The following is a 115,343-nucleotide window of genomic DNA, read 5'->3' on the forward strand; positions in this document are numbered from 1 at the left end:
GCGCAGTTCCCCGCGCCCCTAAAGCGGCCACCGCCCGCCCGTCGACGACTGCGGGCGCGCCGTGGTTGCTCGCGCAGTTCCCCGCGCCCCTGAAGCCGGTGCCGGTTCGTCGGCCGCTGCGGGTGCGTCGTGGTTGCTCGCGCAGTTCCCCGCGCCCCTAAAGCGGCCACCGCCCGCCCGTCGACGACTGCGGGCGCGCCGTGGTTGCTCGCGCAGTTCCCCGCGCCCCTGAAGCGGGGGCTGCGCCCCGCTTACCCATGACGCGCGGAACGAAGGAGCCGGGAACCACGCGCCAGCCCGAACGAACCCACCGCAGCCAACGGCGAGCGGAACCGACGACGACCCAGGGGCGCGGGGAACTGCGCAACAAACCCCCACCGGCCCGCAGCAGCCAACGGCGAACGGGCGGTAGCCGCTTTTAGGGGCGCGGGGAACTGCGCAACGCACCGTCACCGGCCCGCGCAGGACCACGCAGGACTACCCCTCAACCAGCGCCCGACACCGCTTCACGTCATCCGCAATGGCCACCAACAGCGCCTCGACGGAGTCGAACTTCGCCTGTCCCCGCACGAAGGCGAGGAAGTCGACGGCGACGTGCAGCCCGTACAGGTCAAGGCCGACCCGGTCGATCGCGTACGCCTCGACCGTCCGCTCCGTCCCGTCGAACTGCGGATTCGTGCCCACGGAAATCGCCGCCGGCATCGCCTCACCATCCGCGTGCAGCCACCCCGCGTAGACGCCGTCCGCAGGAATCGCGGTGTGCGGCAACGTCTCCACGTTGGCCGTGGGGAACCCCAGCTCACGCCCCCGCTGCGCGCCCCGTACGACGACGCCCTCGACACGGTGCGGGCGCCCGAGGATCTCCGCCGCCCCCGTCATGTCGCCCTCGGCGATCAGCCGTCGCGTCAGGGTGGACGAGAAGGGCTCGCCGCCGCCGGCCTCGCCGCGGACGTACAGGTCGACGACGTCGACCTCGTAGTCGTACGTCCGCCCCTGCTCGGTCAGGAAGGCGACGTCGCCCGCGGCCTTGTGGCCGAAGCGGAAGTTGGGGCCCTCGACGACCACGCGCGCGTGCAGCTTGTCGACGAGGACCTTGACCACGAAGTCGGCGGGCGACAGCTTCGAGAACTCGGTGGTGAACGGCAGGATCAGCAGCGCGTCCACACCCAGCTCGGCCATCAGCTCGGCGCGCCGGTGGTGCGGGGCGAGCAGCGGCGGGTGGCTGCCGGGGCGGACGACCTCGCTGGGGTGCGGGTCGAAGGTGACGACGACCGCGGGCACGCCGAGCTCACGGGCGCGCTCCACCGCGCGCCCGATGATCAGCTGGTGACCGCGGTGCACGCCGTCGTAGGAACCGATGGTGACGACGCTGCGCCCCCAGTCCTGGGGGATGTCCTCCAAGCCACGCCAGCGCTGCACTTCTTTGCTCCTCGCCGAACCCGTATACGTCACGTACTTCTGTACGTTCCCCTTGCCGATTACGCAGGACTAAGACTGCCATGCCGACGGGTCACGGCTCGCACCGGAGCAAGTGGCGGGGGTCACTCCGGCCCGGTCCACCGGACGGGGCCTCGGCGGGGCCTGCGCCGGGACGCGGACGCCGCGCGCGAGCCGCTCGATCGTGCGGCCGGCGCTCGGGCCGACCAGCGCGGCCCAGGCATCCGGGGCGGCGCCGAGCCACGCGACGACCCGCGCGGCGAAGCGGGGATTGTCGCGCGCCGCCTCGACCAGGCTCCGGTCGAAGCGGGTGGCCCCCTCCGGGGTGCGGACCAGCAACTGCCCGATGCGGTGCACGCGCTCGCGGGTCCGGTCATCGTCGTACTCCCCCGCGGCGCGCGCCACCGCCCGCAGGGCGCTCTCCAGGACGTCCGGGTCCCGCTCCTGGCCGAGGAGTACGTCGAACAGTTCGCCCCGCAGGCCGCGCGAGGCGGGGGTGCCGGGCGCGGCGAGCACCGGCGCGAGCGCGGCCCGCACCCGCGCGGGACTGCTGTGCAGCAACCCCGTGACCAGCGGGAAGAGGGCAGAGCGCACGGCGGAACCATGGTCGAGCCGCCGGTCGACGTACGCGGCCGCCGGCCCGGCCGCCTCGGGACGCCTCTCCAGGAGGTCGTGGACGAGGGCGGCCACGCGGTGGGCGAGGGCGGGCGCGGTCACGTCGGCGAGGGCACACAGAATCTCGTCGGTCACCGGCCCCGGCACGTGCAGCAGCCGGGTACGGAAGGCGTCGAGGACGGGCTCGGGATGGGTGGGCAGCGCGGCGGCCGGGGCGGTGGCCGGCAGCAGGGGGTCGCCGGCGGCGAAGCGCGACAGGGCGTGGGGCAGGTGCCGGGAACGGGTCCGCGGATCGTGCACGAGGAGCGCGAGGGCGGCACCGTGCAGGACGTCGTCGCCCCGGGCGAGCAGCGCGAAGGCGGCGTGACGCAGGAGATCGCGGGCGGGCCCGTCGGCGACGTACGGGGCGACACGCGGCCCGTACAGGGCAGCCGCGAGACGCCTGCAGCCCCGCTCATCCCGGGCCCACCGAGCCACGGCACGACAGACGGCGGACGGCTCCTCCTCGACTAGCGCAGCAAGCAGCTCATCGGCACGGGCGGCGATGCGGGTGCGCGAGGGGGTGGAGGGGTCGGTCAGAGGGATGGCGGTACGGGGGGTTGCGCGTGCGGTAGGGGGGTCGGCGCGGTCGACCGGGGCGTGCGCGCGGGTGGAGGCGGGTGCGTCGGCCGGTTCGGCCGAGGGGTCGCCGGAGGCCCGTGTGTCGGCCCGTTCGACCGGGGGGCCGATGGAGGCGGATGTGTCGGCCCGTTCGGCCGAGGGGGCGCTGGAGTCCCACTCATCGGCCCGTTCGACCGAGGGGGCGACACGGGTGCCGTCTCGGCCGGTCACGGCATCGGTGCGGGCGGCGGCGGAGCGGGAGCCGGTACGGATGTCTACGCGGTCGGCCGGGGCGTCCGCGCAGGTGGAGGCGCGTGCGTCGACCGGTTCGGCCGAGGGGTCGAGTGAGGCGCGTGCGTCGACCGGTTCGGCCGAGGGGTCGCCGGAGTCCCACTCATCGGCCCGCCCGGCCGAGGGGGCCACGCGGATGCCGTCTCGGCCGGTCACGGCATCGGTGCAGGGGGCGGCGGATCCGGTACGGGTGCCTACGCGGTCGGCCGGGGCGTCCGCGCAGGTGGAGGCCCGTGGGTCGACCGGTTCCGCCGAGGGGTCGAGGGAGGCGGGTGCGTCGGCCCGTCCAGCCGAGGGGTCGACCCGGACGCCGCCTCGGGCGGTCACGGCATCGGATCCCGTGCGGATGCCTACGCGGTTGGCCGGGACGTCGGTGCGGGCGCCCGGGGCGTCGGCGTGGGGTTCTGCACCAGCGGCCGGGTTCCCCTCCCGCAGGCCGGCACGGTCGTCGCCCACCGTGTCGGCGCGGTCGGCCGAGGCATCGGCACAGGGGTCGGCGCAGCCGGGCACACGCTGGACGTGATCGGCCAGGGCCTCTGCGAGGGCCTCCGCCCGCGCCTCGGCCGAACCCTGGGGAGTGTCGACGCGGATGACCTCGACGTCACCCTCCGTACCGTCGGTCGAGACACCGGCACCAGCGCCCACGCGCCCCGCCAGGAAACCACCCCCCGCACCGTCGCCCAAGGCACCCGCACCCGTCTCAACTCCCCCCGCCAGCAACCCGCCACGGATGTCCGCCCCGTCGGCGAGCACCCCCGAAGGAAGCCCCGACACATCGGCACACGCCCCCACCCGGCCCCCCGGGACGTCGGCACACGTACCCGCCTGGCCCACCCGGCCTCCCGGGATGCCGACACCCTCCCCCACCCCCACCCCCTCCCCACACGCACCCCCGCAATCGACCAACGTCTCGATGAGGTTGTCGATGGCACGGTGCCGATGCGTGTGGAGCAGTGCCTGAGCCGCTGACGCCACCGTCGCGTGCGGCGCGGCCAGCAGCGGGTGCTCGTCGGCGAACCAGCGCACGAGGTGCAATTGGACGGCGGCGGGGTCCGCGGTCAGCAGTTCCGCCACCGCGTCCAGGCACCGGCCCGCCGCCCCCGGCGGCCCGTCCCGCACCACGAGCCGCCGCAGCAGCGCGAACCGGTCGGCCTCCCCCAGCGGCAGCCGCAACCAGAAGGTCACCCCGAACTCCCCCCGCTCGGCGAGGGGTTCGAGCACCGCGAGGTACGGCGACGCGTCGGGTACGCGCAGTAGCACCTCCCCCAACAACCGCGCGGCCCACCACGCGGCGTCCCCCGGCAGCTCCCCGGCCCCCGACTCGGGCTGGCCGGCCCCCGCACATTCCCCCAGCGCGTCCGCCAGCTCCAGCAGGCGCGACGCCAACTCCGCGGCGCCCCGCTGGCGTCCCAGGAGCAGCAAGGCCTGGATCACCGGGCCGATGCGGTGCCGCGGCACCGGAAGCGGGCGCGGCGCCGTCGGCGTGGGATCACCCCGGTCCGACACCGAGGCGGGCCGCGCCACCGCACCGGGCCGATGGCGGTGGCGGTGGACCAGGGACATCAGCGCCCCGTCCACATCCAGATGCATCCCCTGCAACCAGTCCGCCGGCTCCTCGTGCGCGAAGCGGTACCCCGTCCCGGCCGGCACGAGCAGGCCCTCCGTGAGCACCGCCGACGCCCACCCCGTACACCCGGAGAACTCCATCCCGCTCCGCTCGGCCAGCGGTGCGCCCCACGGGAAGACCTCCTCGAACGCGGCCGTGTCCAGACCCCCCTGCCCCGGCCCCAGGCACCGCCGCGCCGCCTCGTGGACCTGCCCCGACACCACCGCCGCGAGCCGCCGCACCGCGCTCCCGCGCAGCCCGTTCGCCGCCGCGAGCCGTACCGCGATCCGCAGGCAGAGCAGGTCCAGATGGGCCTCGAAGATCTCTACCCGGTCCGGTGTGCCCGGCGGCGGCGCGTCCGGCAGCGCGGCCCGCACCTCGCTGAGCAGCCGCAGCGCCAGCGGATGCCGGGCGTCGGCGTCGGACAACGCGTCCTCCGGGATGCCGTACCGCGTCCGGGCCCGGCTCGCCTGCGGCTCGGGCAGCCCTGCGAGCCGTACGCACCCCGGCAGCCCCGCCCCGCCCCCGCCCCCGGCCGCGTGCAGCGACCCCGCGTCGAAGTGCGCCCCGGCCTGCTCCCAGTACTCCGCCCGGCACGCCACCACCAGCCGCGCCCCCGTCTCCCGCAGCCAGCCCTCCGTACCCTCGCTCCACCGCGCGAGACGGTGCGCGAGCGCGGGCGGCATCTCCTCGGGGCCGTCGAGCAGCAGGAGCAGCGGCCGCCCCGCATCCCGCACGAGCCGCGCCACCCGGCCCGCGGAGACGTCCCCAAGGCCGTTCCCGAGGTCACCCGCAGGCGCCTCCCCCGCCGCTTCCAGGATTCGTCCGGCGCGCTCAAGTGCTCGCTCCACCGCGTCGGCCACGGACCCGTCGGTGCCGCACAGGTCGGCGCCGCGCAGCCACAGCGTGGGCGCGGGCTCGGGGCCGTCGGCCCGGCGTCCGGCGAGCGCGGCCAGCTCCGTGGTGCGCCCGGTTCCGGGGTCGCCGACCAGGCCGAGGACCCGCGCGGACCCCGTCGCGAACGCCGCGAACTCGCCCGTGACGTCGGGCCGTTCGACCGGTTCGTGGAGCGGCGCCGGCGGACCGTCACACCCCGACGACGTGGCCGTCAGATGCAGCGCGCCCGCGAGATTGAGGTCCCCGCCGTACGCGGGGACGGTCGCCGCGTTGCGCGCGAGGAGGGCGGCGAGCGGGCCCGCCGGGTCGGCGGCGGCCGCGTCCCGCAGCGCCACCGCGTAACCCGCGGGGCGGTGGGTGCACGGGTCCTGGACCTGGCCGGGTGGCGCGGGATCGGGACACTGGGGCAGCAGGGCCGTCCCGAGGACGGCCACCACCACACCGGACGCGGCGTCCACCACCGGCCCGCCCGCGGCCCCGCCCCCGAGCCGCAGCGCGTCCGCGCCGTCCGTGCCGATCGCCAACTCCAGGGCCGCGCCGACCAGATGGAAGCGGTCCGTCGCCGTGTACGTGACCGCCGCCGAGCCCAGGACTCGCGCCTCACGCCAGCCGCACGCGTCGATCCGCACGTACGAACCCCTCGGCACCGAGTCCCGCACGGTGACGGGGAGCGGTCGCAGCCCCAGCCCCTCGGTGCGGATCAGCGCGAGCCCGGCGTCGGGCAGTGCCACCACGTCGGCGGCGTGCACCACACAGGTGCGCTCGCCCGGCGCGTGCAGGACGACGCGGGCCAGTCCGTCGACCGCCTCGTGGCTGGTGATGATCGTGCCGTGCTCGTCGGCGGCGAACCCCGCGCCCCGCGGGCGTCCGGCGAGATCGTGTATGCGCACCACGGACCGGACGGGAGCCGGGACCGAGGGGCCGCTCGGGCCCCCTGCGTCCCCCGCGCCCCCGGACCGCGGGCCGCGTCCCGCCATGCTCGAACCTCCCCGCCCTGCCCCGTTTCCACGACCGTAGGTCGGGGGTGATCAGTGGGAAAGATCGAGGCGCGAACGCGCCCCCTTGCGACCCCGCGGTTCACTCCGAGCGCCTGCCTGAAGGGGTGAATGAGCGCCCGCCGGTGGATACATCTCTTAGTGGGGGGATCTCAGTGGGGGGGCTCAGTGGGGGAACATGGAGCGGCGGACCTGAGTCCGCCGCTCCACGACAACGACGCCTCACGCGAAGACGGCCAGGCTCTTGGCCTTGCCCCGCGACTCCTCCGCCAGGACCAGGAAGCGGCCCTCCGGATCGAAGACGGCGACGGCGCCGGCACCCGCGTACTCCTCGGGCATGTCGATCCGCACGCCGTTGAGCAGCAGCCGGCCGCGCTTGTCGTCCACGTCCCAGCGCGGGAAGGCCCGGCCCGCGGCCTCGGCCACCGGCATCACCGTCAGCTCCTCCTGGAGCTGGTCGAGGGTCTTCGCCGCGTCCAGCTTGTACGGGCCGACGCGGGTGCGCCGCAGCGCGGTCAGATGGCCGCCCACCCCGAGGTCGGCGCCGAGGTCGCGGGCGAGCGCCCGGATGTACGTGCCCGAGGAGCAGACGACCGAGACGACCAGGTCGAGGACGGGTGTGCCGTCCTCGGCTACGGCGTCGCGGACGTCGTACACCGTGAAGCCGGAGATCTTCACCGGCCGGGCCGGGATCTCGAACTCCTCGCCCTTGCGGGCGCGCGCGTACGACCGCTTGCCGTCGATCTTGATGGCGCTGACCTTCGACGGCACCTGCATGATGTCGCCGGAGAGCTTGGCGATGCCGGCGTCGACGTCCGCACGGGCGACCTTTGAGGCGTCGGTGGACGAGGTGATCTCGCCCTCGGCGTCGTCGGTGAGCGTGTTCTGCCCGAGCCGGATGGTCCCCAGGTACTCCTTCTCGGTCAGCGCGAGGTGGCCGAGGAGCTTGGTGGCGCGCTCGACACCGAGGACCAGGACGCCCGTCGCCATCGGGTCGAGGGTGCCCGCGTGGCCGACGCGGCGGGTCCTGGCGATCCCGCGCATCTTGGCCACGACGTCGTGCGAAGTGAAGCCGGACGGCTTGTCGACGATGACAAGGCCGTCCGGCGTTGTGGTGCTGCTCTTGCTCATGCTCGGGCGTCGCCGTCCGTCTCGTCGGCGTCGTCGTCCTCGGGCTTGCGGTACGGGTCCGCGCCGCCCGCGAACTCGGCGCCCGCGGAGACCTCCCGGACCTTCTCGTCGGACATCCGTGCCTTGTCGAGCAGGTCCTCGATGGCCCGCGCGTTGTCCGGCAGGGCGTCCGCGACGAAGGCCAGCGTCGGCGTGAACTTCACGCCCGCGGCCTGGCCGACCGCCGAGCGCAGGACGCCCTTGGCGCTCTCCAGGCCCGCGGCCGCGGCCGCGCGGTCCTCGTCGTCGCCGTAGACCGTGTAGAAGACCGTGGCCTCCCGCAGGTCACCGGTCACCCGGGTGTCCGTGATGGTCACGTGCGTGCCGAGCCGCGGGTCCTTGATCCCGCGCTGCAGCTTCTGCGCAACCACCTCTCGGATGAGGTCCGCCAGCCTTTTCGCCCGCGCGTTGTCGGCCACTGCTCCGTCTCCCTTATCCCCGGGCATTCCCTGGGCTTGTCTTGCTGTTCAATCATCGTCGCCGTGCAGCCGCCGTCGTACCGACAGCAGCTCCACTTCGGGCCGGGCGGCGACGAGGCGCTCGCACCGGTCCAGTACGTCCGTGAGATGGCCCCAGTCGCCCGACACCACCGCGAGGCCGACCTCGGCCCTGCGGTGCAGGTTCTGATCGCCCACCTCCGCCGCGCTCACCGCGAACTTGCGCTGGAGCTCGGCGACGATCGGGCGGACGACGGAGCGTTTCTCCTTCAGCGAATGTACGTCGCCGAGGAGCAGATCGAAGGACAGAGTCCCCACATACATGTGTGTCCGGATATCCCGCCGGTACGGGTTCGAGGCCCCGCCAACCACTTGGCGGGGACACCAGAACCGTACACGGAACGGCCGGGGCCGATCGACGGGATTTTCCCCGTCGACCGGCCCCGACACTGACCACGCGGATCAGGCTGTCCTCGGACAGTCGATCAGCCGCGCGGCTTCTCGCGCATCTCGTACGTCGCGATGACGTCGTCGATCTTGATGTCGTTGAAGTTGCCGAGGTTGATACCGCCCTCGAACCCTTCGCGGATCTCGGTGACGTCGTCCTTGAAGCGGCGCAGACCCTCGATGTTGAGGCTCTCCGCGATGACCTTGCCGTCGCGGAGCAGTCGGGCCTTGGTGTTGCGCTTGACCTCGCCGGAACGGATGAGGACACCCGCGATGTTGCCGAGCTTGGACGAGCGGAAGACCTCGCGGATCTCCGCAGTGCCGAGCTCGACCTCCTCGTACTCCGGCTTGAGCATGCCCTTGAGGGCCGCCTCGATCTCCTCGATGGCCTGGTAGATCACCGAGTAGTAGCGGACGTCGACGCCCTCGCGCTCCGCCATCTGCGCGGCACGGCCGGCCGCACGGACGTTGAAGCCGATGACGATGGCGTCGGAGCCCATCGCCAGGTCGATGTCGGACTCGGTGACCGCACCCACACCGCGGTGCAGGACGCGGATGTCGACCTCTTCGCCGACGTCGAGCTGGAGCAGCGAGGACTCGAGAGCCTCCACCGAACCGGACGCGTCGCCCTTGATGATGATGTTGAGGTCCTGGACCAGGCCCGCCTTGAGCACCTGGTCGAGGTCCTCGAGGGACACCCGGCGGGTGCGCTTGGCGAACGCGGCGTTGCGCTCACGGGCCGCACGCTTCTCGGCGATCTGACGCGCCGTACGGTCCTCGTCGACAACCAGGAAGTTGTCGCCGGCACCCGGCACGTTGGTGAGACCGAGCACGAGGACGGGGGTCGACGGGGTCGCCTCCTCCACGTTCTCGCCCTTGTCGTCGAGCATCGCGCGGACTCGGCCGTAGGCGTCACCGGCGACCATCGTGTCGCCGACGCGGAGAGTACCGCGCTGGACGAGGACGGTCGCGACGGCGCCGCGGCCCTTGTCGAGGTGGGCCTCGATCGCGATGCCCTGCGCGTCCTGCTCCGGGTTGGCCCGCAGGTCGAGCGAGGCGTCCGCGGTCAGGACCACGGCCTCGAGCAGCTGCTCGATGTTGACGCCCTGGCGCGCGGAGATGTCGACGAACATCGTGTCGCCGCCGTACTCCTCGGCCACCAGACCGAACTCGGTGAGCTGACCGCGCACCTTGGTCGGGTCGGCACCCTCGACGTCGATCTTGTTGACCGCGACCACGATCGGCACGTCGGCCGCCTTGGCGTGGTTCAGCGCCTCGATCGTCTGCGGCATCACACCGTCGTTCGCCGCGACCACGAGGATCGCGATGTCGGTGGACTTCGCACCACGGGCACGCATGGCGGTGAACGCCTCGTGACCGGGGGTGTCGATGAAGGTGATGGCGCGCTCTTCGCCGTTGACCTCGGTCGCGACCTGGTAGGCACCGATGTGCTGGGTGATGCCACCGGCCTCGCCCGCGACGACGTTCGTCTTGCGGATGGCGTCGAGGAGGCGGGTCTTGCCGTGGTCGACGTGACCCATGACGGTCACGACCGGCGGACGGGAGACGAGTGCTTCCTCGCCGCCCTCGTCCTCGCCGAACTCGATGGAGAACGACTCGAGGAGCTCGCGGTCCTCCTCCTCCGGGCTGACGATCTCGAGGACGAAGTTCATCTCGTCCGCGAGGAGCTTCAGCGTCTCGTCGGAGACGGACTGCGTGGCGGTGACCATCTCGCCGAGGTTCATCATCACGCCGACCAGCGAAGCCGGGTTGGCGTTGATCTTCTCGGCGAAGTCGGTCAGCGAGGCACCGCGCGACAGACGGACGGTCTGTCCGTTGCCGCGAGGCAGCATGACGCCGCCCACCGACGGGGCCTGCATGGCCTCGTACTCCTGGCGCCTCTGCCGCTTCGACTTGCGACCGCGACGGGCGGGCCCGCCGGGACGGCCGAACGCACCCTGCGTGCCACCACGGGCACCGGGACCGCCGGGACGGCCACCGAAGCCGGGACGGCCGCCAAAGCCGCCGCCGCCACCGGGACGACCGGCACCGCCGCCACCCGGACCGCCGGGACGGCCGGCGAAGCCGCCGCCACCCGGACCGCCGGGACGGCCGGCGAAGCCGCCGCCACCGCCTGGACGCCCGCCACCGCCGGGCCGGCCTCCAGCCGGGCCTCGGCCGCCACCGCCGGGGCCACCACCGGGACGCGGGCCCGCGGCGGGACGCTGCGGCATCATGCCGGGGTTCGGACGGTTACCGGCGGGACCGCCGCCGGGACGCGGAGCGCCGCCCTGCGGGCGGGGCATGCCGCCCGGGGTCGGACGGGCGCCGCCCTGACCCTGCGGACGGGGAGCGCCACCGGGGCCGCCCTGACCGCCCTGCGGGCGCGGGGCGCCGCCGGGGCCACCGGGGCCGCCGCCGGGACGCGGGGCACCGCCCGGACGGGGCGCCTGCGGGCGCGCCATGCCGGTGGAGCCACCAGAGGTGAAGGGGTTGTTGCCCGGACGCGGACCCGCGGGACGGGCACCGCCCGGACGCGGGGCGCCGCCCTGGCCGCCGGGGCGCGGGGCACCCTGACGGTCGCCGCGGTCACCACGGTCACCGCGGTCGCCGCGGTCACTGCGACCCTGGCCACCCTGACCCTGACCCTGGCCCTGGCCGGGGGCCGGACGGCCACCGGGCTTCGGGGCACCCGGCCGAGCGGCCGGACGGGGGGTCTGCGAGGCCGCGGAGGCCGCCGGAGCAGCCGGGGCGGCGGGCGGAGCGGTGAACTCCGGGGCAGCGGGAGCCGGCGAGGCCGGCGCGGGCTTGGGGGCCGGCGGCTTCGGGCCGGGCGTCGGGCGCGGGCCCGGCGTGGCCGGAGAGGCCGGCTTCTCGGCCGCGGCGGGCTTGGGCGCCGGCGGCTTGGGCGCGGCCGGACCCGGACGGGCGGCCTGCGCGGGAGAGGACGACGCCGAACCCGAGGGGGACGGCGGCTTGGGGGCGGCCTGCTTGCGCGGCGCGCCGGGCTTGGCGGCGGACTTGCCGTTGCCGCCGCCCTGCTGGAATGCGTCAGTCAGTTTGCGTACCACAGGCGCCTCGATCGTCGAGGACGCCGAACGTACGAATTCACCGAGATCTTGGAGCTTGGCCATGACGACCTTGCTCTCTACTCCGAACTCCTTGGCGAGTTCGTATACCCGGACCTTAGCCACTTCGCTCCTTTTAGGTCCGGGTTACGCCGGACCGTCGCTACTTCATGGGCGTACTCATCGCGTGCTCATCGAGTGCTCATCGCAATCTCGACCTACTTCCAACTCGCGGAATACCAGGGCCACACGGGGTTCCGTGCGACCACGTCTTACGTTGCTGCCTGCTGGATCGTCTCGACCGCTCGGCGTACCGCCTCGGTGTCGAGCGGTCCCTGGGCTCGAAGGGCCCGCGGGAACGCCCGACGGCGGATCGCCTGGTCCAGACAGACCAGGGCGGGGTGTACATAGGCACCCCGGCCGGGCAGCGTACCGCTTGGATCGGGGGCGCAGGCGCCCTCTTTCGCCACGATGCGCAGCAGTTCGCTCTTGGCCGCTCGCTCCCGGCACCCCACACAGGTGCGCTCAGGGCATGCGCGGGCATGCGTCCGGCCAGACACGCTTAAGTCTACCTCCCCGCACCGACCTCACCCCTTTGGGGCAAGAATCGAACGGCTACTCGCCACATACTGTCGTGATCGCAGCGGTGGCCGCCCGGAATTTATTCCCGCGCCCGCTCCGCCGCAGGTCCGCTACTGGTCGGCCGGCTGCTCGGTGTCGGGCCGGATGTCGATGCGCCAGCCCGTGAGCCGGGCGGCGAGGCGGGCGTTCTGCCCCTCCTTGCCGATGGCGAGCGACAGCTGGTAGTCCGGCACGGTCACCCGGGCCGAGCGCGCGGCGAGGTCGACGACCTCGACCTTGCTGACGCGGGCCGGGGAGAGCGCGTGGGCGACCATGTCGGCCGGGTCGTCCGACCAGTCGACGATGTCGATCTTCTCGCCGTTGAGCTCGGCCATCACGTTGCGCACGCGGCTGCCCATCGGGCCGATGCAGGCGCCCTTGGCGTTGAGCCCGGAGCGCGTCGAACGGACCGCGATCTTGGTCCGGTGGCCGGCCTCGCGGGCGATGGCCGAGATCTCGACGGAACCGTCGGCGATCTCGGGCACCTCGAGCGCGAAGAGCTTCTTGACCAGGTTCGGGTGCGTGCGCGACAGGGTCACGGACGGACCGCGGACGCCCTTGGCCACCCGGACCACGTACGAGCGCAGGCGCAGCCCGTGCGGGTAGTCCTCGCCCGGCACCTGCTCCTGGACGGGCAGGATGGCCTCGAGCTTGCCGATGTCGACCAGCACGTTCTTCGGGTCGCGGCCCTGCTGGACCACGCCGGTGACGATGTCGCCCTCGCGCCCGGCGTACTCGCCGAGCGTCACGTCGTCCTCGGCGTCGCGCAGGCGCTGCAGGATGACCTGCTTCGCCGTGGTCGCGGCGATGCGGCCGAAGTCGGACGGGGTGTCGTCGAACTCCTTGGCCTCCTGGCCCTCTTCGAGGTCCGCGGGGTCCTCCGTCGCCCACACCGTCACGTGGCCGCTGTCGCGGTCCAGCTTGACGCGGGCGCGCCGGAAGCTTCCCTCGGTGCGGTGGTAGGCGATGAGGAGGGCCGATTCGATCGCCTCGACGAGCAGGTCGAAGGAGATCTCCTTCTCCCGGACCAGACCCCGCAGGGCACTCATGTCGATGTCCACGGCTACGCCTCCTCTTCCTTCTTGTCCTTGCGGTTGAACTCGACCTGCACGCGCGCCTTGTCGATCTCGGTGAAGGCGAGGCGGCGGGACGTGGCCTTGCGGCCCTTCACGCCGGGCACCTCGAGGTCGAGCCCCTCGTCGTCCACGGTGAGGATGCGGGCGGTCAGCTCGCCGCCCTCGGTCAGCTGGAACTTCACCAGGCGGTCCACGGCGCGCAGGTAGTGACGGCGCTCGGTCAGGGCTCGCTCGGCGCCGGGGGATCCGACCTCCAGGTCGTACTCCCCCTCACCCATGGCGTCGCTCTCGTCGAGCTGCGCGGAGAGCAGACGGCTCACTTCCGCGATCTGGTCCAGGTCCACGCCGTCGTCGGAGTCGATGACGACTCTCAGCACTCGCTTGCGTCCGACCGAGGCCACTTCGATCTCTTCGAGATCCAGGTCCTGGGAGCTGACGAGCGGTTCCAGTAGTTGCCGCAGCCTCTCGCTCTGGGTGGTGCTCATCCGGGTGACTCCTCGGCCGCGTGTGCTGTTGTGGGTGCGTTGCAAGTCTGCGTGTCAGGTCAAAGGGTATCCGGTCCGAAGGGGTGTTGCCGCCCACCTGCGGGGGCGGACGCCGCTCCGGACCCGAGCCGCTCGCGGGCGCCGGGGCGGTCCGAAGGTACGGTGATCACCGGGTCCGTGCCCACCGATCTCCCTTTCCGTTCTTTTCCGTTCGTTTCCACCACTTTCTCGCTCGCGCCTTTTGGCCTTCCTTCCGAGGACGTCTGCCGTGCCGTCGTATCTCACCGCCCCGCGGTCCCGCCCGGGCCCGCGCCGAAGGAGTCTGCTCACCGGGGCCGCCGGCGTCGCGTCGGCCGCGCTGCTCGCGGGCTGCACGGACTCCGCCGAATCCGCCGACGAACGCCCGTCCGCCGTACGACGGGTGCGCGCGAGGGCGGCGAGCGAGAGCCGGGAACTGCTGCGGCACTACGACGCCGTCATCGCCGCGCACCCCTCGCTCGCCGGACGGCTCGGACCGCTGCGCGCCGAGGTGAAGCGGCACACGGAGGCCTTCGAGGACGGCCCCGCCGAGAGCGCCACGGCCGCCGCCTCCGGGTCGGCGTCCCCGTCCGCCTCCGCGCCCACGCCGAAACCGGCCGTGTCCGAGGACCCCGCCAAGGCGGTGCGCGCCCTCGCCGACGCCGAGCGCGAGCTGGCCGACCGCCGCGGCGACGTCCTCCTTGACGCCCCCGCCGAGCAGGGCAGGCTGCTCGCCTCGGTGGCCGCGGCGGGCGCGGCCCACGCGTATCTGCTGAGCGAGACGGAGGGTGACAAATGAGCGACGCCGACGCCTCGAAGGACGAGGAGCTCAAGGCCCTGCAGGCGGCGCTCGGCGCCGAGCACGCCGCCGTCTACGGCTACGGCGTCGTCGGCGGCCGCATCGGCGACAAGCGCCGGGCCGAGGCGCGCACGGCGTACGACGCCCACCGCGCCCGGCGCGACGAGCTGCAGCGCGCGGTGCGCGACCTCGGCGGTGAGCCGCAGTCCGCGGACGCGGCGTACTCGCTGCCGTTCCCGGTGCCGGACTCCGCGGCGGCCGTGCGGCTCGCCACCGAGCTGGAGGACCGGGTCGGGGGCGTCTACTCCGATCTCGTACGGGCCGCTTCGGGCGCCCGGCGGGGCAACGCGGCGCGGGCGCTGCGGGAGGCCGCGGTGCGGGCGGCGCGCTGGCGGGGCGGGAGCGTAGCCTTCCCTGGGCTCGCCGAGCGGTCGACACCGTCCGCGCCGGCCACGCCCAAGGCGTAACGCTCAAGGAAGGGATCGACTCGCGCATGGCTCTCGAACCGCCGCAGCGCCTCGTCACAGCACTCGGCGAGAGCGCGCGGGACGGCGACGACTGGCTGGAGAAGCTGCCCGAGGCAGCCGAACAGGCCGTCGCTCTACGCGAGTTGACCGTCGAGCGGGTGCACGTGCCCGGCGGCCGCAGCAGCCTCGTCCTGATGGTGCAGCAGGCCGACGGCACACCCGCCGTGCTGAAGCTGGTGCCGCCCCGGTCCCGGCCGGAGAGCGAACGGGCCGCGCTCGCCCACTGGAACGGGCTCGGCGCCGCGCGGCTGCTCGACCCCGAGTGCGCGGACGGGGCGCTGCTCCTGGAGCGGCTGCACCGGGACGTCTCGGTGCGTTCGCTGCCCGAGCCCAAGGCGCTGCTCGAGGCGGCCGGGACGCTGCGGCGGCTGTGGGTCGCCCCGCCCGCCGGGCACCGCTTCGAGACGGTGGCCGAGCGGACCGGGCGGCAGGCCGAGGCCATGCGGGCCTTCGCCGGCGCGGAGCCGGAGGTCGCCCCGCTGGTCGACGCCGCGCTCACGGCGCGGGACGGGCTGCTCGCCGCGGCCGCGGAGCCGAAGCTGCTGCACGGCACGTTCCGGCAGAGCAAGGTGCTGGCCGGGGACCGGCTGCCGTGGCTTGCGGTGGGGCCCGACCCGGTGGTCGGCGACACCGCCTTCGACCTGGCGCGACTGGTGCGTGACCGGGTCGAGGACCTGATCGCGTCGCCGTCGGGCGCCTCGATCACCCGGCGGCGCGTGAAGAAGCTCGCCGAGTCCCTGGAGGTCGACCAGGAGCGGCTGCGCGGCTGGACGCTGTTCCGGGCCGTGGAGTCGGGCGTCCGGGCGCTGCGGGTGGGGCGCGGCCAGGACGCGGAGCTGCTGCTTGAGTTCGCGGGCTGGCTGTAGCGGTACGCGAGAGGGCGCACCCCGCGATGCGGGGTGCGCCCTCGTCGTCTGTCCGGTCAGGCGGTGAGGCGTGCGACGGCCTCGTCGACCGTGAGCTCCTCGCGCTCGCCGGTGCGGCGGTCCTTCAGCTCCACGACGCCCTCGGCGGAGCGGCGGCCCGCGACCAGGATCTGCGGGACGCCGATCAGCTCGGCGTCGGTGAACTTCACGCCCGGGGAGACCCCGGCCCGGTCGTCGACCAGGACGCGTGCGCCCGCGGCGCCCAGCTTCTCGGCGACCTCCAGGGCCAGCTCGGTCTGCAGCGCCTTGCCGGCGGCGACCACGTGGACGTCGGCCGGGGCGATCTCCTTGGGCCAGCACAGGCCCTTGTCGTCGGCGGTCTGCTCGGCGAGCGCCGCCACCGCGCGGGAGACGCCGATGCCGTACGAGCCCATGGTCACGCGGACCGGCTTGCCCTCCTTGCCGAGGACGTCGAGCTGGAAGGTGTCGGCGTACTTGCGGCCGAGCTGGAAGATGTGGCCGATCTCGATGGCGCGGTCCAGCTTGAGGCCGGCGCCGCAGTTCGGGCACGGGTCGCCCTCTTCGACCACGACGACGTCGAGATAGTCGTCGACCTGGAAGTCGCGGCCGCACACCACGTTCTTGGCGTGCTTGTCCTGCTGGTTGGCGCCGGTGATCCAGGCGGTGCCGGGGGCGACGCGCGGGTCGGCGATGTAGCGGACCTTCGCCAGGCCCTGCGGGCCCACGTAACCCCGGACGAGGTCGTCGCGGCCCTCGAAGTCCTCGGCGGTGACGAGCTCGACCTCGGCGGGGGCCAGGTGCTCGCCGAGCTTGCCGAGGTCGACCTCGCGGTCGCCGGGCACGCCGACGGCCACGATCTCGCCGTCCACCTTGACCAGGAGGTTCTTCAGGGTGGCGGAGGCCGGGACGCCGAGGTGCTCGGCGAGGGTCTCGATGGTCGGGGTGTCGGGGGTGTCCAGCTCCTCGACGGGGCCGTGCGCCGAGCCGTCGACGGGCGCCAGCGCGAAGGTCACGGCCTCGGTGTTGGCGGCGTAGTCGCAGGACGGACAGTCCACGAAGGTGTCCTCGCCGGCCGGGGCGGGGGCCAGGAACTCCTCGGAGGCCGAGCCGCCCATGGCGCCGGAGATGGCGGAGACGATGCGGTAGTCGAGGCCGAGGCGCTCGAAGATCTTCTGGTACGCGCCGCGGTGCAGGGCGTACGCCTCGGCGAGGCCCTCGTCCGTGGTGTCGAAGGAGTACGAGTCCTTCATCTGGAACTCACGGCCACGCAGCACGCCGGCGCGGGGGCGGGCCTCGTCGCGGTACTTCGTCTGGATCTGGTAGAGGATCACCGGCAGGTCCTTGTAGGACGAGCACTGGTCCTTGACGACCTGGGTGAAGATCTCCTCGTGGGTGGGGCCGAGGAGGTAGTCGGCGCCCTTGCGGTCCTTGAGGCGGAAGAGCAGGTCGCCGTACTCCTCGTAGCGCCCGGACGCCTCGTAGGGCTCCTTGGGCAGCAGCGCCGGCAGCAGGACCTCCTGGCCGCCGATGGCGTCCATCTCCTCGCGTACGACGCGGGCGATGTTCTCGTAGACCTTCTTGCCGAGCGGCAGCCAGGTCCAGATGCCCGCGGCGGTACGGCGGACGTAGCCGGCCCGGACGAGCAGCTTGTGGTTGAGCGTCTCGGCGTCCGCCGGGTCGTCGCGCAGTGTCTTGACCATCAAACGGGACATGCGCTGGACCTGGGCCATGATTGTTTACTCCTGCTGCGTGAGGGTGATGCCCAGGAGGTTAGCCGGGGCCCCGGCGCGGGCGGAAATCGGTTGTTGCTCAGACCCGTCGCGGCAGCGGCAGCGGGGCGCCCATCACGGCGTACGGCTTGGCGGCGCTCGGGAAGAGCACGCGGCGTGCCAGGTCCGTATAGCCGAGGGAGCGGTACAGGCCCCGGGCGGGGCTCTCGACGTCGATCGCGGAGAGGATCGAGCGGGGCTCGGGGACGCCCTCGGTGATGGTGGTGATCAGCGTGCGGCCGACGCCGCGGTTCTGGTGGCCGGGGTGCACGTGCAGCTCGGTGATGACGAAGGAGTCGTCGAGCCAGTCGTCCAGGTTCTGGCTGCGCAGATACGGCTCGACGACCGTGGACCACCAGTGGTGGCGGTCGTTGGGCATGCCGTAGACGAAGCCGACGAGCCGGCCGTCGGGGGTGGTCGCGCCGAACGCGCGGGCCTGCGGATAGCTGACGTGGCGCAGGACGATCTGGCGCCGCACGGCCACTTCCTCGTCGCTCAGCCCGAAGGCGTGGGCCTGGACGCGCAGCGCGTCGTCCACGCGTGCGGCGAGGTCGAGGGGCCCGATCACGACGTCGTCTGTCATGGGATCGACCCTACTTCGCCGGGGTCCCGATCAGAACAGGACGCTCATGAACGCCCCGACCTCCTGGAAGCCCACCCTGCGGTAGGCCGCCCTGGCCGCGGTGTTGAAGTCGTTGACGTACAGGCTGGCGACCGGGGCGATGTCGGCGAGGGCGTAGCGCAGGACGGCGGCCATGCCGGGGGCGGCGAGGCCGCGGCCGCGGTACTCGGGGGCCACCCAGACGCCCTGGATCTGGCAGGCCTGCGCGGTGGCGGCGCCGATCTCCGCCTTGAAGACGACCTTGCCGTCCCGGTCGACGCGGGCGAAGGAGCGGCCCGAGCCGACGAGTTCGGCGACGCGGGCCTGGTAGAGCAGTCCGCCGTCCCCCGCGAGCGGGGAGATCCCGACCTCCTCGGTGAACATCGCCACGCACGCCGGCATGATCGTCTCCATCTCGTCCTTGCGGACGCGACGGACGTACGGGTCCGGGGTGATGTCGTCCGGGAGCCGGTCGGTGACCATCAGGGGCTGCTGGGCACGGACCTCGCGGGCGGGGCCCCAGGACGGTTCGAGGAGCCGCCAGAGCTGGGCGGTGGAGGCGGCGGGCCCGACGATGGACGAGCAGCGGCGCCCGGCCCTGCGGGCACGGTCGGCGAAGCCGCGGATGGCGCGCGGGGTCGCGCAGATGGGGACGAGGTTGGCGCCCGCGTAGCAGAGAGAGGCGAGCATGCCGTCCTCGTACCAGCCCCACATCTCGCCGCCGAGGCGCCACGGGTCGAGGCCCGCCACCTGGACACGGGCGGTCACAAAGGCGTTGGCGACCGGCTCGCGGTCGAGCACGGCGATCGCGGCGTCGAGGTCACTCGGTTCGAGGACCCGGGTGGTGGTCTGAGTCAACACGTGCGGGGGCCTCACCATACGGTCTGCTGATCTCCGCACTGTACCTGGCGGGGGCGCCTTGTGCGGGGGGCGCCTTTTGTCTGGCGCCTCTGCCTCGCCGGGGGCGGCTGGCCCTGGGCGGGGGCGGGGGCTTGTCGCCGCTGCGCGGCGGGGCGGGGGGCCTCCGGCTGCGTCACGGGGGGGGGAGGCTTTTTGCCGCTGCGCGGCGGGGGGGGCTTCCGACTGCGTCACGATGGGGTGGACGCTTTTCGCCGCTGCGCGGCGGGGGCTGGCCCTCGGGTGCCTTGCGGCGGGGGCGGGCGTGTTTCGCCGCTGCGCGGCTGGGGCCGGCCTCCCGGTGCCTCACGGTGGGGGCGGGCGATTCTCGCCGCTGCGCGGCTGGGGCTGGTCCCCCGGGCGCCTTTCGGCGGGGGTGAGCGCGTTTCGCCTCTACGCGGCTGGGGCTGGCCCCTCGGTGCCGTCCGGCGGGGTGGGCGGTTCTCGCCGCTGCGCGGCCGAAGTTGGTCCCCGGGTGCATTCCGGAGGGGGCGAGCGCTTCTCGCCGCTACGCGGCTGGGGATGGCCCCGGGTGCCCTCCGGCGGAGGCCAGCGCGTTTCACCGCCGCGCGGCGGGAGCCGGCTCTCGCTGTATCGCGGGGAGGACGGGCGCTTTTCGCCGCTGAGCGGGCGGGGCCAGCCCGCGGGTGCCTTCCGGCAGAGCGGGCGGCACGGCCGAGGCTCGGCCCGGGCTGCCTTCCGGCGGGGCGGGCGCTTTCATCGATGCTCGGCTGGGGCTCGCCCTCGGCTGCCTCTTGGTGGGGGCGGGCGTCCTTTCGCCGCTTCGCGGCGGGGTCGGCCCACCCGCCCACCCGTTTGCCCGGCGACGTCACGTTGCCGGATAGGGCGGGCGGGTGGGGAAACCGCCGCGGAGCGGCGGGCCGGGCCGGGGCGGTGCCGGGGATCGTGTGTACGGCGCGAAATCCGCACCCGCGACCAGGACCGACGTACGGGCGGGCGGGTGGGGGAACCGCCGCGGAGCGGCGGGCCGGGTCGGGGCGGTGCCGGGGGCCGTGTGTACGGCGTGGCACCGCATCCTGCGCATGGGCGGGCAGGGAACCGCCGCGGAGCGGTGGGCCAGGCTCGGGCGGTGCCGGGCACGGGGTGCACCGGGCCGGAGGCACACCCCCGCACCCCGTCGACCCCGCATCGACCACCCCGTACCCCTCCCAGCCCCCACCCCCCACCCCCCCCACGCAAGAAACCCCGCGCCGCCAGGACAGGCGGCACGGGGCGGGCAGGAAAGAGAGTGCGCGGGCGTCAGCCCGCGACGGAGATCGTCGGCTCGCCGGAGGCCACGCCGTCCTTCTCCATCTGCTCCGCGATCTTCATCGCCTCATCGATGAGCGTCTCCACGATCTTCGACTCGGGCACCGTCTTGATGACCTCGCCCTTGACGAAGATCTGGCCCTTGCCGTTGCCGGAGGCGACGCCGAGGTCGGCCTCGCGGGCCTCGCCAGGACCGTTCACGACGCAGCCCATGACGGCGACGCGCAGCGGGACCTCCATGCCGTCCAGGCCCGCGGTGACCTCTTCGGCGAGCTTGTAGACGTCGACCTGGGCGCGGCCGCAGGACGGGCAGGAGACGATCTCCAGGCGGCGCTGGCGGAGGTTGAGGGATTCGAGGATCTGGATGCCGACCTTGATCTCCTCCGCGGGCGGCGCGGAGAGGGAGACGCGGATCGTGTCGCCGATGCCCTCGGAGAGCAGCGCGCCGAACGCGACCGCCGACTTGATCGTGCCCTGGAAGGCGGGGCCCGCCTCGGTCACACCGAGGTGCAGCGGGTAGTCGCAGGCCGCGGCGAGCTGGCGGTAGGCGTTGACCATGACCACCGGGTCGTTGTGCTTGACCGAGATCTTGATGTCGCGGAAGTCGTGCTCCTCGAAGAGGGACGCCTCCCACAGGGCCGACTCGACGAGCGCCTCGGGGGTCGCCTTGCCGTACTTCTTCAGGAGCCGCGCGTCCAGCGAGCCCGCGTTGACGCCGATCCGGATCGGCGTGCCCGCGTCCTTGGCGGCGCGCGCGATCTCCTTGACCTTGTCGTCGAACTGCTTGATGTTGCCGGGGTTCACCCGGACCGCCGCGCAGCCCGCGTCGATCGCCGCGAAGACGTACTTCGGCTGGAAGTGGATGTCGGCGATCACCGGGATCTGCGACTTCTTGGCGATGATCGGCAGCGCGTCGGCGTCGTCCTGCGTGGGGCAGGCGACGCGGACGATCTGACAGCCGGAGGCCGTCAGCTCCGCGATCTGCTGCAGCGTCGCCCCGATGTCGGACGTACGCGTCGTCGTCATCGACTGCACCGAGACCGGTGCGTCCCCGCCGACGGCCACCGCGCCGACCTGGATCTTGCGGCTGACCCTTCGGTCGGCGAGCTTGGTCGGAACGGACGGGATTCCGAGCGATACGGCAGTCATCTGGCGAGCATCCCCAAGAGTGTGGATCACAGAGGCGTGAGTCGAGGTCCCGAGATCGGCGGGCTCCAGGCTTCGAGATTACGGCACCCGGTGGTGGCCGAACACATCCCGTCCCAAAGTCCACCCAATGGAGGGCGGCCCGTCACATAGTGTTTCGGGCCGCCGCAAACCTCTCGTAAGAGGACGCTTGCGGAGAAGCGTCCGGTTCCTTCACGCGTCCGGTTCCCTCAGGAGAGTCTCACCGGGTTCACCACGTCCGCGATGAGCACCAAAATCGTGAAGCAGATGAAGATGCCCGCGACCACGTACGCGACCGGCATCAGCTTGGCGACGTCGAACGGGCCCGGGTCGGGGCGGCGCAGGACCTTCGCCGCGTTGCGCCGCACGGACTCCCACAGGGCGCCCGCGATGTGGCCGCCGTCGAGCGGGAGCAGCGGCAGCATGTTGAACAGGAACAGGGAGAGGTTGAAGCCCGCGATGAGGAACAGCATCATCGCGATCTGGTTCTCCGGCGGGATGTCCAACGTGAACACGTCACCGCCGACGCGGGCCGCGCCGACCACGCCCATCGGGGAGTCCTGCTTGCGCTCGCCGTCGCCGAACGCCGCGTTCCACAGGTCGGGGATCTTGGAGGGCAGGGCGACGATCGACTCGACGCCGTTCTCCATCATGTCGCCCATGCGGTCCATGGACTCGCCGAAGGACTGCTGGACGATGCCGGTGGCGGGCGTGAAGCCGAGGAACCCGGCGTACACGTACTTGCCCTCCACGTAGGCGCCGTCGCCGTCGGTCTTGGTGACCTGGTTCTTGATCAGGTTCGCGTGCAGGTCGACCCGCTTGCCGTCGCGCTCGACCGTGATGGTGGCCGGGCCGATGGTCTCGCGGATCTTCGTCTGGAGCGTGGACCAGTCCTCGACGGGCTTGCCCTGGAAGGCGACGATCTTGTCGGCCGGCTTCAGGCCCGCGGCCTTGGCGGGCGCGGCCTTGTCCCCCTTCGCACACTTGGTGCGGTTCTCGCTCTGCTGGATGACGCAGTCGGAGACCTTGCCGACCTGGGTGGTCTGGCTGCTGATGCCGAACGTCATCATCACGCCGAGGAAGATCGCGACGGCGAGGATCAGGTTCATGAAGGGGCCCGCGAACATCACGATCACGCGCTTCCACGGCTTGCGCGTGTAGAAGAGGCGGGACTCGTCGCCGGGCTGGAGCTCCTCGAAGGCGGCCGAGCGGGCGTCCTCGATCATGCCGCGCCAGGGCGACGTCGACCGTGCCTCGATGCGGCCGTCCGCGCCCGGCGGGAACATGCCGATCATGCGGATGTAGCCGCCGAGGGGGATGGCCTTGACGCCGTACTCGGTGTCGCCCTTCTTGCGCGAGAAGAGGGTCGGGCCGAAGCCGACCATGTACTGCGGCACCCGGATGCCGAACATCTTGGCGGTCGACAGGTGGCCCAGCTCGTGCCAGGCGATCGAGAAGAGCAGCCCGATCACGAAGACGACTATCCCGAGAATCATCATCAAGGTCGTCATGCACGGGCCTCCGCGGTCGTCTTGCCTGCCAGTTCGCGTGCCCGAGCACGCGCCCAGGTCTCCGCTTCGAGGACGTCCGCGACGGTCAGGGAGGTTCCCGACCCCGCGGAGACCGGGGCGCCGTGTTCCTCCACGGTCCTCGTCACGGTCTCCATGATGCCGTTGAACGGCAGCGCGCCCTTCAGGAAGGCGTCCACGCACTCCTCGTTGGCGGCATTGAACACCGCCGGGGCCGTGCCCGCGAGCTTTCCGACGTGCCGGGCGAGGCCGACCGACGGGAACGCGTCGTTGTCCAGGGGGAAGAACTCCCAGCTCGACGCCTTCGTCCAGTCGAAGGCCGGGGCCGCGTCGGGGACCCTTTCGGGCCAGCCGATGCCGATGGCGATCGGGCCACGCATGTCGGGCGGGGTCGCCTGCGCGAGCGTCGAGCCGTCGGTGAACTCGACCATGGAGTGCACGTACGACTGGGGGTGGACGACGACCTCGATGCGGTCGAAGGGGATGTCGTAGAGGAGGTGCGCCTCGATGACCTCCAAGCCCTTGTTGACCAGGGTCGCGGAGTTCACCGTGATGACCGGGCCCATCGCCCAGGTGGGGTGCGCAAGGGCGTCCTCGGGGGTGACGTGCGCGAGGTCGGCCTTGGTCCGTCCCCGGAAGGGGCCGCCGGACGCGGTGACGACGAGCTTTCGCACGTCCGCGCGGGTGCCGCCGGCCAGCGCCTGGAAGAGGGCCGCGTGCTCGGAGTCGACCGGGATGATCTGGCCGGGCTTGGCGAGGGCCTTGACCAGGGGTCCGCCGACGATCAGCGACTCCTTGTTGGCGAGCGCGAGGGTGCGGCCCGCCTGCAGGGCGGCGAGGGTGGGCGCGAGGCCGATGGAGCCGGTGATGCCGTTCAGGACCGTGTGGCACTCGGACGCGGCCACCTGGGTCGCGGCGTCGGGTCCGGCCAGGATCTCGGGCAGCGGCTCCCCCGCGCCGTACTCCGCGCGCAGCGCCTCGCGCAGCGCCGGTACGACGTCCTCGCGGGCGACCGCGACGGTGCTGACCCGCAGCTGTCGTGCCTGCTCGGCGAGGAGGCCGACGCGGCCGCCCGCGGCGGAGAGCGCGGTGACGCGGAAGCGGTCGGGATTGCGCAGGACGAGGTCGATGGCCTGGGTGCCGATCGATCCCGTGGAGCCGAGGATCACGATGTCCCGCGGTCCCGATCCGTCCCCGGCGGTCACGGGGTCGAAGACGAGATGCGGGTCGGCGAGGGGGGATGGGCTGTCGCTCATCCCCCCATTGTGGCCGCAACACGCCTCCGCTCCGACAGGGCATGCCCGGTTGGGGGCGCGCGTGGCGCGCGCGGGGGTTCATTCGTCCGTACGGCGCGTACGCGCGTGACCCCGCCCAAGCCCTGCCGGGGCACGGTGCGACCCCGGCGGGCGGTCCGTGCCGGCCGGGGTCACGGCCCGTTCACCCCTCCTTGATCACCCTGCGCACGTCCGGGCGCGGCTTCTTCGGGAGCGTGGTGTCCGCGATCCACGGGCCCTCGCCCGACGGGTCGACGACGCCCTCCTCCAGCCAGGTGTACGTGCCCGACAGGACGCCCTTGACCACGGTGCGGTCCAGTTCGTCGGTGTTGGTCCACAGGCGGTCGAAGAGCGCGTCGATCCGGATGCGGGACTGGCGGCAGAAGGCGTCGGCCAGTTGGTACGCCTCGCGGCCGTGGGCCTCGGTGGTGCGCAGGAGTTCGGCCCGTACGCATGCCGCGCTCATCGCGAAGAGCTCGGCGCCGATGTCGACGACGCGGCCGAGGAAGCCCTGCTTGGTCTCCATCTTTCCCTGCCAGCGGGACATGGCGTAGAAGGTGGAGCGGGCCAGCTTGCGGGCGCCGCGCTCGACGTAGCGCAGATGGCCGGAGAGGTCCGGGTGGCCGTCCGGGTGGAACTCCGCGTACGAGCGCGGGAGTTGGCCGGGTCCGGTGACCAGCTTGGGCAGCCAGCGGGCGTAGAAGCCGCCGGCCCGTGCGCCCGCCTTCGCCTTGTCGGACAGTGTCTTGTCCGGGTCGATGAGGTCGCCCGCGACCTTCAGGTGGGCGTCCACGGCCTCGCGGGCGATGAGCAGGTGCATGATCTCGGTGGAGCCCTCGAAGATGCGGTTGATGCGCAGGTCGCGCAGGATCTGTTCGGCGGGGACGGCGCGTTCGCCGCGGGCCGCGAGGGACTCGGCGGTCTCGAAGCCGCGGCCGCCGCGGATCTGGACGAGCTCGTCGGCCATCAGGCAGGCCATCTCGGAACCGTACAGCTTGGCGAGGGCGGCCTCGATGCGGATGTCGTTGCGGTCCTCGTCGGCCATCTGGGAGGACAGGTCGAGGACGGCCTCCAGGGCGAAGGTGGTCGCCGCGATGAAGGAGATCTTCTGGCCGACCGCCTCGTGGTACGCGACCGGCTTGCCCCACTGTTCGCGGGCGCCGGACCACTCGCGGGCGATCTTCAGGCACCACTTGCCGGCGCCGACGCACATCGCGGGCAGCGAGAGCCGCCCGGTGTTGAGGGTGGTGAGGGCGATCTTCAGGCCCGCGCCCTCCGGGCCGATGCGGTGCGCGGCCGGGACGCGGACGCGGTGGAAGCGGGTCACGCCGTTCTCCAGGCCGCGCAGGCCCATGAAGGCGTTGCGGTTCTCCACGGTGATGCCCTCGGAGGACGCCTCGACCACGAAGGCGGTGATGCCGCCCTTGTGCCCCTCGGACTTCGGGACGCGGGCCATGACGACGAGCAGGTCCGCGACGACGCCGTTGGTGGTCCACAGCTTCACGCCGTCCAGGACGTAGTGGTCGTCGCCGTCCGGGACGGCCGCCATGGCCATGCGGGCCGGGTCGGAGCCGACGTCCGGTTCGGTCAGCAGGAACGCGGTGATGTCGGTGCGGGCGCACCGGGGCAGGAAGGCGTCCTTCTGCTCCTGGGTGCCGAAGATCTTCAGGGGCTGCGGTACGCCGATGGACTGGTGCGCGGAGAGCAGCGCGCCGATCGCGGGGCTCGCGGAGCCGACGAGGGCGAGGGCCTTGTTGTAGTAGACCTGCGTGAGCCCGAGCCCGCCGTACTTCGTGTCGATCTTCATGCCGAGCGCGCCGAGCTCCTTGAGCCCGTTGATCACCTCGTCGGGGATCTTCGCCTCGCGCTCGATGCGGGCCCCGTCGATCTTCGTCTCGCAGAAGTCGCGCAGCTTGGCGAGGAACTCCTCCCCGCGCTGCGCGTCCTCGTCGGGCGGCATCGGATGCGGGTGGATCAGGTCGAGCCGGAATCGGCCGAGGAAGAGTTCCTTGGCGAAGCTGGGCTTGCGCCAGTCCTGCTCACGGGCGGCCTCGGCGACCTGCCGGGCCTCGCGTTCGCTCACGGACGGTTTGGGGGTTGGTGCGGTCATGAGGAGCTCACCTCGCCGCGGAGTGGGGCGTGCGGGCCCGGGGACCCGTCGCGCCCGGTCGGTTACTGACTGGTGCTACTGGATCGTTGGTACCCGATCCATCCCGACCTCACCAGTCTTCGCGCAGCGTTCGGCGCAGAGGGAGCCCCGATCGGGGCGGCAGCCGGAGTGCGACACTCCACGGTCTGCTTCGTGTGGGCCGCGGCGAGGGCCGATCACCACCGGCGATCGCGCCGGTCGCGTTCCCGGTGCTGGTTCGTCACGAGCCAGATAACGCCGAGGATCACGGCGCCGGCCATCCAGACGAAGATGAGCATGCCGGTACCGATCAGCGTGCCGAGGTCGTTGCCCGCCGCGCACGCGTCGTCCGCGCAGGTCTCGCCCCCGTCGCTCGCCGCGTTGACGCCGACGACGACGCACACCAGCATGAGCGCGTTGAAGGCCAGGATCACCCAGGTCAGCACGCGCCAGTGCGGGCGTCGGAGGCGACCGTGCGTGCCGGGCGGCCGGTTCGGCGGGGGCGGGATCGGTCGGGACCACTGCGGGTGTGCGCCGTGCTGGGCCATGGCGAGCCTCCAGATGCGCAAAGGGCTCTTATCCGAACGATACGCCCGTACCCGGGAGTTCGGCCGGGCGGCCGGACCCGGACCTCGGACATCGGACCTCGGGCCTCGGACCGCTGACGAGAACGGCCGGAGCCCCCGCACAGTGGGCTCCGGCCGTTGGTCTGCGTCGGCGGCGTTACAGGGCCAGGCCCGTCAGGACCATGACGCGCTCGTACGTGTAGTCGTCCATCGCGAAGCGGACGCCCTCGCGGCCCACTCCGGACTGCTTCACGCCGCCGTACGGCATCTGGTCGGCGCGGTAGGAGGGCGCGTCGCCGATGACCACGCCGCCGACCTCCAGGGCGCGGTGGGCGCGGAAGGCCGTCTGCAGGTCGTGGGTGAAGACGCCCGCCTGGAGGCCGTACTTGGAGTCGTTCACCGCGTCGAACGCCTCGGTCTCGCCCTCGACCTTCTTCAGGGTGAGGACCGGGCCGAAGACCTCCTCGCAGGAGATCGTCACGTCGGCCGGGACGTCGGCGAGGACGGTCGGCGCGTACGAGGCGCCGTCGCGCTCGCCGCCGACGAGCAGGTTCGCGCCCGCCTTGACCGCCTCGTCGACCCAGGACTCCACGCGCTTGGCGGCGTCCTCGCTGACCAGCGGGCCGACCTCGGTCGCCGGGTCGGACGGGTCGCCGGTGACCTGGGCCTCGACGGCCTTGACCACGCGCGGCACCAGACGGTCGTACACCGCGGCGTCCGCGATGACCCGCTGCACGGAGATGCAGGACTGGCCGCCCTGGTAGTTGGAGAACGTCGCGATGCGCGAGGCCGCCCAGTCGAGGTCCTCGTCGGAGGCGTAGTCGGCGAGGACCACGGCCGCGCCGTTGCCGCCGAGCTCCAGCGTGCAGTGCTTGCGCGGCACCGAGTCCATGATCGCGTAACCGACCTGCTCGGAGCCGGTGAAGGAGATGACCGGCATCCGCTCGTCCTGGACGAGGGCGGGCATCTTGTCGTTGGCGACCGGCAGGATGCTCCACGCACCGGCGGGCAGTTCGGTCTCGGCGAGCAGCTCGCCGATGATCAGGCCAGAGAGCGGGGTGGCCGGCGCCGGCTTCAGGATGATCGGCGCGCCGACGGCGATCGCCGGGGCGATCTTGTGCGCGCAGAGGTTCAGCGGGAAGTTGAACGGCGCGATGCCGAGGACGACGCCCTTGGGGAAGCGGCGGGTCAGCGCGAGACGGCCCTGGCCGCCCGCGTCGGTGTCCAGGCGCTGGGCCTCGCCGCCGTTGAAGCGGCGGGCCTCCTCCGCGGCGAACCGGAAGACGGAGACCGCGCGGCCGACCTCACCGCGGGCCCACTTGATCGGCTTGCCGTTCTCGGCGGAGATCAGCTGGGCGATCTCCTCGGTGCGCTCGACAAGCCGGTCGGAGACGTGGGCGAGGGCGGCGGCGCGGACATGGGCCGGGGTCGCGGCGAACTCGTCGCGCACGGCGTACGCGGCGGCGACGGCCTCCTCGACCTGGGCGTCGGTCGGGACGGCGGCCTTGCCGACGAGCCGTCCGTCCCAGGGCGAGGTGACGTCGAGGGTGGTCTCGCCGGTGGTCTGGCGACCGGCGAGCCAGAAGGCGTGGATGGAAGTCATGTCGATTCCCGGCCCTTCCGCGGTGGTGTGTCTGGGGGGTACGTCCCTCACCGTAGGGGGAGGGGGAGTCGGTGGCGTTTGTCCGACGCGGAGTGCTGGCCGGGGGCCTCGCGCCGGTTTGTACGTGTCGCCCTTGTTCCTTCGCTGTTCCCCTGTGGGGCGCTGGCCGCGCGGGCTTCGGCGTTCTTCGGCCGCGAGCCCGCGAGCCCTGTGCGGGCCGGGCGCGGATTCCCATCGTTCTTCGGCCTCGGGCCCGCGGGGGCTGGGCGCGCAGTTCCCCGCGCCCCTGGTGGGGGTGGCCCTCGCCTTTCGGCCGCGGGCCCGCCGGGGCTGGGCGCGCAGTTCCCCGCGCCCCTGGTGGGGGTGGCCCCCGCCTTTCGGCCGCGGGCCCGGTTCCGCTCGTTCCTCGGCCGCGCGCCCGTTCGGGCTGGGCGCGCAGTTCCCCGCGCCCCTCGTGGGCGCCCCGCACCCGGGACCTTCAGTCCGAGCCCATCGAGGTTGCCTTCAAGGAGAGCCACAGTTCCATCCGGACGTCCGGGTCGTCGAGGGAGCGGCCCAGGATTTCCTCCACCCTGCGCATGCGGTAGCGCAGGGTGTGGCGGTGCACGCCCAGGTCGGCCGCCGCCGCGTCCCACTGGCCGTGCCGGGAGAGCCACGCCCGCAGGGAGGCGACGAGGTCGCCGCGGCCCGTCGCGTCGTGCTCGTGCAGCGCCCGCAGCAGCCCGTCCGCGAACGCCCGCACCGCGTCGTCCGCGAGCAGCGGCAGGACGGAACCGGCGGCCAGCTCCTCGTGCTCGACGAGCGCGCGCCCGCGCCGCCGCGCGACGGACAGCGCCTGCTCGGCCTGTTTGTACGCGGTGGCCGCCGCGATCGGCCCGGCCGGCGCGGAGAGCCCCATCACCAGCTCGGCCTCCTCGCCGGAGGCGGCCGGCTCGCGCCCCGAGGTTCCGCGCCCCGCCTCCAGGGCCCCCGCGTACTCCGCGCAGGCCCGTACGCCCGAGCCGCCGTCGACCACGAGCAGCACGAGCCGTTCGCCGTACGGCACCACGAGCAGCGCCTCGCCGGAGCGCGCGGCCGCCGCCTCGACGACGTCGACGAGCGCGGCGAGCGGGTCACCGCCGGCCGAGGCGTCGGCCACCGCGGCGCGCACCGCCGCGGACGCGTTGCCGGGTCCGGCCTCCGCGGCCCCCTCCCCCGAGGCCGAGGCCGACGCCGCCGCAGCAGCGGCCCCCACCCGCACCCGTGCCGCCGAGGCCGACGCGACCTCCGCCACGATGAGCCGGAAGGGCGCGTCCAGGAGCCCGCCGTACAGGTCCCCGGCGACGGTCCGCGCGTGGTCGGGTTCGCCCGCGAGCAGCATCCGCAGCACGGCCGCGCCGATCCGCTGCTCGGCGGCGTGCAGCGAACGGGAGCGCTCCGTGGTGAGGGTGAGCAGCGCGATGGCGGAGTGCACCGCGTACCGCTCGGCGGTACCGAGGGTCGAGGCCGTGCCGACGGCGAGCGCGGCGCGCGGCCTGCGCCCGGTGCCGAGCGAGTGCAGCTCCACGCGGTCCTCGGCGCCCGCGACGACGGAACTGGCGGGCGCCGGGCGCTCCCTGAGCCGTTCGACGTCGGCGGTGAGCCGGGCGGCCCGCCGGGTGGACCAGTCCGGGGCGGAGGCGACGACGGCGCCGGACGCGTCGTACAGCGCGGCCCAGCCGTCGACCTGCCCGGCGAGGGCGAGCAGCAGCCCCTCGGGGCCCGCGCTCAGTGCCTGCTTGGTCAGTTCGCGCTGGGCGGCGAAGCCGGCCGTCACGGCGCGGTACTGCTCGGCGGCGATGGCGGCGGATACGGCCTTGCTGATGGCGAGGAAGGGGGTGCGCCGGGGCACCTCGATGAGCGGCAGCTCCGCTTCGGTGGCCGCGTCGAGGAGGGCCTTGGGGACGTCCGGGTAGTGCACGCCCACGGCGAAGCCGAGGCCGACGACGCCGGCGCCCGCGAGCCGTTTCACGTAGCGCCGCATGGCCTGCGGATCCTCCGCGTCCAGCTTCAACGCGGTGATCAGGAGCAGTTCGCCGCCCTCCATGTAGGGCACGGGGTCGGCGAGCTCACTGGCGTGCGCCCAGCGGACCGGGGCGTCCAGATGTCCCTCACCCGCGCGCACGGTCAGCTTGAGCGCGGAGTGGTGGACGAGCGAGGCGAGCGTGGGCGGCATGGGACCTTCAGGTCTGCGGCTGGCGGGGCGGGCGGGCTTTTCGGCGCCCGGGGGTGCGGGCGCCGGGACGGAACTGCGTCGTACGGATCGCAGTCTGGCGTTCTTCAAACGATGTGGATCTTTTGGCCGGTCCGTATGAACGACCTGTGTCGATTCTGCCTCACCGTACGGTACGAACAAGACGGAAAGCCGCGGTAAGTACCGCCCCTATACGGCCGCCACTTGATCCCGAAGGTCCACCAGCAGGGGAGGCGCGTGATCGCCCCCCACCGTGGTCAACGACAGCACGGCGTGCCCCGGCGGCAGTGAGTGGGCGAGGTCGGAGGCCGACCAGCGCTCACGCTCGACCCGCCGCACGGTGACCGCATCCGTCGTCACCGCCTTGCCCGTGACGAGCTTGCGCAACGAGTGCAGCATCCGCGTCATCGGCTGATCGGCGAAAACCGTGTGCTGGGCGACTTCCTTGGTCTCGATCCACTCGGTGCCCCAGGCCTCGGTGAAGCGGCGGCCGTCCCAGGTCGTCACCCCTGAGAACGCCATCCTGCAACCGACCGCCGCGTACAGCGGGCCCTGGAGTGCCTCCGGCACTTCCCCTATGGTGCGCAACCCGAGGACCACCCCCGCGTTCAGCGACCGCAACCGTTGAATGGCTCGAACGCTCTCGGCGGTGAGGGTGCGCGAAGCGTCGTCGAGGATCAGACAGGCGAAGTGTGGCCGCCTGGTGCGACCGCGCACGACGTGGGTGAACTGGGCGAGCAGCAGCCTGGCCAGCAGCCGCGAGCCCTCCTCGTGACCGTGCTCGGGCAGGTCCACCCGGACCCGCAGGGGGTGGTGGACGACGGCCCGCATCGAGAAGGGGTTGCTGTCGCCACCGGGGTTGAAGAAGTCGGCGAACGCGGACCGGTCGAGCAGGGCCAGCCGATCGGCGAGTGCCGGCCCCGGGTCGTTGGGAGACCCTGCCTGACGCATCCGGGCGTCGAGTTCACGGCGCATGGCGGCATGCTCGCCCGGGGTGAGTCGCGCCTGGAGGGCCGCCAGACCTGCCGGGTCCCCCTCCAGCAATTCGCGCAGTACGGGAACGGGCGGGAAGCGGCCATGCGCGGCATGGTAGGGGCCGAGCAGTTGGGCGAGCGAGGTGGCGGCCCGCCGAGTGTCGACGGCTTCGAGATCGCCGACCAGTCCTTCGGCGAGGAAAGCGGCCGCTTCGTCCGGGTCGACGCAGTCGGCGTACAGGTCGAGGTCGTGCACAGAAGCCGGGTCGCCTGGCTTGACCACGACGTCGTAAGCGTCGTCGGCCCCCAACGCGGTTCCTGCCGCGCACACCACGACGACCGCGCACTGCCCGGTGAGTGCGCCCAGAGCGAGTGACTCGGCCACGGGGCGCATGAGGCGGCCGGTCTTGCCGGCACCGGACGGGCCCACCGCGAGCAGGGAGGTGCCGAGCGCTTCGGGCCCGAGGGCGGCACCGACGCCCCGCACCGCATAGGGATTGCGATCGTCCTTCGCGAAGCGGCCGATACGGACCTGGCGGACGAGCAGGTCGTGGGTGGCGGCGCGGGCGGGCACGTCACGCTGCCCGGAGGGGTGGGTCCAGGCCGTTGCCCCCTGTCGGACCACCGTGTCGACGAAGGTCTCCCGCGCCACCGGGTCGGAGGCGGCGGTGCGCCAGGCGTGCATGATGCGGGCGCAGTCGACGTCGTTCATCCGTCCGCTGATCACTTCGGCCGACAGCAGGTCAGCGGCCCGGCCGCAGCCGGCCGCCCGCAGTTCCGGCCAGTGCGCACGGACAGGGGAACCCGCAGGGCGGGGCGGGCTCGCAGACCGGCGCCCGGTCGCTCCCCTGGCCTCGCGAACTGCCTGCCACCAGCCACCGATCCGCGCGAACGGCCACAACACGGCGAGCGTGATCAGGGCGTACAAGGCATCGGTGGCCACCGGCGAGGTGAAGAAGTCGAGGCCGACGACGAGGGCGACGAACGAGAAGACGGGGTCGGCCACAGGCAGAGGGCGGATGTCGAGCCCAAGTGCACTCGGCCAGACATAGACGAGTGCACCCACGGCCGCCACGGAGGCGAGCACGGCGCGGGACGGCTGCGGGCGCTGCACCACGTAGTGCCGGATCGCGTCGGACCAGGCGCCCAGCCGCCCGACGGTGTACACAAGCGCGCCGAAGACCACTCCGTCATAGACGATCCGTGCCTCGGCGCCCCGCCACTCCTTCGGCTGAGTGCTGCCGGCCCACCACCAGTCGCCCGGCGTGAACAGCTTCAGGACGGCCCACTGGTACGGGACGCTGCCCTGCCTCCACAGCGACCAGAATAGAAGGCCGAGCAGTGCCGAGATCACCATGCCCACGATCAGGCGCCGATCGGTGCCCTCGGCCTCCGCTTCGGGCTCCGATGGCCGGTGCCCGTAGCGCCAGACTCCTGGGGCCGCTTCGGGGCGGGGCGCGGCAAGCCACTCGGCCACGGTGGAGGAGGGCTGGGCACCGGGAGGCCGCCGGGGAATCGGCGGCGCGGGCGCGGTGGGAGGTGCCGGGTGCGGTGCCGGTACGGCCCGCTTCCCGTCACGTGCTCCATGCGTGCCGTCGGTGTCCATGGTCCTTGCCCCCTGACCTGCCGGTCCGTCCGTCGATCCGCGCTCAATCTAGTGCCAGCGCGGGGCGAGTTCACCGGTTACGCGCCCGGTCCACCCCGGGGGCCCGTCAGCCGCATGTGTCCAAGTCGGACAACCATGCCGTGCGACCCCACCCCGATGGAGCATGACCGCCTGCCCGTCCCGCCCCTAATCTGCGAGAAACCCCCCATCGGGCCAGGCAGGACCGCCGACCAGTGCCGGCGCAGCCGTCCCCTCTCTCCAGAACAGGAGCCCCGCATGAGCGACATCCCGCAGGAGCGCCGCGTCGTCACCGCCATCCCCGGTCCGAAGTCGCAGGAGCTGCAGGCCCGCCGTACCGCCGTGGTCGCCGGTGGCGTGGGGTCCGTGCTGCCCGTCTTCGCCGCGCGCGCGGGCGGCGGGATCATCGAGGACGTCGACGGGAACCGTCTGATCGACTTCGGCTCCGGCATCGCCGTGACCTCCGTCGGCGCCTCCGCCGAGGCCGTGGTGCGCCGCGCGTCCGCCCAGCTCGCGGACTTCACGCACACCTGTTTCATGGTCACGCCGTACGAGGGCTACGTCGCCGTCGCCGAGGCGCTGGCGGAGCTCACGCCGGGTGACCACAAGAAGAAGTCCGCGCTGTTCAACTCGGGCGCCGAGGCCGTCGAGAACGCCGTCAAGATCGCCCGTGCGCACACCAAGCGCCAGGCCGTCGTCGTCTTCGACCACGGCTACCACGGCCGCACCAACCTGACGATGGCGCTGACCGCCAAGAACATGCCGTACAAGAACGGCTTCGGCCCGTTCGCCCCCGAGGTCTACCGCGTCCCTGTCGCCTACGGCTACCGCTGGCCGACCGGTGCCGAGAACGCCGGTCCCGAGGCCGCCAAGCAGGCCATCGACATGATCAACAAGCAGGTCGGCGCGGAGAACGTCGCCGCGATCATCATCGAGCCCGTGCTCGGCGAGGGCGGCTTCATCGAGCCGGCCAAGGGCTTCCTGCCGGACATCGTGAAGTTCGCCAACGACAACGGCATCGTGTTCGTCGCCGACGAGATCCAGTCCGGCTTCTGCCGCACCGGCCAGTGGTTCGCCTGCGAGGACGAGGGCATCGTCCCCGACCTGATCACCACCGCCAAGGGCATCGCGGGCGGTCTGCCGCTCGCCGCCGTCACCGGCCGCGCCGAGATCATGGACGCCGCGCACGCGGGCGGCCTCGGCGGCACCTACGGCGGCAACCCGGTGGCCTGCGCCGGCGCGCTCGGTGCCATCGAGACCATGAAGGAGCTCGACCTCAACGCCAAGGCGAAGCACATCGAGGCGACCATGAAGGCCCGCCTCGCCGCCATGGCCGAGAAGTTCGACGTCATCGGCGACATCCGCGGCCGCGGCGCCATGATCGCCATCGAGCTGGTCAAGGACCGCACCACCAAGGAGCCCCACCCGGAGGCCACCGCCGCCCTGGCCAAGGCCTGCCACGCGGAGGGCCTGCTCGTGCTGACCTGCGGCACGTACGGCAACGTCCTGCGCTTCCTGCCGCCGCTCGTCATCGGCGACGACCTCCTGAACGAGGGCCTCGACATCATCGAGGGCGCCTTCGCGGGCGTCTGATTCGCGGGCGTCTGACGCCCGTCGGCAGCCGACCCGGCGCACGAGGCCCGTACGGATTTTGTACGGGCCTCCGTCGTGCGGTCACCGTGGCCCCGGTACCCGGTGTGACCTGCGCGGATTCCGTCCGGTGGGGCGGTTGCGGCGCCGCGGGACGGTCGGGGCGTGTGAAGAAGGTGTGCGGGCCCCATGTCGGCTTGCCGTTCCCGCTGTCGGGCCGCGACCAACCTGCCGTACGGTTTGCGCAGTTGAGAGGAACACCCCGCCCACGGGGGACCGTGGACGGTGCCTCGGCGGAGCCTCCCCAGCCCCGCCCTGGCCGTGCCCTTGCGCACACACCCGGAGTCTTCGGATCCGGAGATCCTCACCGATCGGACGGCCGCCCGCCCCAAACCCCCCGGGGCGCGCGGACCCCGATCCGGAAGGCCGCCTCGGCACCTCACCCGACGGACCCGCGTCAGCGGGCCGGTTCGGACAGGCCGGGCCGGTCGGCCACCGCAGGGCCGGCACACTCCCCCCCTTGTGCCGACCCTTCGGCTTGTTCACCCGGTGCGCGGCGGGATTCTTCCGCCCCGGGCGTCGAGCCGGTTCCCCGAGCGTTTGACCGTCCGCAGCGTCACGCAGCGGTCCACCGTCCGCACGCCCTCCAGGCCGTCCTCGATCTGCGCCTCCAGGCGGGCGACCTCGGTCAGGTCCCGCATCCAGACGCAGACCACCAGGTTGTACGTGCCGACGGTGGAGAGCACCAGACGCGCCTCCTCCAGGCGGGCCAGGCGCGCGGCGACCCCGGCCAGCCGCCCGGCGGGGACCTGGAGGAAGTACCAGGCCTGCACGGGCCGCCCGGCCAGCGTGCGCGAGACGTCCGTCCACAACGCCACCCGGTGCCGGGCGAGCAGGCGGTGCACCACGGCGCGGGCCCGCCGCACGGGCACGCCGGTGCGGGCCGCGATCCCGGCGGCGGACGCGCGTCCGTCCTCGCGCAGGGCGGCGAGCACCGCACGGTCCAGCGCGCCCAGCGGGCCCGGCGGGCGTGCGGCGGCCGGGCCGCGGGGGCCGGGGCCGGTGAACCGTTCGAGCTGGTCCGGGCCGAGCTCCCCGAGCCGCCAGTCGACCGTCTCCTTGACGAAGGCGGTGACGAGCTGGGTGCGTACGGAGCGGACCTGCGGCACGGTGCCGAGCCGGCGCAGGACGTAGTCGGCGAGTGCCGCCTCGTCGGTCGCGCCCACGCCGAGCAGCAGGTCGCGTCCGCCCGACGCGACGTCGATCGTGAGGCACTGCGGGTCGTCGACGAGCGCCTCGGCGACCGCCAGCGGGTGTCCCGCGCACTCCATCTCCACGACGGCCAGCCGCCCCGGTCCTGGCCCCGGCTCGTACGCCGTCACCCAGGCGAGGCCCGCGGCCCGCAGCCGGGCCCAGCGGCGCGAGACGGTGACGGCGTCCACGCCGAGCACGGCACCGACCTTCGCCCACGAGGCGCGCGGCTCGATCTGCAGGGCGTTGACGATGCGCCGGTCCAGGCCGTCGGCCCCCAACTCCGTTACGGAGAAGGCCTCTTCGTCCTCCGTCGGCGCATCAGTGCTCACAACTCCCTGTATAACGCGCCTTCCTGCGGTGCGCAGATCATTTTCGTCCGGATCCTGCACGGCACCCCGCTCCGCCCTGCGTCTGCACGAAGATCGCGGGGCGGGGCCGCCCTCACCGGCGCGGCCCTCCCAACTCGCTGACGGGGGAAGTCAGATGTCCATTCCGCACATGTCGCGCCGCCGCTTCCTGCAGACGACGTCGGCGGCCGGCGCCGCCGCCACGACGGGCGCGCTCACCACCGCCACCGCGGCCCACGCCGCGCCCGCCACCGCCGCCACCGCGGCCCACACCGGGCCCGCCCGCGCCACCCTGCGTTTCACCGCGACCACCAACGGCGCCGCCTCACTCGCCGGTGACCGGCTGATCGCCGAGGTGCAGGGCGTGCTGTGGTCCCTGCCGCGCGCGGGAGGCGAGGCCGCGCCGATCACCCCGGCGGACCTGGAGCCGTCGCGCCCGGTGCATTCCCCGGACGGCCGACTGATCGCCGTCTGCGCGTTCCGTACCGGTACCTTCCACATCTGGACGCTGAAGCCGGACGGTTCCGAGCTGACCCAGCGCACCGATGGACCGTGGGACGCCCGCGGCCCCGCCTGGTCGCCCGACGGCAAGCGGATCGCGTTCGCCTCCGAGCGCGGCGGCGATCCGGTGACGGGCGCCCCCTTCCGCATCTGGACCCTGGAGCTCGCCACCGGCCGACTCACCCGGCTGACCGGCCTGCCGGACCAGCGGGGGCCCGTGCAGGACGGCGCGTGGGAGGACTTCGACCCCACGTGGTCGCCGGACGGCAAGCGGGTGCTGTTCGTCCGCGCCGCGCTCAAGGGGGGCGCGCTCGACGCCCGTACGATCGCCTCCGTGGCCGCCGACGGCAGCGGCCCTGTCACCGTGGAGCACACCGACACCGGCACCGCCCAGGTCTTCGTGCCCGCGCTCTCCCCGGACGGCACGCTCGCCTACCTGCGGTCGACGCCCGCGCCGAACGCCGGCTGCGCCCTCGTCGTGGCCGGTGAGCCGGTCGCGGTGGGCGGCGACATCGAGGCCGCGCCGCCCCGCTGGGTCTCCGCCAAGGAGCTGCTCCTGACGGTGGACGGCCACTTCACCGTCGTACGGCCCGCGGACCCGGGAGACCGCGAGGAAATCCCCTTCACCGCGCCCCTGCCCGTCGACCGCCCGAGTCACCGGCTCAAGTCCTACGACCTGGACGGCACCGCGCGCCGGCCCGTCCGCGCCTACGACCTGCCCGTGCTCTCCCCCGACGGCAGGCAGGTGGCGTTCACCGCCCTCAACTCCCTCTGGGTCGGCGAGACTTCGGGCGGCCGGGCGCCGCGCCGGGTGACGCGGGCCAAGGCGACCGGATACCTCTACGCGGCCGCGTGGACGCCCGACGGCACGGCGCTGCTGTACTCCGACGACCGTGACGGCATGCCCGCCGTCCACCGGCGGGAGCTCGCGGACGGCAGGGAGACGGTGCTCGCCGCCGGCGGGCGCATCCAGCCGGCCCTCTCCCCCGACGGCCACCGCCTCGCCTGCTTCGACCTCGCCACCAACCTGCTGGTACGGGACCTGCGCACCGGCGAGGAGAAGGTGCTGGCCACCAGCCCGCCCGGCGGCGAGCTGTCCGGCAGGCCCAGCTGGTCGCCGGACGGCCGGTACGTGGCGGTCAGTTTCCGCAACCGGATCAACCAGCGCTTCCGCGAGGGCCACAACCTCGTCCGGGTGATCGACACCGTCGACGGATCGGCCGCCACCCACGCGGTGGCGCCGCACACCTCCATCTCCGACCGCAACAGCAACGGCCCGGTCTGGTCGCCCGACGGCCGGCACCTGGCGGTCGTCGTCGAGTCCGCGCTGTGGCTGCTGCCGGTGCGCGGAGACGGCACCCCCGACGGCGAACCCCGCACCTTCCCCGCGGAGGCCGCCGACCATCCCACCTGGTCGGGCGACAGCCGTCACGTCCTCTATCTCTCGGCGGGCCGGCTCCGGCTCCTGACCGTCGCCGACGGCTCCGTCCGCACGGTCAAGGTGCCGCTCGACCACCGGCGCCCGGCGCCCGCGGACACCGTCATCCACGCCGGCCGCTTCTGGGACGGCAGCGGCGGCGACGACTCCGTGCGCGAGAACGTCGACATCACCCTGCGCGGCGGCCGCGTCGCCGCGGTCGGCCCGCACCGGCCGGGACGCGGCGCGGCCCGCCGCGTCGACGCCTCGGAGCAGACCGTGCTCCCCGGCCTGTGGGACGCGCACATGCATCCGCAGCCCGGTCTGTACGGCGGCAGGCAGGCCGCCCTCTTCCTCTCCTACGGCGTCACCAGCGCGATGTCGATGGGCGGCGCCGGGTACGAGGGGGCCAGGCTGCGCGAGGCCGTCGCCTCCGGTGAGCTGGCAGGCCCCCGGCTCGTCACCGCGAGCGAGGTCCTCGACGGGAGCCGCATCGCCTGGGACAACCGCGTGCACGCCACCCGCGAGGGCCTGCGCCGGACCCTCTCCCGCGGCAAGGCCCTCGACTGGGACTTCGTCAAGACCTATGTGCGGGCCCCGGCCTGGGTGATGGAGGAGGCCGCGCGCTTCGCCCACGAGGAGATGGGCGTGCGCTGCGGCAGCCACAACCTCTCCCCCGGCATCCAGCTCGGCCAGGACCTGACGACCCATCTGCAGGCCACCCAGCGCGCCGAGTTCGGGCACGCGACGTCCATCGGCGAGTTCGCCTACCAGGACGTCACGGAGATCTACACCGCCACCGGCGACTTCCATCTGATCGCCACGCCCTTCTCGGCCGCTCCGCTCATCGGCGCGGCGCCCGCCCTCGCCGACGACGAGCGGGTCACCCGCCTGATGCCGCCGTGGGAGTCCGCACAGGTACGGGACCTGGCCGCGCAGCCGCCCACCGGGGCCCAACTGGCCACCCTCAACCGGGAGATCGACATCTACCGCCGTATCGCGGCGGCCGGCGGACTGCTCGCCGTCGGCACGGACTCCCCGGGCATCCCGACCGGCCTGGGCGTCCACCTCGCCCTGCGCGCCCTGCGGCGCGGCGGCCTGACGGTCGCCGAGACGCTGCGCACGGCGACCCTCGCCCCCGCGCGGATCTTCGGCCTCGACCGTGACCTCGGCACGCTGGAGGTGGGCAAGCTCGCCGACCTCGCGGTCGTCGACGGGGACCCCTTCACCGACTTCGACACACTGGTGCGGACGGTGTCGGTCATGCGGGGCGGAGTGCCGTACCAGGTGAAGGACCTCGTCTCCGCGGTGCCGGCGGTGCCGGCGGCGGCGCGGGAACAGAAGCACTGGGCGCGTACGGGCGAGAAGTTGCGGGGCCGGTGCTGCGAGCACGGGCGGTGAGTACGGGGGTCGGGGCGGGGCGGCACGGGCGCTGACTCCCGGCGCCGGGGCGGGGCACGCGATCGGGCGGGGCGCACCGCCGCGCCGCCCCGCCCCGCGCGCACCCCCGGGCGATCATCCCTGGAAGGCTGGGGCCATGTCCGCATCCCCGTCCCCGTCCCCGGACTCCCGGGGCGTGCCCGCCCCGCCGGAGGGCCGGTCGCCCGCGCCGCGCCACCCGGCCCTGGTCGTCTCCCTCTGCATCCTCGCCTTCGCGCTGCTCACCTGGCAGGTCGTCGCCGATGGCCCGCTGCGCCGCGCCGACGAACGCGCGGGGCGCGCCCTCACCGGCAGCCGGCTCCCGGACCGCGCCGCGGAGTTCCTCGCCGACCTCGGCAACGCGACGGTCGCCGTGCCGGTCCTCGTCGCCGTCGCCGCGTACACCGCGTGGCGTGCGCGGCGCGGCGGCGCGGACCGCTGGTGGCTGCCCGCGACGGCCGCGCTGCTCGCCATGGCGGCGGTGCCGGTGCTCGTGGTCCCGCTGAAGGTGCTGGTCGCCCGCACGGGGCCGCCCGGCATGGCGGGCGACGGGTACTTTCCCTCGGGCCACACGGCGACGGCCGCCGTCGCCTACGGCGCGGCGGCCCTGCTCCTGCTTCCGCTGCTCCGCGGCGCGTACGGCCGCCGCGAACTGCTCATCGGCTGCTGCCTGTTGAACGTCGCGGTCGGCTTCGGCCTGGTGCGACGGGGGTACCACTGGCCGCTGGACGTCGCGGCCAGCTGGTGCCTCTCCGTGGCCCTGCTTCAGGTCGTCCTGGTGGCGGTCAGCCGAAGTACGCGTCGAAGTTCTTCGAGAACTCCCGGCCGTTGAACCGGTCCCAGTTGATCGACCAGGTCATCAGGCCGCGCAGGTCCGGCCAGGTGCCGTGGGTGCGGTACGTGCCGCAGGAGGTGCCCTTGGTCAGACAGTCGAGGGTCTTGTCGACCTCCGCCGTGGACACATGGCCGTTGCCCGCGTTGACCGAGGCGGGCATGCCGATGGCGACCTTCCCCGGCGGCAGGGGCGGGAAGACGTTGTTCTTGTCGCCCGCCACCGGGAAGCCGGTGAGCAGCATGTCGGTCATGGCGATGTGGAAGTCCGCACCGCCCATGGAGTGGTACTGATCGTCCAGGCCCATGATGGGGCCGGAGTTGTAGTCCTGGACGTGCAGCAGCGTCAGGTCGTCGCGCAGGGCGTGGATGACCGGGAGGTACGCGCCCGCCCGCGGGTCCTGGCCGCCCCACTTCCCGGTGCCGTAGAACTGGTACCCGAGCTGCACGAAGAAGGTCTCGGGCGCCATGGTGAGCGTGAAGCCGGAGCCGTACTTCGCCTTCAGGGTCTTCACCGCGGAGATCAGGTTGACGATCGCCGGGGTCTTCGGGTTCTTGAAGTCCGTGTCGTCGGTGTTCAGGGAGAGCGAGTGGCCCTCGAAGTCGATGTCCAGGCCGTCGAGTCCGTACCGGTCGATGATCGCGGAGACCGACGAGACGAAGGTGTCGCGGGCCTGCGTCGTGGCGAGCCGCACCTGGCCGTTCTGGCCGCCGATGGAGATCAGCACCTTCTTGCCCGCCGCCTGCTTGGCCTTGACCGCGGCCTTGAACTCCGCCTCGCTCTCGACGTTCGGGCACTCGGGCGCGGGGCAGAGGCCGAAGCGTATGTCGCCGGAGGTCGCGGAGGTCGGCTCGCCGAAGGCGAGGTCGATGATGTCCCAGCTGTCGGGGGTGTCGGCCAGGCGGGTGTAGCCGGAGCCGTTGGCGAAGCTGGTGTGCAGATAGCCGACCAGGGCGTGGTCGGCGGGGGCGGCGGACCGTGCGGGGACCGCGGACCGTGCGGGAACGGCGGGCTGTTCGGGGGCGGCCGTCGCGCGGGTGGAGAGCAGGCCGGACGCGGTGAGCGCGCAGGCCGCGACGGCGACCGCGGCGAGACGTCTGATGCGGCTTGCTCGGCCGGTGGGGGGCAACGAAGGACGGTCCACAACTGCCTCCCGGCATGGGGGGATTGGAGGGCGGATCGCGCTCAACTTGGTCCAGACCAATCGAGTTGTCAAGAGGTCCGGCGCCGCACGGGTCATGTCCGGCGCCGCACCGGTAATGGTCGGCGCCTCGCGCGTCACGGCTGGCTCCTCACGCGTCATGTCCGGCGCCTCACGCTCCGTCCTCCCCGCCCTCCCGGGCCACCCTGCCCTCCCAGCCCTGCCTGCCCTCCCGGGCGAGCCGCGCGGCCGCCTCGTGCATCGCGCGTTCGAGCAGCGCCGGATCGGTGAGCGTGCCGGAGCCGTCGGGCAGGACCAGCCAGCGGACGCCGCCCGCGGCCCGGCCGGGATAGGGCACGACGATCCACGTGCCGTCGCCGGCGCCCCGTACGCCCGTGGCCAGCCAGCGGGACGCGGTGCCCGGCGGCACGAAGAACCCCAGGCGCTCGTCACCGGGGCCCACGAGCACGGGGCCGGGCCGCTCCACGCAGCGGGTCAGCACGTCGAGCGTGGCGTAGCCGAGGCCGCCGGGCAGGATCAGCACGTCCCAGCCCCGCCCGGCCGGCAGGAGCGCGACCCCGAGCGGATGGCGCTCCCACTCCCAGCGGCAGGCCTCCGGGTCCGGCGCCACCGACACGAGCCATTCGACGGCCGCCCTCATCCCGGTGCCCCCGGACCCACCTGAGCCACCGAACCCACCCGTGCCACTCGAGCCACCCGAGCCAGTCATGACAGAACCTCTCTCCTCTGCGACGACGGTGCGCGACAGCGCGCGTCACAAGGGAGAGAGGTTCCGGGGCCGGGCATTACGCGGGTTCCCGCTACCAGTTGGTAGCGAAAAGGGGCGCGAGGGTCGGGCGGGGCGTACGCCGGTCGAGCCCAGCCCGCTCAGTGACCCTTCGACCGCACAGCCCCCAGGCCGCCGGCCGTCGGCCGCTCAGCTGTCGAAGCCGAGCCCCAGCTTGTCCATCGTCTTGAGCCAGAGGTTGCGCCTGCCGCCGTTGGCGTCGGACCGGGCGAGCGACCACTTGGTCAGGGCGACGCCGGTCCACGCGAACGGCTCGGGCGGGAACGGCAGCGGCTTCGTGCGGACCATCTCCAGCTCCGTACGCTCCGTGCGCTCGCCGGAGAGCAGGTCCAGCATGACGTCGGCGCCGAACCGGGTCGCCCCTACACCGAGGCCCGTGTAGCCGGCCGCGTAGGCGACGCGGCCCTTGTGGGCCGTGCCGAAGAACGCCGAGAAGCGCGAGCACGTGTCGATCGCGCCGCCCCACGCGTGCGTGAAGCGCACCCCTTCCAACTGCGGGAAGCAGGCGAAGAAGTGGCCGGCCAGCTTCGCGTAGGTCTCCGGCCGGTCGTCGTACTCCGCCCGCACCTTCCCGCCGAACGGATAGATCGCGTCGTAGCCGCCCCACAGGATGCGGTTGTCGGCGGAGAGCCGGAAGTAGTGGAACTGGTTCGCGCTGTCGCCGAGGCCCTGGCGGTTCTTCCAGCCGACGGCCGCCAGCTGCTCGTCGGTCAGCGGCTCGGTCATCAGCGCGTAGTCGTAGACCGGGACGGTGTACGGGCGCAGCCGCTTGACCAGCGAGGGGAAGATGTTCGTGGCGAGAACGACCTGGCCGGCGAAGACCCTGCCGTACGGCGTGCGGACCGCCATCCCGGCGCCGGAGGAGGCCAGTTCGAGGGCGGGCGTGTGCTCGTACACGCGCACGCCCTTCGTCAGGCACGCCCGCTTCAGGCCCCACGCCAGCTTCGCCGGGTTGAGCATGGCGACGCCGTCGCGGTCCCAGAGGCCGCCGAGGAACGTCGGCGAGTCGACGTGCTCGCGCAGCGCGTCCGCGTCGAGCAGCTCGGAGCCCTCGGCGAGGCCGTGCTCGGCCATCTCCGCGTACATCTCGTGGAGTTCGGCCAGCTGGTGCGGCTCGGTGGCGACGTCGATCTCGCCGGTGCGCTCGAAGTCGCAGTCGATGGAGTACCGCTTGACGGCCGCCTCGATCTCGTCGAGGTTGCGCGCACCGAGCTCCTCCAGCTTCGCGATCTCGCCGGGCCAGCGGGACAGGCCGTTGCCGATGCCGTGGGTGAGGGAGGCGGCGCAGAAGCCGCCGTTGCGGCCGGAGGCGGCCCAGCCCGCCTCTTTGCCCTCGACGAGGACGACGTCGCGGTGCGGGTCGCGCTCCTTGGCGATGAGCGCGGTCCACAGGCCGCTGTACCCGCCGCCGACGACGAGCAGGTCGCACCGCTCGTCGCCGGTGAGGGCGGGCTCGGGGGACGGCCGGGCGGGGTCGTCGAGCCAGAAGGACACCGGCTTGGCGTCGGAAAGGGACTCGGTGAAACGGGACTCGGTGAAACGGGTCATGGCACCAGGGGCCATGATTTCCACTCCTTCAGAAATTTCGGGTACTACCGGGACTGCCTGTTGCGGCGTTTGCCGATGAGCATTCCGGAGAGCACGAGCAGGACGGCGACGAGGAACATCGCCGTACCGATCACATTGATCTGAACGGGCGTGCCCCGCTGCGCCGATCCCCAGACGAACATGGGGAACGTCACAGTCGAGCCCGCGTTGAAATTCGTGATGATGAAGTCGTCGAAGGAGAGCGCGAAGGCGAGCAGCGCGCCCGCCGCGATGCCGGGCGCGGCGATCGGCAGCGTCACCCGCAGGAACGTCTGCACGGGACCGGCGTAGAGGTCCTGCGCGGCCTGTTCCAGGCGGGGGTCCATCGACATGACGCGCGCCTTGACGGCGGTCACCACGAAGCTGAGGCAGAACATGATGTGGGCGATGAGGACCGTCCAGAAGCCCAGCTGCGCACCCATGTTGAGGAAGAGCGTGAGCAGCGAGGCGGCCATGACGACCTCGGGCATCGCCATCGGCAGGAAGATCAGCGAGTTGATGGCGCCGCGCGCGCGGAACCGGTAGCGCACGAGCGCGAAGGCGATCATCGTGCCGAGCACGGTCGCGCCGATCGTCGCCCAGGTGGCGATCTGCAGGCTCAGCGAGAGCGAGCCGCACATGTCGGCGACGCCGCACGGATTCTTCCAGGCGTCGAGCGAGAATTCCTGCCAGGAGTAATTGAAGCGCCCCTTCGGCTTGTTGAAGGAGAACACCGTCACGACGACGTTGGGAAGCAGCAGATAGGCGAGCGTCAACAGGCCCGCGATGACGACGGCATTGCGTCGCAGCCAGCGGAAGAGGGCGGCCATCAGACGAGATCCTCCGTCCCTGACTTGCGGATGTAGAAGGTCACCATGAAGAGGATGGCGGCCATGAGGATGAAGGAGAGCGCGGCGGCCGTCGGGTAATCCAGGATGCGCAGGAACTGCGTCTGGATGACGTTGCCGACCATGCGCGTGTCGGTGGATCCGAGGAGGTCGGCGTTGACGTAGTCGCCCGCGGCCGGGATGAAGGTGAGCAGCGTCCCGGATACGACGCCCGGCATGGAGAGCGGGAAGGTCACCTTGCGGAAGGTCGTGGCGGGCGTGGCGTACAGGTCGCCCGCGGCCTCGTGCAGCCGCCCGTCGATGCGCTCCAGCGAGGTGTAGAGCGGCAGGATCATGAACGGCAGGAAGTTGTACGTGAGGCCGCAGATCACCGCGAGCGGGGTGGCGAGGACCCGGTCGCCGGCCGTGACCCCCAGCCAGCTGGTGACGTCGAGGACGTGCAGCGAGTTGAGGGCGCCCACCACCGGGCCGCCGTCGGCGAGGATCGTCTTCCACGCCAGCGTGCGGATGAGGAAGCTGGTGAAGAACGGCGCGATGACCAGGACGAGGATGATGTTGCGCCAGCGGCCCGCGCGGAACGCGATGAGGTAGGCGAGCGGATAGCCGAGCAGCAGGCACAGGACGGTGGCGGCGCCCGCGTAGAGCACCGAGCGCAGGAACTGCGGCCAGTAGTCGGTGAGGGCGTCCCAGTAGGTGGCGAAGTGCCAGGTGACCTTGAAGCCCTCTTCGAGCGAACCGGTCTGCACGGAGGTCGACGCCTGGTAGACCAGCGGCAGCGCGAAGAAGACGATCAGCCAGAGGATGCCGGGGAGCAGCAGCCAGTAGGGGACGAGGCGGCCGCGCTTGCGGGGCTTGCGTGCGGGTGGCGCCTGTGGAGCGGGCGCCGTCGGCGGTGGCGCGTCGGTCACGGTGGTCATGCGGAGGTGTCCTCCTCGACCTTCTCGACGCCCGCCTGGACGTCCTGGGCGGCGTCCAGGCCGAAGGTGTGCGCGGGGTTCCAGTGCAGGACGACCTCGGCGCCGGGGGTGAGCCTGCCGTCGCGCTCCACGTTCTGCGCGTACACCTCGAAGGAGGGGCAGAGCGGGCTGCGGACGACGTACTGGGTGGAGACGCCGATGAAGCTGGAGTCGGCGATGCGGCCGGTGATGCGGTTGCGGCCGTCGGGGATCTGCCCGGCGTCGTCGGCGTGGGTGAGGGAGATCTTCTCCGGGCGGACGCCGACGAGGACCTTCGCGCCGGTGGCGGTGGGGCCGGTACATCGCGCGGCGGGCAGCGTCAGCTTGCAGTCGCCCGCCTTGACGACGAGGTCGTCGCCGCCGCCCTGCACCTCCGCCTCGATGAAGTTGGAGGTGCCGAGGAAGTTGGCGACGAAGGTGGTGCGCGGGTTCTCGTACAGGTCGGCGGGGGCGCCGAGCTGTTCGACCCGGCCGCCGTTCATCACGGCCACGGTGTCGGCCATCGTCATGGCCTCCTCCTGATCGTGCGTGACGTGCACGAAGGTGATGCCGACCTCGGTCTGGATGCGCTTGAGCTCCAGCTGCATCTGGCGGCGCAACTTGAGGTCGAGGGCGCCGAGCGGCTCGTCGAGGAGGAGCACCTTGGGGTGGTTGATGAGCGCGCGGGCGACGGCGACGCGCTGCTGCTGGCCGCCGGAGAGCTGGTGCGGCTTCTTGCGGGCCTGCTCGCCGAGCTGGACCAGGTCGAGCATCTCGCCGACCTTGCCCTTGACCGACTTGATGCCGCGCCGGCGCAGGCCGAAGGCGACGTTCTCGAAGATGTCGAGGTGCGGGAAGAGCGCGTACGACTGGAAGACGGTGTTCACCGGCCGCTTGTACGGCGGCAGGGCGGTGACGTCCTGGTCGCCGAGGTGCACGGTCCCCGAACTCGGCTCCTCCAGGCCCGCGATCATGCGGAGCGTGGTGGTCTTGCCGCATCCGGAGGCGCCGAGCAGCGCGAAGAAGGAGCCCTGCGGCACGGTGAGGTCGAGCGGCTGCACGGCGGTGAAGGAGCCGTACGTCTTGCTGATCCCGCTGAGACGGACATCGCCGCCGTGTTCTTGAGCAGTGGTCATGGTGGGTCCAGGGGGGAGTCGAGGGGAGAGGAAGGGCCGGCCCGCGAGGGGCGCACAAGGGGCGCGGGGAACCGCGCGACAAGCCACGACGGACCCGCGGCCGAGAAACGGGCCCATGCACAGAAGCGTCACGCGCCGGTCAGCTTCGCGAACTTCTCTTCGTACGCGGTCTCTTCCTTCGACGTCAGCGAGCGGAAGGCACGGGACTTCTCCTTCATCTCCTTGTCGGGAAGGATCAGCGGGTTCGCGGCGGCGTCCGGGTCGATCTTCGCGAGCGCGTCGCGCACCCCGTCCACCGGGCAGACGTAGTTGATGTAGGCCGCGAGGCGGGCCGCCGGTTCGGGCTCGTAGTAGTAGTCGATGAGCCGTTCGGCGTTGCGCTTGTGGCGCGCCTTGATCGGGACCAACAGGTTGTCCGTGGAGGTGACGTAGCCCCGGTCGGGGATGTGGAAGCCGATGTCGGGGTTGTCGGCCTGCAGTTGCACGATGTCACCGGCCCAGCCGAGGCAGGCGGCCATGTCGCCCTTGGCCAGGTCGGAGGTGTAGTCGTTGCCGGTGAAGCGGCGGATCTGCTTCTTGTCGACGGCCTTCTGGAGGCGGGCGATGGCCGCGTCGAAGTCGTCGTCGGTGAAGTCCGCGGGGTCCTTGCCCATGTCGATGAGCGTCATGCCGACGCTGTCGCGCATCTCCGAGAGGAACCCCACGCGCCCCTTCAGCTTCGGCTCGTCGAGCAGCTCGGACACCGAGGTGATCTTCTTTCCGCCGGTCGCCTTCTTGTTGTACGCGATGACCGTGGAGATGCCCGTCCAGGGGTAGGAGTAGGCGCGGCCGGGGTCCCAGTCGGGGTCGCGGAACTGGGCGGAGAGGTTGCTGTACGCGTGCGGCAGGTTGGCCGGGTCCAGCTTCTGCACCCAGCCGAGGCGGATCAGCCGGGCCGCCAGCCAGTCGGTGACGCAGATGAGGTCGCGCCCGGTGTCCTGGCCCGCCGCGAGCTGCGGCTTCAGCTTCCCGAAGAACTCGACGTTGTCGTTGATGTCCTCGGTGTACTTGACCTCGATCCCGGTGCGTTTGGTGAACGCCTCCAGGGTGGGCCGCCGGTTCTCGTCCTTCTCGTCGACGTCCATGTACTCGGTCCAGTTGGAGAAGGCGATCCGCTTCTCCTGCCCCGAGTGGTCATCGGACGAGACCTCGCCCTGGCTCTTGCCCGCCGCGGGGATCCCGCAGGCGCTCAGGCCCCCGAGTCCGCCGACGGCGAGCGCGCCGCCCGTGGAGGCGCGCAGCAGGGTACGGCGGGTCAGGGCGGCCCTGCCGTTGGTGAGGCTGCGGTGCATGGCGGCCCGCTGGGCCGGGGAGAGGCGTTCGGGCTCGTACTGCTCCATGCGCGTGATTGCCCTTTCGGGAGGAAGGCGGCCGCCGGTCACGCGGCCTGGGTCGACGTGGCTGCCTGACTACCGGTCCCCGAAGATCGTGCGGTGCCAGTCCTTGCGGACCACCGCGGTGTTGTCGAACATGACGTGCTTGACCTGCGTGTACTCCTCAAACGAGTACGCGGACATGTCCTTGCCGTAGCCGGACGCCTTGTAACCGCCGTGCGGCATCTCGCTGAGGATCGGGATGTGGTCGTTGACCCAGACGCAGCCGGCCTTGATCTCGCGGGTGGCGCGGTTGGCGCGGAAGACGTCACGGCTCCAGGCGGAGGCGGCGAGGCCGTACGGGGTGTCGTTGGCGAGCCGGATGCCCTCGTCGTCGGAGTCGAAGGGCAGCACGACGAGCACCGGTCCGAAGATCTCGGCCTGCACGATCTCGCTGTCCTGCGCGGCGTCGGCGATGAGGGTGGGCTTGTAGTACGCGCCGGGGTGCGTGAGCGCCTCGCCGCCGGTCACCACGCGCGCGTAGGAGCGGGCCCGCTCGACGAATCCGGCGACGCGGTCGCGGTGCGTGTGCGAGATGAGCGGCCCCATGTCGGTGCCGGGGTCGAACGGGTCGCCGAGCCGCACGGTCTCCATGAGGTCGGCGACGCCCTGCACGAAGGCGTCGTACAGCGGACGCTGCACGTACGCGCGCGTGGCGGCCGTGCAGTCCTGCCCGGAGTTGATGAGCGCGCCGGCGACGGCGCCGTGCACGGCGGCCTCCAGGTCGGCGTCGTCGAACACCACGAAGGGCGCCTTGCCGCCGAGCTCCAGGTGCAGCCGCTTGACGGTGGCGGTGGCGATCTCGGCGACGCGCTTGCCGACGCCGGTGGAGCCGGTGAAGGAGGTCATGGCGACGTCGGGGTGGCCCACCAGGTGTTCGCCGGCGTCCTTGCCCGCGCCCGAGACGATGTTGAGGACGCCGTCGGGGATGCCGGCCTCGGTGGCGGCCTGCGCGAAGAGGAGCGAGGTGAAGGGGGTGAGCTCGGCGGGCTTCAGGACGATGGTGTTGCCCGCGGCGATGGCCGGCAGGACCTTCCAGGCGGCCATCTGGAGCGGATAGTTCCAGGGCGCGATGGAGCCGACGACGCCGATGGGCTCACGGCGTACGTACGAGGTGTGGTCGCCGGTGTACTCGCCGGCCGACTGGCCCTGCAGATGGCGGGCCGCGCCCGCGAAGAAGGCGGCGTTGTCGACCGTCCCCGGGACGTCGAACTCGCGGCTCAGCTTGATCGGCTTGCCGCACTGCACCGACTCGGCCTGCGCGAACTCCTCGGCACGGTCGGCGAGCACGCCCGCGAAGCGATGCAGGGCGTCGGAGCGCTCGCCCGGGGTGGCGCCCGCCCAGCCGGGGAAGGCCTCGGCGGCCGCGGCGACGGCGGCGTCCACGTCGTCTCTTCCGGCCAGCTCGTACGTGAGGACGTCGTCGCCCGTGGCGGGGTCGACGACGGCGTGGGTACGGCCCGAGGTTCCCTTGGTCAGCCGTCCGGCGATGTACTGCGCGCCGTCCGCGAAGTGGTCCTGCGCCTGGAAGTTGTGCATGACGCTCTCCTCCGCCGCCCTCCCCGTCCCGCGGGGGTCGGCGTAGCTCCAGATCGATTTGAGTGCCGATCCTGACAGAGCTGTGATAGCCCAACAAGTGATTCCGTTGTTGCCTTTTGGTTACGCGACGAATTCTGTCGACCAGGTGTCGAGTGCTCGCGGAAAACCAGGGACGGAGTGTCAGTGGTGCCTGCCACACTCGCGTGCATGACGGAGATCGAGGCGGTCCGCTCGGTGGAGACGCTGGTCCGGGCGGTGCGCGCCGGCGAGAAGGTGAAGTACCTGCCCTTCTGGGGCCACACCCCGCGCCGCGACGGCACCCTGGGCGCGAGCTGTCTCAGCCAGTGGTGGCCGGCGCCGTTCACGGTGGACGGCGTGGCGTACGCGACGGCCGAGCACTGGATGATGGCCGCCAAGGCCCGCCTCTTCGGCGACGCGGACGCGGAGCACGCGGCGCGCACGGCCCGTACCCCCGCGGAGGCCAAGAAGGCGGGACGGCTCGTACGGGACTTCGACGAGGCGACCTGGGCCCGTGAGCGGTACGGGATCGTGGTCGAGGGCAGCGTCCACAAGTTCACGTCGGACCCGGCGCTCGGTGCGTTCCTGCGCGGGACGGGGAGTCGCGTCCTGGTCGAGGCGAGCCCCCTCGACCGCGTCTGGGGCGTGGGCCTGGCGGCGGACGACCCACGGATACCGGACCCGACCCGATGGCTCGGGCCGAACCTGCTCGGCTTCGCGCTGATGGAGGCGCGGGGGCGGATCGGGTGAGCGGTGCGTGACGCGTGAGCGGTGGGGCCGGTGGGGCTAGCGCCCCATGGTCGACGAGGCGGCGACAGTCGGAGCCTCGGAGCGCGCCGCGTCGGTGTCCTCGTCCGGCACCACGAGCAGGATCACCAGGACGGCGACACTCAGGACGACCCCGGCCGCCCCGCAGATGATCCCCGCGAGGGCCTGTCCCCCATTGGTCGCCTCACCGCGCCGCGCCTTCCCGCGCCCCACCGCGCCGAAGATCACCGCCAGGATGCCGACGACGATCGCCAGCGGCCACAGGCAGAAGCCGACCGCCGCGATGATCCCCAGGACCAGTGCGGTCACGCCCATGCCGTTCGCGGGCGCCATCGGCAGGGCGGGCCATCCGTACCCGGGCGCGCCCGGGGCCCCCTGGTAGCCGGGGTACCCCTGCTGACCCGGGTAGCCGTACCCCGGAGCGCCGCCGGGCGGCCCCGGATACCCGTACCCGTGTCCGTACCCGTACTCATACCCGTACGGCATCCGGCCCGGTCCGTCCGGCGAGATCGGGGGCGGCGGCACGGGCTCGCCGGGCGCCGCGAAGGGGTTGCCGACGGGAGGCGCCGCGTGCGGGCCCGGGCCCTGAACCGGAGGGGGGTAGGCCCCCGGCATCGACGTGACCGTCCACTGGTCGTGCACGGACGCGGAACCACCGGCCGCACCCGGCCCCCGGCCCGGCGCCTTCGCATCCTCAGCCGGCGGCGCCCAAGGATCCCGTCCTTCCGGAGCCCCCGCGCCGCCCTCGTTGTCGCCCTCGGAACCGGCGGACATCACGGGTCACCTCTTTCATCCGTTTTCCTACGCTCCGTCATGCTACGGCCCCTGCCCGCCCCGTCCGGCCCCCACCGACCCCGTCCGGCCCGCCGCCTACGATGATCCCGACCCATCGATCAGCCGATCAAGCCCGTTCCTGGGGAGGAAACCGTGACCGACCAGCAGACCGCAGCCAGCACCGCCACAGACCCGCACGCCTTCATCGAGGGCCTGCCCAAGGCGGAACTGCATGTGCACCACGTGGGATCGGCCTCCCCCCGCATCGTCTCCGAGCTCGCCGCCCGGCACCGCGACTCCGCGGTGCCGACCGACCCCGAGGCGCTCGTCGACTACTTCACGTTCACGGACTTCGCGCACTTCATCAAGGTGTACCTCTCCGTCGTGGACCTGATCCGCACCCCGGACGACGTCCGCCTGCTCACCTTCGAGGTGGCCCGCGACATGGCGCGGCAGAACGTCCGCTACGCCGAGCTGACCATCACCCCGTACTCCTCCGTCCGCCGCGGCATCGACGACCGCGCCTTCATGGCCGCCATCGAGGACGCCCGCAAGGCCGCCGAGGCCGAGTTCGGCACCGTACTGCGCTGGTGCTTCGACATCCCCGGCGAGGCCGGGCTCGAGTCGGCCGAGGAGACGGTGCGGCTGGCCACCACCGACGCGCTGCGCCCCGAGGGCCTGGTCTCCTTCGGGCTCGGCGGGCCCGAGATCGGCGTGCCGCGCCCGCAGTTCGCCCCGTACTTCGACCGTGCCATCGCGGCGGGCCTGCACTCGGTCCCGCACGCCGGCGAGACCACGGGGCCCGAGACGGTCTGGGACGCCCTCACCCACCTGCACGCCGAGCGGATCGGCCACGGCACCACGTCCGCCCAGGACCCGAAGCTCCTCGCCCACCTGGCCGAGCACCGCATCCCGCTGGAGGTGTGCCCCACCTCGAACATCGCGACCCGCGCCGTGCGCACCCTCGACGAGCACCCGATCCGTCGGTTCGTCGACGCCGGGGTGCTCGTGACGGTCAACTCCGACGACCCGCCGATGTTCGGCACCGACCTGAACAACGAGTACGCGGTGGCGGCCCGCCTCCTGGACCTCGACGAGCGCGGCATCGCGGCGCTGGCGAAGAACGCCGTCGATGCGTCCTTCCTCGACCCGGCCGGCAAGGCCCGGATCGCCGAGGAGATCGACACGTACACGGAGGCGTGGCTCGCCCGCTAGGAACAGCGGCACCACAATGGGCCCATGCGCACCGTGACTGCTGTGGCCCACCGAGGCGACCCCTACCGCGTCCGTGAGAACACCCTGCCCTCCCTGCGCTCCGCGCTGGACCGGGGCGCGGACGCGGTGGAGGTCGACGTCCGCCTGACCAGCGACGGCGTGCCCGTCCTGCTGCACGACGCGACGCTCGAACGCCTGTGGGGATACGAGCGGCCGCTCGCCGCGCTCTCCGCCGCCGAGGTCGAAGGGCTGACCGAGGGCGGCGTGCCGACCCTCGCGGCGGCCCTGGCGGCGACCGCGGGGCACCGGCTCATGATCGATCTGCCGGGCGCGACGTACGACGACGTCCGCACGGTCGTCGGCGTCGTCGCGGAGAGCGGCGCTGCGGAGCGCGTGTACTACTGCGCGGGCGGGCGGACGATGCTGGCCGTGCGTGAGGCGGACCCGGCCGCCGAGATCGCGCTGACCTGGACGACCCTGGCCCCGCCCCGCCCCGTCCTGCTGAACGCGGTGAAGCCGCGCTGGCTCAACTACCGCTTCCCGCTGGTCACCCGCGACCTGGTCGCCCAAGTGCACCGGCAGGGCCTGCTCGTCTCGGCGTGGACCCCGGACACCCGCCGCTCGATGCGGCGGCTGCTCGACACAGGCGTCGACTCGATCACCACCAACCGCGTCGACGTCCTGACCGCACTGCGCACTCCCTGACACTTCGGGGTACCCGTGCCGGATGAGCGAGATTCTGGTGGGGACCTGTTCGTGGACGGACCGCGCGCTGATGGCCAGCGGCTGGTACCCGCGCGGGCGCAAGGACGCGGAGGGCAGACTGCGGCACTACGCCGACAACTTCCCCGTGGTGGAGGTCGACTCGACGTACTACGCGCTCCCGCAGAGCCGCACCTGCCGGCTGTGGGCGGAGCGTACGCCGGACGGATTCCGCTTCGACGTGAAGGCGTTCTCGCTGCTGACGGGACATCCGACCCGGCAGTCGGCACTCCCGCCCGAACTGCGTGGCCGGCCGCTGGGCCCCGAACTGCTGGACACCGTCTGGCAGCACTTCCGCGAAGCCCTCGAACCGCTGCGGGCAGCGGACCGACTCGGAACCCTGCTCTTCCAGTTCCCGCCGTGGTTCGCGCCGGGCGCCCGCGCGGAGAACGCGCTGAAGGAGTGCGCGCGCCGCACGGCGGGCTGGCCGGTGGCGGTGGAGTTCCGCCACCCCGACTGGTGGGAAGAGGGCCACCGGCCCCGTACGACGGCGCTCCTGTCGGAGTTGGACCTGTCGGCGGTGGCGGTCGACACGGCGCAGGGCCTGCCGCACTCCATGCCCCCGGCGGCCCCGGTCACCTCGCCGCGCCACGCGGTAATCCGTTTCCACGGCCGGAGCGAGGCGTGGGGCACGGGCTCCAAGGAGGACAAGTTCCGCCACGCCTACACGGAGGCGGAACTGACCCAGTGGCTCCCCCGCATACGGGCGATGGCGGACCGGGCGGACGAGGTCCACGTCCTGTTCAACAACTGCTGCGGGGACGCGGCGGTGCGGGCGGCTGAGATGATGAGCGAGCTGGTCGGGGGGCGGGTGCGGGCGTAGGCCCGGGCGGCCGGTGCGCCGCGCGGGACACGCGGAGTGTCCCGCGCCGACGACCTGACGGGAGGTGCGGCCATGGGTCCGAACTGGGACTGGGACGGCGACGAGAGCCTGTTGCGGTTCCACGACCCCGCCGAGTGGGACGACGCGTACGGACGCGGCCGCGTCCGCCACCTCGGCTCCGCCGCGATCGGCCTGGCCTTTTACTGCCCGCTGGCACAGGCGTCACCGCGGATCATCAAGGCGATGCGTCTCCCGGACTTCCACGAGCGGACCTTCGCCTACACGGCGGCCGGCACCGCCGCCCGGCTCCATGGGGAACTGACACCGGAGCTGTACGCCGCGCTGCGCGCCGAGGGCCACCGCGGCCCGGCGGAGACGGCCGTGGACGACACGCTCACCTTCGTGCCGTTCCGAGACCTGCCGCCGTGGTTCAAGTGGCGAAAGGTCGCGTCCAGGGTGGAGGACAAACTGGCGGTGTGGCGGATGCGCGGCGAGGACGCCGCCACGGCCGTACGGGAAACCCTGCGCCGACGCCACCCCTGACCGGCAGCCCCTACAGCCCCTACAACCCCACCAACGCATTCCACCGCTTCGCGAACCCCGTCCGCTCCTTCGACGTGATGTCGCGCGCGATCGCCAGGCGCCCCCGCATCGCGTCGTCCGGGAAGATCAGTGGGTCCTCCGCGAGGGCCGCGCGCTCCTTGTCCTTGGAGGAGGCGAGGATGTCGCGGGCGGCCGGGACCGGGCAGACGTAGTTGACCCAGGCCGCGAGCTCCGCCGCGACCTCCGGCTCGTAGTAGTGGTCGACGAGCCGTTCCGCGTTGCGCTTGTGGCGGGCCAGGTTGGGGATCATCAGGGACTCCGCCCACAGCTCCGCGCCCTCCTCGGGGACGACGAACTCGATGTCCGGGTCGTCCGCCTGCAGCTGGATCACGTCGCCGCTGTAGGCCTGGCAGGCCAGGACGTCGCCGCTGGAGAGGTCCTTGATGTAGTCGTTGCCGGTGAAGCGGCGGATGTGGTGGGAGTGCACCATCTTCTCGACCTTGTCGCACATCCGGTGGAAGTCGTCCGCCGTCCACTTCGTGATGTCGACGCCGTCGCCCTGCAGCAGCAGCGCGAACGCCTCGTCCAGGCCGGAGAGGAGCGTGACCCGGCCCTTGAGGTCGTCGGCCCACAGGTCGGCGACGCGTTTGATCTCCCGGCCGACCTTGCGCTTGTTGTACGCGATGCCGGTGATGCCCGACTGCCACGGCACGGTGAACTTCCGGCCCGGGTCGAAGTGCGGTGAGCGGAGCAGCGGGTCCAGGTACTTGGTGACGTTCGGCTGGCGCGCCCGGTCCATCTCCTGGACCCAGCCGAGCCGCACGAACCGCGCGCACATCCAGTCGCTGATGACGATGAGGTCGCGGCCGGTCTCCTGGTGGTTCATCAGGGACGGGCTGATCTTGCCGAAGAACTCGTCGTTGTCGTTGATCTCCTCCGTGTAGCGGACGTCGATGCCGGTCCGCTTCTCGAAGGCGTCCAGCGAGGGACGTTTCGTCTTGTTCTCGTCGTCGGTGTCGATGTACAGCGGCCAGTTGGCGAACGTCAGCCGCTTGTCGCGCGCCGAGCGGTCGCCCGCCGCCCGGTCCCCCGGCGCGATGTACGCGGCGGGCACCCCGCACCCCGCGAGCGTACTGACGGCCGCGCCGCCGCCGAGGGCGCGCAGCAGGGAACGGCGGGACACGGAGGAGGCTATGGGGCCGGGGTTCGCTCGCACCCCGGCAGCATGCGCCCGCGCGCGGGGCACCCGCAATGGACGCAGCGTCGAGCCCCGCCGCCCGGAGCCGACACCTTGTCGATCAGCTTCTCGTTTCGAGCGCCGGTTGCGGCTGCCCGCTGCGACTGCCCGTTTCGGCTGTCCGCTGCAACGGTCCGTTCCAGCGTCCGCTCAGCGGCCCAAGATCACTCCGCCGGCTCCAGCCACCCCGCCAGATCCCCCGCCGTGACCCGCTCCAGCGGCGCCCCGTCGACCGGCCCCGGGTAGAGCCGGTACGCCGTGCCGGACGCGGCCCCCTCCGCGCCCGCCAACTCCCCGTGCAGCAGGGCGAGAAGGGCCCGCCGGCCCGCGAGCTCCGGCCCCGGCTCCGCGCGCAGCGCGTCCGGTTCCCAGCCGTCCCGTATGCGCAGCGCGAAGTCGGCCCGCGGCTCGTCCTCGGCGCGGCGGTAGCCCCACAGGACGTGGCCGCGGCCGCGCACGTACACGTCGCCGTCGGTGCGGGCCGCCGCCGTCCAGCAGGCCAGGTCCCAGAGGGTGGCGCGGCCGCACGGCTGGAAGGTGTCGAGCAGGTCGTTGCCCGCCCGGCCGATCTGCTTGCGGTAGCGCCACACGTCGTGGCCGAGGCCCGTGGTGGCGAGGGTGACGTCGGTCCACCACGCGCGCCGCGTCCGCAGGTCGACGATCATCGGCACGCCCAGCTTCGCGTCGCCCGCGAGGTCGAAGCGCTGCCGGACCGTGCGCGGGTCGTAGACGGCGCGCTCCTTGCCCTCGACGGCCATGAACCCCGCGAAGGCGTCCGGGAGTTCGTCGAAGGGGATGTCGTTGTACGAGAGCACGACGGGCACCACGAACCGCACCCCGGTGTGCGCGAGGCGCGCCGGGCCGAGGTCCAGGTACTCGGTCGCGCCGTGCGGGGCGGGCGCGGAGGTGAGGTCCCCGGAGTGCCGGGCGGCGCCGCCCGCGTACTCCAGGTTCGTGTAGTCGCAGAGGCCGATGAAGCGCCACAGGTCGTCGTAGAGGGCGACGGACAGGTCGAGGTCGACGCGCGTGCCCTGGGGCTGGGTCCAGTGCAGGAAGAGCCGTACGGTCTCGCTGTCCGCAGGCAGGGGCAGCGAGCTGCCGCGCGGGACGGCGACCAGCGACGCGGCCGAGGCGCGCTCGGCGAACGGCACCGGCAGGTCGGCGAGCGCGGCGTCCAGGACGGCCACGTCGTACCGCTCCCCCGCCCGTTCGGCGAGGCGCCGCACCGCCTCCGCCTCGATCAGCTCGCCCGCGCGGCCCGCGACCCGGGCGGGCAGCGGCGGCCTGTGGTCCTCGACGGCGTACGCCTTGGTCACCCGCCCGCGCGGGAAGAAGACACGGCGGTGGCCCGGCACCGCGCGGATCTTCATCCGGCCGTACGCGCCGAGCAGCGGCCCGGGACCGGAGCGCGGCAGGGCGTCGGCGAGCGCCTCGCCGACGGTGTCCGGGAGCGTCGTCGCGCCCGAGCGGGCCAGCAACACGTCCAGGCGGCGCAGGAGTTCGCCGGGGCGCTCGCGCAGCAGCGTGACGGCGGCCTCGGTGTCCCAGCGGGCCAGCGCCTCCTCGACGCGGGCCTGCCAGGTGACGATCCGCAGCCGGTCACCGGCGAGGCGGACGTCGTCGTGCCGGGCCGCCTCGGCGAGCAGCACCTCGCCGAGCGCGTCGTCGCCGACGCGGGTGGAGCGCAGGGCGGCGAAGGCGAGCGCCACGCGCGCGTGGCGGTGGGCCTGCTCGAAGGGGTGCAGGATCTCACCGGCCCGCTTCCACGCGCGCGGGTGGCGTGCCATGTCCTCGGCGAGGCGCCGGAAGTCGTACCCGTCGAGCAGGGCCAGCAGTTCGCGGCGCGCAGGGCGCGGGAGGCCGCGCAAGCGCGGGAGTTCGAGCAGGTCGGGGTCGCCTCCGGAGCGTACGACGAGGATGCGCAGCACGTCGGTGGCGGTGTCCGCGTACCGCGCGACCAGCGGCCGCACCGCCGGCAGGTCGAGGAGCGGCGCGAGGGCGAGCGCCTTGCTCTCGCGCAGCGGGACGGCGGGCGGCAGCCAGTCGGCGGCCACGGCCGGGTCGAGGTGGCCGAGGAGCAGGACGAGGTCGTCGTGGTCCTGCCGGTTCAGCGGGGTGCGGCGGGCGAGCAGCGCGGCGAGTTCGGCCGCGGCGTCACCGGGTGCGCCGAGGCGCAGGGTGCGCAGGACGGGGCCGCCGTCACCGCCGGGCCCGGCGCCGGTGTCGAGCCACGGTTCGGTGGGCCCGTCGGTCTCGTAACGCCGGTCGCAGATCGGGCATTCGTACCACTCGCAGCACTGGTCGCAGCAGTTCCAGGGGGCCTTCTTCGCGCCGAGGCAGTCGTCGCAGAGGAGGTGGGCGCAGGGGTCGAGCGCGCGCACGCGTGCCGTGGCGTTCGCGCAGTTCATGCAGGGCTGGTGCGGCTGGGCGGCGAGGTGTTCGGCGACGACGGAGGTGTAGCGCTCGTACGCGGGCCGGTAGGCGGTCTCGGCGGGGAACCGCGCGAACAGCGGTGCGTGGCGGCGGTCGGAGCCCATCAGGGCGTCGACGCCGGCGAGCAGTGCGCGCCCGCTCGCCGCGAGGTCCTCGACGGAAAGACCGGCCAGCGCGCGGCGCAGCGGGGCGGTCAACAGGTGGCCGCGGTCGGCGAGTTCGGCTTCGAGGACGACGACGCCTGCCTCGGTCACGGCGGACGGTCCGGGGCCTTCGGGCACGTACACGCTCTGCCTGCAGCGCAGCAGCAGGCCGGAGAGAGTGTCGGTCGTCGTCATCAGGTCCCACCCCCGTGGTGCAGAAAGAAGCGGGGACGGAGAGTGGGTGCGCTACGGATCTTTTAGCAGAAGAAGAAAGAAGGAAGCACACCACGGAGCCGCCCCCGCGTACGCAACGGTACGCGGGGGCGGCTCCGGGGTCACACGATTTACCTCCGCCCTCCTGGCCCGGCGAGCGGGTGCGGAGAGGCGTAAGGGCTTAACCCTCGATGGACGTCATCACGTGCTTGATGCGCGTGTAGTCGTCGAAGCCGTACGACGAAAGGTCCTTGCCGTAGCCGGACTTCTTGAAGCCACCGTGCGGCATCTCGGCGACGAGGGGGATGTGCGTGTTGATCCACACGCAGCCGAAGTCGAGCACCTTGGACATCCGCATCGCGCGCGCGTGGTCCTTGGTCCACACCGAGGACGCGAGCGCGTACTCGACGCCGTTCGCGTACTCGACGGCCTGCGCCTCGTCCGTGAAGGACTGCACGGTGATGACGGGGCCGAAGACCTCGTTCTGGACGATCTCGTCGTCCTGCTTCAGGCCCGACACCACGGTCGGCGCGAAGAAGTAGCCCTTGTCGCCGACCCGCTGGCCGCCCGCCTCGACCTTGGCGTGCGCGGGCAGCCGCTCGATGAAGCCGGTGACCTGCTTCAGCTGGTTGGCGTTGTTGAGCGGCCCGTACAGCACGTCCTCGTCGTCCGGCTGTCCGGTCTTCGTGTCGGCGGCGGCCTTGGCGAGCGCCGTCACGAAGTCGTCGTGGATGGACTCGTGGACGAGCACGCGCGTGGCGGCCGTACAGTCCTGGCCCGCGTTGAAGAAGCCCGCGACCGAGATGTCCTCGACGGCCTTGGCGATGTCGGTGTCCTCGAAGACCACGACCGGCGCCTTGCCGCCCAGCTCCAGGTGGACCCGCTTGAGGTCCTTGGAGGCGGACTCGGCGACCTGCATGCCGGCGCGCACGGAGCCGGTGATGGAGGCCATGGCGGGGGTGGGGTGCTCGACCATGGCGCGGCCGGTGTCGCGGTCGCCGGTGACGACGTTGAAGACGCCGGGCGGCACGATGGAGCCGATGATCTCGGCCATCAGGACGGTCGACGCGGGCGTCGTGTCCGACGGCTTGAGCACCACCGTGTTGCCCGCGGCGAGCGCCGGGGCGAACTTCCAGACGCCCATCATCATGGGGTAGTTCCACGGCGCGACCTGCGCGCAGACACCGATCGGCTCACGGCGGACGATGGAGGTCAGACCCTCCATGTACTCGCCGGCGGCGCGGCCTTCGAGCATCCGGGCCGCGCCCGCGAAGAAGCGGATCTGGTCGACCATGGGCGGGATCTCCTCGGACCGGGTGAGTCCGGTCGGCTTGCCCGTGTTCTCGACCTCGGCCGCGATGAGCTCCTCGGCCCGCTCCTCGAACGCGTCGGCGATCTTGAGCAGGGCCTTCTGCCGCTCGGCGGGCGTCAGGTCGCGCCAGGCGGGGAACGCGTCGGCGGCGGCCTTCATCGCGGCGTCCACGTCGGCCTGACCCGACAGCGGCGCGGTGGCGTAGGCCTCGCCGGTCGCCGGATTGATGACCTCGGTGGTCCGTCCGTCGGCCGCGTCCCGGAATTCTCCGTTGATGTAGTTGCGCAGACGGCGCAGCTCGGTGGTCACTTCCGGCCCTCCAGTCAGATGTCCAGTGGATGAGACACCCACCCTAGTCGCTATACCGACGCTTTCAACATACCCAGCGGCCCAGAACTGCGGAATCCGTGATGATTGAAGCCACAGACAACGAATTTCATCGATCTGGCCTTGCGGAAGTGACGAGACGTCGTGCACAGTGAGGTCGTGGCCAGTCGCAGCGCAGACCCCAGCAGCCCCCGCGGCTCCCGCACCGGAAACCCGGGCGGAAGCGGCAACGGGAACGGCACTCCCCCCGTGGACGCCGTCTCCCTGGCGATCATCGAGCAGCTCCAGGAGGACGGACGCCGCCCGTACGCCGCCATCGGCAAGGCCGTGGGCCTCTCCGAGGCGGCCGTGCGCCAGCGCGTCCAGAAGCTGCTCGACCAGGGCGTCATGCAGATCGTCGCCGTCACGGACCCGCTCACCGTGGGCTTCCGCAGGCAGGCGATGGTCGGCATCGACGTCGAGGGCGATGTGGACCCGGTCGCGGACGCCGTGGCCGCCATGCCGGAGGCCGAGTACGTGGTGATGACCGCGGGCTCGCACGACCTCCTCGTGGAGATCGTCTGCGAAGACGACGACCACCTGCTCGAAGTCATCAACAAGCGCATCCGCGCCCTCCCCGGCGTGCGCTCCACCGAGAGCTTCGTCTACCTCAAGCTCAAGAAGCAGACCTATATGTGGGGAACCCGATAGCCGTGAGCAAGGACCTCAGCCGAACCGCGTACGACCACCTGTGGATGCACTTCACCCGCATGTCGGACTACGAGAACGCACCCGTGCCCACCATCGTGCGTGGCGAGGGCACCTACATCTACGACGACAAGGGCAAGAAGTACCTCGACGGCCTCTCCGGCCTCTTCGTGGTCAACGCCGGCCACGGTCGTCACGAGCTCGCCGAGACCGCGTACAAGCAGGCTCAGGAGCTCGCCTTCTTCCCGGTGTGGAGCTACGCCCACCCGAAGGCCGTCGAGCTCGCCGAGCGCCTCGCGGACTACGCGCCGGGCGACCTGAACAAGGTCTTCTTCACCACCGGTGGCGGCGAGGCCGTCGAGACCGCGTGGAAGCTCGCGAAGCAGTACCACAAGCTCACCGGCAACCACACGAAGTACAAGGTCATCTCCCGCGCGGTCGCCTACCACGGCACCCCGCAGGGCGCCCTGTCCATCACCGGCCTGCCGGCCCTCAAGGCCCCCTTCGAGCCGCTGGTCCCCGGCGCGCACAAGGTGCCGAACACCAACATCTACCGCGCCCCGATCCACGGCGACGACCCCGAGGCCTTCGGGCGCTGGGCCGCCGACCAGATCGAGCAGGAGATCCTCTTCGAGGGCCCCGAGACGGTCGCCGCAGTCTTCCTGGAGCCGGTGCAGAACGCGGGCGGCTGCTTCCCGCCCCCGCCCGGCTACTTCCAGCGCGTGCGCGAGATCTGCGACCAGTACGACGTGCTGCTCGTCTCGGACGAGGTCATCTGCGCCTTCGGCCGCCTCGGCACGATGTTCGCGTGCGACAAGTTCGGCTACGTCCCGGACATGATCACCTGCGCCAAGGGCATGACCTCGGGCTACTCCCCGATCGGCGCCTGCATCATCTCGGACAAGCTGGCCGAGCCGTTCTACAAGGGTGGCAACACCTTCCTGCACGGCTACACCTTCGGCGGCCACCCGGTCTCGGCCGCGGTGGGCCTCGCCAACCTCGACGTCTTCGAGAAGGAGGGTCTCAACCAGCACGTGCTCGACAACGAGGACGCGTTCTACCAGACCCTGCGCAAGCTGCACGACCTGCCGATCGTCGGCGACGTCCGCGGCAACGGCTTCTTCTACGGCATCGAGCTCGTGAAGGACAAGGCCACCAAGGAGACGTTCAACGACGAGGAGACCGAGCGCGTCCTGTACGGCTTCCTCTCCAAGGCGCTGTACGAGAACGGCCTGTACTGCCGTGCCGACGACCGCGGCGACCCGGTCGTCCAGCTCGCCCCGCCGCTGATCTCCACCCAGGAGACCTTCGACGAGATCGAGGGCATCCTGCGGCAGGTCCTCACCGAGGCGTGGACCAAGCTCTGAGCCGACAGGCACCGGTCGTCACCGACCTGTGTTGTCGTGTGATCGAGTGATCAACACCGGCCCCGGGGGCGTCCGTTCGAGTGAGAACGGGCGCCCCCGGGCCGCGTCGTTTCCGGGCATGTCCGCCCGAATCCATAGCGTGCCCAGTGACCGATCGGCCCCGCCTTCGTTCCCCCGTACGGGGGAGTCGAGCTGATCTGAACCGAGGTGTACGCCATGGTGGCCCCGCCGGACAACGACGTGCTGTGGGCACGCGCACTGCACGTCACACACAACGGCTCCCCCGCCCTCACCGGCGTTTCGCTCGGTGTCCGCGAGGGCGAGATCCTCGCCGTCAACGGCCCGCGCGGCTCCGGCAAGACGACGCTCCTGCAGTGCCTGTCGGGCCAGCGGCTGCCCCAGCAGGGCGAGGTCTGGTTCAACAGCACCCCCGTCCACACGATGGGTGCGCTCGTGCGCGAACGGCTGCGCCGCGACCGCTTCGGCTGGATCGACCCCGAACCGCAGCTCGTCCCCGAGCTCACCGCCTGGGAGAACGTCGCCCTGCCGCTGATGCTGCGGGGCGCATCGCACCGGGTCTCCAAGCCCGCCGCCCTGGAATGGCTCGAACGCCTCGACATCGGCGGGTGCGCCCGCAAGCGTCCGCACGCCCTGCTCCAGGCCGAGCGGCAGCGCGTCGCCATCGCCCGCGCCCTGGTCACCACGCCGGACGTGCTCTTCGCCGACGAGCCCACCGCGACCCTGCACCGCGCGGACCGCGCCCACGCGCTGCGCACCCTGACGACGGCGGCCCGCTCGCACGGCATCACCGTCGTCCTCGCCACGCACGACGCGGAGGTCGCCACCCTCGCCGACCGCACGGTCGCCCTGCTCGACGGCCGCCGGGTCAACACGGTCCACCTGCCGGGGGCGGCGACGGCACCGGCTGGTACGGGTGGTACGGGTGGTACGGCTGGTGACGGTGACGTGGTCGCTGTGGGGAGCGGGGCCGAAGCCGATGTGGGCGCCGGTGCGGGTGCGGATGCCGTGCGTACGGCGGTGACGGCCAGTACGGGTACCGGGAGTACGGGTACGGCCAGTACGAGTACGGGGAGCACGGGTACGTCCAGTACGAGTACGTCCAGTACGTCCAGTACGTCCAGTACGTCCAGTACGAGTACAGCCAGTCCAGGGAACACGGTCGCCACCGCCACCGCCACCGCCACCGCCCCCACGACGGAAGGTCGGGCCGCGTGCTCGCTCTCCGTCTAGCCCGCGGCGCCCACCCGCTCGTCCAGCTGCGGCGCCTCCTCGTGGCCGCCGCGTCCGCCGGCACCGGCTTCCTGCTGCTGTGCACCCTGGCGTACGCGATGGAGCACCCCGGAGCGGGGGCCGTCCTGCGGCTCGCCTGGTGCGTCGCGCCGATCGCCGCCACCGTGTACTTCGCCGTCGCCGTGGCCCGTACCGACCCCGCGACCCGGCCGCGCAGCGGGCTCTCCGCGGTCGGCCTCGGCCCCGGCCGTCTGATGGTGCTCGCCGCGATCTCCACCGCCGTGTCCTGCGTCCTCGGCTCGATGGTGGCGCTGCTCTTCTTCCTGCACCTGCGCGGCGACATCAGCGGTCTGCCCTTCGACGGGGCCGCGACCGACCTGCTTGCAGGCGGACGCCCGCTGCCGCTCGCCGGCGCGCTCACCCTGCTCTCCCTCGTCCCGATCGCCGCGTCGGTCGCCGGCGCCGTGGTGCTGCGGCCCCGGCCCGTCAAGGCCACCGGTGCGGAGGCGGGCACCGAGCCCGTCGGGGAACCGGACGCTCCGGCCCGGCCGCCGGGCGGGCTGCCCTGGGGGGTCGCGCTGCTCGCGGCGGGCCTCGCCGTCGAGACGTACGCGAGCCGCTCCGACGTCCGGCCGCGCACCGGGTTCCCCATGCCGGGCGGCGCCGACGGCAGCCCGGCGGGTGTCCTCGCCGGCTGGGCGCTGACCGCCCTCGGCCTCGTCCTGGCCGGCCCCGGTCTCACGTATCTCAGTGGACGGATCCTGCAGACGGCACGCCCCGGCGCGCTGCGGCTGCTCGCCGGGCGCGTCCTGCAGGAGGAGGCGCGGCGCATCGGGCGGCCGCTCGGCGTGCTGTGCGCGGTGGCGTCCGGCGCGTACGCCTCGATCGCGCTGTACGCGGGGCCGAGCCCCGAGGTCGGGCCGCTCACCGCGCTCGGCGGGCTGCTCGTCGCGGGGTGCGCCGCACTGACCCTCGCCACGTCAGCGGTCGAGGCGCGGCAGGCCCGTACGCGGACGACGGACGCGCTGCTGCGGCTCGGGGCGCCCGCGACGCTGCTGCGTGGTTCGGCGGCGCTCCGCGCGGGCGCGCTCGCCGCCGTGTTCGTCCCGTTGACCTGGATCGTCGCGGAGCTGGCGGCGGTCCCGCTGGCCCGCTGACGGCCCGTGGGACGCCGTCGGAAAATAAGTGCGTGACCGGCGATGAGTTCCGCGTCGAACGGGTGTCTACCCCTCCGTAAGGCACACGCGTAAGGCACACGCGTGAGGCACACGCACTCACCGGGAGAGACACTCATGCACCAGCAGATGATCTTCGTGAACCTGGCCGTGAACGACGTCGCCGCGTCGAAGAAGTTCTTCACGGAGCTGGGGTACACGATCAACCCGCAGTTCACGACCGACGAGTGCGCCTGCGTGGTGATCAGCGACACCATCATCGCGATGATGCTGAGCAAGGAGCACTACGCGAACTTCACGCAGAAGGAGATCGCGGATGCCACGAAGACGAGCGAGACGCTGATCTGTCTGAGCGCCGAGAGCCGGGAGAAGGTCGACGAACTCGTCGACGCGGCCGTCGCCGCGGGCGCCACCGCCGGCAAGGTCCAGGACTACGGCACCATGTACGGCCGCGCCTTCGACGACCTGGACGGCCACACCTGGGAGATCATGTGGATGGACCCCTCGCAGGTCCAGGGCTGAGCGAGGCCCCGGTGGGTGCCCCTGCTTAGCATGGGCGGATGCAGCCGACTCCCGAACACGCATCCGCCCCGCAACCCCCGCAACTCCCCGGCGACGACCGCGAGATCGAGACCCTCGCCGAGTTCGACGACGTCTGTGGCCGTGGCGCCCTCGCGGGCTGCCGCGTCCAGGCCGTCGACCTGACGGAGCGCACCTCGGCGCTCCTCGCGGCGGACGTCGCGGGCGCCGTCTTCCTCGGTTGCCCGATGCGCGAGGACGCGGCGGCGAAGGTACGGGCCGGCGGCGCGCTGGTCTTCCCGCCGGTCCCCGGCCTGCCGTTCAACCCCTACCGCGGGCTGCTGTACTCCCCCGAGGACCTGTTCACCGGCCTCGCCGAGGGCGGTTACGAGGCGACGCCGGACGCCCACGCGTACGCCTGGTTCCAGCGGACCAAGGCCGACGGTGACGTCTTCTCGTCGATGCTGCGCGCCATCCACGACGACTCCATCTCCGACGCCCTCGACGAACACCTCGTCGGCGCGCGGGTGGTGGGCGTCATGGGCGGCCACGCGATGGCCCGCGGCACGGACGCCTACGCGGGGGCGGCGCGGCTCGGCCGCGCGCTGGCCCGCACCGGGTTCACCGTCGCGACGGGCGGCGGTCCCGGCGCGATGGAGGCGGCGAACCTCGGCGCCTACGCGGCCGCCTTCGACGAGGCGATGCTGGACGAGTCCCTCGAACTCCTCGCCAAAGCGCCCTCGTTCACGCCCTCGATCACCGACTGGGCGCGCGCGGCGTTCGCGGTGCGCGAGCGCTGGCCGGCCGGCGGCTCCTCGGTGGGCATCCCCACCTGGTTCTACGGCCACGAGCCGCCGAACGCGTTCGCCTCGCACCTGGGCAAGTACTTCGCCAACGCCACCCGCGAGGACGGGCTCCTGGCCCGCTCGAACGCGGGCGTCGTCTTCCTGCCCGGCGCGGCGGGCACGGTCCAGGAGGTCTTCGACAACGCGACCCCCAACTACTACGGTTCGCGCGGCGAGCCCACCCCCATGGTCCTGGTCGACCGCGCCCACTGGACCGAACACCTGCCGGTGTGGCCCCTGTTGCAGTCGCTGGCCAAGGACCGCCCGATGGCGTCGCGGATCGCCCTGGTGGACCGGGTGGAGGACGCACCGGAGGCGCTGCGCGAGCTCAGCGGGTCGGATCCGGCGAGCTGACGTGGTCGGGTGAGCCGACGAGGTCGGGGTGAGCCGACGAGGTCACTGAAACGACGCCCGCTCCAGCCAGAAGTCGAGCAACTCCCGCTCCCCCAGCACCTCCACGCGCCCGCTCTCCAGCGGCCGCCGGCGGTAGAAGGCGAGCAGCACCTCCGTGAGCGGTCCGCGCAGGGTCACATCCGCCTTCGCGTGCCCGCGCCGCCAGGTGAAGGCGTCCTCGCCGAACTCGATGAGCCACTCGGCGCCGAGTCCGTCGAGTCCGTCGAGGCCGCCGCGTCCGTCGAAGTCGCCGAGCCCGTCGGGGACATCGGTGGCGTGCAGGTGGATGCTGCGGCCCGCGCCCCTGAGTTCGACCGCGCTGTCGTCGGGGTCGGTGCGCTGGGCGAGGGCGACGAGGTCCAGCCATTCGTCGATCGCGTCGGCCGCGACGTCCGGCTCGACCTCGTACGCGGCGCCGGTGGTGAGGGCCGCGTCCGCGCGGTGGATCAGCAGCTCGTGCGTCATGCGCCGGGCCCAGAACCCGGCGCGGTGGTCGCCACTCCAGGACCAGACGGGGGCGTCGGGGCCCGCGGCGCGGAAGGTCTCGGCGCCGAGTTCGGCGGTACGGGCCAGCCAGGCGTCGAGGGCGGCCGGGTCGTCGCCCTCGGGCCCTTCGCACTCCGGGATGTCCTCTTCCGGGATGTCCCGCTCGGCGCGGGTCGCGACCAGCCGCTCGCTCCAGCGCACCGCGCCGCCGGTGTGCCGGACGAGCTCGGCGAGCGTCCAGTCGGGGCAGGTCGGTACGGTGGCCGAGAGGTCCGCCCCCGTCAAGGCCGCTCTCAAAAGGTCGATCTGCCGGGCGACTTCGTCGCAGTACCGCCCGTGGCTCAGTGACGTCATGGGCGAACAGTAGATCGACCTCCGGGGGACGGCACCCGCATTACGGCCGGGGGCTCAGCCGAGCACCACCACATCGTCCGCGTCGAACCCGACCCCCACGATCTCCCCCACCTCCGGCGCCTCGCGCAGCGCGCACGCCGCCTCCAGGCGCGGGCCCTCCTTCGGCTGAAGCCGCACGGCGACATGCGTGCCGCGGAACGTACGCGCCACCACCTCGCACCGCAGCCCCTCGTCCGGGGCGACGAGCCGCACCCCGGCGGGCCGCACCAGGATCGTGTGCCGCCCGGCGGACGTCCCGGCCGGAACCGGGACCGTGCCCCACGCCGTGGCGGCGGCCGCGCCGGTCACCGTCGCCTCGACGACGTTGTCGAAACCGAGGAAGCGCGCCACGAACTCGTCCACCGGGTGCCGCCACACCTCAAGCGGCGTGCCGGACTGGGCGATGCGGCCCTCGCGCATGACGACGACACGGTCGGCGAGCGCGAAGGCCTCGCCCTGGTCGTGCGTCACGGCGAGCACCGTCGTCCCCAACTCGTCGAAGAGCTCGCGCAGTTCGACGACGAGACGCTCCCGCAGCGAGCGGTCGAGCTGCCCCAGCGGCTCGTCCAGCATCAGCAGCCTCGGCCGCGGGGCCAGCGCCCGCGCGAGCGCCACCCGCTGCTGCTCGCCGCCCGAGAGCGAGGCCACCGCGCGGCGCTGCGCGTTCGGCAGGCCGACGAGCTCCAACAACTCGGCGACCCGGTCGGCCTGTTCGCCCCGTGACACGCCGTGCATGCGCAGCCCGAACGCGACGTTCCCCGCCACGTCGCGCTGCGGGAAGAGCTGGTGGTCCTGGAACATCAGGCCGACGCCCCGCTTGTGCGCGGGCACCCCGCGCTGGTCGCGCCCGGCGAGCAGCACCTGCCCCGCGTCGAGCCCCTGCAACCCGGCGACCGCCCGCAGCAGCGTCGACTTCCCGCTGCCGCTCGGCCCGAGCACGCAGACGATCTCGTGCTCGGCGACGTCGAGGTCCACGGCGTCGAGCGCGGCCCGCGCCCCGAAACGTACCGTCGCCTCCCGCAGGCTCAGCAAGGCGTCCGCCATCAGAACTCCCCCGTGGTGCGCTCGGTCCTGACGCGTTCGAGGAGCAGCAGGGACACCGCGCACACCACCATGAGGATCGTCGAAAGGGCCATCGCCTGGCCGTAGTTGAGGTCGCCGGCCCGGCCGAGCAGCCGCGCCACGGCGACCGGCAGCGTCGGGTTGTCGGGACGCGCGATGAAGACGGTCGCCCCGAACTCGCCGAGGGAGACCGCGAAGGCGAACCCGGCGGCGATCAGCAGCGCCCGCCGCACCATCGGCAGGTCGACCTCCCGCCACGCCCGCAGCGGCGACGCCCCGAGCACGGCCGCCGCCTCCCGCAGCCGCCCGTCCACCGCACGCAGCACGGGCAGCATGGTCCGTACGACGAAGGGCACGCCGACCAGCGCCTGCGCGAGCGGCACCAGGATCCAGCTGGCCCGCAGGTCGAGCGGCGGCTTGTCCAGGGTGATCAGGAAGCCGAAGCCGACGGTCACCGCGGAGACCCCGAGCGGCAGCATGAGCAGCGCGTCGAACCCGCGCACGAGCCGCCCGGCGCGCCGGGTGAGCGCGGCGGCGGCGAGACCTCCGATGACGACGGCGATGGCGGTGGCCACGACCGCGTACTGCAGCGAGTTCCCGATCGCCTCGATCGGCGGCACGAGGAAGGCGCCGCCGTCCGCCGAGGTCAGCTCCCGGTAGTAGGTGAATCCGTAGCCGTCGGGGCCGTCGAGGGAGCGCTGGATCAGCACCCCGAGCGGCAGCAGGATCAGCAGGGCGACCGTCGCCAGGACGGCGCCGAGCAGCGTCCACTGTCCGGCGCCGCGCGGACGGCGCGCCACCGCCGAGGCGTCGACGAGCTTCAGCGCGCTCTCGCGCCGCCGCACCGTCCACGCGTGGATGGCGAGGATCAGGCCCACCGCCACGAACTGCACGATGGTCAGGACGGCCGCCGTCGGCAGGTCGAGGAGCTGGGCGGTCTGCCGGTAGATCTCCACTTCGAGCGTCGAGTACGCGGGTCCGCCGAGGATCTGCACGACGCCGAATGAGGTGAAGGTGAAGAGGAAGACCATGAGCGCGGCGGCGGCCACCGCGGGGCCAAGGGCGGGGAGCGTCACCGTCCGCCACGCCGTCCAGCGCGAGGCGCCGAGCATCCGCGCGGCCTCCTCCTGGCGCGGGTCGAGCTGGGACCAGAGCCCGCCGACGGTGCGCACGACGACCGCGTAGTTGAAGAAGACGTGCGCGAGGAGGATCGCCCAGACCGTGGTGTCCAGACGCACCCCCCACAGCTCGTCGAAGAGCCCGCCGCGCCCGATCAGCGCGAGGAACGCGGTCCCGACGACGACCGTGGGCAGCACGAACGGCACGGTGACGACCGCCCGCAGCACCTGCTTGCCGGGGAAGTCGAAGCGCGCGAAGACGTACGCGCCGGGGAGCGCGATCAGCAGCGTGAGCGCGGTCGAGGCGAGCGCCTGCCAGGTGGTGAACCACAGCACGTGCCGGATGTCGGACTGCCCGAGGACGTCCACGATCCGGCCGAACCGCCAGCCGCCGTCGATGTGCAGCCCGCGCGCGACGATCGCCGTGACCGGGTAGGCGAAGAAGAGCGCGAAGAACGCGACGGGCAGGGCCATCAGGCCGAGCCGCGCCGCACTCCCCGGGCCGGCGCCCTCGCGGGGCTTCGCCTTGGCCGCTACTTCAGTACGAGCGAGGTCCACGACTTGATCCACGGCTCGCGATTGTCGGCGATCTTCTTCGGATCCATGGTCTGCGGCTTGTCGACCGTGACGCCGTGCTCGGTGAAGAGCGCGGGCAGCTTCGCGCCCTCGCGCACCGGGTTCACGAACATGTTCAGCGGCATGTCCTCCTGGAACTTCCGGCCCGCGAGGAAGTCCAGGAGCGCCTTGCCGCCCTTGGTGTTGCCCGCGTGGCTGAGCAGGCCCGCGTACTCCACCTGACGGAAGCAGGTGCCGGTGGCGACGCCGGTCGGCGCCTCCTTGGGCTGCGGCTTCCCGTAGAGCACCTCGACGGGCGGCGAGGAGGCATAGGAGACGACGAGCGGCCGGTCGCCCTTGGCCTTCTTGCCGCCGGCCGACCCGGAGAACTCCTCGTTGTAGGCCTGCTCCCAGCCGTCGACGACCTTGACGCCGTTGGCCTTGAGCTTCTTCCAGTAGCCTTCCCAGCCCTGGTCGCCGTACTTCGCGGCGGTGCCGAGCAGGAAGCCGAGGCCGGGCGACGACGTCGAGGTGTTCTCGGTGACGAGCAGGTTCTTGTACGCGGGCTTCGTCAGGTCCTCGAAGGACTTCGGCGGCGCCAGCTTCTTGTCGGCGAAGTACTTCTTGTCGTAGTTCACGCAGATGTCGCCGCTGTCGACGGGCGTGACCCGGTGCTTGTCCCCGTCGACGCGGAACTCCGGCTTGATCTTCTCCGCGCCCTTGGCCTCGTACGGCTGGAAGAGCCCGTTGTCGAGCGCCCGCGACAGCAGGGTGTTGTCGACGCCGAAGAAGACGTCGCCCTGCGGGTTGTCCTTGGAGAGGATCGCCTTGTTCACGGCGGCGCCCGCGTCGCCGTCCTTCAGGACCCTGACCTTGTACCCGGACCGCTTCTCGAAGTCCTTCAGCACGTCCTTGGAGACGTTGAAGGAGTCGTGGCTGACGAGGGTGACGGTCTTGGAGTCGGTCTTCCCCGACCCGCCGTCGGAGCTGCCGCACGCGGAGAGGGCGACGAGCCCGATGCCCACCGCCACCGCGGTGGACGTGACCTTCTTGGTGGTGCTCACTGGATTTCCTCCTGGGTGACCAGGAAGAGACGCGGCCCTGCCCGCGGGCCGGGGGCACGCGGGCAGGACGCTACAGCTTGAGTGATGCCCGAACTTCCTACCCAGAATGACCTGGGCGAGGTTCAGAGGGTCTGCGGCCCACCTGTCCAAGGTGCCGCACTCTCAGCGCTGTGGCGCTCCCCTGTCGGAATATGCAGATGTGTGTACGAGGCGTACGCCCGCACGCCCGTCAGACTACCTCTCGGCCGCGGCGAGCTGGCCGCACGCTCCGTCGATCTCCTGGCCCCGGGTGTCCCGGATGGTGACCGGCACGCCATGGGCGGCGATGGCCTCCACGAACGCCTTCTCGTCCTCGGGCCGCGAGGCGGTCCACTTCGAGCCCGGCGTCGGGTTCAGCGGGATCAGGTTGACGTGCACCGGCTTGCCCTTGAGCATCCGCCCGAGCCGGTCACCACGCCATGCCTGGTCGTTGATGTCCCTGATCAGCGCGTACTCGATGGAGAGGCGACGGCCCGACTTCGCGGCGTACTCCCAGCCCGCGTCGAGCACCTCGCGCACCTGCCAGCGCGTGTTCACCGGGACGAGGGTGTCGCGCAGCTCGTCGTCCGGCGCGTGCAGCGAGATCGCGAGGCGGCACTTGAAGCCCTCGTCGGAGAGCCGGTGGATGGCGGGCACGAGCCCCACCGTCGACACCGTGATCCCGCGCTGCGAGAGGCCGAGGCCGTCCGGCTCCGGGTCGGTGAGCCGGCGGATCGCGCCGGTCACCCGGTTGTAGTTGGCCAGCGGCTCGCCCATGCCCATGAAGACGATGTTGGAGAGCCGCGCGGGCCCGCCCGGGATCTCGCCGTCCCGCAGCGCCCGCATGCCGTCCACGATCTGGTGCACGATCTCGCCGGTCGACAGGTTCCGGTCCAGGCCGGCCTGTCCGGTGGCGCAGAACGGGCAGTTCATGCCGCAGCCCGCCTGGGAGCTGATGCACATGGTGACCCGGTCCGGGTAGCGCATCAGGACGGACTCGACGAGCGTCCCGTCGAAGAGCCGCCAGAGCGTCTTGCGGGTCGTGTCGTCGTCACAGCTGATGTGCCGCACCACGGACATCAGATCGGGCAGCAGCGCCTCCCGCAGCTTCTCGCGCGCCCCGGCCGGGATGTCGGTCCACTCGGCCGGGTCGTGCGCATACCGCGAGAAGTAGTGCTGCGAGAGCTGCTTGGCGCGGAACGGCTTCTCGCCGGTGGCGGCGACGGCTTCCTTCCGCTCGGCGGGCGTGAGGTCGGCGAGGTGCCGCGGCGGCTTCTTGGCTCCGCGGGGCGCGACGAAGGTGAGTTCTCCGGGTACAGGCATGGTCCTTCCAGTGTCGCAGACATACGAGGAGGGGCCCGCCGCCCTGTGGACAACGGACCCCTCACCCACGAACACGCAGGTCAGACGATGTGCACCTCAGCCTGACCCGACAAAGAGAACGAGCAGCAGCCACACCACGGGCGCCGTCGGAAGGAGCGAGTCCAGGCGGTCCATGATGCCGCCGTGGCCCGGCAGCAGCGTGCCCATGTCCTTGATGCCGAGGTCCCGCTTGATCATCGACTCGCCGAGGTCACCGAGCGTCGCGCTCGCCGCGACCGCGAAGCCGATCACCAGGCCCTGCCACCAGGCGCCGTCGTCGATGAGGAACTGCAGACAGAGCGCGCCCGCCGCCATCGCGAAGGTGACCGCGCCGACCAGGCCCTCGCGGGTCTTGCCGGGGCTGATGCGCGGCGCCAGCTTGTGCTTGCCGAAGCGCCAGCCGATCGCGTACGCCCCCGTGTCGCTGACCACGGTCAGGAGCAGGAAGGTGAGCACCCGGTACGGGCCGTCGTCGGCGGTGAGCATCAGCGCCACGAACGTCGCGAGGAACGGGACGTAGAAGGCCGCGAAGACCCCCGCCGTGACGTCCTTCAGATAGCCCTCGGGCGGCTCGGTCATCCGCCAGACGAGGACCGCGAGCGCGGTGAGGGCCATCGCGACCCACGCACCCTCGGCCCCGCGCACGTAACCGGCGACGACCATCGCCGCGCCACCCACCGCGAGCGGCACGAGCGGCGCCTTGATGCCCTTGCGCTCCTCGAGCCGCGAGGTGAGCTCCCAGAGGCCGACGACGACGGCCACCGCTATGACGCCGATGAAGACGGCCTTCACGATGAACAGCGACGCGACGATCACCGCGCCGAGTCCCACACCGACTCCTATGGCCGCCCCGAGGTCGCGGCCCGCGCTCTTCTTCTGCGGGGCGGCCGGGGCCGGCTGCGGCTGTGGTGCGCTGGGCATGGGCTCCTGCGAGGGCTCGTCACGGTACAGGGGGCCGCCCGTCCGAGTGGCCCCCCGGCCGTCGTCCTGGTGTGAGCCGGTCACGGGTACGTCGGGCACGATGGGCATGGGCTGCGTCTCGGACGGAAACAGCGCGTCCTGCGCATCGTACGCGGGACCTGGCGGGGTCGCCCCCTGACCGGGTCCCTGGTCGGGCGGCCCCCAATACCCGGCTCTGGGCGGCGCCCCCCAGGAAGAGTCGTTCACGAATCGGTTCCCTGATTCCTCGGACTCGAGCCTCAGACTTCGAGCAGCTCGGCTTCCTTGTGCTTGAGCAGCTCGTCCACCTGCGTGACGTACTTCGCGGTGGTGTCGTCGAGCTCCTTCTCGCCGCGGCGGCCCTCGTCCTCGCCGATGTCGCCGTCCTTGATCGCCTTGTCGAGGGCCTCCTTGGCCTTGCGACGGATCGAACGGATCGAGATCTTGGAGTCCTCGGCCTTGGTCTTGGCGACCTTGATGAACTCCTTGCGGCGGTCCTGGGTCAGCTCGGGGAACGTCACCCGGATGATGTTGCCGTCGTTGCTCGGGTTGACGCCGAGGTCGGAGTCGCGGATCGCCTGCTCGATGTTGCGCAGCGCGCTCTTGTCGAACGGGGTCACCACGGCCATCCGCGGCTCGGGCACCGAGAACGAGGCCAGCTGGTTGATCGGCGTCAGCGCGCCGTAGTAGTCCGCCACGATCTTGTTGAACATCGCCGGGTGCGCACGGCCGGTGCGGATCGCGGCGAAGTCCTCCTTGGCGACCACGACGGCCTTCTCCATCTTCTCCTCGGCCTCGAGGAGGGTCTCTTCGATCACCACTTGCTCCTGCGTGTCTTGAGTAGGCCCGGCTAGCACGGGGCGGCCGGCTGCGTCGCGTCTCTTTCCTGCACGGTGTCCGACCGGCAGGGCTTTGTCCATCCCTCTCAAGTGACGTCTCGCGCCCGTCGCTTGAGGCAGGCCCAGGTCCCTGGGGTCAGGCCCGGCTTCCCTGGTCGCCCACGAGTGTGCCGATCTTCTCACCCTTGACGGCCCGGGCGATATTGCCCTCGGAGAGCAGCTCGAAGACCAGGATGGGCAGCTTGTTGTCCCGGCACAGCGTGATCGCGGTCATGTCGGCGACCTTCAGGTCCTGGGTGATGACCTCGCCGTAGCCGAGCGCGTCGTACTTCACCGCGTCCGGGTTGGTCCTGGGGTCGGAGTCGTAGACCCCGTCCACGCCGTTCTTGCCCATGAGCAGCGCCTCGGCGCCGATCTCCAGGGCGCGCTGCGCGGCGGTGGTGTCGGTGGAGAAGTACGGCATGCCCATGCCCGCACCGAAGATGACCACACGGCCCTTCTCCAGGTGGCGCACGGCACGCAGCGGGATGTACGGCTCCGCGACCTGGCCCATCGTGATGGCGGTCTGGACGCGGCAGTCGATGCCTTCCTTCTCCAGGAAGTCCTGCAGGGCGAGGCAGTTCATGACGGTGCCGAGCATGCCCATGTAGTCCGAGCGGGCCCGGTCCATGCCGCGCTGCTGGAGCTCGGCGCCGCGGAAGAAGTTGCCGCCGCCGATGACGGCGGCGACCTGCGCGCCGTCCCGTACGACCGCCGCGATCTCACGGGCGATGGCGTGCACCACGTCGGGGTCGACCCCGAGGCCGCCTCCACCGGCGAACGCCTCGCCGGAGAGCTTCAGCAGAAAGCGTCCGGCAACTTTGTCGTCGTCACTCTTCGAGTCGGCCTTGGTGGTCATGTGGTTCTCGCTTCTCTTACTTGGCACACATGCGAAGAAGGCCACTGCCGGCGGGGGTGTCGTTCGCATCCCATGCTCGGCAGTGGCCTCCTCGTCAGATCCTGCGGTCGTACGTCGCACACGAGGACCGTGCGCGGGCGACCGCTGTCGACCCTAGCGGGGTCTACCGTCGATCGCGGTACGGACTCAGATGCCGACCTTGATGCGCGAGAAGCGCTTCAGGGTGACACCGGCCTCGGCGAGAACCTTCTCGACCGACTTCTTGTTGTCCAGCGCGTACGGCTGGCCGAGGAGGGTGGCCTCCTTGAAGAAGCCGTTGACGCGACCCTCGACGATCTTCGGGAGGGCGGCCTCGGGCTTGCCCTCGGCGCGCGTGGTCTCCTCGGCGACGCGACGCTCCGACTCGACGACGTCCGCCGGGACGTCCTCGCGGGAGAGGTACTTCGGCGCGAAGGCGGCGATGTGCTGGGCGATGCCCTTGGCCACGTCGGCGTCGGCCTTGTCGAGCTCGACGAGGACACCGATCTGCGGGGGCAGGTCGGGCATCGTGCGGTGCATGTACGCGGCGACGTACGCGCCCGAGAACTGCGCGAAGCGGTCCAGGACGATCTTCTCGCCGAGGTTGGCGTTGGCCTCGTCGACGTACGCCTGGACGGTCTTGCCGGCCTCGATCTCGGAGGCGAGCAGCGCCTCGAGGTCGGCCGGGGAGGTCTTGGCGATGTGGGCGGCGAGGTTGTTCGCGACGGCCTGGAACTTGTCGCCCTTGGCGACGAAGTCCGTCTCGCACTTCAGCTCGACGATGACACCGGAGGTGTTGTCGTCGGCGATGAGGGAGACCACGGCGCCGTTCTCGGCGGAACGGCCCTCGCGCTTGGCGACGCCCTTCTGGCCCTTGATGCGGAGCGCCTCGACGGCCTTGTCGACGTCGCCCTCGGCCTCGTCGAGCGCCTTCTTGCAGTCCATCATGCCGGCGCCCGTGAGCTCACGGAGCTTCTTGACGTCGGCGGCGGTGTAGTTCGCCATGATCGAAATTTCTCTCTCGGAGTCTGAAAGATCTACGAAGGTCTACGGGTGAACGGCGGGGGCCGATCGGGCCCCCGCCGTCACTTACCGAACCTGAGGTCAGGCCTGCTCGGCGTCCGCGGCCGCGGCGGGGGCCTCGGCCTGCTCGGCGTCGGCGGCCTTCTCCGTCTCGGCGGACTTCTGGACCTCGACCTCGGCCTCGGCCTCGGCGGCCTTCGGCTCCTCGGCCTTGGCGTCCTCGGAGTCCGCCTTCTTCTCGCCCTCGAGCAGGTCGCGCTCCCACTCGGCCAGCGGCTCGCCCTGGGCCTTCTCGCCCGGCTTCGAGTCACCGGTGGCGACGCCGGAACGGGCGATGAGGCCCTCGGCGACGGCGTCGGCGATCACGCGGGTGAGCAGGGTGACGGAGCGGATCGCGTCGTCGTTGCCCGGGATCTTGTAGTCGACCTCGTCGGGGTCGCAGTTGGTGTCGAGGATGGCGACGACCGGGATGTTGAGCTTCCGGGCCTCACCGACCGCGATGTGCTCCTTCTTGGTGTCCACGATCCAGACGGCGCTGGGCACCTTGGACATCTCGCGGATACCGCCGAGGGTCTTCTCCAGCTTGGCCTTCTCGCGGGAGAGGACGAGCAGCTCCTTCTTGGTGAGGCCGGACGCGGCCACATCCTCGAAGTCGATCTGCTCGAGCTCCTTGAGGCGCTGCAGACGCTTGTAGACGGTCGAGAAGTTGGTGAGCATGCCGCCCAGCCAGCGCTGGTTGACGTAAGGCATGCCGACGCGGGTGGCCTGCTCCGCGATGGCCTCCTGCGCCTGCTTCTTCGTGCCGACGAACATGACCGTGCCGCCGTGGGCGACGGTCTCCTTGACGAACTCGTAGGCGCGGTCGATGTACGACAGCGACTGGAGCAGGTCGATGATGTAGATGCCGTTGCGCTCCGTGAAGATGAAGCGCTTCATCTTCGGGTTCCAACGACGGGTCTGGTGACCGAAGTGGACGCCGCTTTCCAGCAGCTCCCGCATCGTGACGACGGCCATGGCCGTTCTCCTTGAGAATCTCGGTTGTGCCGCGTGTGCCGGACGGCACTCGCGCCTGACGCCCGCGGTGCGCCTTGCCCACGAGGGACCGAGAGGCGCTGACACCGGCTTTTTCATGGCCAGGTGCCGGGGCGTGCGAAGTCGACCCGGTGACCCGGATCGCCACCAGAAGTGTACGGGACCCACGGGGTGGCAGGTGACGCCGCCGTCGAGGCACGGCACACGGCCGGGTGACGGCCTGATCCACGATCGGGTGACGGCGTTGTCCACAGGTGGCGGGCCGTCCACAGATCCGGACCATGATCCCCACGGCGGAGCCCGGCGGAGGACGGTTCTCCCATGCGCCTGGAACTGTTGCTGCCCACGTTGGCGGCCCTGCTCGCGACCGTCCTGCCCCCACGTGCGGCACCGCCCGCGCCCCTGCCGTCGGCCACCGTCTGGCCGGTCGGCACCCGCCCGCCGGTCGTCCGCGCCTGGGACCCGCCCGCGACGCCGTACGGGGCGGGCCACCGCGGCGTGGACCTGACCGCGCCGCCGGGCGGTCCGGTACGGGCGGTGGCCGCGGGCCGGATCGCCTTCGCGGGGCGGGTGGCGGGCCGGGGCGTGGTCTCGGTGGAGCTGGAGGGCACGGGCGACCCGCCGCTGCGCACGACGTACGAGCCGGTGCGCGGGGCGGCGTCGCTGAAGAAGGGCGCGCGAGTGGCGGCCGGCGAGGTGGTGGGCACCCTGGAGTTCCCGACGGGGCACTGCCCGGGGAGTTGTCTGCACTGGGGCCTGCGCAGGGCCGGGACCTATCTGGACCCGCTGAGCCTGCTGTCCCCGCGGCTGCGGCACCGCGGCCCGTCCCGGCTCCTTCCGGTGCACACCGACGTGCACACCGGCGGACGAGGCCTCAGCCCCGGACTCCCCGCAGCGCCATGGCGACCGCCGCCTCGGTGATCGCGGTGGGGTCCTCGGCGGCGCCCAGCTCAATCCGCCGCACCGCCGCGTCCACGATGCCCTGCAGCAGCATCGCCGCCATCCTCGGCTGCCCGTGGCCCAGGCTCTCAAGGGCCTCGACGATCATCGCGATGAGACCGCCGTGGGCGGCGCGGATCTTCTCCCGCGCCCCCGCGTCGAGCTCGCTCGCGGAGATGGCGACCACGGCGCGGTGGCGCCGGTCCCTCACCAGGGCCAGCTGCCGCCGCACATACGCCTCGACCTTGCCCTCGGCCGACTCCGCGCGCTCCATGGCGGCCGACACCTCCGCCGCCCAGACGGGGAAGTCGACCTCGCACAGCTCTTCCACCACGGCTGCCCGCGACCGGAAGTACTCGTACACGGACGACCGGGCGAGCCCGGTGCGCTCGGCGAGTGCGGGGAAGGTCAGCGCCTCCGTACCGCCTTCGGACAGCAGGGAACGCGCGGCGTCCAGCAGGGCGCCGCGCTGCATCGACCGGTGCTCGGCCACTGAGGCCGCTCGAATCCTTGGCACGGCTCCACCTTACGGACGGGGCGCCGCGCACGGGAGCCGCCGCCGTGCGCCCACCGCAGGGGGCAGGCACGATTCAGCGTGCTCAGCGTCCAAAACTCGCCAGCTTCGCCCTCAGCTGCAGCACGGATTTGGTGTGGATCTGGCTCACCCGGCTCTCGGTCACCCCGAGGACGTTGCCGATCTCGGCGAGGGTGAGTCCCTCGTAGTAGTAGAGCGTGACGACGGTCTTCTCGCGCTCCGGCAGGGTGTTGATCGCCCGTGCCAGCAGCCGTCGCAGCTCCCGGTCCTCGGCGACCTCCACGGGGTTGTCGGCCGCGTGGTCCTCGAGCGTGTCCATCAGGCTGAGCCGGTCGCCGCCCTCGCCGCCGACGTGCAGCAGCTCCTCCAGGGCCACCACGTTCGCCAGCGACAACTGGCTGAAAACAGCGTGCAGTTCCTCCAGCGCGATGCCCATCTCCGCGGCGACCTCCGCCTCGGAGGGGGTGCGCCGCAACTGCGCCTCCAGGGTGGCGTAGGCCCGCTCCACATTGCGCGCCTTCTGCCGTACGGACCGGGGGATCCAGTCGAGCGCCCGCAGTTCGTCGATCATCGCCCCGCGGATGCGGGTGATCGCGTACGTCTCGAACTTGATGGAGCGCTCGATGTCGAACTTCTCGATCGCGTCGATCAGCCCGAACACCCCGGACGACACGAAGTCGGCCTGCTCCACGTTGGGCGGCAGCCCCACGCTGACCCGCCCCGCCACGTACTTCACCAGCGGCGAGTAGTGCAGGATCAGCTGCTCCCGCAGCCGCCCGTCACCCGTCTCCTTGTACGAACGCCACAACTCGTCCAGCGACGAGGGCGCGGGGGGCCGCTCCTGCTCGCCGCTACGGGCGGCGGGGGGAACCGCTGCCCGGTCGGACCCTGAGGTGTGCTGGGGCATTCGTCGCCTTGAGCCGTTCTGCCGTGAACTGGTGAGGTCGGGGGAGCCCGCGCGGTCGCGCGACGGGGGGAGGTCGCGTGAACCGGTGGGATCGCGGGGTTCGGGGAGGTCGCGCGAGCCGGTGGGGGCGCCGGTGTCGCTCGGGTCGGTGCGGTGGGGAGTGTGCGTGGGGTGAATGAGGTCGTCCGCCTGATTGCCTGTCCGTGCCGGAATCCACGTGAGCGTAGCGTGACTGAAGTGTCGCAGTGTGCGAAGAGTATGGGATCGCGCGTGCGCAGATACGTTCCGCTTGACGCCTCGGAGTGTGCAAGCGATCGCTGAGCGTGACGACGTCGGCGTATCAACTGCCTGATTTCCCAAGGTTGTCGGGGGTCATCCGTCCGGCGGAACACGCTCGGTCACGAACCCTTTTCAGCGGCCGACACGGTCGGATTCACCTGGCGTGTCAACTGCCAGCCGTCGCCGTGTCGTTCGACGAACCCCAACGACTGAAGCTCGTACAGCCGCCCGACCGCGTCGTCCTCGGTGGTCCCGGCGCCGACCGCCACGTCCCGTACCGCCGCACGCCCCCGCGCGGGCAGGGCGGCCAGGACCCGCTGCACGCCGGAACCGAGCAGGTCACGCGGCACGATGGGCCCCCGCCTGACCGGTGCGAGCTCCCCCATGTCGCCGACCAGCTCGACGACTTCGGCGGCGTCGGTCACCAGCACACCGTCACCCCGCAGCAGTTCATGCACCCCGGCCGACAACCCGCTGGTCGCGGGCCCCGGCACCCCCATGGTGAAGCGCCCCAACTCCTGGGCGCTGCGCGCCGTGGCGAGCGCCCCGCTGCGGTACGCGGCCTCCACGACCACCGTCCCCCGGGTCAACGCCGCGATCACCCTGTTCCGCAGGATGAATCTGCTCGGCGTCGGATGGTCGCCCGGCGGCAACTCGCTGACCACGAGCCCCTGTTCCGCGATCCGGTCGATCAGTTCGGTGTGCCCGCGCGGATAGGCCCGGTCGACACCGCAGGCGAGCACGGCCACGGTGGCACCGCCGGCCCCGAGCGCCCCGCGGTGCGCGGCCCCGTCCACGCCGTACGCCCCGCCCGAGGTCACGACCCAGCCGCGCTCCGCGAGCCCCGCGGCGAGCCCGGCCGCCATGTGCGCGCCGTACTGCGTACAGGCCCGCGCCCCCACGACGGCCACCGACCGCAGCCCCCACATCCGCAGCGACGGCCGCCCCCGCACCCAGAGCCCGACCGGCCGCGCGTCCCCCAGGTCGTCCAGGGTCACCGGCCACTCCGCGTCCCCCGGGCACACGAACCTCCCCCCGACATCCCGCGCCGCAGCCAGGTCCTGCTCCGGCCGCACCTTGGCCGTCCTCGCCCGTAACCCCTCCCACCGTCGCGCGCTCACCCCCGGCAGCCGCTCGTCGTCACCGCCGAGCCGGCGCAGCACCTCTTGGGCCCCGGCCTCGCGCAACCAGCGCCCGCCGATCGCGTCCCCCGGCTCCAGCACCCGCGTCAGGGCGATCCGGGCGAACCGCTCCCCCGGTGACGGCTCATCCCTCATGTCGCCGCCCCGATCACCATCGGCACACCACGCGAGATGCCCGTCCGCAGTTGCAGGGCGAGCGCGACGTCCTGCGCGCTGGGCCGGTCGTGCCCCGAGAGGTCCGCGACGGTCCAGGCCACCCGCAGAACACGGTCCAGGCCGCGGGCGGTCAAGAAGCCCCGCTCCAGGTCCAGCTCGGCCGCGTCCAGCGCACCGGGGGCGGCGGGCCAGCGGGTCCTGAGCGCATGGCCGGGGACTTCGCTGTTGGTCCGCCAGCCCGTCCCGGCCAGCCGGGCCGCCGCCCGCTCCCGCGCACCGCGCACCCGGTCGGCGACGGTCCTGGTGGACTCCCCGCGGGTGCCGTACCCGGCGAGCTCGGAGCGGGTGACGGCCTCCACCTCGACCTTCAGGTCGACGCGGTCGAGCAGCGGGCCCGAGAGGCGGGCCTGGTAGCGGCGGATGACGGAGGGCGGGCATTCGCAGCCGTCGCCCAGCAGGGTGTGCCTGCCGCACGGACAGGGGTTGGCGGCGAGCACCATCAGGAACTTCGCGGGCAGCCGCACCACCCCCGCGCTCCGCGCGATCACCACGTGGCCCGCTTCGAGGGGCTGGCGCAGGGAGTCCAGGGTCTGGGTGCTGAATTCGGGCGCCTCGTCGAGGAAGAGCACCCCTCGGTGGGCGAGGGACACTGCCCCCGGCCGCGCGATTCCCTTGCCGCCACCCACCAGGGACTGCATCGTCGCGGAGTGGTGCGGCGCGCAGTACGGCGCGACGTCCACCAGGGGCCTGCCCGGGGGCAGCATGCCGGCCACCGAGTGGACCGCGGTGACCTCCAGGGACTCCTCCCTGGTCAGCCGGGGCAGGACCGCGGGCAGCCGCTCCGCGAGCATCGTCTTGCCGGCGCCCGGTGGTCCTTGCAGGAAGAGGTGGTGCGCTCCTGCCGCGGCGACCTCGACGGCCGTCCGTGCCGAGGCCTGGCCGACCACGTCGGCGAGGTCCAGCGCGTGGGCGTCGTCGAAGGCCTCGCCAAGACCGGTGCCGACGCCGGTGCCGGGGACGCAGAGTCCGGCGAGCATCGGGTCGGGTCGCCCGGTCTCGTCCGGCTCCTCCTCCGGCACCGGCTCGTCGGTGAGCACCGCGATGAGCTGGCGCAGGCTGCGCACGCCGAGGACGGAGACGCCGGGGACCAGCGCCGCCTCCGCCGCCGTGCACTCGGGGACGACCACCTGTTCGTACCCCGCATCGGCTGCCGCGAGGACGGCCGGCAGCACGCCGCGGACCGGCCGCACCCGGCCGTCGAGGCCGAGCTCCCCGATCATCACGATGTCGGCGAGGACCTTGGGGTCGATCCGCTCGGCCGCCCCGAGGACGGCACAGGCGACCGCGAGGTCGAACCCGCTGCCGCCCTTCGGCACCGACGCGGGGCTCAGCCCGACCGTGAGCTTCTTCTGCGGCCACTCCCCGCCCGAGTTGACCACGGCGGCCCTCACCCGGTCGCGGCTCTCGCTCAGGCTCTTGTCCGGCAGGCCGACCAGCGTGAACGCCGCGACACCGGGCTCCAGATCGGCCTGCACCTCGACGACCACGCCCTCGACGCCGACCAGGGCGACGGAACACGTACGCGCGAATCCCATCAGGCCACCCCCCGCGCGTGCTCGACCACGGGGACGCCGCGCCGCGGGATCAGGACGCCGATCAGGTCGATGCGGACGCCGCCCGGCGGTGGGCCGCCGCGCTCCTCGATCCACCGCTCGGCGAGCCTGCGCAGCCGCTCCGCCTTGATCCGGCCCACGGCCGCCATCGGATGCTCGTACGGCACGGCGCCCGGCCCCGCCGCCCTGCGCGTCTTGACCTCGCAGACGACCAGGGCCTCGCCGTCCATGGCCACGATGTCGATCTCACCGGTTCTGCCCGCGCGCCAATTGCGCTCCAGAACCGTCATCCCCGACTCGACCAGCCGCCTCGCGGCCAGATCCTCGCCGTACCTGCCGATCGCTCCCCGTGCGTTCATGTCGGCACCACCTCCGGCACCCACCGTCACGCACCGGCCGATCCCTGTTGGATCTTGGTGCACAACTCACCGGTTGTGGATAACTCCGCCACCCTCGCGAGTGAAATCCCCCGCGCCTCGCCGGTGAAGTCCCCGTGCCCAGTCGGCCGGCTAGCTGCTCGGCAGCTCGAGGTCACTCTTGTTGAGCTCCTCGATGTTCACGTCCTTGAACGTGAGCACCCGCACCTGCTTGACGAACCGAGCGGGCCGGTACATGTCCCACACCCAGGCGTCCGCCATGGTGACCTCGAAGAAGACCTCGCCCTGGACGGAGTGCACCTGCATCTCGTAGTCATTGGTGAGGTAGAAACGCCGCTCGGTCTCGATCACGTATTTGAACAGACCGACGACATCGCGGTACTCCCGGTAGAGCTTCAGCTCCATCTCGGTCTCGTACTTCTCGAGGTCCTCGGCGCTCATGGCATGTTCCCCTTCAGCCGTGCGTCCCCCTATTGTGCGTCAGTCCCGCGAACCCCTACACGATTTCCGTGCCGAGGATCTCGGGCCGATCCGGGGGCCCCTCGTCGAGCAGTCTGCGAAGCAGCTCGGCGAGCCTGGTCGGGTACACCGTCTCATGAGCCTCGGTCAGTTCTCGGCACGTCCACCAACGAGCTCCGGCCACACTGCGCCTTTCCAGCTCCGTGAGGCCCTCGGCGACGGTCTCCGTCTGTGCCGTACGCGCCAGGTAGTACCACTCGTCCTGGTCCCACCGCCGCCCCGCGAACGGGAAGGAGCAGACCCGTCGCCACAGGACGGGACCGAGCTCGACCTCGGTGATCCCCGTCTCTTCCCGCAGCTCGCGCAGGGCCGCCTGCTCCCGCGTCTCGGCGCCCTCCAGACCGCCGCCCGGCGTGAACCACCAGTCGTCCGTCACGTCCCCGGGCTCGTGGCCGTGCAGCAGCAGGACGCGGTCGTCCGGATCGAGCAGGACCACCCGCGCGACCCGGCGCAGCGGCCGCCCCGACAGGGACGCCCCGGCCTCCTCGGGGAGCGCGGTCCGTCCGGCCGCCGCGTCCTCAGACGGCACCGGCGGCCTCCCGCGTACGGTCCTTGCCGCGCCCTCGGCCCAGCCGCTTGGCCACCGGCCCGTACGCCGCACCGCCCAGGACCAGCACCATGCCCGCCACGATCGCGCTGACCACCAGGGTCAGCGGGCCGGGCTCGGAGAGGCCGCCCGGCAGGTCGGCGAAGCCGTCGGGGCGCTTCAGTTCACCGAACTTGTCCATCGGCCAGGCCACCGCGTCGACCCGTGCCCGCACCGCGCTGCGCGGCACCGAGCCGTGGTTGGAGTCCTCCAGGTGCACGCTGGAGTCCAGGGACCCGCTGCGCTCGTCGCCGAGCAGGAACAGGTGGCCCTTGGGGACCGTGGTGGTGGGGATGCCGGTGGCGGCGGCGCCTTGGCCCTCGGGGAGATACGGTTCTGCGATCTCCTTGCCGTTGACGGTCAGCTTGCCCTCCTTGCAGCAGGCCACCTTGTCACCGCCTATGCCGACGACGCGCTTGACCATCGGCAGGTCGCCCCAGGTCTTCTGCTTGAAGACGACGACGTCACCGCGGCGCACGTCGTCGCCGTCTATCCGCTGGGCGAGCACCCGGTCGCCCGAGCCGATCGTCGGCGTCATGGAGCCCGTGGGGACGGTGTACGGCTGGTACTGGACGGCGCCCCAGGCGAAGCCTCCGAGGAAGAGCACACAGCCGAGGGCCACGGCGACACCCGACAGCACGCTGCCGAGCCGTCCGTGGCCCTCGTCCGTACGACGTGTCCTGCTCATCCCAGTGCTCCCCCGTGTTGGAGACGACCCCGCCGCGTCGGTACGGACGGCGGAAGATCGGCGATCTGGGACGGCACCCTACCCGGCGGTACTGCCGCCAGAAACCCTCGCGTCGCGCGCGGCCGCCACCGTGAGCCGGCGTCGGCGCCACAGCACGAGCGGCACGGCCCCGGCCAGCCCGAGCGCGCCCGGCGCCGCCCCGGAGAGGGCGTTGATGCCGGGCTGGTCGAAGGTGTCCGGCTTGGGCAGGGTCGCCCAGCGGGTGGGCGGCCAGGCGATCACGATGGCGCGGCCCACGACGTTGTCCACGGGGACGGCGCCGCCGCCGGGCTGGTTCTGGTGGTAGCGGGAGTCCAGGGAGTTCTGCCGGTGGTCACCCATGACCCAGATTTTGCCCTTGGGTACCGTCACCTTGAACTGGCCGCCCTGGTCGTCGACGCTGCAGGGGGTGTTGCCCGCGAAGACGTAGGGCTCGTTCAGCGCCTTGCCGTTGACCTTCACCGAGCCGGTGCCCTTGCACTCCACGGTGTCGCCGCCGACGGCGATGACGCGCTTGATGAGGTCCTTCTCGTCGGCGGACGGCATCAGGCCGACCCAGCCGAGGACCCGCTGGACCGCGTTCGGATCCGGCGTGGGCTCGCCGTCCAGCCAGTGGCCGGGGTCCTTGAAGACGACGACCTCGCCGCGCTCGGGCTCGGAGCCGAACCACGGCGTCAGCTTGTCGACCAGCACGCGGTCGCCCTGCTGCAGCGTGTTCTGCATCGAGTCCGACGGGATCGAGAACGCCTGGACCAGGAAGGTCTTGATGACCAGGGCCAGGACCAGGGCGATGCCGATGAGGAGCGGAAGCTCCTTCCAGAAGGAGCGGGGCTTCTTCTGCTGCTTGCCGTCCTGCCCGTCCGTCGCGCCGTCGCCGGCCGCGGCGTCATTCCCGGGGGTGGCACCGCCTTCTGCGGCCTCGACGCCCGGCTCGTCGGATCGCTCCGGCCGCTCCTCGGGCCCCTCGTGTCCGGATCGTGCGCCGACCGCCAAATCCCCCACATCCACTCCTCAGTCCGTGCCGCTGCCTGCCCCAGATGCGATGCAGGCCCACCACTCCCATAACGAGCGGGAGTTCCGCAGGGGTCGGGAGCCGGATCAATCCATATCGATCGCCGGGGGCCACCCTATGCGACGCACCTGTGACGGCGTCCGACGCCGGACGCGCGTCGGGTACCGACGCGTACGTCTTCGGCTCCTCCAGTTTGCGCCAGTGGCCGAAGGGCCAGGCGATGACCATCGCGCGCCCGACCACCTGGTCCTCGGAGACCGTGCCGTGGAACTTCTCGGTGCGGTGGAAGCGGGAGTCCGCCGAGTCGCTGCGGTGGTCACCCATCATGAAGAGACGGCCTTCGGGGACCTTCACCTCGAACGCGAAGGCCGAGGGCTTGTCCCCGGGGTGGATGTAGGGCTCGTCCAGCGGGACGCCGTTGACGGTGACCTTGCCGTTCTTGTCACAGCACTTGACGGTGTCGCCGCCGACGCCGACCACGCGCTTGATCAGGTCCCGTTCGCTGTCGGAGGGCAGCAGACCGATCTGGGTCAGGCCTTCCTTGATCTGCTTGACGACCACCGGGTCGTGCTTCTTCTTGCCCTGCTCCTCTTCGAGCCAGTTGCCGGGGTCCTTGAAGACGACGACGTCGCCGCGCTCCGGCTTGGAGCCGAACCACGGGGTGAGCTTGTCGACCAGGACCCGGTCGCCGATGCGGATGGTCTGCTCCATGGAGCCCGACGGGATCACGAAGGCCTGCACCAGGAAGGTCTTCAGGACGAGGGCTATGAGCAGCGCCACGCCTATGAGCAGCGGCACTTCCTTGATCGCCGAGCGTCGCCTGCGCCGCTTGACCTTCCGCGCGAGCTTGCGCCGGTCGGCCCGGCCCGGCAGGACGGGTCCGTCGGTGGGCCTGGACCCGGTGGGCAGCGAGGTGTCCGCCCGGTGGCCGGAGCCGCGCGTCCGTCCGCGGTTACCCATGTGCGCCGCCCGGGTCCGGCACGCGCGCGTAGCTGTCGGGACGCTTCAGGGAGGTCCAGCGGCCGATCGGCCAGGCGATCCAGTCGGCCCTGCCGATGACCTCGTCGACCGGGATCATGCCGCCGCCCGGCTCGCCGAGGTGGTCGCGGGAGTCCCGGGAGTCGCTGCGGTGGTCGCCGAGGAGGAAGAGGCTGTCCTCGGCGACGACGACGTCGAAGGGCACCTGGGAGGGGGCGTTGTTCGGGTAGAGGTACGGCTCGTCGACGGGCTCGCCGTTCACCTTGATCCTCCCCCGCTTGTCACAGCAGACCACTCGGTCTCCCCCTGTGCCCACGACCCGCTTGATGTAGTCGGCGTCTCCGAAGTAGCCGTGTCCGTCGAAGACGACCGCGTCACCCCGCTGCGGCTCGGACCCGAAACGGTACGCCAACTTGTTGACGAGCACCCTGTCCCCGGACCGGAACGCGGGCTCCATGGAGCCGCTGGGGATCTGGAAGGGCTGCATCACGAAGGCGCTGACGAGGAGCAGGATGCCCACGCACAGCAGGAACGTCAGGGTGAGTCCGCCGCCCGGCACCCGGTCGGTCAGCCACGCAAGAACGGAGCGCGACCGTCCCTCCGGCTCCTCGGCTTCCTCGGCGACGTACGGGACGTCTCCGGAGCCGGAGGGTGGGGAGGAGCGGTCGCGCTCCGTGTGCTGTGCTTCGGTGTCCATCGGGGCCAGATGCTATCCGGCCGAGCTGTGAACCCGTGCGGGAGCTCAGCGCTCGCGCTTCTCCTTGATCTTCGCGGCCTTGCCGCGCAGCTCACGGAGGTAGTACAGCTTCGCGCGACGGACGTCACCGCGGGTGACGAGCTCGATCTTCTCGACGATCGGGGTGTGCACCGGGAAGGTACGCTCCACGCCGACGGAGAAGGAGACCTTGCGGACCGTGAAGGTCTCGCGCACGCCGGCACCCTGGCGGCGGATGACTACGCCCTTGAACTGCTGCACACGGGAGCGGTTGCCCTCGATGACGCGGACGTGGACGTTGACGGTGTCACCCGGGCGGAACGCGGGGACGTCGCTGCGCAGCGACGCGCTGTCGACGGAGTCGAGCAGGTTAGCCATGATCGTCTGCTTTCTTCACTGATGCCACAGGTCATCAGCGGTACGGGGAGATGAGGATTCGGTAGCTGATCGCGTCGGGCGGGCGTCGTTCCCCCTGTGGCAGGGGCGCACGCTGGACGTACAGCAGCGGCCTATTCTTCCACGGCTTCGGGGTCTCGCCCAAATCGGCCGTCGGGCCCCGGTCGCCACCCGAGGATCGAGAGCATCTCGCGGTCCTTCTTGTCGAAGGCCTTGGGGTCGCACCGTTCGATGAGATCGGGCCTGTTGCGGGTGGTGCGCCGCAGCGCCTCGTCCCGCCGCCAGCGCGCGATCTTGCCGTGGTGGCCGCTGAGCAGCACGTCGGGGATGCCGTGTCCGCGCCACTGGGGAGGCTTGGTGTAGACCGGGCCCTCCAGGAGGTTGGCCATGGCGCCGGGGGCGAAGGAGTCGTCCTGGTGGGACTCGGCGTTGCCCAGCACGCCGGGCAGCAGCCGGGCCACGGCCTCCGTGACGACGAGGACGGCGGCTTCCCCGCCCGCGAGGACGTAGTCGCCGATGGAGACCTCGTAGACGGGCATACGGGTCGCGTACTCGTCGGTGACGCGGCGGTCGATGCCCTCGTAGCGCGCGGGCGTGAAGACCAGCCAGGGGCGCTCGGAGAGCTCCACGGCGAGTTCCTGGGTGAAGGGGCGGCCGCTGGGCGTGGGGACGACCAGGGCGGGTCCGTGGGCCCCCGCCTCGTACCCCTCGGCGAGCACGTCGTCGAGGGCCGCGCCCCAGGGGTCGGTCTTCATGACCATGCCGGGGCCGCCGCCGTAGGGGGTGTCGTCGACCGTGTTGTGCCGGTCGTACGTCCACTCCCTGAGGTCGTGCACCCGGACGTCGAGCTGTCCGCGCGCGCGGGCCTTGCCCACGAGGGAGACGTTCAGCGGGTCCAGGTACTCCGGGAAGATCGTGACGACGTCGAGACGCATTACGCCTCGTCCCGCGTGGAGGCGATCTCGGCGCGGTCGTCGATGAGGCCGGGCGGCGGGTCGATGACGGCCTTCTGCTCGTCCAGGTCGATCTCGACCACGATCTCCGAGACGAAGGGGATCATCACCTCGGTGCCGTCGGGCCGCTCTACGATGAAGAGGTCCTGCGAGGGCAGGTGCGAGATCTCGGTGATGCGGCCGACCTCGGTGCCGTCCTCGGTGACCACGTCCAGGTCCATGAGCTGGTGGTCGTAGAACTCGTCCTCTTCCTCGGGGAGTTCCTCGGGGTCCACTTCGGCGATCAGCAGGGTGTTGCGGAGCGCCTCGGCGCCGGTGCGGTCGCGCACGCCCTCGAAGCGCAGCAGGAGGCGGCCGCTGTGCACCCGGCCGGTCTCGATGGTGAGCGGGCCGGTGGCGGCGGGGTCCGTGGCGAGGACGGCGCCCGGGCCGAGCCGCAGCTCCGGCTCGTCGGTGCGGACCTCGACGGTGACCTCGCCCTTGATGCCGTGGGCACGGCCGATGCGGGCGACTACCAACTGCACTGCGTTTCTCCTCATCCAACGACTACGGGCCGGGGAAGGCCCTGGAGCCCTCCCCGGCCCGAGCCGGTGCTGCTGTGGTTCAGCGAACCTGGTCCACGTCGACGAGGTCGACGCGGACACCGCGGCCACCGATGGCGCCCACGACCGTACGCAGGGCGCGTGCGGTGCGGCCGTTGCGGCCGATCACCTTGCCGAGGTCGTCGGGGTGGACCCGGACCTCGAGTACGCGCCCCCGGCGCAGGTTGCGCGAGGCCACCTGCACGTCGTCGGGGTTGTCGACGATGCCCTTTACGAGGTGCTCGAGAGCCTCCTCGAGCATGATCAGGCCTCGGTGGACTCGGTGGACGCGGCTTCGGCCTCGTCCGCCTTCTTGTCCGACTTCTTGGCCTTCTGGGTGATGGCTTCGCCCTTGGCGTCGTCGCCCTCGAGACCCTTGGTGAAGGCCTCGAACGCGGCGCGCTTGTCCTTGGGCTCGGCGACCTTCAGCGGCGCCGGGGCGGGCAGACCCTTGTGCTTCTGCCAGTCACCGGTGAGCTTCAGGATGGCCATGACCGGCTCGGTCGGCTGGGCGCCGACGGACAGCCAGTACTGGGCGCGGTCCGAGTCGACCTCGATGCGCGAGGGGTTCTGCACCGGGTGGTACAGACCGATCTCCTCGATGGCCCGGCCGTCACGGCGGGTACGGGAGTCGGCGACGACGATGCGGTAGTGAGGCGAACGGATCTTGCCCAGACGCTTCAGCTTGATCTTGACTGCCACGGGAGTGGTGTCTCCTGGTCTATGACGTGGGTGGGCACAACAGTGATGCCGCGTGGGGTTGCGGTACTCGAGTGCCCGATGGACGCGTCAGCCGGAGGAGAGAGGGGTCCTATGCGACTGTCGAGTACAGCTAGCCATTGTGCCATACGTCGCCGGGGCACCCGAACCCGGTCCGGGCGCCCCTGGCCTGCTCAGCCCACGCCCACACCGACCACGTCCGGGATGCGGAACGGCTTGCCGCAGCCGCCGCACATGATCGGCGCCTGGGCGAGCACCGACGGGACCACACGGACGTTGCGCCCGCAGTCGCAGACCGCCTTCACGCGCACGCCGCCCCCGGAGGAGCCGTGCCGTGCGGCCGGCCCGCGGAAGCTGCGCGCGGTGTCCGCCGTCGTCGCCGCGGTGTGTGCCTTCAGCGCGCGCTGAAGGCGTTCGATCGTCGGGCGGTAGCGCTTCTTCGCCTCGGGGTTGAGGGTGACCAGGGAGAAGCCGCTGCTGGGATGCGGTTCCTCGGGGTGGTCCAGGCCCAGCTCCTCGGCGATCGCGAGGAATCTGCGGTTGTGGTAACGGCCGGCACGTGAGGTGTCGCGTACGCCGCGCGAGGCGGCGATGCCATGGACTGCTTCGTGAAGCAGTCGCTCGAAGGAGAGCTCGGCGCCGCAGGCGGACGACGACTCTCCGATCAGGGATTCGGGCGCGGCAAGGTCGGGCAGCTCGGGGTGGTGCCGCTGAATGTCGGCCCACGCCTGTGCCAGCTCTGCGGCGAGAACAGGTGGTGTCGTGCTCACGTCGTGACAACGAGCCGGGTGCCCTCGGGGTTCCATTCCGGGGCATCCCAAATAATTTGCACGTACCCGTCAGTTGCCGTTGATGCGTCAAGACGAGGGCGGGTGCGCTGATCTGCGGAGAAGCCTCACAGCTCACACCAAGCCGGTACGTAGTGGCGCGTACGCCCCAGCGCGTAGGCCATGTCCGCACGCCGGGGCTCATGGTGCGCGGGTGGGCGCGCGGGCCGGGGAGGCGCGCGCCGGTCGCGGCGCCGCGTCCCTCAGTAGGAGCGGGCCACGAGAGCGACGTTACCCGGGCTGTCGTCGGCCTCCGGCACCGCCCCGTCCGCGGCGACCAGACACCGTACGGTGACGGCGTGCTCGGCCAGCCTGGCCTCGCCCTCCTCGCCCAGCGCGGCCCACGGCAGCCGCGCCCAGCCGCCGGCGGCGGTGGCCTCCACCGCCTCCTCGACGGTGCCGACGTCCGCGGTGCGGGACTCGCGGCGGGCCCGGGCCTGGGTCAGGAGCAGCGCCTGGTCCTTTTCGAGGAGGATGGGCAGCAGGCCGGCGAGAGCGTCGAGGGCGACCGGCTGCTTGTCTCCGCCGGGGATACGGCGGGCCAGCATGGCGGTGCCGTTCGCCAGGTCGCGCGGGCCGACCTCGACGCGCACCGGGACGCCCTTGAGCTCCCAGTCCACGGCGCGCCGCCCGAAGGGGACGTCGACGCGGTCGTCAACGTGGACGCGGACGCCTGCGGCCGTCAGCCGCCGGCCGAGCTCGTGGACCTCGGCGAGCACCACGTCGTCGCCCTTGACCGCGAGGACGACGGCCTGGACGGGCGCGAGCCTGGGCGGCACGCGCAGGCCGCTGTCGTCGCCGTGCATCATCACCAGGGCGCCGACCATCCGCGTCGTACTGCCCCAGGAGGTCTGCCAGACCAGTTCCTGGCTGCCCTCCCTGGAGAGGTACCGGGTGTCGAAGGCCCGGGCGAAGTTCTGCCCGAGCTCATGGCTGGTGCCGAGCTGGAGGGCCTTGCCGTCGCCCATCATGCCTTCGAGCGTGAGGGTGTTGATGGCGCCGGCGAAGCGTTCCTTGGCGGTCTTGCGGCCGAGCACGAAGTCCATGGCGAGGACGTCGCGCATGAAGTCGCCGTAGACGTGGCGGTGGATGCGGGCGGCGAAGTCGCGGGCCTCCTCGTACGTCGCGTGGGCGGTGTGGCCCTCCTGCCACAGGAACTCCGACGTGCGCAGGAACAGGCGCGGGCGCATCTCCCAGCGGACCACGTTGGCCCACTGGTTGATGAGCAGCGGCAGGTCACGGTAGCTCTGCACCCACTTGGAGAAGTACTCGTTGACGATCGTCTCCGAGGTGGGACGGATGACGACCGGTTCCTCCAGCTCCTTGCCGCCGCCGTGCGTGACGACGGCGAGCTCCGGGGCGAAGCCCTCGACGTGCTCGGCCTCCCTCGTCAGGTACGACTGCGGGATGAGGAGCGGGAAGTACGCGTTCTGGGTACCCGTCGCCTTGATACGGGCGTCCATGTCCTGCTGCATCCGCTCCCACAGGCCGTACCCGTACGGTCGGATCACCATGGTGCCGCGCACCGGGCCGTTGTCGGCCAGCTCGGCCTTGTTGATCAGGTCCTGGTACCAGCGCGGAAAGTCGTCCGCCCGGGGTGTGAGCACGGGTGTCTTGGCCATGCGCGCATGGTAGGGGCGAGCCTTCGGGGAGCGGGAATCCTTTTTTCCCCTTCGGGGGGCGCGCGACGGTGGCGCGCAAGCAGTGGCACACAACCCCTGGACTCCACGGCGGATGCGGAGTTCTCTGGCATACAGGGGGAGTGCGAGCGCACTGCACGGGGGCGGACGAACCGTTGGATTTCGGCACGGCACTAACTCTCGTTGGATTGGGGCGCTTTCGATGACACCAACACTCGTGCAGACGCACCTCCCCCACGCGGGCACAGCGCCCCGTGTGGACCGGTGTGCACGCGCGCGTGACTGGGCGGAGATCCAGGAACGGATGCTGGTCCCGCTCTATGAAGCGGTGTACGAACGGCTCGAAGTAGGCGCGCGCACCCGGCTCCTCGGCCTCGGCTGCGGCTCCGGACTCGCGCTGCTGATGGCGGCCTCGCGCGGGGCCGGGGTCACCGGCGTCGACCCGGCGCAGCCCGAACGGCTCGCTCTCGCGCGCGAACGTCTGCTGTCGGACACCGCCGAGGACGCACGCGCGCGTGCCGACACGCGCCTGGTCGAAGGAGGTCCCGCGGACGCGGCGGACCCGGAGCTGCCCACGTACAACCTCGTCACCGCCTTCCAGCCGATCGGGTGCACGGCCGGTGACTCCGAGGGGCTTTCCGACCTCTTGGAGGCGGCGGCTCCGCTCGCCGGGCACGGCAGCCCGGTGGTGCTCGTCGGCTGGGGGCCTCCGGAGCGCTGTGCGACGTCCTCCGTGCTGCGGGTGGCGACGAAGCTCGCCGACCCGTTGCGGAGCACCGGCAGTTGGCGTCCCGCGCTCCGCGACGACCTGGAGGAGGTGGCCCACCGGGCGGGGCTCAAGCCGGACGGGTCGGGCCGGGTGGCCTGCCCCTTCGGGTACGCGGACGTGGAGAGCGCGGCCCGCGGGCTGCTCTCGACGGGGCTGTTCGACGCGGCGATACGCGCGACGGACCAGGCGCAGGTCGACAAGGAGCTGACGGAGGCGCTGCATCCGCATCGGCGCGGGGACCGGACGGTCTGGATGCCGAACGTCTTCCGCTATCTGATCGCCCGCGTGCCCTAGAGGCTGTCGGAGAGGCTGTCGGGACCGCTCCGGCCCTGTCCGGCCCATGGCCCTGTTCCGGCGTCAGCCGTCCTGCTTGGCCATCCGCGTGATGCCCGCCACCCGGTACGCCTGCGCCTCCTCCAGGGTCTCGTTTTCCAGCAACGCCGCGGCCAGCGCATCCAGTTGGTCCCGGTGCTCACGCAGTTGTCGGCAGGCGCTCTCGTAGCACTCGTCGACGATCCGCCGCATCTCGCCGTCGATGGTGTCGAGGGTGCCGGGGGCGGCCGCGAGCCCGTACGCCTGCTGGGCGTCGCTCGGCAGGGCGGAGAGGCGGCCGACGAGCTCGCTCATCCCCCAGCGGCCGACCATGCCGCGGGCGATGTTGGTGACCTGCTCCAGGTCGTTCTCGGCGCCGGTGGTGATGACTCCGTAGACGACGTGTTCGGCGGCCATGCCTCCTAGGGCGCCGACGATGCGACCACGGAGGTACTCCTCGGTGTAGGCGTACTTGTCGGAGTCCGGCGTCGACAGGGTGACGCCCAGCGCGCGCCCGCGCGGGACGATGGTGATCTTGCGGACCGGGTCGGCGCCGGGCTGCAACATGCCGAGCAATGCGTGGCCGCTCTCGTGGTACGCGGTGCGCCTGCGCTCGTCCTGGGGCATCACGAGCGGCCGCTCGGCGCCGAGCTGCACCTTCTCCATGGCTTCGGAGAGGTCGGACTGGGTGACGGTGTGCTGCTTACGCTTGACGGCGACGAGGGCGGCCTCGTTGGCGAGGTTGGCGAGTTCGGCGCCGGTCATGCCCGGTGTCGTACGGGCGACCTGAGCGAGGTCGACGTCGTCGGCCAGCGGGATGGACCGCGTGTGGATCTTCAGGATGGCCTCGCGACCGCCTCGGTCGGGGGGTGAGACGTTGACGACGCGGTCGAAACGGCCGGGCCTGGTGAGGGCGGGGTCGAGGACGTCGGCGCGGTTGGTGGCGGCGAGCACGATGACGCCTTCCACGCCGGAGAAACCATCCATCTCGGTGAGGATCTGGTTCAGCGTCTGCTCGCGCTCGTCGTGGCCGCCCATCCCGCTGCCGCCGCCCCGGGCACGCCCGATGGTGTCGATCTCGTCGATGAAGATGATCGACGGCGCGACCTTGCGGGCCTCGGCGAAGAGTTCCCGTACGCGCGAGGCGCCCACGCCCACGATCATCTCGATGAACTCCGAGGCGGAGGCCGAGAAGAAGGGCACGCCGGCCTCGCCCGCGACGGCGCGCGCGAGCAGCGTCTTGCCGGTGCCCGGCGGGCCCGCGAGCAGCACGCCGCGGGGCATCTTGGCGCCCATCCTGCGGTAGGCGTCGGGGTTCTTCAGGAAGTCGACGACGTCGTTGAGCTCGCCCTCGACCTCGTCGATGCCCGCCACGTCCTCGAAGGTGGTGCGCTTCGCCCCGGGTTCGAGCTCCACCGGCTTGGGCGGCGTCTTGCGCCCGAGCATGCCGCCCCCGCCGCCCATTCCGGCGCTCATCCGCCGGGCGATGAAGATCCACAGGACCACGAGCAGCAGCATCGGGGCGAGCGAGATCAGCAGGTTGGAGAGGAAGCTGCGCTCCTGCACCACGGGCTCGGCGGTGACCGTGACCTTGTGCTTGGTCAGGTCGTCCCAGAGCTTGTCGTCGGCGAAGGCGGGCCGCTGGGTGGTGAACTTGGTGTAGTTCCCCTTGTCGCCGTCCGGCTTGGGCTGCTCCTTCTTGAGCTGCCCCTGGATCGCGTCACCCTTGGAGTAGATCTTGGTGACGTTGCCGGCGTCGACCTGCTTGCTGAACTCCGTGTACGAGATCGTCGGCTCGTCGCCGTCGTTGAAGAAGGACAGGACGACGTTGGCGATGAGGTAGACGATCAGCGCCGTCAGGATGAGGCTTCCCCAGCCGCCCGGCATCTTCTTCTTCGGCGGCGGAGTCGGGTCGGGCGGCGGCGCGCCCTCGGAACGCCACGGCCGGTCGGGCTCCTGGCGCGGCGGCACGGGGTTGCTCATATCCGGACGTTACGTCAGAAATACGGCAGGGGCACCCGCTGCCCCCTCCGAAAAACGCCGTGGGGCGCCCCTTCCGGAGGGACACCCCACACCCGTACGACACGGGGAACCCGCCGCACCGGCGGGGCCCCGCGGACCGATCTCAGCCCATGAACTTCTTGAACTCGTCCGGCAGCTCGAAGTCCTTGCCGGGCTGCCCACCGGGAAGGCCGAAGGCGCCGCCGGCCTGAGCGGCCTGCTCGCGCCGGGCGGCCTCCTCCAGCTCCTCCTGCTTGCGCTTCATCGGGTTGCCCGACTTGCGCTTGCCCTTGGCCTGCTTCTGCTTCTTCTTCTGCTTGCCGGCACCGCCGCCCATGCCCGGCATCCCGGGCATACCCGGCATGCCGCCGCCCTGGGCCATGCGGGACATCATCTTGCGGGCCTCGAAGAACCGCTCGACGAGGTTCTTCACGGCGCTGACGTCGACACCGGAGCCCTTGGCGATACGGGCGCGGCGCGAGCCGTTGAGGATCGTCGGCTCCTGACGCTCGGCGGGCGTCATCGACTTGATGATGGCGGCGGTACGGTCCACGTCCCGCTCGTCCAGATTGGCGATCTGGTCCTTGATCTGGCCCATGCCGGGCATCATCCCGAGCAGCTTGCTGATGCTGCCCATCTTCCTGACCTGCTCCATCTGGGCCAGGAAGTCGTCGAGCGTGAAGTCCTGCCCCTTCTTGGAGGCGAGCTTCGAGGCCATCTTCTCGGCCTCTTGCTGCGAGAAGGTCTGCTCGGCCTTCTCGATGAGCGTGAGCATGTCGCCCATGCCGAGGATGCGGGACGCCATGCGGTCCGGGTGGAACGCGTCGAAGTCGTCCAGCTTCTCGCCGTTCGAGGCGAACATGATCTGGCGGCCCGTGACCTGCGCGATCGACAGGGCGGCGCCACCGCGGGCGTCGCCGTCGAGCTTGGAGAGCACGACGCCGTCGAAGCCGACGCCGTCCCGGAAGGACTCGGCCGTGTTGACCGCGTCCTGGCCGATCATGGCGTCGACGACGAAGAGGACCTCGTCCGGGCTCACGGCGTCGCGGATGTCCGCGGCCTGCCGCATCAGCTCCTGGTCGATGCCGAGGCGGCCCGCGGTGTCGACGATGACCACGTCGAACTGCTTGGTCTTGGCGAACTCGATGGAGTCCTTGGCGACCTGGACCGGGTCACCGACGCCGTTGCCCGGCTGCGGGGCGTACACACCGACGCCGGCGCGCTCGGCGACGACGCTCAGCTGGTTGACGGCGTTGGGACGCTGCAGGTCGCACGCGACGAGGAGCGGCGAGTGGCCCTGCCCCTTCAGCCAGAGGCCCAGCTTTCCTGCGAGGGTCGTCTTACCGGCACCCTGCAGACCCGCCAGCATGATGACGGTCGGGCCGGTCTTGGCGAACCGCAGGCGCCGCGTCTCGCCGCCGAGGATGCCGATGAGCTCCTCGTTGACGATCTTGATGACCTGCTGGGCGGGGTTGAGGGCCTGGGAGACCTCGGCGCCGGCCGCGCGCTCCTTGACCTGCTTGATGAAGGCGCGGACGACGGGCAGGGCGACGTCCGCCTCGAGCAGGGCGATGCGGATCTCGCGGGCCGTGGCGTCGATGTCCGCCTCGGACAGGCGGCCCTTGCCCCGGAGGTTCTTGAATGTCGCTGCGAGGCGGTCGGAGAGAGTATCGAACACGGCGGTCGCGAATCCTCGGGTCGGGGAAAAGGGGACAGGTCGCCTTCCAGAGTATCGGTCGCTCACGGGTGCCTGGGGCTGCGGGCGGACTTGTCTGTCGCTCGGGGTTCCCGGCGGCCTTCCTCCTACGGCCCTGGAGCGGTGCCGGTCCGCGGCCGCGGGGGTACGGGTGGGGGTCCCCTGCGACGTGGGGCTCGGGTGGGGGTGGGTCCCCGGCTCCCCCTGCGGGTTCAAACAGGCCCGCCGCTTCGCGGCGGATGTATCCCACCCACCCACCCGTTTACCCCGCGACGCAGGGCGGGAGTAGGGGCGGGTGGGTGGGTCTACCCCTCGCGACGTGCGGCGGGAGGAGGGGCCGGGGGGTCTACCCCGCTGCGTGCGGCGAGGATCGGGGTGGGTGGGCGTACCCCGCCACATATGGCGGGAGTCCCCGTGGGGGTGGGTGGGGTTTACCCCATCACGTACGGCGGGGTCCCCATAGGGATGGGTGGGTCTGCCCCGTCGCGTACCGCGGGAGCCCAGGTGGGTGGGTCTGCCCCGTCGCGTACCGCGGGAGCCCAGGTGGGTGGGGCAGCCCGTCGCGTACGGCGGGGCCCCCGTAAGGGTGGGTGGGTTTACCCCGCCACGTGTGGCGGAGGTCGGGTGGGTGGGTGTACCCCGTCGCGTACCGCGAGCCGGGGTGGGTGTGCCCCGCTGTCTGGGGTGCGTATTGAGGGTAGGGGCGTGCGTCGTCCGCCGGGCCGCAGCCGCGTACGAGACGCGAGGGGACGTGGGGGTATGTGCGCACGGAGCACCGAGCCAGCAATAGCCCCGCCATTCGTCAGGCGTGGCGAACAGTGGATAGCGAGTACGCACATACCCCCGCGGCCCCGCACCCACAAACGGGCAGTAGGCGCAGACCCCAGCCCCCACGCACCCGCACCCCACCCCCCTACCCCCGCAACACCCCCTCCACCTCCCGCGCCACCCCCACCGCCCGCTCCCCCGTCAACGGCGCCCCGTCCGACCCCGTCACGTAGAACGCGTCCACCGCGTTCGCCCCCAGCGTCGACACATGCGCACTCCGCACCCGCACCCCCGCCCCCTCCAACGCCCGGCCGATCCGGTGGAGGAGTCCCGGTACGTCACGGGCCCGCACCTCGATCACCGTCGCGGCCCGCGATCCCGTGCGCGCCACCGTCACCCGCGCCGGCGGCGCCACCGTCCCGCGGCGGCGCGGGTATGCCGCCTCCCGTTCCGCCAGCCGCGCCTCGATGTCGAGGGACCCGTCCAGCGCCCGCGCCAGATCCGCCCGCACCCGCGTCGCCTGCGGCAGCGACCCGTACTCCGCCGCCACCCGCCAGCTGAGCAGCAAAACCGAACACGCTCCCGGCACCGGCACCCCCACCTCCCGCAACTCCGCCGCCCGCACCGTCAACCGATGCATCGCCAGCACCCCGGCCACCGCCGCCAGCACCCCCGGCCGATCCCGCACCGCGACCGTCAACTCCACCCCCAGCGGCTCGGCCCCGGCCCCAGCCCCGGCCCCCGCGTCGGCATCGTCGTCCTCCGTCCGCAGCCCCACCACAGGCCCACCCGTCCGGAACGCCTCCACCACCAGCCGTTCCTGCTCCGCCGTCGGCGCCGTCTCCTCCCGCTCCGACTCCCCCTCCGCCTCCACCGGCGCGTCCCCGCTCAACGCCCCCGCCACCCGCTGCACCAGATCCGCGACCAGCGCACCCCGCCACGCCGACCAGGCCGCGGGCCCGGTGGCCAGCGCGTCCGCCTCGGTCAGGGCGTGCAACAGCTCCAGCGTCCCGACGCAGCCCACCGCCTCGGCGACGCCCCGTACCGTCGCCGGATCGTCGAGGTCGCGCCGGGTCGCCGTCTCCACCAGGAGGAGGTGGTGCCGGACCAGACACGCGAGGACCGCCACATCGCCCGCGTCGAAGCCGATCCGCGCCGCGACGTCCCGCGCGATGGTCTCCCCGGCCACGGAGTGGTCCCCGGGCCACCCCTTCCCGATGTCGTGGAGCAGTGCGGCCACCAGGAGCAGGTCGGGCCGCCCCACCCGCCGGGTGAGGTCGGCGGCCCGTACCGCCGTCTCCACGAGGTGGCGGTCGACCGTCCACGTGTGGACGGCGTTGCGCTGCGGCCGGCACCGCACCCGCTCCCAGTCCGGCAGCAGCCGCGTGATCAGCCCCTCGGCCTCCAGCGCCTCCCACACCGGGACGGTCGGCCGCCCCGCGCCGAGCAGCGTCACGAGCTGCTCGCGCGCCTCCGCGGGCCATGGCACGGGCAGCGGCCGCGCCGCGGCGGCCAGCCGGCGCACGGCGTGCAGGGACAGCGGAAGGCCGGCCTGCGCGGCGGCCGCGGCGGCCCGCAGCGGCAGCACCGGGTCCCGCTCGGGACGGGCGGCGCGGGCGAGCACCGCCTCCCCTTCCTGCTCGACGACCCCTTCGGCCAGCGGCGACCGCTCGGCCCCCGAATCGCCCCCGCGCCGCACGCCACCCCCGGCCCGGCCCCCGAGCATGGCCCGCAGCCGCGGCCGCCCGGACCGCGCCCGCAGCACGCGCCCGACCTCGCGCCAGGTGACGTCACCGGCATACGCGACAACGCGCGCCGCCTCGTACACCTGGCGCAGCAGCGTGTCGGCGTCGAGCAGCCCCAGTTCGCTGGCGACCTGGTCCTGTTCCTGGAGGGCGAGCCGGTCGGTGGCCCGGCCGGTCGCCAGGTGCAGCGCGTCCCGTACGTCGAGGAGTTGCCGGCGGGCGTCGGCGAGGCCCTCGCGGGGCGCGTCGGCGAGCCAGGACGCGGCCACGGCCCGCAGCGCGGTGGCGTCGCGCAGTCCGCCCCTGGCCTCCTTGAGGTCGGGTTCGAGGAGATGACTCAACTCGCCCTGGCGCTCGGCCCGTTCCTCGCCCAGTTCGCGCAGTTCGGGCAGGCGCCGCACCGCCTGGTTGCGCCAGTCGGCGAGCACGTCCGAGCGCAGCGCGGCGGTCAGTCCCGCGTCCCCGGCGACGTGGCGGGCGTCGAGGAGCCCGAGGTGCACCTTGAGGTCATCGCCCGCGGTCTTCCTGGCCTCGGCGGGCGTCCGCACGGAGTGGTCGAGGGCGATGCCGAGGTCCCAGACCGGGTACCAGAGGCGGTCGGCGAGCGCCGCGACCTCCGCGCCGTCCGCCGTGCCGTCGTGCAGCAGGAGCAGGTCGAGGTCGCTGCGCGGCGACAGTTCGCTCCGTCCGTAGCCGCCCACCGCGACGAGCGCGGCGCCCCGCGGTACGCCCGCGGGGCCGCCGGCCCGGAAGAGCCCGGCCAGCCACGCGTCGGTGAGGTCGGCGAGCGCGGCACGGCGCGGCGGGCCGGGCCGCGACTCCTCCTGCAGGAGCCGCAGCCGGGCCGCCGCGTAGCCGCCGGGTCCGGAGTCCTCCGGTGTCGTCTCGGTCGATACGTCCACACTCGTCACCCAGCAGCTCCCGTTCGGTCCCGCACCGTTCCGTTCCGTCCCGCCCCGATCCGCCCCCCCGGCCCCCGGCCCCCCGGTCTCGTACCCCACGCCCGGCCTCACCGGCGTCCGCGCCTCACAGCGCGTCGGGCCCGCGCTCCCCCGTGCGCACCCGGACCGCCGTGTCGACCGGCACGCTCCACACCTTGCCGTCCCCGATCTTGCCGGTGCGGGCGGACTTCACCACGACCTCCAGGAGCTCTTCGGCGTCGTCGTCCTCGACCAGGACCTCGATGCGGATCTTCGGCACGAGGTCGACGGTGTACTCGGCGCCCCGGTAGACCTCGGTGTGTCCGCGCTGGCGTCCGTAGCCGCTGGCCTCGGTGACGGTCAGGCCGTGGACGCCGAAGGCCTGCAGCGCCTCCTTGATCTCGTCGAGCCGGTGCGGCTTGACCACCGCGGTGATGAGCTTCATGCGTCCACCTTCTTGTTCGTGTGGCCCTGGGCCTGCGTTCCCGTGCCGCCGCGGCCCGCGGCGCCGTCCGTGAGCGGGGCGGGCACCGCCGCCGCCGTGCGCCCGACCGTTCCGCCGCCGGCCCCGCTGAAGTCGTAGGCCGTCTCTGCGTGTTCGACCTGGTCGATGCCGGCGACCTCGTCGTCCTCGGCGACCCGCATCCCGATCGTCCTGTCGATGAGGAGGGCGAGTACGGCGGAGGCGATCAGGGAGTACGCGAGGACCGCGCCGACCCCCGCGAGCTGCTTCCACAGCTGGTCGAGGCCGCCCCCGTAGAAGAGGCCCTGCGCCTTCGACTGGCCGCCGCCGGTGGCGAAGAAGCCGACGAGGACCGATCCGGTGATGCCGCCGACCAGGTGGACGCCGACGACGTCGAGCGAGTCGTCGTATCCGAACCTGAACTTGAGCCCGACGGCCAGGGCGCAGAGCAGACCGGCGATCGCGCCGATGGCGATGGCGCCGAGCGGCGAGCAGGAGCCGCCGGACGGGGTGATGGCGACGAGCCCGGCGACGGCGCCGGAGGCGGCGCCCAGCGTGGTGCACGCGCCGTGCCGGAGCTTCTCGTAGACGAGCCAGGCGAGCATGGCGGCGGCGGTGGCGACCTGGGTGTTGACGAACATGAGCGCGCCGACGCCGTCGTCGTTGCCGAGCCACGAGCCGGCGTTGAAGCCGAACCAGCCGAACCACAGCAGGGCGGCGCCGAGCATCACGAGCGGCAGCGAGTGCGGCCGCATCGGGTCCTTCTTGAAGCCGACGCGCCTGCCGATGACGAGGATCACGCCGAGCGCCGCGGCACCGGCGTTGATGTGCACGGCCGTGCCGCCCGCGAAGTCGATGACGCCGAGTTCGAAGGCCCAGCCGCCCGCGCCCCACACCCAGTGCGCGACGGGGAAGTACACGACGGTGGCCCACAGGGCGATGAACAGCGCCCAGGCCGAGAACTTCACGCGGTCCGCGAGTGCGCCGCTGATCAGCGCCGGGGTGATGACCGCGAACATCAGCTGGAAGACGGCGAAGACGTAGACGGGGATGGTGTAGCCGTCCCACAGCTGGTTGATGCCGAGGCCGCTGAGCCCCACGTAGTCGCCGTCCCAGCCGAAGAGGCTGCCGTGGTCGGTGCCGAACGCGAGGGAGAAGCCGTACAGCACCCAGAGGATGGTGACGATCCCCAGGCTGATGAAGCTCATCATCAGCATGTTCAGGGTGCTCTTGACGCGGACCATGCCTCCGTAGAAGAAGGCGAGTCCCGGTGTCATGAGCATCACCAGGGCGGAGCAGATGAGCATGAACCCGGTGTTGGCGGCAGACAGCTCGGGGGCGTCTGCGGCGATCGTGATGCCTGGGGGCATCGGCGTCTCCTCGCTGTGGGGCCGGTTGTGCGCCAGAGACTGGCCCAGCGCCGTTTCGGCGGGCGCCCCTCGGTGTTTCGCCGCAGTGACGAAGAGGTCGGGTGTGTTACGCGGCCATGAACTGCCGGGTCGCGGCGGGTGCGGAGGTCACCCGCGCGCGGGGCACGAGAACCGGCCGCGGCGGCCATCCGGCTGACCTGGCATGGGGGAGCCGAGTCGGGCTGTTCGGGATGGTCCTGCCGCGGCCGGGGCCGGTGGTGCCGGTGATCAGCCCGCCTCCGCGGTCTCCGGCATCTCGATGGCGAGCCGTTCGGTGATCTCGACGACCTCGGCGACGTCCCCGAAGTCCCGGACGGCCGTGTCGACGGTCTTGCGCAGACGGGTGTTGACCCGCTCGGACCGCACCTTCTTGGCGATGTCGAGGGCCTGCCCGGCGAGGACCGTGCTCTGCTCGGGCTCGCGCTGGAGCAGGTGCACGGTGGCCATGCCAATGAGGTTCAGCGCATACGAACGCTGGTGCTCGTCGTCGCGCTCGAAGAGCTCCACCGCGCGGTCCATGACGGGTTCGGCGAGCGAGGCGTACGTCGGGCTGCGGCCCGCCACATAGGCCAGGTCGCGGTACGAGTGGGCGTTCTCGCCGTTCAGCTCGGCCTCGGAGAAGAAGCGGATCCAGTCCGGCTCGGGGCCGCCGAAGTCCTCGGCGTCGGCGAAGGAGTCCTCGGCCATCCGCACGGCGCGCTTGCACTTGCCGGGCTGGCCCATGCTGGCGTACGCCCTGGCCTCCATCGCATACAGCATGGCCTGGGTGCGCGGGCTCGCGCAGTCCCGGCTGCCGTACTGGGCGAGATGGACGAGTTCGAGTGCGTCGTCGGGCCGGCCGAGGTGGATCATCTGACGGCTCATGCTGGAGAGGATGTACGACCCGAGGGGCTTCTCGCCGGCTTCCTTCGCGGCGTGCAGGGCGAGGACGAAGTACTTCTGGGCGGTGGGCTGCAGGCCCACGTCGTAACTCATCCAGCCGGCCAACTCGGCCAGTTCGCCCGCGACCTTGAACAGGCGCCGGGAGGTGGACTCGGGCTGGGGCTCCTGCAGCAGGTCCGTCACCTCGTGCAGCTGCCCGACGACGGCCTTGCGCCGGAGCCCTCCCCCGCACTGGGCGTCCCACTGGCGGAACATCACCGTGGTGGACTCGAGCAGGTCGAGCTCGGGTTTGGAGAGCCGGGACGGGCGGCGCTGGGCGGAGCCCGCGTCGGGCTCCGCGGGCGGCGAGGTGGACTGCGGGGGGACCAGCCAGCGCTGCATCGGCTCGATGAGGGCGGGGCCCGCGGAGAGCGCGAGCGAAGTGCCGAGGAACCCGCGGCGGGCGAGCATCAGGTCGCTGCGCGAGAACTCGCTCATGAGCGCGACCGTCTGCGGTCCGGTCCAGGGCAGGTCGACGCCGGAGGAGGCGGGGGTGCGGTGCGCGGCGCGCAGGCCCAGGTCCTCGACGGCGACGACGCAGCCGAACCGCTCGGAGAACAGCTCGGAGAGGATGCGGGGGATCGGCTCGCGCGGATTCTCGCCGTCCAGCCAGCGGCGCACCCGTGAGGTGTCCGTGGAGATGTGGTGCGCGCCCAACTGCCGCGCCCTTCGGTTCACTTGGCGCGCCAGCTCACCCTTCGACCAGCCGCTGCGCACGAACCAGGACGTGAGCATCTCGTTCGGGCGCTTCTCAGCGTTCGCGCCGCCTCCGCCGTTGCCGCCCACTGGAACGCCCCCATCCCTCAAGCCACTTGTGCGTTGTCCACGCCAAGCCCTAACAGAATGCCGCGTCCTGCGGCGGTCCGTCCGGAGAATGTCACCCGTCGAACAGGAAACCGACTTGCCTCCGGCATACCCACGAGTGCTCGAACTCCCAGGGCCATGTACCGAAAGTAATCCTACGATCACCCCTCCCGCGAGGGCGATCCCGGAAACGCCACCATTCGCCACCCCTTCGAATGAACTCCCGGGCCGCCACAAGCGATTCACTTGACATAGGACGAACGAAAGTGGGCGCAGCGGAGTGCACCGGGGCGCACGACACCGGACGCACCACCCGTGAATCCACCGAGCGCCGTCTTCAGGAGTGCGGGCCACGATCCGATTCCGTCACGTAACCACGACGCGCTCGACCCGTTGGAGGGGGCATGGGCTTCACGATCGGCGGCATCCGGGGAACCGACCGGCCCCGGACCGGATCACGGCGGCGCGGCCGCGCCTCGGAGTGCACCTCGGTGGCGGAGTACACCGGCCTGTGGGGCTGGGACGTGGTGCCCGGCGCCCGCGCGCTGGCCGGCGTCTGCTCGTGCGGGGCCGCCGACTGCGCCACCCCCGGCGCCCACCCGCTGTCCTTCGCCCCCGAGGTCCCCGCCGGGGCCACGCTCGACGCGGTCGCCGATGCCTGGGCGGAGTTCCCCGGCGCCGCCGTGCTGCTGCCGGTCGGGCGCGCGTTCGACGTGATCGAGGTGGCGGAGGCGGCGGGGCGGCGCGCCCTGGTCCGCCTGGAGCGGATGGGGCTTCCCCTCGGGCCGGTGGCCATCACTCCGGACGGCCGGGCGCAGTTCTTCGTCGCGCCGGGCGCCGCGGCCGAACTCCCCCAGCTGCTCTACCGGATGGGCTGGGACGACGCCGCCCTGGACCTGCACGGCCTGGGCCCCGGCAGCCACATCACCGCGCCCCCGTCCGACCGCGGCGGCCTCGGCCCGGTCCGCTGGCTCCGCGCCCCCGCGCTCGACACGGCGACGCATCCGCCGCAGGCCCGGCTCGTCCTCGGCACCCTGGCGTACGTGGCGCACCGGTCGCCGGCCTAGGGCCACGGCAGGCCCAGGACCACGGCCCCGCGGACCTCGGGACAGCAAAGGGCCTCCCCGCACCTGCACCGTGCGAGGAGGCCCTTTGCGTGACGTGCGCGTCAGTCCCCGATGAGCGCGTCGACGAACGCCTCCGGCTCGAACGGCGCCAGGTCGTCCGCGCCCTCGCCGAGACCCACCAGCTTGACCGGTACGCCCAGTTCCCGCTGGACGGCGACGACGATGCCACCCTTGGCGGTGCCGTCCAGCTTCGTCAGGACGATGCCGGTGATGTCGACGACCTCGGCGAAGACCCGCGCCTGCACCAGGCCGTTCTGCCCCGTGGTGGCGTCGAGGACGAGCAGCACCTCGTCCAGCGGGGCGTGCTTCTCGACGACCCGCTTGACCTTGCCGAGCTCGTCCATGAGGCCGGTCTTGGTGTGCAGCCGGCCCGCGGTGTCGATGAGGACGACGTCGGCGCCGTCCGCGATGCCCTCCTTGACCGCGTCGAAGGCGATCGACGCGGGGTCGCCGGCCTCGGGGCCGCGGACCGTGCGGGCGCCGACGCGCTCGCCCCAGGTCTGCAGCTGGTCGGCGGCGGCGGCGCGGAAGGTGTCGGCGGCGCCGAGGACGACCGAGCGGCCGTCGGCGACGAGCACGCGCGCGAGCTTGCCGGTGGTGGTGGTCTTGCCGGTGCCGTTGACCCCGACGACCATCACGATGCCCGGCGTCTCCAGGCCGGACTCGGTCTTCACGGTGCGGTCGAGGTCCGCGCCGACGAGCGTCAGGAGCTCCTCGCGGAGCAGCGTGCGCAGCTCGTCCGGCGTGCGGGTGCCGAGCACGCGCACGCGCTCGCGCAGCCGCTCGACGAGCTCCTGGGTGGGCGCGACGCCGACGTCCGCGGTCAGCAGCGTGTCCTCGATCTCCTCCCAGGTGTCCTCGTCGAGGTGCTCGCGGGACAGCAGCGTGAGCAGTCCCTTGCCGAGCGCGTTCTGCGAGCGGGAGAGCCGGGTGCGCAGCCGGACCATGCGTCCCGCGGCGGGCTCGGGGGTCTCGATCTCCGGCGCGGCCGGTTCCTCGGCGACCGGCTCCTCGACGACGACCGGGGCCGTGGCCGAGGGCTCGACGAGCGGGAGTTCCACCTCCTCGATCGTGCGGCGCGGTTCGTCGCGCGGCGTCTCGGCCTCTTCGCCGACCTTCGGTTCGACGGGAGGGGCGGTGATGGTGGGCGCGGTGGACGGGGACTTCGGAGGCAGCTGCTTCTTCTTGCGGCTGCCGATCACGAGCCCGCCGAGAGCGCCGATCACGACCACGGCGATGACTACAGCAAGGATGACGATTTCCATAACCCGTCCAGTATCGGCCATGAAAGGCGGGGATTCGCAGAAGTACGGACGGTGACGGGGCGCGCACGGCGGCGGGGCGCCGCGGCGGCCCGCCGCACCTTCGACCCCCTACCCCCTCGGCCCGGCTCCACACGGCGCCGCGGGCGGTCCACCGGCGGCCGCACGGCGCAGTACCGGCCCGGAAAAGGGAGCCGTTTCCGTACTTTCCTCCAAAGAACATATGCCCAGCAAGGGCACTACTCGGACTAAAGTACGATGGAGGTCTCCGCATCAACGCGCGTAGAGTCCATCGCGATCACCCCCACCGGTCTGCGACGACGCACACCGAGCGAGAGGCACCCCGCACCATGAGCAAGACAACCCCTCCCCAGTCCGAAGGCGCCGTCGAGACCAGAGGCATCGAGCCCGTTCCCGACGACGAACGACACGGCCGCGTGAGAGAGCTCTTCCCGACCTGGGTGGCTGCGAACATCAGCGTGTTGCTGCTCACCATGGGTGCCGCCCTCGTGGTGAACAATGGGCTGAACTTCTGGCAAGTACTGATCTGCGCCGCCGTCGCCTCCGTCGTCGCCTTCGGCTTGGTCGGCGTGCTCTCGGTCTCCGGCAAATGGGGTGGCGCGCCCGGCGCACTTCTCTCACGCGCCGCGTTCGGCGTCCGCGGCAATTACTTCCCGGGTGCGATCCTGTGGGTGGCCCGCTTCGGCTGGGAGACCATCAACGCCGTCACCGGCGCCTACGCGATCCTGACCGTCCTTGACCTGCTCTTCGACATCAAGAGCAACGACGTCCTCGTCGTCGTCACTCTGCTCGCGTTCGTCGCCGTCACCTTCCTCGTGAGCGGCATGGGCCGCAAGGCGCTCAACGTGTGCAACAAGTGGTCCACGTACCTCTTCGGCCTCTTCAGCGTGCTGGTGCTCGTCTACCTGATCGCCAACATGGACTGGGATGCGATCTTCTCCAAGAAGCCCGGCACCACGGCGATGCTGATCGCCGGCATCGGCACCATCGCGGCAGGCGGTATCAGTTGGGTCCCCACAGGCCCCGACTTCGCCCGATACCTTCCTCACGCCGCGTCGGGCAAGAAGATCGTTTCGGCGACCATCTCCGGTGCGGCCCTCGTCCTGGTCCCGATGGTTCTGATGGGCGGCGTCATGGCCGTGTCCGATCCCAAACTCGCCGGGCAGAACACCGATCCGATGTCTTTCCTGGGCGGGCTGCTGCCGACCTGGCTCGCGGTGCCGTATCTGGTTACCGCACTTGTCGGCATGATGCTGATCAACAGCCTCTCGATGTACTCGGCCGGGTTCACGGCGCAGACCATGGGCGTACGACTGCCGCGCGCGATGGCCGTCTCCATCAATGCCGTCATCAGCCTGGTGGGCGGGCTCTTCATGATGCTGGTGGCCAAGGACTTCATCGGCCAGTTCATCACCTTCCTCACGCTGCTCGCCGTGTCGTTCTCCGCCTGGATCGGTGTCTACGCCGTCGACATGGCCCGCCGCTCCGGCCGCGCCATTCGATACCACTCGGCGGACCTGATGAACACCGGCCGCACGAGCCGCTACTGGTACACCGGCGGTTACTGCTGGCAGGCGATGGCGGCATGGGCCGTCGCGTTGATCGTGGGCCTGTGCCTTACCAAGGTCCAGTGGTTCACCGGCCCGCTGGCCACCACCTGGGTCGGTCGCAACGGTCTGGGTTGGGCCGCCACCATCGCCGTCGCCGCCGCACTCTCCGCCGCACTGCCGGCGCCGCGCGAGACGGTTCCGCAGCCCGAACAGTCCGCAACCGGGGACCGGGCGGCGGCCACCGCTTGACGGTCCACTGCCGATCACCCATGGACCCGCCTAGACAGAGCGGCCAATACGGCGGTTAGAGTCCTCTCTGACCATGGAAATAAAGGAACAGAGGGGCATTCACATGCTTAATCGGGGTGTAGCCCGGCTCACAGTGGCCGGGGTGGCCGCTGCGAGCTGCCTGACATTGATCACAGCTCCCGCCCAGGCCGCCACAGGGACGCCTTCGGTCGTCGCACGCAAGGACGTCCCCCACAACTGCCCGCGCTCCGGTCGCTACACGTGGTGGATGACCACGACGACCACGGGGACCTGCACTTCGCTCGGCAATGGCAAGCTCTACTTCGCGATGTCGCAGATCCAGGAGAAGCAGCGGCGGCAGAAGCTCAGGGTCGTCTACGACAAGCGGGGCGGCAGCCCGGCGAAGATCGCTTTGGGCTACAAGCAGGCCAACAAGTTGCACTGGACCAAGGCCCGGTCGGTGAAGAAGGGCCAGGCGGTGGACTTCACCTGGCGCGGCCAGAAGAACAAGTTCCAGCCGAGCCGCGGGTACTTGAAGATGTACACCTCCTCCGGTACCAAGACATACGAGACCCCGCTCTTCAAGTGCGACGGCCCCGCCGGATGTCCGATCCTCGGCTGGTGACCGCGCGTCCCCACGTGAGTCGCGCCAACTTCCGTACACCACTACCTATCTGACGCAACGTCAACTAACGTCCCCCTTCGCCGCAGCCCGCGCCCGGTGAAGGGGGACGTTCCCATGCCCACCACAGTCGTACGGTTCAACCTCGTCGATCCCGCGGCCACGCCCGCCTCCCTGAGCGAGCGCTACCGGGCCGCCCTGGAGATGGCCGCCTACGCGGACGACCGCGGTATCTCCACCGTGCAGACCGAGGAACACCACGGCGCCCCGAACAACTGGATCTCCTCGCCGTTCACCTTCGCCGGCGCCGTCTTCGGCGCGACCCGGCGCATCGCGGTGACGGTGTCCGCGGTGATCGGCCCGCTGCACGACCCGCTCCGGCTCGCCGAGGACATCGCCGTCCTCGACCTGCTCAGCGCAGGGCGCCTGGTCACGGTGGCGGGGATCGGCTACCGGCCCGAGGAGTACGAACAGGCGGGCGTCGACTGGAAGAGCCGCGGCAAACTTCAGGACGAGCTCCTGGAGACCCTGTTGCGGGCCTGGACGGGTGAGCCCTTCGACTTCCGCGGCCGCACGGTGCGGGTCACACCCCGCCCCTTCACCCAGCCGCACCCGCTGCTCCTGGTCGGCGGCTCGTCGAAGGCGGCGGCCCGGCGCGCGGCCCGGCTCGGCCTGCCGTTCTTCCCGAGCGCGCACCTGCCCGACATCGAGGCGTACTACACGGCGCAGCTCGCGGAGCACGGCACCGAGGGCTGGACGATGATGCCCGCCGCCGAGACCCCGCTCCTGCACATCGCCGACGACCCCGACCGCACGTGGGCCGAGCACGGCGAACACTTCCTGCACGAGGCGCGTACGTACGCCTCCTGGCAGTCCAAGGACATCCGCTCGGCGGTGAAGTCGGGGGCGACGACGGTGGACGAGCTGCGCGCGGAGGGCGTCTACCGCATCCTGACGCCCGACGAGTGCGTGACGTACGCGCAGAACGGCGCGGACAGCCTCATCCTGCATCCGCTCTCCGGCGGCATGCCCGTCGACGAGGGCTGGCGCAGCCTGCACCACTTCTGCGAAAACGTACTGCCCCGGCTGAAGGACAAGTGAGAACTCACAGGTCCGTCGGCCGGGGCAGCTTCCTGAAGAGGAGGGGGCAGCGGGGGTTTAGCCCATCTCCTCCAGGGCCTTGCCCTTCGTCTCCTTGACGAACTTCATGACGAAGGGGATCGAGATGGCGGCGAACGCGCCGTAGATGATGTACGAGCCGGTCAGCGACCACTCGGACATGCTCGGGAAGGTCTTGGTGATCGCGAAGTTGGCGAGCCACTGGGCGGCCGCGGCCACACCGAGCGCGGCGGCGCGGATCCGGTTCGGGAAGATCTCGCCGAGCAGCACCCAGACGACCACACCCCAGGACAGGGCGAAGAAGAGCACGAAGGCGTTGGCGGCGATGATCGCGGTCAGACCCTGGGCGTTCGGCAGCGAGACGTTGTCACCGGAGCCGGTCTTGTACGAGAACGCCCACGCCATGGTGAACAGGGCCAGCGCCATGCCCGCGGAGCCGATGATCGCCAGCGGCTTGCGGCCGATGCGGTCGACGAAGATCATCGCGATGACCGTACCGATGATGTTCACGATCGACGTCTCGAACGAGTACAGGAACGAGCTGGACGGGTCCTTGCCGATCGACTGCCACAGCTGGTTCGAGTAGTAGAAGATCACGTTGATGCCGACGAGCTGCTGGAAGACCGAGAGCCCGATGCCGATCCAGACGATCGGCAGGAACCCGACCTTGCCGAGCAGGTCCTTGAAGGACGGCTTGTGCTCGCGGTGCAGGCCCCGCTCGATCTCGTCGACGCGGGCGTCCAGGTCGATGGAGTTGCCCTCGACCTCGCCGAGCACCTTCTTGGCCTCGGTGTGCCGTCCCGCGGAGATCAGGAAGCGCGGCGACTCCGGGATGATGAAGGACAGCAGCCCGTAGATGAGGGCCGGGATGACCATGACGCCGAGCATCCACTGCCAGGCCTCGAGCCCGCCCAGCTTGCCGCGCTGGTCGCCGTCGGCCATGTTCAGGATGCCCCAGTTGACCAGCTGGGAGACGGCGATGCCGATGACGATGGCCGCCTGCTGGAAGGAGGCGAGCCGGCCGCGGTAGGCGGGCGGTGCGACCTCGGCGATGTACGCGGGGCCGATCACCGAGGCCATGCCGATGCCGATGCCGCCGATGAGGCGCCACATCGTGAGGTCCCAGGCCGCGAAGGGCAGCGACGAGCCGATGGCGCTGGCCGCGAAGAGCACGGCGGCGATCTGCATGCAGCGGATGCGGCCGATGCGGTCGGCGATGCGCCCGGCCACCGCGGCACCGACGGCACAACCGAGCAGCGCGGTCGCGATGATCCAGCCGAGCACGTTGGCGTCGACGTCGAAACGGTGCTGGATCGCGACGGTCGCGCCGTTGATCACCGAACTGTCGTAGCCGAAGAGGAAGCCACCCATCGCGGCTGCCGCCGTAATGAAGATGACATGTCCCAGATGGTCCGGGTGGGCCTCTCTGGCTCCGGACTGAGGCGCCTGCGATGTGCTGGTCACGTGTACTCCTCGGGCCACCGGCAGCGTTGCCGGGGGTGGGGGCGAGCTCTTCAAGTGGCGCACAACTTCACGCCGCCCACCACCTGAAGGTAAAAGCAACGTTGCAGAGACTATGCCTTCAAGTTTCGAAGTCAATAGGGGGGCTGCTGTGAATTTATGAGCACTTTGAGGCTTCGCTCGTTCAAGTATTGAAGTGATCAAGAAAGGGCTAGCGCAGGCGCTGGCTGATCACCTTCGAGACGCCGTCCCCCTGCATCGAGACGCCGTACAACGCGTCGGCGACCTCCATCGTGCGCTTCTGGTGCGTGATCACGATGAGCTGCGAGGCCTCCTGCAGCTCCTGCATGATGCGGATGAGCCGCTGCAGGTTGGTGTCGTCGAGCGCCGCCTCGACCTCGTCCATCACGTAGAACGGACTGGGCCGCGCCTTGAAGATCGATACGAGCAGCGCCACGGCCGTCAGCGACCGCTCGCCGCCGGAGAGCAGGGAGAGCCGCTTGACCTTCTTGCCGGGCGGCCTGGCCTCGACGTCCACGCCGGTGGCCAGCATGTTGTCGGGGTCGGTCAGGATCAGCCGCCCCTCGCCGCCGGGGAAGAGCCGCGAGAAGACGCCCTCGAACTCGCGCGCCGTGTCGTGGTACGCCTCGGTGAAGACCTGCTCGACCCGTTCTTCGACCTCCTTGACCACCTGGAGGAGGTCGGTCCGGGTCTTCTTCAGGTCTTCGAGCTGCTCGCTCAGGAACTTGTGGCGTTCCTCCAGCGCCGCGAACTCCTCGAGGGCCAGCGGGTTCACCTTTCCGAGCTGCTGATACGCCCGTTCGGCGGACCTGAGCCGCTTCTCCTGCTCGGCACGGACGAACGGCACCGGCCTGTTGCGCGGGTCGTCGGGCGCGTCGGACCGCTCCTCGCCCTCGGCGGGGGGCGAGGGCGGCACGAGCTGATCCGGGCCGTAGTCGGCCACGAGCCCCGCCGGTTCCACACCGAGCTCCTCCAGTGCCTTGGCCTCCAGCTGCTCGATGCGCAGCCGCTTCTCGGCACCTAGTACCTCGCCGCGGTGAACTGAATCAGTCAATTTGTCGAGCTCGCCCTTGAGGTCCCGCCCCCGGCTCCGCTCGGCGACCAGATCCCGCTCCCGTACCTCCTTGGCCCGCTCGGCCGCGGTGCGCTCAGCATCGGCCCGTACGAGGGAGACCTCGACGTGCGCGAGCAGCTGGCGTCCGCCGGACGCGACGGCCTCGGCGACCGCCGCCTCGTGGCGCAGCCGCGCCCTGCGCTGCTCGGCACGCGCGCGTGCCTCGCGTTCGGCGCGGGCGGCGCGGTCGAGGGAGTCCGCGCGGCCGGCCAGCGCCTTGACCCGTTCCTCGTGCGTCCGCGCCTGCAGCCGGGCCTCCATCTCGGTCTGCCGGGCGTTGGCCCCGTCGGCGGCGAGCCGGTCGCGGACGGAGGTGTCGGGCTCCTCCTCTTCTCCGGCGGGGGACGCCTCCTCGGCGACGGCGAGCCGCTCGGCTAGCTCCTCGGCCTCCTCGACGGCCCGGTCCAGCGCGTCCTGCGCCCGGCCGGCGGCCGCCGTGCTGCGCTCGGCCTCCCCGGCGGCGCCCCGCGCCTGTCCGGCGAGCCGCCCCAACTGCTGGGCGACGGACGACTTCTCCCGGTCGGCGGCCCTGCGCCGCTCCCCCAACTCCTCGACGAGCGCGGCACGTTCCTTGCGCCGCTCCCCCGCACGCCGCTGCGCCTCGGCCAACTCCTCGCACTGCGCGGCGAGTTGCTCCAGCTCGGCGGCGGCCTCGTCGACGGAGGCCTGCACTTCGAGCAGGCTCGGGGCGCCCGCGGAGCCGCCCTGGGCGAAGTGCGCCCCGAGCAGGTCCCCTTCGGCGGTGACGGCCGTCAACTCCGGGTGCGCGTAGACCAGATCCTCGGCGTCCTCCAGCGTGCCCACGGCGACGATCCCGCGCAGCAACCGCCGCACGGCGGGCATCAGCTCCTCGGGGCCGCGCACGAGATCGGCGACGTGCGGCGGCCCCTCGGAACGCGGCGGCCGTACGTCGTCGGGGGCGCCGCCCAACAGCAGCGCCGCCCGGCCCGCGTCCTGTTTGCGCAGCAGCCGGATGGCCTCGGCGGCGGTGCTCGGACCGCTCACCGCGACGGCGTCGGCGCAGGCGCCGAGCGCGGCCGCGACCGGCACCTCGTATCCGGGCGCCACGGTGAGCAGCCCCGCTGCGGGCCCGAGCACCCCGGTGAGCTGCTCCCTGGCGGCGATCAGCGCGCCGGTGCCGTCCTTGCGCCGCAGCCCGAGGGCGAGGGCGTCGTGCCGGGCGGCGACGGCGGCCCGTCTGCGTTCGGCGGCGGTCGCCGCCTCGCGCGCCGCGGTGAGCGTGGCCTCGGCCTCGGCGAGTTCCCGCTTCGCCGCGTCGTGCCGCTCGCCGAGCTCCGCGTCGTCCGCGTCGAGCCCGTCGACCTCGGCCTTGAGCTGCTCGTACTCCTCCTGGGCGGTGACGGCGCGCTCGGCGGCCTCGTCCCGCGCCAAAGCGAGCCGGTCGATCTCCGCGCGGGCGGACGCCGCCCGTGAACGGGCC

General features: G+C 71.9%; 91 protein-coding genes, 2 pseudogenes and 1 riboswitch (1 of these 94 only partly in view). Of the genes and pseudogenes, 23 read left to right on the plus strand and 70 right to left on the minus strand.

What is annotated here, in order from left to right; genetic code table 11:
- Positions 1 to 477 precede the first annotated feature (477 nt).
- The 9 genes from ACFYO9_RS00170 to rimP all read right to left on the minus strand — a co-directional run bounded on the left by ACFYO9_RS00170 (position 478) and on the right by rimP (position 13,745).
- Complete coding sequence (locus tag ACFYO9_RS00170) at positions 478 to 1,419, minus strand: bifunctional riboflavin kinase/FAD synthetase (protein ID WP_355811910.1); 942 nt, start codon at positions 1,417 to 1,419, stop codon at positions 478 to 480.
- Between the two features lie 69 nt (positions 1,420 to 1,488).
- Entirely contained in the window at positions 1,489 to 6,336 is a 4,848-nt protein-coding gene (locus ACFYO9_RS00175; RefSeq protein WP_358774126.1) for a hypothetical protein, read from the minus strand.
- 327 nt (positions 6,337 to 6,663) lie between these two features.
- Positions 6,664 to 7,572, minus strand: a complete 909-nt coding sequence (gene truB, locus ACFYO9_RS00180; RefSeq protein ID WP_358773875.1) for a tRNA pseudouridine(55) synthase TruB — start codon at positions 7,570 to 7,572, stop codon at positions 6,664 to 6,666.
- Positions 7,569 to 8,030, minus strand: a complete 462-nt coding sequence (gene rbfA, locus ACFYO9_RS00185) for a 30S ribosome-binding factor RbfA (protein ID WP_355811904.1) — start codon at positions 8,028 to 8,030, stop codon at positions 7,569 to 7,571. Before rbfA ends, truB begins: the two co-directional genes overlap by 4 nt.
- A gap of 48 nt (positions 8,031 to 8,078) precedes the next feature.
- A complete protein-coding gene (locus ACFYO9_RS00190) occupies positions 8,079 to 8,372 on the minus strand; it encodes a DUF503 domain-containing protein (RefSeq protein ID WP_355811901.1) in 294 nt (97 codons plus the stop codon).
- A 161-nt stretch (positions 8,373 to 8,533) separates the two neighbouring features.
- Entirely contained in the window at positions 8,534 to 11,689 is a 3,156-nt protein-coding gene (gene infB, locus ACFYO9_RS00195; protein WP_358773877.1) for a translation initiation factor IF-2, read from the minus strand.
- Between the two features lie 146 nt (positions 11,690 to 11,835).
- Positions 11,836 to 12,123 carry a YlxR family protein gene (locus ACFYO9_RS00200; protein ID WP_355811896.1) on the minus strand — a complete coding sequence of 96 codons (288 nt, stop codon included), beginning with the start codon at positions 12,121 to 12,123 and terminating at the stop codon, positions 11,836 to 11,838.
- A gap of 132 nt (positions 12,124 to 12,255) precedes the next feature.
- Complete coding sequence (gene nusA, locus ACFYO9_RS00205) at positions 12,256 to 13,245, minus strand: transcription termination factor NusA (RefSeq protein ID WP_355811894.1); 990 nt, start codon at positions 13,243 to 13,245, stop codon at positions 12,256 to 12,258.
- A 2-nt stretch (positions 13,246 to 13,247) separates the two neighbouring features.
- The gene (rimP, locus tag ACFYO9_RS00210; protein ID WP_355811891.1) at positions 13,248 to 13,745 is read right to left on the minus strand and encodes a ribosome maturation factor RimP; all 498 of its coding nucleotides are present in this window, start codon (positions 13,743 to 13,745) and stop codon (positions 13,248 to 13,250) included.
- Between the two features lie 268 nt (positions 13,746 to 14,013).
- Here rimP and ACFYO9_RS00215 point away from each other — a divergent pair, with 268 nt between their 5' ends.
- Genes ACFYO9_RS00215 through ACFYO9_RS00225 form a run of 3 tightly spaced genes read left to right on the plus strand, consistent with a single transcriptional unit; the run spans position 14,014 to position 15,955 of the window.
- The gene (locus ACFYO9_RS00215) at positions 14,014 to 14,562 is read left to right on the plus strand and encodes a hypothetical protein (protein ID WP_355811888.1); all 549 of its coding nucleotides are present in this window, start codon (positions 14,014 to 14,016) and stop codon (positions 14,560 to 14,562) included.
- Positions 14,559 to 15,029, plus strand: a complete 471-nt coding sequence (locus ACFYO9_RS00220) for a ferritin-like domain-containing protein (protein ID WP_358709531.1) — start codon at positions 14,559 to 14,561, stop codon at positions 15,027 to 15,029. The genes ACFYO9_RS00215 and ACFYO9_RS00220 overlap by 4 nt, the downstream gene beginning before the upstream one ends.
- Positions 15,030 to 15,055: 26 nt before the next feature.
- Positions 15,056 to 15,955, plus strand: a complete 900-nt coding sequence (locus ACFYO9_RS00225; RefSeq protein ID WP_358773879.1) for an aminoglycoside phosphotransferase family protein — start codon at positions 15,056 to 15,058, stop codon at positions 15,953 to 15,955.
- A gap of 56 nt (positions 15,956 to 16,011) precedes the next feature.
- Here the strand turns inward: ACFYO9_RS00225 and ACFYO9_RS00230 are convergent, their stop codons facing one another.
- The 11 genes from ACFYO9_RS00230 to ACFYO9_RS00280 form a co-directional block, all read right to left on the minus strand.
- Positions 16,012 to 17,706, minus strand: coding sequence for a proline--tRNA ligase (locus ACFYO9_RS00230; protein WP_358709529.1), 1,695 nt, complete (start codon positions 17,704 to 17,706; stop codon positions 16,012 to 16,014).
- Between the two features lie 79 nt (positions 17,707 to 17,785).
- Complete coding sequence (locus ACFYO9_RS00235) at positions 17,786 to 18,328, minus strand: GNAT family N-acetyltransferase (RefSeq protein WP_355811878.1); 543 nt, start codon at positions 18,326 to 18,328, stop codon at positions 17,786 to 17,788.
- A gap of 30 nt (positions 18,329 to 18,358) precedes the next feature.
- Positions 18,359 to 19,207: a GNAT family N-acetyltransferase gene (locus ACFYO9_RS00240; RefSeq protein ID WP_355811875.1), complete on the minus strand. Its 849-nt coding sequence runs from the start codon at positions 19,205 to 19,207 to the stop codon at positions 18,359 to 18,361.
- A 1,296-nt stretch (positions 19,208 to 20,503) separates the two neighbouring features.
- On the minus strand, positions 20,504 to 21,661 hold the full coding sequence (ispG, locus tag ACFYO9_RS00245; RefSeq protein ID WP_355811872.1) for a flavodoxin-dependent (E)-4-hydroxy-3-methylbut-2-enyl-diphosphate synthase: 1,158 nt from the start codon (positions 21,659 to 21,661) through the stop codon (positions 20,504 to 20,506).
- 227 nt (positions 21,662 to 21,888) lie between these two features.
- Positions 21,889 to 23,190: a site-2 protease family protein gene (locus ACFYO9_RS00250; RefSeq protein ID WP_358773881.1), complete on the minus strand. Its 1,302-nt coding sequence runs from the start codon at positions 23,188 to 23,190 to the stop codon at positions 21,889 to 21,891.
- On the minus strand, positions 23,187 to 24,464 hold the full coding sequence (gene dxr, locus ACFYO9_RS00255) for a 1-deoxy-D-xylulose-5-phosphate reductoisomerase (RefSeq protein WP_358773882.1): 1,278 nt from the start codon (positions 24,462 to 24,464) through the stop codon (positions 23,187 to 23,189). Before dxr ends, ACFYO9_RS00250 begins: the two co-directional genes overlap by 4 nt.
- Before the next feature lie 181 nt (positions 24,465 to 24,645).
- Positions 24,646 to 26,592 carry an acyl-CoA dehydrogenase family protein gene (locus ACFYO9_RS00260; RefSeq protein WP_355811863.1) on the minus strand — a complete coding sequence of 649 codons (1,947 nt, stop codon included), beginning with the start codon at positions 26,590 to 26,592 and terminating at the stop codon, positions 24,646 to 24,648.
- A 215-nt stretch (positions 26,593 to 26,807) separates the two neighbouring features.
- Positions 26,808 to 27,158, minus strand: coding sequence for a hypothetical protein (locus tag ACFYO9_RS00265; RefSeq protein ID WP_388665871.1), 351 nt, complete (start codon positions 27,156 to 27,158; stop codon positions 26,808 to 26,810).
- Between the two features lie 175 nt (positions 27,159 to 27,333).
- The gene (locus ACFYO9_RS00270; RefSeq protein ID WP_358773886.1) at positions 27,334 to 28,779 is read right to left on the minus strand and encodes an aldehyde dehydrogenase family protein; all 1,446 of its coding nucleotides are present in this window, start codon (positions 28,777 to 28,779) and stop codon (positions 27,334 to 27,336) included.
- A 478-nt stretch (positions 28,780 to 29,257) separates the two neighbouring features.
- A complete protein-coding gene (locus ACFYO9_RS00275; RefSeq protein ID WP_358773887.1) occupies positions 29,258 to 30,973 on the minus strand; it encodes a PucR family transcriptional regulator in 1,716 nt (571 codons plus the stop codon).
- A 207-nt stretch (positions 30,974 to 31,180) separates the two neighbouring features.
- On the minus strand, positions 31,181 to 33,571 hold the full coding sequence (locus ACFYO9_RS00280) for an ATP/GTP-binding protein (protein WP_358773889.1): 2,391 nt from the start codon (positions 33,569 to 33,571) through the stop codon (positions 31,181 to 31,183).
- A 276-nt stretch (positions 33,572 to 33,847) separates the two neighbouring features.
- On the opposite strand from ACFYO9_RS00280, the gene gabT reads away from it, so the two are divergent.
- On the plus strand, positions 33,848 to 35,182 hold the full coding sequence (gabT, locus tag ACFYO9_RS00285) for a 4-aminobutyrate--2-oxoglutarate transaminase (RefSeq protein ID WP_358773891.1): 1,335 nt from the start codon (positions 33,848 to 33,850) through the stop codon (positions 35,180 to 35,182).
- A 539-nt stretch (positions 35,183 to 35,721) separates the two neighbouring features.
- Here the strand turns inward: gabT and ACFYO9_RS00290 are convergent.
- On the minus strand, positions 35,722 to 36,762 hold the full coding sequence (locus ACFYO9_RS00290; protein ID WP_358773893.1) for an Lrp/AsnC family transcriptional regulator: 1,041 nt from the start codon (positions 36,760 to 36,762) through the stop codon (positions 35,722 to 35,724).
- Between the two features lie 154 nt (positions 36,763 to 36,916).
- Here ACFYO9_RS00290 and ACFYO9_RS00295 point away from each other — a divergent pair, with 154 nt between their 5' ends.
- The gene (locus tag ACFYO9_RS00295; RefSeq protein ID WP_358773895.1) at positions 36,917 to 40,099 is read left to right on the plus strand and encodes an amidohydrolase family protein; all 3,183 of its coding nucleotides are present in this window, start codon (positions 36,917 to 36,919) and stop codon (positions 40,097 to 40,099) included.
- A 136-nt stretch (positions 40,100 to 40,235) separates the two neighbouring features.
- Entirely contained in the window at positions 40,236 to 40,949 is a 714-nt protein-coding gene (locus ACFYO9_RS00300; protein ID WP_358773896.1) for a phosphatase PAP2 family protein, read from the plus strand.
- Here ACFYO9_RS00300 and ACFYO9_RS00305 read toward each other — a convergent pair.
- From ACFYO9_RS00305 to ACFYO9_RS00340, 8 genes and pseudogenes are all read right to left on the minus strand, one after another.
- A pseudogene (locus tag ACFYO9_RS00305) lies at positions 40,903 to 41,907 on the minus strand (chitinase); the annotation flags it as partial. The gene ACFYO9_RS00300 and the pseudogene ACFYO9_RS00305 overlap by 47 nt on opposite strands.
- Positions 41,908 to 42,262: 355 nt before the next feature.
- Positions 42,263 to 42,751: a hypothetical protein gene (locus ACFYO9_RS00310; protein WP_355812017.1), complete on the minus strand. Its 489-nt coding sequence runs from the start codon at positions 42,749 to 42,751 to the stop codon at positions 42,263 to 42,265.
- Positions 42,752 to 43,027: 276 nt separating this feature from the next.
- Positions 43,028 to 44,461, minus strand: a complete 1,434-nt coding sequence (locus ACFYO9_RS00315; RefSeq protein WP_355811841.1) for an FAD-dependent oxidoreductase — start codon at positions 44,459 to 44,461, stop codon at positions 43,028 to 43,030.
- A gap of 29 nt (positions 44,462 to 44,490) precedes the next feature.
- Positions 44,491 to 45,294, minus strand: a complete 804-nt coding sequence (locus ACFYO9_RS00320; protein ID WP_355811838.1) for an ABC transporter permease — start codon at positions 45,292 to 45,294, stop codon at positions 44,491 to 44,493.
- Positions 45,294 to 46,229 carry an ABC transporter permease gene (locus ACFYO9_RS00325; RefSeq protein WP_358773898.1) on the minus strand — a complete coding sequence of 312 codons (936 nt, stop codon included), beginning with the start codon at positions 46,227 to 46,229 and terminating at the stop codon, positions 45,294 to 45,296. Before ACFYO9_RS00325 ends, ACFYO9_RS00320 begins: the two co-directional genes overlap by 1 nt.
- A complete protein-coding gene (locus ACFYO9_RS00330; protein WP_358773899.1) occupies positions 46,226 to 47,383 on the minus strand; it encodes an ABC transporter ATP-binding protein in 1,158 nt (385 codons plus the stop codon). Before ACFYO9_RS00330 ends, ACFYO9_RS00325 begins: the two co-directional genes overlap by 4 nt.
- A 128-nt stretch (positions 47,384 to 47,511) precedes the next feature.
- Complete coding sequence (locus tag ACFYO9_RS00335) at positions 47,512 to 48,762, minus strand: spermidine/putrescine ABC transporter substrate-binding protein (protein ID WP_358773901.1); 1,251 nt, start codon at positions 48,760 to 48,762, stop codon at positions 47,512 to 47,514.
- 69 nt (positions 48,763 to 48,831) lie between these two features.
- On the minus strand, positions 48,832 to 50,334 hold the full coding sequence (locus ACFYO9_RS00340; RefSeq protein ID WP_358773903.1) for a gamma-aminobutyraldehyde dehydrogenase: 1,503 nt from the start codon (positions 50,332 to 50,334) through the stop codon (positions 48,832 to 48,834).
- Positions 50,335 to 50,541: 207 nt separating this feature from the next.
- Here ACFYO9_RS00340 and ACFYO9_RS00345 point away from each other — a divergent pair, with 207 nt between their 5' ends.
- The gene (locus ACFYO9_RS00345) at positions 50,542 to 51,102 is read left to right on the plus strand and encodes an NADAR family protein (protein WP_355811824.1); all 561 of its coding nucleotides are present in this window, start codon (positions 50,542 to 50,544) and stop codon (positions 51,100 to 51,102) included.
- A gap of 36 nt (positions 51,103 to 51,138) precedes the next feature.
- On the opposite strand, the gene ACFYO9_RS00350 is transcribed toward ACFYO9_RS00345, so the two are convergent.
- On the minus strand, positions 51,139 to 51,894 hold the full coding sequence (locus ACFYO9_RS00350; RefSeq protein WP_358773905.1) for a DUF4190 domain-containing protein: 756 nt from the start codon (positions 51,892 to 51,894) through the stop codon (positions 51,139 to 51,141).
- Between the two features lie 153 nt (positions 51,895 to 52,047).
- Between ACFYO9_RS00350 and ACFYO9_RS00355 the strand changes: the two genes are divergently transcribed.
- From ACFYO9_RS00355 to ACFYO9_RS00370, 4 genes are all read left to right on the plus strand, one after another.
- Positions 52,048 to 53,109: an adenosine deaminase gene (locus tag ACFYO9_RS00355; RefSeq protein ID WP_388665874.1), complete on the plus strand. Its 1,062-nt coding sequence runs from the start codon at positions 52,048 to 52,050 to the stop codon at positions 53,107 to 53,109.
- Between the two features lie 24 nt (positions 53,110 to 53,133).
- A complete protein-coding gene (locus ACFYO9_RS00360) occupies positions 53,134 to 53,814 on the plus strand; it encodes a glycerophosphodiester phosphodiesterase (protein WP_358773907.1) in 681 nt (226 codons plus the stop codon).
- Positions 53,815 to 53,836: 22 nt separating this feature from the next.
- A complete protein-coding gene (locus tag ACFYO9_RS00365) occupies positions 53,837 to 54,694 on the plus strand; it encodes a DUF72 domain-containing protein (RefSeq protein ID WP_358773909.1) in 858 nt (285 codons plus the stop codon).
- Between the two features lie 72 nt (positions 54,695 to 54,766).
- Positions 54,767 to 55,237 (plus strand): hypothetical protein, encoded by a 471-nt coding sequence (locus tag ACFYO9_RS00370; protein ID WP_355811812.1) that lies wholly within the window; start codon positions 54,767 to 54,769, stop codon positions 55,235 to 55,237.
- Between the two features lie 19 nt (positions 55,238 to 55,256).
- Here ACFYO9_RS00370 and ACFYO9_RS00375 read toward each other — a convergent pair whose 3' ends face one another.
- The 3 genes from ACFYO9_RS00375 to ACFYO9_RS00385 form a co-directional block, all read right to left on the minus strand.
- Positions 55,257 to 56,420 carry an extracellular solute-binding protein gene (locus ACFYO9_RS00375; protein WP_355811810.1) on the minus strand — a complete coding sequence of 388 codons (1,164 nt, stop codon included), beginning with the start codon at positions 56,418 to 56,420 and terminating at the stop codon, positions 55,257 to 55,259.
- Positions 56,421 to 56,638: 218 nt separating this feature from the next.
- A complete protein-coding gene (locus tag ACFYO9_RS00380) occupies positions 56,639 to 59,245 on the minus strand; it encodes an MXAN_6230/SCO0854 family RING domain-containing protein (RefSeq protein WP_358773911.1) in 2,607 nt (868 codons plus the stop codon).
- Between the two features lie 199 nt (positions 59,246 to 59,444).
- A complete protein-coding gene (locus ACFYO9_RS00385; RefSeq protein ID WP_358709504.1) occupies positions 59,445 to 60,884 on the minus strand; it encodes a gamma-aminobutyraldehyde dehydrogenase in 1,440 nt (479 codons plus the stop codon).
- Positions 60,885 to 61,046: 162 nt separating this feature from the next.
- Here ACFYO9_RS00385 and ACFYO9_RS00390 point away from each other — a divergent pair, with 162 nt between their 5' ends.
- The 6 genes and pseudogenes from ACFYO9_RS00390 to ACFYO9_RS00415 all read left to right on the plus strand — a co-directional run bounded on the left by ACFYO9_RS00390 (position 61,047) and on the right by ACFYO9_RS00415 (position 67,100).
- Positions 61,047 to 61,592: an Lrp/AsnC family transcriptional regulator gene (locus tag ACFYO9_RS00390; RefSeq protein WP_355811804.1), complete on the plus strand. Its 546-nt coding sequence runs from the start codon at positions 61,047 to 61,049 to the stop codon at positions 61,590 to 61,592.
- Positions 61,577 to 62,956, plus strand: a complete 1,380-nt coding sequence (locus ACFYO9_RS00395) for an aspartate aminotransferase family protein (RefSeq protein ID WP_355811802.1) — start codon at positions 61,577 to 61,579, stop codon at positions 62,954 to 62,956. The genes ACFYO9_RS00390 and ACFYO9_RS00395 overlap by 16 nt, the downstream gene beginning before the upstream one ends.
- 216 nt (positions 62,957 to 63,172) lie before the next feature.
- Positions 63,173 to 63,886 (plus strand): annotated as a pseudogene (locus ACFYO9_RS00400) (ABC transporter ATP-binding protein); the annotation flags it as partial.
- A gap of 302 nt (positions 63,887 to 64,188) precedes the next feature.
- Entirely contained in the window at positions 64,189 to 65,364 is a 1,176-nt protein-coding gene (locus ACFYO9_RS00405; protein ID WP_358709502.1) for a hypothetical protein, read from the plus strand.
- A 135-nt stretch (positions 65,365 to 65,499) separates the two neighbouring features.
- On the plus strand, positions 65,500 to 65,904 hold the full coding sequence (locus tag ACFYO9_RS00410; protein WP_355811796.1) for a VOC family protein: 405 nt from the start codon (positions 65,500 to 65,502) through the stop codon (positions 65,902 to 65,904).
- 38 nt (positions 65,905 to 65,942) lie between these two features.
- Positions 65,943 to 67,100, plus strand: coding sequence for an LOG family protein (locus ACFYO9_RS00415; protein ID WP_355811793.1), 1,158 nt, complete (start codon positions 65,943 to 65,945; stop codon positions 67,098 to 67,100).
- 42 nt (positions 67,101 to 67,142) lie between these two features.
- Here ACFYO9_RS00415 and ACFYO9_RS00420 read toward each other — a convergent pair whose 3' ends face one another.
- The 10 genes from ACFYO9_RS00420 to rpsB all read right to left on the minus strand — a co-directional run bounded on the left by ACFYO9_RS00420 (position 67,143) and on the right by rpsB (position 77,928).
- A complete protein-coding gene (locus tag ACFYO9_RS00420; RefSeq protein WP_358773914.1) occupies positions 67,143 to 67,979 on the minus strand; it encodes a maleylpyruvate isomerase family mycothiol-dependent enzyme in 837 nt (278 codons plus the stop codon).
- A 54-nt stretch (positions 67,980 to 68,033) separates the two neighbouring features.
- Positions 68,034 to 69,062, minus strand: coding sequence for an ABC transporter ATP-binding protein (locus tag ACFYO9_RS00425; protein WP_358773916.1), 1,029 nt, complete (start codon positions 69,060 to 69,062; stop codon positions 68,034 to 68,036).
- Positions 69,062 to 70,756, minus strand: a complete 1,695-nt coding sequence (locus ACFYO9_RS00430) for an ABC transporter permease (RefSeq protein ID WP_388665976.1) — start codon at positions 70,754 to 70,756, stop codon at positions 69,062 to 69,064. Before ACFYO9_RS00430 ends, ACFYO9_RS00425 begins: the two co-directional genes overlap by 1 nt.
- Positions 70,732 to 71,817 carry a thiamine ABC transporter substrate-binding protein gene (locus ACFYO9_RS00435; protein WP_358773918.1) on the minus strand — a complete coding sequence of 362 codons (1,086 nt, stop codon included), beginning with the start codon at positions 71,815 to 71,817 and terminating at the stop codon, positions 70,732 to 70,734. The genes ACFYO9_RS00430 and ACFYO9_RS00435 overlap by 25 nt, the downstream gene beginning before the upstream one ends.
- Before the next feature lie 76 nt (positions 71,818 to 71,893).
- A riboswitch (TPP riboswitch) is annotated at positions 71,894 to 72,010 on the minus strand.
- A 41-nt stretch (positions 72,011 to 72,051) separates the two neighbouring features.
- On the minus strand, positions 72,052 to 73,158 hold the full coding sequence (gene rlmN, locus ACFYO9_RS00440; RefSeq protein ID WP_355811780.1) for a 23S rRNA (adenine(2503)-C(2))-methyltransferase RlmN: 1,107 nt from the start codon (positions 73,156 to 73,158) through the stop codon (positions 72,052 to 72,054).
- Between the two features lie 96 nt (positions 73,159 to 73,254).
- The gene (locus ACFYO9_RS00445; protein WP_355811777.1) at positions 73,255 to 74,364 is read right to left on the minus strand and encodes a phosphatidate cytidylyltransferase; all 1,110 of its coding nucleotides are present in this window, start codon (positions 74,362 to 74,364) and stop codon (positions 73,255 to 73,257) included.
- A 32-nt stretch (positions 74,365 to 74,396) separates the two neighbouring features.
- Positions 74,397 to 74,954 carry a ribosome recycling factor gene (gene frr / locus ACFYO9_RS00450; protein ID WP_355811774.1) on the minus strand — a complete coding sequence of 186 codons (558 nt, stop codon included), beginning with the start codon at positions 74,952 to 74,954 and terminating at the stop codon, positions 74,397 to 74,399.
- 157 nt (positions 74,955 to 75,111) lie between these two features.
- A complete protein-coding gene (gene pyrH, locus ACFYO9_RS00455; RefSeq protein WP_355811772.1) occupies positions 75,112 to 75,873 on the minus strand; it encodes a UMP kinase in 762 nt (253 codons plus the stop codon).
- A gap of 186 nt (positions 75,874 to 76,059) precedes the next feature.
- The gene (gene tsf / locus ACFYO9_RS00460; RefSeq protein WP_358773920.1) at positions 76,060 to 76,896 is read right to left on the minus strand and encodes a translation elongation factor Ts; all 837 of its coding nucleotides are present in this window, start codon (positions 76,894 to 76,896) and stop codon (positions 76,060 to 76,062) included.
- 99 nt (positions 76,897 to 76,995) lie between these two features.
- Positions 76,996 to 77,928, minus strand: a complete 933-nt coding sequence (rpsB, locus tag ACFYO9_RS00465) for a 30S ribosomal protein S2 (RefSeq protein ID WP_355811766.1) — start codon at positions 77,926 to 77,928, stop codon at positions 76,996 to 76,998.
- 339 nt (positions 77,929 to 78,267) lie between these two features.
- Here rpsB and ACFYO9_RS00470 point away from each other — a divergent pair, with 339 nt between their 5' ends.
- Complete coding sequence (locus ACFYO9_RS00470; protein ID WP_358773922.1) at positions 78,268 to 78,867, plus strand: M23 family metallopeptidase; 600 nt, start codon at positions 78,268 to 78,270, stop codon at positions 78,865 to 78,867.
- Here ACFYO9_RS00470 and ACFYO9_RS00475 read toward each other — a convergent pair.
- The 18 genes from ACFYO9_RS00475 to proS all read right to left on the minus strand — a co-directional run bounded on the left by ACFYO9_RS00475 (position 78,821) and on the right by proS (position 93,530).
- Positions 78,821 to 79,378, minus strand: a complete 558-nt coding sequence (locus tag ACFYO9_RS00475) for a helix-turn-helix domain-containing protein (protein WP_358774130.1) — start codon at positions 79,376 to 79,378, stop codon at positions 78,821 to 78,823. The two genes, ACFYO9_RS00470 and ACFYO9_RS00475, sit on opposite strands and share 47 nt — an antisense overlap.
- 106 nt (positions 79,379 to 79,484) lie before the next feature.
- A complete protein-coding gene (gene whiG / locus ACFYO9_RS00480) occupies positions 79,485 to 80,327 on the minus strand; it encodes an RNA polymerase sigma factor WhiG (protein ID WP_355811761.1) in 843 nt (280 codons plus the stop codon).
- Positions 80,328 to 80,725: 398 nt separating this feature from the next.
- A complete protein-coding gene (gene dprA, locus ACFYO9_RS00485) occupies positions 80,726 to 81,883 on the minus strand; it encodes a DNA-processing protein DprA (RefSeq protein WP_355811759.1) in 1,158 nt (385 codons plus the stop codon).
- A complete protein-coding gene (locus ACFYO9_RS00490; RefSeq protein WP_358709493.1) occupies positions 81,880 to 83,499 on the minus strand; it encodes a YifB family Mg chelatase-like AAA ATPase in 1,620 nt (539 codons plus the stop codon). The genes dprA and ACFYO9_RS00490 overlap by 4 nt, the downstream gene beginning before the upstream one ends.
- Positions 83,499 to 83,906: a YraN family protein gene (locus ACFYO9_RS00495; protein ID WP_355811753.1), complete on the minus strand. Its 408-nt coding sequence runs from the start codon at positions 83,904 to 83,906 to the stop codon at positions 83,499 to 83,501. Before ACFYO9_RS00495 ends, ACFYO9_RS00490 begins: the two co-directional genes overlap by 1 nt.
- 120 nt (positions 83,907 to 84,026) lie before the next feature.
- Positions 84,027 to 84,335 (minus strand): DUF2469 domain-containing protein, encoded by a 309-nt coding sequence (locus ACFYO9_RS00500; protein ID WP_355811750.1) that lies wholly within the window; start codon positions 84,333 to 84,335, stop codon positions 84,027 to 84,029.
- 55 nt (positions 84,336 to 84,390) lie between these two features.
- A complete protein-coding gene (locus tag ACFYO9_RS00505; RefSeq protein ID WP_388665877.1) occupies positions 84,391 to 84,942 on the minus strand; it encodes an NUDIX hydrolase in 552 nt (183 codons plus the stop codon).
- Entirely contained in the window at positions 84,932 to 85,687 is a 756-nt protein-coding gene (gene lepB, locus ACFYO9_RS00510) for a signal peptidase I (protein ID WP_358773923.1), read from the minus strand. The genes ACFYO9_RS00505 and lepB (ACFYO9_RS00510) overlap by 11 nt, the downstream gene beginning before the upstream one ends.
- A 78-nt stretch (positions 85,688 to 85,765) precedes the next feature.
- Positions 85,766 to 86,728 (minus strand): signal peptidase I, encoded by a 963-nt coding sequence (lepB, locus tag ACFYO9_RS00515; RefSeq protein WP_358773925.1) that lies wholly within the window; start codon positions 86,726 to 86,728, stop codon positions 85,766 to 85,768.
- Positions 86,613 to 87,698 (minus strand): signal peptidase I, encoded by a 1,086-nt coding sequence (gene lepB, locus ACFYO9_RS00520; RefSeq protein WP_355811742.1) that lies wholly within the window; start codon positions 87,696 to 87,698, stop codon positions 86,613 to 86,615. The genes lepB (ACFYO9_RS00515) and lepB (ACFYO9_RS00520) overlap by 116 nt, the downstream gene beginning before the upstream one ends.
- Entirely contained in the window at positions 87,691 to 88,413 is a 723-nt protein-coding gene (lepB, locus tag ACFYO9_RS00525) for a signal peptidase I (protein ID WP_358773927.1), read from the minus strand. The genes lepB (ACFYO9_RS00520) and lepB (ACFYO9_RS00525) overlap by 8 nt, the downstream gene beginning before the upstream one ends.
- A 45-nt stretch (positions 88,414 to 88,458) precedes the next feature.
- Entirely contained in the window at positions 88,459 to 88,809 is a 351-nt protein-coding gene (gene rplS, locus ACFYO9_RS00530) for a 50S ribosomal protein L19 (protein WP_355811736.1), read from the minus strand.
- 131 nt (positions 88,810 to 88,940) lie between these two features.
- Positions 88,941 to 89,762, minus strand: coding sequence for a tRNA (guanosine(37)-N1)-methyltransferase TrmD (trmD, locus tag ACFYO9_RS00535; protein ID WP_355811733.1), 822 nt, complete (start codon positions 89,760 to 89,762; stop codon positions 88,941 to 88,943).
- Positions 89,762 to 90,304 (minus strand): ribosome maturation factor RimM, encoded by a 543-nt coding sequence (rimM, locus tag ACFYO9_RS00540; protein WP_355811730.1) that lies wholly within the window; start codon positions 90,302 to 90,304, stop codon positions 89,762 to 89,764. The genes trmD and rimM overlap by 1 nt, the downstream gene beginning before the upstream one ends.
- Before the next feature lie 79 nt (positions 90,305 to 90,383).
- Positions 90,384 to 90,623 (minus strand): RNA-binding protein, encoded by a 240-nt coding sequence (locus tag ACFYO9_RS00545; RefSeq protein WP_014176063.1) that lies wholly within the window; start codon positions 90,621 to 90,623, stop codon positions 90,384 to 90,386.
- Positions 90,624 to 90,625: 2 nt separating this feature from the next.
- Positions 90,626 to 91,063, minus strand: a complete 438-nt coding sequence (gene rpsP, locus ACFYO9_RS00550; RefSeq protein ID WP_358773930.1) for a 30S ribosomal protein S16 — start codon at positions 91,061 to 91,063, stop codon at positions 90,626 to 90,628.
- 191 nt (positions 91,064 to 91,254) lie between these two features.
- Positions 91,255 to 91,851, minus strand: a complete 597-nt coding sequence (locus ACFYO9_RS00555) for a hypothetical protein (protein ID WP_355811725.1) — start codon at positions 91,849 to 91,851, stop codon at positions 91,255 to 91,257.
- A gap of 260 nt (positions 91,852 to 92,111) precedes the next feature.
- Positions 92,112 to 93,530, minus strand: coding sequence for a proline--tRNA ligase (gene proS / locus ACFYO9_RS00560; RefSeq protein WP_358773932.1), 1,419 nt, complete (start codon positions 93,528 to 93,530; stop codon positions 92,112 to 92,114).
- Positions 93,531 to 93,750: 220 nt separating this feature from the next.
- Between proS and ACFYO9_RS00565 the strand changes: the two genes are divergently transcribed.
- A complete protein-coding gene (locus ACFYO9_RS00565) occupies positions 93,751 to 94,611 on the plus strand; it encodes an SAM-dependent methyltransferase (RefSeq protein WP_358773933.1) in 861 nt (286 codons plus the stop codon).
- 63 nt (positions 94,612 to 94,674) lie between these two features.
- Here ACFYO9_RS00565 and ftsH read toward each other — a convergent pair whose 3' ends face one another.
- From ftsH to ACFYO9_RS00595, 6 genes are all read right to left on the minus strand, one after another.
- Positions 94,675 to 96,612, minus strand: coding sequence for an ATP-dependent zinc metalloprotease FtsH (gene ftsH, locus ACFYO9_RS00570; RefSeq protein WP_358773935.1), 1,938 nt, complete (start codon positions 96,610 to 96,612; stop codon positions 94,675 to 94,677).
- A 142-nt stretch (positions 96,613 to 96,754) separates the two neighbouring features.
- The gene (gene ffh, locus ACFYO9_RS00575) at positions 96,755 to 98,308 is read right to left on the minus strand and encodes a signal recognition particle protein (RefSeq protein WP_358709483.1); all 1,554 of its coding nucleotides are present in this window, start codon (positions 98,306 to 98,308) and stop codon (positions 96,755 to 96,757) included.
- 931 nt (positions 98,309 to 99,239) lie between these two features.
- A complete protein-coding gene (locus ACFYO9_RS00580; protein WP_358773937.1) occupies positions 99,240 to 101,750 on the minus strand; it encodes a [protein-PII] uridylyltransferase in 2,511 nt (836 codons plus the stop codon).
- Positions 101,751 to 101,865: 115 nt separating this feature from the next.
- Complete coding sequence (locus ACFYO9_RS00585; RefSeq protein WP_355811709.1) at positions 101,866 to 102,204, minus strand: P-II family nitrogen regulator; 339 nt, start codon at positions 102,202 to 102,204, stop codon at positions 101,866 to 101,868.
- Complete coding sequence (locus tag ACFYO9_RS00590; RefSeq protein ID WP_358773939.1) at positions 102,201 to 103,592, minus strand: ammonium transporter; 1,392 nt, start codon at positions 103,590 to 103,592, stop codon at positions 102,201 to 102,203. Before ACFYO9_RS00590 ends, ACFYO9_RS00585 begins: the two co-directional genes overlap by 4 nt.
- Before the next feature lie 267 nt (positions 103,593 to 103,859).
- Positions 103,860 to 105,338 carry a hypothetical protein gene (locus ACFYO9_RS00595; RefSeq protein WP_355811703.1) on the minus strand — a complete coding sequence of 493 codons (1,479 nt, stop codon included), beginning with the start codon at positions 105,336 to 105,338 and terminating at the stop codon, positions 103,860 to 103,862.
- Positions 105,339 to 105,760: 422 nt separating this feature from the next.
- Between ACFYO9_RS00595 and ACFYO9_RS00600 the strand changes: the two genes are divergently transcribed.
- Complete coding sequence (locus tag ACFYO9_RS00600; protein WP_358773940.1) at positions 105,761 to 106,423, plus strand: bifunctional DNA primase/polymerase; 663 nt, start codon at positions 105,761 to 105,763, stop codon at positions 106,421 to 106,423.
- Positions 106,424 to 106,524: 101 nt separating this feature from the next.
- Here the strand turns inward: ACFYO9_RS00600 and ftsY are convergent, their stop codons facing one another.
- Complete coding sequence (ftsY, locus tag ACFYO9_RS00605) at positions 106,525 to 107,748, minus strand: signal recognition particle-docking protein FtsY (protein WP_358773942.1); 1,224 nt, start codon at positions 107,746 to 107,748, stop codon at positions 106,525 to 106,527.
- A gap of 347 nt (positions 107,749 to 108,095) precedes the next feature.
- Here ftsY and ACFYO9_RS00610 point away from each other — a divergent pair, with 347 nt between their 5' ends.
- The 3 genes from ACFYO9_RS00610 (at position 108,096) to ACFYO9_RS00620 (ending at position 111,288) form a co-directional block, all read left to right on the plus strand.
- Positions 108,096 to 109,565, plus strand: a complete 1,470-nt coding sequence (locus ACFYO9_RS00610; RefSeq protein ID WP_358773944.1) for a cytosine permease — start codon at positions 108,096 to 108,098, stop codon at positions 109,563 to 109,565.
- A gap of 268 nt (positions 109,566 to 109,833) precedes the next feature.
- Positions 109,834 to 110,190, plus strand: coding sequence for a hypothetical protein (locus tag ACFYO9_RS00615; protein WP_358773946.1), 357 nt, complete (start codon positions 109,834 to 109,836; stop codon positions 110,188 to 110,190).
- Positions 110,191 to 110,304: 114 nt separating this feature from the next.
- Positions 110,305 to 111,288 carry an LLM class flavin-dependent oxidoreductase gene (locus tag ACFYO9_RS00620; RefSeq protein WP_358773948.1) on the plus strand — a complete coding sequence of 328 codons (984 nt, stop codon included), beginning with the start codon at positions 110,305 to 110,307 and terminating at the stop codon, positions 111,286 to 111,288.
- Positions 111,289 to 111,345: 57 nt separating this feature from the next.
- On the opposite strand, the gene ACFYO9_RS00625 is transcribed toward ACFYO9_RS00620, so the two are convergent.
- Both ACFYO9_RS00625 and smc read right to left on the minus strand, forming a co-directional pair.
- Positions 111,346 to 112,770, minus strand: a complete 1,425-nt coding sequence (locus ACFYO9_RS00625; protein ID WP_355811690.1) for a sugar porter family MFS transporter — start codon at positions 112,768 to 112,770, stop codon at positions 111,346 to 111,348.
- 208 nt (positions 112,771 to 112,978) lie between these two features.
- Positions 112,979 to 115,343: the 3' portion of a chromosome segregation protein SMC gene (gene smc / locus ACFYO9_RS00630; protein WP_358773950.1), read on the minus strand. 1,196 nt of this gene lie beyond the right edge of the window; the window shows 2,365 of its 3,561 coding nt (coding positions 1,197-3,561); the start codon falls outside the window, past its right edge — the gene reads right to left on this strand; its stop codon occupies positions 112,979 to 112,981.

Origin of the sequence: Streptomyces sp. NPDC005863, from assembly GCF_042871345.1 — a bacterium.
Taxonomy (GTDB): domain Bacteria; phylum Actinomycetota; class Actinomycetes; order Streptomycetales; family Streptomycetaceae; genus Streptomyces.

Excerpts from the sequence above, each read along its gene's own strand:
- truB (WP_358773875.1), bottom strand. The coding sequence starts at position 7,572 with ATGAGCAAGAGCAGCACCACAACGCCGGACGGCCTTGTCATCGTCGAC.
- ACFYO9_RS00190 (WP_355811901.1), bottom strand. The coding sequence starts at position 8,372 with ATGTATGTGGGGACTCTGTCCTTCGATCTGCTCCTCGGCGACGTACAT.
- rimP (WP_355811891.1), bottom strand. The coding sequence starts at position 13,745 with ATGAGCACCACCCAGAGCGAGAGGCTGCGGCAACTACTGGAACCGCTC.
- ACFYO9_RS00220 (WP_358709531.1), top strand. The coding sequence starts at position 14,559 with ATGAGCGACGCCGACGCCTCGAAGGACGAGGAGCTCAAGGCCCTGCAG.
- ACFYO9_RS00225 (WP_358773879.1), top strand. The coding sequence starts at position 15,056 with ATGGCTCTCGAACCGCCGCAGCGCCTCGTCACAGCACTCGGCGAGAGC.
- ACFYO9_RS00230 (WP_358709529.1), bottom strand. The coding sequence starts at position 17,706 with ATGGCCCAGGTCCAGCGCATGTCCCGTTTGATGGTCAAGACACTGCGC.
- ACFYO9_RS00235 (WP_355811878.1), bottom strand. The coding sequence starts at position 18,328 with ATGACAGACGACGTCGTGATCGGGCCCCTCGACCTCGCCGCACGCGTG.
- ispG (WP_355811872.1), bottom strand. The coding sequence starts at position 21,661 with ATGACTGCCGTATCGCTCGGAATCCCGTCCGTTCCGACCAAGCTCGCC.
- ACFYO9_RS00250 (WP_358773881.1), bottom strand. The coding sequence starts at position 23,190 with ATGACGACCTTGATGATGATTCTCGGGATAGTCGTCTTCGTGATCGGG.
- dxr (WP_358773882.1), bottom strand. The coding sequence starts at position 24,464 with ATGAGCGACAGCCCATCCCCCCTCGCCGACCCGCATCTCGTCTTCGAC.
- ACFYO9_RS00260 (WP_355811863.1), bottom strand. The coding sequence starts at position 26,592 with ATGACCGCACCAACCCCCAAACCGTCCGTGAGCGAACGCGAGGCCCGG.
- ACFYO9_RS00265 (WP_388665871.1), bottom strand. The coding sequence starts at position 27,158 with ATGGCCCAGCACGGCGCACACCCGCAGTGGTCCCGACCGATCCCGCCC.
- ACFYO9_RS00270 (WP_358773886.1), bottom strand. The coding sequence starts at position 28,779 with ATGACTTCCATCCACGCCTTCTGGCTCGCCGGTCGCCAGACCACCGGC.
- ACFYO9_RS00275 (WP_358773887.1), bottom strand. The coding sequence starts at position 30,973 with ATGCCGCCCACGCTCGCCTCGCTCGTCCACCACTCCGCGCTCAAGCTG.
- ACFYO9_RS00280 (WP_358773889.1), bottom strand. The coding sequence starts at position 33,571 with ATGGACACCGACGGCACGCATGGAGCACGTGACGGGAAGCGGGCCGTA.
- gabT (WP_358773891.1), top strand. The coding sequence starts at position 33,848 with ATGAGCGACATCCCGCAGGAGCGCCGCGTCGTCACCGCCATCCCCGGT.
- ACFYO9_RS00295 (WP_358773895.1), top strand. The coding sequence starts at position 36,917 with ATGTCCATTCCGCACATGTCGCGCCGCCGCTTCCTGCAGACGACGTCG.
- ACFYO9_RS00300 (WP_358773896.1), top strand. The coding sequence starts at position 40,236 with ATGTCCGCATCCCCGTCCCCGTCCCCGGACTCCCGGGGCGTGCCCGCC.
- ACFYO9_RS00310 (WP_355812017.1), bottom strand. The coding sequence starts at position 42,751 with ATGAGGGCGGCCGTCGAATGGCTCGTGTCGGTGGCGCCGGACCCGGAG.
- ACFYO9_RS00315 (WP_355811841.1), bottom strand. The coding sequence starts at position 44,461 with ATGGCCCCTGGTGCCATGACCCGTTTCACCGAGTCCCGTTTCACCGAG.
- ACFYO9_RS00320 (WP_355811838.1), bottom strand. The coding sequence starts at position 45,294 with ATGGCCGCCCTCTTCCGCTGGCTGCGACGCAATGCCGTCGTCATCGCG.
- ACFYO9_RS00325 (WP_358773898.1), bottom strand. The coding sequence starts at position 46,229 with ATGACCACCGTGACCGACGCGCCACCGCCGACGGCGCCCGCTCCACAG.
- ACFYO9_RS00330 (WP_358773899.1), bottom strand. The coding sequence starts at position 47,383 with ATGACCACTGCTCAAGAACACGGCGGCGATGTCCGTCTCAGCGGGATC.
- ACFYO9_RS00335 (WP_358773901.1), bottom strand. The coding sequence starts at position 48,762 with ATGGAGCAGTACGAGCCCGAACGCCTCTCCCCGGCCCAGCGGGCCGCC.
- ACFYO9_RS00340 (WP_358773903.1), bottom strand. The coding sequence starts at position 50,334 with ATGCACAACTTCCAGGCGCAGGACCACTTCGCGGACGGCGCGCAGTAC.
- ACFYO9_RS00345 (WP_355811824.1), top strand. The coding sequence starts at position 50,542 with ATGACGGAGATCGAGGCGGTCCGCTCGGTGGAGACGCTGGTCCGGGCG.
- ACFYO9_RS00350 (WP_358773905.1), bottom strand. The coding sequence starts at position 51,894 with ATGTCCGCCGGTTCCGAGGGCGACAACGAGGGCGGCGCGGGGGCTCCG.
- ACFYO9_RS00360 (WP_358773907.1), top strand. The coding sequence starts at position 53,134 with ATGCGCACCGTGACTGCTGTGGCCCACCGAGGCGACCCCTACCGCGTC.
- ACFYO9_RS00365 (WP_358773909.1), top strand. The coding sequence starts at position 53,837 with ATGAGCGAGATTCTGGTGGGGACCTGTTCGTGGACGGACCGCGCGCTG.
- ACFYO9_RS00370 (WP_355811812.1), top strand. The coding sequence starts at position 54,767 with ATGGGTCCGAACTGGGACTGGGACGGCGACGAGAGCCTGTTGCGGTTC.
- ACFYO9_RS00380 (WP_358773911.1), bottom strand. The coding sequence starts at position 59,245 with ATGACGACGACCGACACTCTCTCCGGCCTGCTGCTGCGCTGCAGGCAG.
- ACFYO9_RS00410 (WP_355811796.1), top strand. The coding sequence starts at position 65,500 with ATGCACCAGCAGATGATCTTCGTGAACCTGGCCGTGAACGACGTCGCC.
- ACFYO9_RS00415 (WP_355811793.1), top strand. The coding sequence starts at position 65,943 with ATGCAGCCGACTCCCGAACACGCATCCGCCCCGCAACCCCCGCAACTC.
- ACFYO9_RS00420 (WP_358773914.1), bottom strand. The coding sequence starts at position 67,979 with ATGACGTCACTGAGCCACGGGCGGTACTGCGACGAAGTCGCCCGGCAG.
- ACFYO9_RS00425 (WP_358773916.1), bottom strand. The coding sequence starts at position 69,062 with ATGGCGGACGCCTTGCTGAGCCTGCGGGAGGCGACGGTACGTTTCGGG.
- rlmN (WP_355811780.1), bottom strand. The coding sequence starts at position 73,158 with ATGCCTGTACCCGGAGAACTCACCTTCGTCGCGCCCCGCGGAGCCAAG.
- pyrH (WP_355811772.1), bottom strand. The coding sequence starts at position 75,873 with ATGACCACCAAGGCCGACTCGAAGAGTGACGACGACAAAGTTGCCGGA.
- tsf (WP_358773920.1), bottom strand. The coding sequence starts at position 76,896 with ATGGCGAACTACACCGCCGCCGACGTCAAGAAGCTCCGTGAGCTCACG.
- rpsB (WP_355811766.1), bottom strand. The coding sequence starts at position 77,928 with ATGGCCGTCGTCACGATGCGGGAGCTGCTGGAAAGCGGCGTCCACTTC.
- ACFYO9_RS00470 (WP_358773922.1), top strand. The coding sequence starts at position 78,268 with ATGCGCCTGGAACTGTTGCTGCCCACGTTGGCGGCCCTGCTCGCGACC.
- whiG (WP_355811761.1), bottom strand. The coding sequence starts at position 80,327 with ATGCCCCAGCACACCTCAGGGTCCGACCGGGCAGCGGTTCCCCCCGCC.
- dprA (WP_355811759.1), bottom strand. The coding sequence starts at position 81,883 with ATGAGGGATGAGCCGTCACCGGGGGAGCGGTTCGCCCGGATCGCCCTG.
- ACFYO9_RS00490 (WP_358709493.1), bottom strand. The coding sequence starts at position 83,499 with ATGGGATTCGCGCGTACGTGTTCCGTCGCCCTGGTCGGCGTCGAGGGC.
- ACFYO9_RS00500 (WP_355811750.1), bottom strand. The coding sequence starts at position 84,335 with ATGAGCGCCGAGGACCTCGAGAAGTACGAGACCGAGATGGAGCTGAAG.
- lepB (WP_358773923.1), bottom strand. The coding sequence starts at position 85,687 with ATGAGCAGGACACGTCGTACGGACGAGGGCCACGGACGGCTCGGCAGC.
- lepB (WP_355811742.1), bottom strand. The coding sequence starts at position 87,698 with ATGGGTAACCGCGGACGGACGCGCGGCTCCGGCCACCGGGCGGACACC.
- lepB (WP_358773927.1), bottom strand. The coding sequence starts at position 88,413 with ATGGACACCGAAGCACAGCACACGGAGCGCGACCGCTCCTCCCCACCC.
- rplS (WP_355811736.1), bottom strand. The coding sequence starts at position 88,809 with ATGGCTAACCTGCTCGACTCCGTCGACAGCGCGTCGCTGCGCAGCGAC.
- trmD (WP_355811733.1), bottom strand. The coding sequence starts at position 89,762 with ATGCGTCTCGACGTCGTCACGATCTTCCCGGAGTACCTGGACCCGCTG.
- ACFYO9_RS00545 (WP_014176063.1), bottom strand. The coding sequence starts at position 90,623 with ATGCTCGAGGAGGCTCTCGAGCACCTCGTAAAGGGCATCGTCGACAAC.
- proS (WP_358773932.1), bottom strand. The coding sequence starts at position 93,530 with ATGGCCAAGACACCCGTGCTCACACCCCGGGCGGACGACTTTCCGCGC.
- ACFYO9_RS00565 (WP_358773933.1), top strand. The coding sequence starts at position 93,751 with ATGACACCAACACTCGTGCAGACGCACCTCCCCCACGCGGGCACAGCG.
- ftsH (WP_358773935.1), bottom strand. The coding sequence starts at position 96,612 with ATGAGCAACCCCGTGCCGCCGCGCCAGGAGCCCGACCGGCCGTGGCGT.
- ACFYO9_RS00585 (WP_355811709.1), bottom strand. The coding sequence starts at position 102,204 with ATGAAGCTCATCACCGCGGTGGTCAAGCCGCACCGGCTCGACGAGATC.
- ACFYO9_RS00590 (WP_358773939.1), bottom strand. The coding sequence starts at position 103,592 with ATGCCCCCAGGCATCACGATCGCCGCAGACGCCCCCGAGCTGTCTGCC.
- ACFYO9_RS00600 (WP_358773940.1), top strand. The coding sequence starts at position 105,761 with ATGGGCTTCACGATCGGCGGCATCCGGGGAACCGACCGGCCCCGGACC.
- ftsY (WP_358773942.1), bottom strand. The coding sequence starts at position 107,748 with ATGGAAATCGTCATCCTTGCTGTAGTCATCGCCGTGGTCGTGATCGGC.
- ACFYO9_RS00610 (WP_358773944.1), top strand. The coding sequence starts at position 108,096 with ATGAGCAAGACAACCCCTCCCCAGTCCGAAGGCGCCGTCGAGACCAGA.
- ACFYO9_RS00615 (WP_358773946.1), top strand. The coding sequence starts at position 109,834 with ATGACCACGACGACCACGGGGACCTGCACTTCGCTCGGCAATGGCAAG.
- ACFYO9_RS00620 (WP_358773948.1), top strand. The coding sequence starts at position 110,305 with ATGCCCACCACAGTCGTACGGTTCAACCTCGTCGATCCCGCGGCCACG.